Raw genomic sequence first — 111585 nt, 5'->3', positions numbered from 1 at the left:
TCCCTGACGGATTCGACATGGTGCTCAGCTACAGCGTCACCCGTCCCGGCCCCGTGGCCGCGCGCTCCGCGGTGCTGATCCAGTCGATGCTCGGCGAGGTCGGCGTGAAGGTGGAGCTGCAGAACATCGCCAGCTCGACCGACTTCTCGACCGCGCTGATCGACGGCCGCTACCAGGCTGCGCTCTATTCCGAGCCGATCGTGATCGCCGATCCGGCCTTCTACAGCTACGCGTTCTACGGCACGGGTGCCCCGAGCAACAGCACCGGCTGGTCGGACCCGCGCTTCGACGAGGCCCGTCTGGAGCTTGCCGCGACGCCGCACGAAGAGGCAGACGCCCGGGCGAAGCTGTTGGAGCAGATGGCGGGCTACCTCGACGAGGGCGCACCCATCATCTCGCTCGTCGAGACGAAGAACATGCTCGCCCGCGCACAGGGCCTCACCGGAGCTGTGCCGTTCACGAACGGGCAGATCTACTTCAACGAGCTGAGCAACTAGCACCACGTTTTCCCACCTCCGGTGCCGGTCGGTGACTTTCCCGGCCGGCACCGGGCTCGAAAGGAGCAGGACCCCATGATCGAGATCTGCGGCAAGCAGGTGCGCGACACCCTCGAAGAACTGCTGGACCCGAAGACCACCGGCCTCGTCGTGATCGACATGCAGAAGGGTGCCGTGTCGCCCGGTGGCGCGATCGGCGACTCCGGACACGACCTCAGCATGATGGCGGGAATCGCCGACCAGTGCGGTCGAGCCATCCGTGCCGCGCGTGCTGCGGGCGTAGAGATCTTCCACATCCGCGTCGAGAACCTTCCCGACGCCAAGAGCTCGCCGGCCGCCTGGCTGCGCACGCTCTACAAGACGGCGAACGGCCGCCCGATCGACCTCGGCCGCCTCAGCCTCAAGGGCGACCCGGCCACCGAGTTCGCAGAGCAGTGCCAGCCGGAGGGCGACGAGGTCGTCATCACGAAGCGTCGCCCGAGCGCCTTCACGAGCACCGAGCTGGCGCTGCTGCTGCGTGCGCAGGGTATCGAATCCGTGGCTCTCGTCGGCGTCTCGACGGGCGGATGCGTCGAGTCGACGCTGCGCGACGCTGTGGCGAACGACTTCTACGCCATCCTCATCGACGACGCGGTCGGGGCGTACGACACGGTCGTGCACGATGCCGCTCTCACAGTGATGCGCGCCCGCCACGACTACTGCTCGCTCGACGAGGCCGTCGCCGTGTGGGAGAACGCCGCTCGCTGAGCGACGTCAGGAAGACGGAGAAGACCGTGACAACGACGAGTGTGCACCGCATCGGCGGTGAGATCGCACTGGATCACACCGTGAGCTGGGCGCCCCCGGGCGCATCCGGTTCGCAGGAGGTGAGCGCGTACCTGGTGCGCGGCGCCTCCGGCGCGGTCCTCGTCGACACCGGGCTGCGCCTGCACGAGGACGCCGTGCTGGCGCAGCTCGCCGAACTGCTCGATCCGGGTCAGCCGCTCTCGGTGCTGCTGACACGCACCGAGATGGAGTGCTGCCTCAATCTGCCGGCGATCGAGGCCGCCTTCGGCCTCGACGCGGTCTGGTACACGGGCGGCATCACCGTTCCACGCAGTCATGCCGAGGTGCGTCGGGTGAGCGTGGAGCCCGGCACCTCCCAGTGGGTCGAGCCGTATCCCGGACTGCGGCTGGAGCTGATCTCCCCGATGATGCGGCTGCTGCCGACGCTCTGGGTGTACGAGCCCGAGACGGCGTCACTGCTGACATCCGACGCCTTCACCCACGGTGGCGTCGATGGGCGCCCCGTCGAGTCGGGACTGCAGAAGTTCGCCTGGTTCACCAGGGCCGAGACGACGGCGATCGCCGCGCACGTGCGGCAGGTCGTCGAAGAGCGCCCGGTCGCCCTGATCGGCCCCGGCTACGGAGCGCCGTTCGAGGGTGCGAGCACCGTCACCGCCCAGGCGCTCATGCTGGCGGCTGCGATCGAGAAGGTCGGTGTGAGATGACACAGCGGGATGCCGCGCCGCGGCGGATCGCCGACGGCGTGTACTGGCTGGGCGGCTGTCTGTCGGCCTTCGGTCACGGCGAAGAGGTGCACTATCACGTGTCGGCCTACCTCGTCATCGGCACCGAGCGCTCGGCACTGATCGACACGGGCGACCCTGCGCACCGTGAGACCGTCATGGCGCAGCTCGCGCAGGCGCTCGGCGGTCGCACGTTGGACTACGTCGTGCCGACGCATCCGGAGATCCCGCACGCGGGCAACCTGCCTGCGCTGCTGGAGCGGTACCCGGATGCGCAGATCGCGGGGGAGACCCGCGACTACCACCTGCACTTTCCCGAGTACGCCGACCGGCTGTGGCCCGTGGCTGCGGGTGAGAGGATCGATCTCGGCGGCCGTGAACTGCTGCTGCTGCCGGCCTACATCCGGGACCTGGAGAACACGACCTGGGCCTGGGATTCCGGGGCCGGCGTGCTCTTCGTCTCCGACGGCTTCTCGTACATCCATGATGTGCCGGGGTCCGACGACGAGGACGACGAGCCCGTCCACCGGCCCGGCCAGTGCCGCCTGTACTCCGGTGAGATGCCGGAGCCGCCGACGGTTGCGCAGGCCGCCTACGGCACGGGGCGCGCCCTGTACTGGACGAAGTTCGTCGATGTGAGCGACGCCTTCGCCGCGATCGAGAAGGTGCTCGACGAGCATCCGACCTTCTTCATCGGCCCTGCACACGGCAATGTCATCGACGACGTCGCCGGGATGCTGCGGACCTCACTCGCGGCGCACCGCGCCGTTTATGTGGGGCGAGGACTCGGCCAGTGACGCAGAGCAGACAAGACATGCAGATTCCAGCGAAGCCGCAGAACGAACTGCGGGCTTCCAGAGGCGAAAGAAGAAACGATGCGTGATCTCATCGGATACGGGGAGAACCCACCAGTGGTGGGATGGCCGGATGGCGCGAAGGTCGCCGTCTCGCTGGTGCTGAACTACGAGGAGGGGGCGGAGAGCGCGATCGCCGATGGTGATGCGCGCGACGAGGACATCTCGATCTTCGGCGGCTGGTCGGCCGACCCCACGAAGCGCAGCCTCATGAAGGAGTCCTTCTTCGAGTACGGCAGCCGCGTGGGCATCTGGCGCTACCTCGGCATGTTCCGCTCCTTCGGTGTGCGTTCGACCGTCATGGCCTGCGGCGCTGCGCTGGAGCGGAACCCCGAGGCGGCGCGCGCGATCGTGCGCGACGGACATGAGATCTGCGGCCACGGCTACAAGTGGCGCGGTCTGGTCGGGATGACGCCGGACGAGCAGCGTACGGAGATCCGCAAGGCCGTCGACGCGATCGAGCGCGTCGCGGGCGTGCGCCCGCAGGGCTGGTACGTGCGCGAGGGGATCACGGAGGAGACCCGCGACATCCTCGTCGAGGAGGGCTTCCTCTACGACTCGAATTCGTACTCCGATGATCTGCCCTACTACGTCGAGACCGCGCACGGCCCGCACCTCGTGGTGCCGTACTCGGGCGACACGAACGATGCCCGGTTCTGGGGCACGGGAAGCCTCGGCAGCCCTGATGACTTCTTCTCCGTGCTGAAGGATTCGCTCGACTGCCTGCTGGCCGAGGCGGAGGACGTGCCGAAGATGATGTCGGTGGGCATCCACCTGCGCATCGGCGGCCGTCCCAGTGTGGCGATGGCGGTACGCCGCTTCCTGGCGTACGCACAGTCACAGGAGGGTGTGCTCTTCGCGACCCGTGAGGAGATCGCCCGCTGGTGGCTGGAGCAGGCACCCGCCACGTCGCCGCTGGCGGTCGAGGGGGCATCGCGATGACCGTCGACCTCACGAAGCTCGTGCACAATGCCGAGGACATCGGGTTCTCCGACCTCTCGAAGCTCGGTCTCAAAGGGCAGAAGGATGAGGGGCAGGTGTGCACCCTCATCTCGCGAGACCTCAGCGGGTCGGATGACCTCAACGTGAGTCTCGGGCGCATTCTGCCGGGCCAGCATCACCTCTGCCACCACCACCCGGATGCCTCGGAGTTCTACGTCGTGATCGCCGGGACGCCCATCGTGCACCTGAACGGCGTCGAGCACCGCGCCCGCCCGGGGGATGGCATCTACATCCCGCGCGGGACGAGCCACGGCATCACGAACGACACGGATGTGGTCGTCGAGCTGGTGGTCGGCATGAGCAAGCCCGCCGACTGGGAGTTCGTGTCGGACGAATGAACGCCATGAACACCCCGCGCCCCGAGGTGGGCCTCATCACCGCCGACCCCACGCCGACGCTGCTCGGACTGCTCGATGTGCTCGGCGTCGACTCGATCGTGATCGACGCCGAGCAGACCGGCATCACGGCCGCACAGTGCACGGATGCCGTGCAGCGGCTGGCGGGATCCGGTGTGCGGGTGGGCGTGCGTGTCCCCGAGCTGCGCGACGACTGTCTGCTCACCTTCGCGAACACGGGGGTCGACGAGCTCGTCCTTCCGCGAGTGCGCTCGACCGCAGAGCTCGAGTCCGCGTATCGCGCGACGCGGTTCCCGCCGCTCGGCGAGAGGCCCCGCCAGGTGTCGCGCGCCTCCCGCTACGGCACCGAGTACACCCACGTGCCGATGCTGTCGGTCCTTTTCGAGACGGTCGAGGCCGTCGATGCCGTCCGAGAGTTCGCTTCCCATGAGCTTTTCGCGGGCGGATGGATCGGGCCCACGGACCTCGTCGACGACCTGAGCCGCCATGATCGGGCGGGCGAGTTGGATGCACGTGTGCAGGACGTCATCGACGTGGTGGCCGGTGCGGGGCATCCGATCGGACTCCCAGCTCCCAGCGCGGCACGCGCGGGCGAGGTGCATGCACGCGGCGCGAGCAGAAGCGCCATATATTGGGAGCGCGAAGTCACCGCCACGCTGCGTGCGCTTGTCGCCGCGCGGGGCACTAAGGCGCAAGGAAGCGCCCAGCTATAATGACGAACCGTCAGTGAAGTGAAGGGTTGACCGTGGACACCACTGCAGCGTCGAAGATCGTCGGCGAAGAGGGGCCTGATCGGGATTTCTGGATCACCCACCTGGGAGCGCAGCTCCGTGAGCAGCGTACAGGCCGCTTCACAGTGGAGGAGCTCGCAGAGCGCGCAGGGGTCAGCGCGGGTCTGATCAGTCAGATCGAGCGCGGTATCGGCAATCCCTCGTTCGCGACGCTGCTGCGCCTGGCGAACTCGCTCGACCTTCCGTTGGCGAGCATGTTCGCCAACCCCGAGCCTGACAATGACCACATGGTCGTGCGTCGCGCCGACCGGCGTCGCATCGAGATCCCGTCGCAGGGCATCATCATGGAGCTCATCGTCCCCGACTCGGAGCGCAAGCTCGGCGTCGTCAACATGACGATCCCGGCGCACTTCGACGGCGCTCTCGTGCCGCACTCGCACGAGGGCGAGGAGTGCGTACTGGTGAGTTCGGGACGTCTCGTCGCCACCGTCAGCGGACGCGACTTCGAGCTCGAGGCCGGAGACAGCCTCACCTACGACGCCTCGCTGCCGCACTGGTGGAGCAACCGCACCGACTCCGCGGCCGTGATGCTGGCGATCTCGACCCCGCCGTCGCTCGGCCGCGCACACTGAGCACGCCATGACTGCTCCCGGTGCTTCGGCGCGCCTCGGCGTGCTCGTTCCGTCATCGAACTCGAACGCCGAGTCCTCGATCCAGCGGATGCTCGCAGGTCGCGACGATGTGGCCGCGCACGTCACACGCTTCCGCCTGCCGGCGTCGCTCGACGATCGCATCGATGCCGGTGTGCTCGGCGATGCGCCCGCGCTGATCGCCGATGTCGAGCCCGATGCGGTTGCCTTCCACGGCACGTCGGGATCGTGGACCGGGTTCGACGGTGACCGGGGTCTGTGTGACCAGCTCGCCGAGATCACGGGAGCGCCCGCGACGACCGCGACGCTCGCGGTGCTCTCGGCGCTGCAGTCACTCGGCCTGCAGCGGGTCGGGCTGGTGTTTCCGGGGCCGCGCGAGATCGCGGAGCAGATCGTGGCGCAGTACCGCGCCGTGGATGTCGACTTCGTGACGCTGTCGGCGCCGGATGTCATGCTCAGCAATCCAGAGATCGCGCGGGTCGACGAATCCTGGATCGACGCCCTGATTCGCCCGGCGTTCGACGCCGACGACCTCGACGGCGTCGTCTGCATCGGAACCAACCTGCGCTCGGCCTACCGGGTCACGGCGTTCGAAGCGGAGTTCGGGATCCCCGTGATCGACAGTGCGACGGCGACGCTCTGGGAGATGCTCAGGAAGAGCGGTGTCGGCGCGGCGATCCCCGGCTGGGGACGTCTGCTCGCAGAAGCGCGCTGAGGTCGTCCACGGCCGATGCGCGGCATCCGCGTTTTGGTGTGCTGTCAGGCGGCGATCGCCGTCTGCCAGGCGTGCACGATCTGTGCGCGGGGCGCGATCCACGCCGTCGCGGATGCTTCTGTGAGGAAGTCGTCGAGTGCCCGGATGTAGGCGGGGCGGCCGATGATGCGCGGGTGCAGGCCCACGCTGAGCACGGATGCTCCGGCACGGTCGTCTTCCTGGAGCTCGGCGAGTGCGCTGCTGAGGTAGGAGCGGAACGCCTGCGCGGTGGGGTACTGCGACAGCAGCGCGGAGTCGTTGGTGTCGCCCGCGTACGGCAGCACGGGAAGGGAGAGGCCGTCTGTCGCGGCGTGGGGCAGATCGTCGTTGAAGCTGTTGGAGTCGTAGAGCATGTCGGCGTCGAGCATGATCGCCCGACTCTGCAGGGTGAGACCGTCGCGGGAGTACCAGGTGGTCGCGCGCTCGCCGGTGAGCGCGGTGATCGCGTCGGCGGACGACAGGATGCGGTCGCGCTCCTCGGTGGGGGAGAGGTGCGTGTGCGTATCCCACTGCCTGCCGTGATCGGCGATCTCGTGCCCGTCGCGCACGAGCGCGCGGGCGATCTGCGGGTTGGCCTCGAGCGCGGCGACGCAGCAGAACGCGGTCGCCGTCGCCCCGTGGCGGCGCAGCGTGCGCAGGACGCGCCAGATGCCCGCCCTCGCGCCGTACTCGAAGGCGGATTCGAGGTCGAGGTTGCGCTGGATCGGATGCGGTGCGTGCCGCAGCCAGTGCCCGCCGAGGTCGTCGGCGATGTCCCCTCGGGCGATGCTCCGCTCCGCGCCCTCCTCGACGTTGATCACGAGAGACACCGCGACTCTGCTGCCGCCGGGCCAGGTGAAGACCGGCGGGTGCTCGCCGTAGCCGTGCATGTCGCGAGGGAGGGGGTGTGCCGTCATGGGGTGCTCCGCAGGGTCAGGGCATCAGTGCCATATGGCTATAGTGAAGCATCTTCGATAGAATGAATCTACCGTCTGAGAGGGCGGTCGTCGAGAGGAAGTGCGATGTCAACGTTGATACGCGCGGGAGTCGTTGTTCCTGCCATCGAGGGCACGATCGTCGAGAACGGCGCTGTCGTCGTCGAGCACGGTCGCATCACCGAGGTGCTCGACGCGCGTGCTGCCGAGGCCGCTGTCACCGCTTTCACTGGGGAGGTCATCGACGAGCCGCAGAGCGTGCTCATGCCGGGACTTGTGAACATCCACACGCACGGCGTCAGCCCTTCGCCGCTGTTTCCCAGCGGCTCGGCGGCACTCGCTGACGAGCGGTGGAGGTCGAACCTCGACCGCCACCTTCGCGCCGGCACGACGACGGTTCTCAGCACGTGCGGCCTCGGCAGCATGGAGGAGATCCGCTACGCCGATGCGAACCACGCCGTGCACGTCCGAGCGGCCACGGCCCACACCCCGGGTGCGATCGACGCCGCCCGCGCCGCCGACGGCGCTGGTCTCACCGCCCGTCACCGCATCCTCACGATCGAAGCGATGCTCGATGCCGGCGCCGTCGCGATCGGTGAACTCGGCGGAGGGCAGACGCTCGGCGGCGGAGGGCAGGACCTCGTGTATCTGCCGGCCGCGATCCGCGAACGCACCGGCTGTGTCGTGACTCAGGCACAGGCCCGCGCGTTGAAGGAAGCCGTGCTCGGCCGGTTCATGAGCGAACGCCGCTACCAGGCTGAGGCGCTCGCCGCAGCCGCGGACGCGGCGGGCATCACGGGTATCACGACGGAGGAGCTGCGAGAGCTCATCGTCGCGACGGTGATGCCCTCCGTCGGTCACGCCCGCGATGGCATCCGAGAGGGGATCGAGGCGGCGCGCATCCTGGGCGTCCCTGCCCTTGTGCACAGCGCCTCGGCGTCCGCCGAACTCATCCGCTCGCTGCAGATGCAGCGCGATCCTCGGCAGGCGACGATCATCGCGGGTCATGTCAATCACACCTCTCACACCGTGGAGGAGGCCGTCGCCCTGGCGGAACTCGGACGCGAATCGGGCTGGCACGCGGAGGCGAGTGTCTTCGACCTGCTCGAAGGGCGCGAGACGGTGCAGACACGCGAGCACTGGGACGCACTGATGGCGGTGCCGGGTCTCGTCGACGTGATCGCGACCGACTACGGGCACGACGGCCGCCACGACTCCCTCATCGCGGCCGTGCGCGACCTGGTCGACGCGGGCCACCGCACACTCGCGCAGGCCGTCGAGATGGTGACGTCTGCGCCTGCGGCGCTCATTCCGGGCCTCGTGCGTGGTGGCGCGATGCTGCGCACCGGTGCCCCGGCAGACCTGCTGCTCACGCGTCGGGACGACCTGCGCCAGGTGCAGCGCGTCATCGTCGGAGGCGAGACCGTCGTGCACAACGCGGACGCGCTGGCCGGTTCGTCATGACGCTCACACCGCTGCAACGCGCCATCGTCGCTGATCTTCTGGGTGCGGACGTGGCCACTACCGACGGCGAGACCATCGCGGCAGCTTCGGAAGGCCTGCGCGCCGACACCGAGCTCTTTCGCGCGGAGGCGACGACTTTCCTCGAGCGTGAGGGCGGAGACCTCGGGGATGTGAAGGATGACTGAGCTCTGGCGGCTGGGCGTGGAGGATGCCGCCGAAGCGCTGCGCGCAGGAGAGGCCACGAGTGTTGCTCTCGTGCAGGCCGCACTCGATCGCGCCGACGAGACTGAGCACATCTCGCATGCCTGGGCGTATCTCGACCGTGAATCCGCTCTCGCCCAGGCGCGAGCGAGCGATCGTCGCCGCGCCGAGGGCGCGCCGCTCAGTCCTGTCGACGGTGTGCCGCTGGGAGTCAAAGACGTCATCGACGTCGCCGGGATGCCCACCGTGGCCGGCTCTGATTCACTGCGACTGGCACCACCCGCCGTGAGCGACGCGGCTTCCGTCGCGCAGTATCGCGCGCACGGTGGCGTGCTCCTCGGCAAGACCCACACCTATGAGTTCGCCTTCGGGCAGGGGGAGCCGCCGACCCGAAACCCGCGCGATCCGTTGCGCTATCCCGGCGGATCGAGCATCGGGTCGGGAGTGGCGGTCGCGGTGGGATCCGCCCCGGCGACGCTCGGCACGGACACGGGCGGATCGATCCGCAATCCCGCATCCATCAACGGGCTCGTCGGACTCAAGCCGACGGCGGGTCTCGTCTCCACGCAGGGCACGATCACGATCAGTGCGACCATGGATGCGATCGGCCCGCTCACGGCATCCGTCGACGGCTGCGCGCTCATCCTCGATGCGATCTGCGAACCAGAGGTGCGCGCTCACGCATTCGACGGATCGATCAGCACGGCGGTGGAGCGAGCGCGCGGTCCGCGACGCGTCGGCGTGGACCGCGGGATCTGGCGCCGTTGGGGAGTAGGTGACGCGTTGCAGGAGGCGACGATCGCGGGACTCTCTCGTCTGGATGATGTCGAGCTCGTCGAGGTCGACCTGCCGTCGCTGGACCTCGCTCTGGTCGCTGGGCTCCTCATCTCGCTGTCTGAATCCGTCGAACAGCATCGGTCTCGGTTGCAGCGAGCCGCGGCCGACTACCTGCCCGGCACGCGCACGATGGTCGCCACGGGCGCGCTGATCGACGCCGACGACATCAGTCTTGCGCACCGGGTGCGCGCAGCGTTGCGGCGCGAGATCGAACGCACGCTGCAGGCCCACGGGCTCACGGCGCTGGCGTCGCCGACACTTCCCGCGGCCGCACCGCTGCTGGCGACGATGGCGATGGAGCTGACCGACGCACACGATGAGGACTCGCTCGGCAGTGCGCTGCGGATGCTCAGCGCTGCGAATCTCACAGGGCTGCCCGCGCTGAGCGTGCCGTGCACCGAGATCGACGGTCTGCCCGTCGGACTGCACCTGCTCGGGGCGGCCTTTGCCGATGCGGAGCTGCTGGCGCTCGGCCGGCGTGCAGAGCGGGCGATGCCGTGGCGTTCCCAGGTGCCGTTGGATCCGCGTGGCTGATCAGGGTTCTTCCCATCGAGCTCGTGTCAGAGTAGATGTCTGACTTCGACAGAACAGGCGGATGACATGGCAGCAGCACCGGCTGAGCGCGAGACGCTCACGTGGGATGGTTTCGGAGAGGCGACGCGCGATCTGGCCCGCCGTATCCTCGACGATGGCTTCGAGACCGAGGTCGTCGTCGCGATCGCACGCGGTGGGCTGCTGCCGGCGGGGGCAATCGCGTACGGGCTCGGTGCGAAGAACTGCGGCGCGATCAACGTCGAGTTCTACACGGGCATCGGCACCGTCCTGGATGCTCCCGAGGTGCTGCCGCCCGAGCTCGACATGGCCTATCTCGACGGGCGCCGCGTGCTGCTCGTCGATGACGTCGCGGACTCCGGTCGTACCCTCGCACTCGCCGTGCAGCTGCTCAAGGACAAGGGTGCGGATGTGCGCTCGGTCACGATCTACACGAAGCCCTCGACGATCATCCAGCCCGACTACGCCTGGAAAGACACCGACCTGTGGATCGACTTCCCGTGGTCGGCCAAGGGAACCGTGCGCGAAGAGGACGCGGGCCTCGTCGGCAGCGCCTAGTCCCCGGTAGGCTCGGCCTCAGATCGAGGTCGAGGGGGACACATGTCGACAGCGGAGGTGGCGCCGAGCACAGCGCCCGCGGCGGGAACGCTGCCGGGTGCGGAGATCATCGGGCGCATCCGGAGACTGCTCCTCGTGACGCTGCTTGCGACGGCGGTGTACATGATGCTGACGGGAGCGAGCCGCGGGTTCTGCCCTGGGGGAATCACCGGCGACGGTCGGTTTCTCGATGCATCCGGCCAGGTCACGACCGTTGCGCCGGACTGCATCACGCTGAACCTGAAGCCCAGCCCTCTGGTGCTCGTCGCTCTCATCGGACTCGTGTTCTGGGCGCTGTCTGCCGTGCAGCGCCGTGCGGTCGATACGGCCAGCGCGCTCCGCTACCTGAACCGAGTGATGGTCGTCATCGTGGTGCTGGCGCTCGTGGCCGGTCTGATCGCGCACGTGTGGTTCCGCCTTCTCCCACTGGAGGCCTGGGCCGAGACCGGAACGCTGATCTACCCCTTCCCGTTCGGGGCGGTCGACATGACGGTGTCGCCGATGACGGGCCCCTGACGACGCAGCTTGTCGCACGCCAGCCTCGCCGAGAAACCATTTCCTGCCTGACACACCATGGCGTGCGTGGTTTCTCGCGCAGAGAGTGGTTTCTCGCGTTCAGCGCCCCGTGAACTCTGGCGTCCGCTTCTGCTGGAACGCGGCGAAGCCCTCGCGGTAGTCGTCGGTGTCGCAGAGCGCGGCCTGCGCGGCATTCTCGATCGCGACGGAGTCCCAGAGGGCGAGGCGCTCATCCCGAATCCGCGCGATGAGCTGCTTGCTCGCGAGGAAGGCGGCGGTGGCGCCGCGGGCGGCGTGAGCCGCAGCATCCTGTGTCGCCTGCTGCACCTCGTCGTCGGGGAAGACGCGGGAGAAGAGTCCGGATGCCACGGCCTCGGCACCGCTCATGAGCCGGCCGGTGTAGATCAGGTCGAGTGTCTTGTGGGCGCCGAGTCGTTCGTAGAAGAGGGCGTGCCCGCCCGAGTCGAGCGTCGCGCCGAGGGCTGCGAAGGGCGACCCGATCTTCGCCTTTTCTGCCACGTAGACGACGTCGGTCGCTATGAGCAGTCCGAGTCCGACGCCGAGGCAGGCGCCCTGTGCTGCGGCGAACGTGGGCGCCGGGAAGGTCGCCATGCGCTGCAGCAGTGGGGTGACGAGCCCGTCGAGGTATCCCATGACGTCGTCGTCACGCGGGTCGACAGCCGAGATGTCGCGCCCCGCGCAGAAGGAGCGGCCTTCGCCGCGCAGCACGAGGGCCCGCACGCCGGCCGCCTCTGCGGCGTCGTACGCCGACCCGAGCTCGGTGAGCGCCGCAGCATCCAGAGCGTTGAGCTTGGACGGCGCGTTGAGCGTGACGTGGGCGATGTCATCGGCGATGGTGAGGTCGATCATGGCTGCTCCTATCGGGGCGGCTAGACGTCGTAGTCGACGACGAGACGGTCGCTGGTCGGGTGGGACTGGCAGGTGAGCACGTAGCCGCGTTCGAGCTCATCGGGTTCGAGCGCGTAGTTCTCGGTCATCGTGACGCTGCCGATAAGCACCCGCGCACGGCAGGTGCCGCAGACGCCGCCCGCGCAGGCGAAGGGAGCATCGGGGCGGATGCGCAGCGCGGCGTTCAACACCGACTCGTGCGCGTCGATGGGGCTCTCGACCGTGGAAGACACCCCGTCGAGCGTGACCTCGATGCGGTACGACGGTGCATCCTTCGCGACGACCACGGGGCGCGCGGCGCGAGCCTCGGCCGGTGCCTCTCCTGTTGTGAACAGCTCGAAGCGGATGTGCTCGCGCGGCACGCCGAGGTCGCTGAGGATCTCCCGTGCCAGGTCGACGAGCGCGAAGGGCCCGCAGAGGAACCATTCGTCGACGGATGCCACGGGCACGAGCTTGTCGAAGATCAGGCGCAGCTTCTCCTCGTCAAGGCGGCCCGAGAGCACGGGCGCCGTGCGCTGCTCGCGCGACAGCACGTGGTGCAGGGCGAGGCGCGTGGGGTAGCGATCCTTCAGCTCGGCGAGATCCTCCAGGAACATCACGTCGCTCGTTGCGCGGTTCGTGTAGAGCAGCGTGAAACGGGCCGTCGGAGATTCGGCGAGAACGGTGTGCGCGAGCGCCATGAGCGGCGTGATGCCGGATCCGGCGGCGATGCCCACGACGTGCTTGTCGTCGAACGCGGGAAGCGCGGAGGTGAAGGTGCCCTGCGGACTCATGACGTCGATCGAGAAGCCCGGCTTCAGCTCGGTCTGCGCCCAGGTCGAGAAGGCGCCGCCCTCGTCGCGCTTGATGCCGACGCTGAGCGTCGTGTCGCCGCCGTCGGCGGGGCGCTGCGGTGCGCGGCAGAGTGAGTAGGAACGACGGATCTCCGCCCCGTCAAGATGCGTGCGCAGGGCGACGTACTGCCCGGACGTGTAGTCGTACTCGTCAACGAGATCGGCCGGTACGGCGAACGTGACCTCGACAGCGTCGTCCGTGAGCGGGCGGACGTCATGCACCTCGAGGGTGTGGAAGCGGGCGCGGCGTCGCGCCGGAGCATCCGCCGTCTGCTTCTGAGTCGGGGGAGCGGTGGGCATCGCGAACAGGGGCATCAGCGCACCCTTTCTGCCAGTGGACGTGGCTCCATCAGTGGACGTGGCTCCATCAGTGGACGTGGCTCCATCAGTGGACCTTGAAGTGATCGAAGGGTTCGAGGCAGGCACGGCACTCGTAGAGCGCCTTGCAGGAGGTCGAGCCGAAGCGCGAGACCTCGCGGGTGTCGAGCGAGCCGCACTGCGGGCAGCGCACGCTCAGCGCGAGGCGGATAGGGCCGGATGCCACGGCGGCGCGACCGGTCGGTGGGGCGATCCCGTACGAGGTGAGCTTCTGCTTGCCGGCGTCGCTCATCCAGTCGGTCGTCCATGCGGGAGAGAGCACGAGCCGCACCTCCACGTCATCGAAGCCGGCCGCGGTGAGCGCGAGCACCACGTCGTCGCGGATCGTGTCCATTGCGGGGCATCCGCTGTAGGTCGGGGTGATCTCGACCTGCACGCGGTCGCCGTCGAGGGACACCGCGCGCAGCACGCCGAGGTCTTCGATCGTGAGCACCGGAACCTCGGGGTCGGGGACGGATGCGGCGATGCGCCAGGCGTCGTCTCGTGTGCGCTGAGGGGAGGGGGTGCGTGCGGTCATGGTGCTCACCAGGTCGCTCCGGGGTGGCGGCGGGCGAGCACCTGCATCTCGGCGAGAAGGTGGCCGAGTTCGGTGAAGTGCGAACCATGGCGTCCGCCGGCCGAGGAGGAGAACCCCACGGGCACAGTCAGCTCGGCCTCGGTGAAGACCGTGTCGACGACGGCGTCGAAGCCCGCGCGCAGTGACGAGGGGCGCACGGCGACGCGGCCCAGGCGGTCGGTCAGCGCCTCGTCACGGAAGAGCTCGTCGACGTAGGGCCAGACATCTCCCACGGCGCGGATGATGCGGGTGCGCGATTCGTCGGTGCCGCCGGCGAGGCGCAGCATCCACTGCACTGCATGATCGCGGTGGTAGTCGACCTCTTTGAGTGACTTCTCGGCGATCGCGGCGAGCGTGGGGTCGGTGCTGTGGCGCAGGGCTGAGTACAGCTCGAAGAGGTAGGTGGATGCCACGAACTGGCGCGCGATCGTCTGCGCGAAGTCGCCGTTGGGCTGCTCGAAGAGCCAGGCGCTTCGGAACTCCGGCTCATCGCGGAAGTAGGCGAGGTCGTCTTCTGAGCGGCCGTCCCACGAGCCCGCGTACCGGAGCAGCGAGCGCGCGTGACCGAGCAGGTCGAGACCGATGTTGCCGAGGGCGACATCTTCTTCGAGTTCGGGGGCGCGGGAGATCCAGGCGCCGAGCTGCTGCGCCAGGATCAGCGCGTCGTCGCCCAGCCACAGCGCGTACTCGGCGATGTCGGCGCTCGGCGCTTTTGCGGTTCCGCCGGCGAGTTCATCGCTCAGGCGCAGAGCTTCGACGGTGACGTCACCGTGGACGTCTCCGTGCACATCGATGTCGTGCGCGCTCACAGGTGGGGCACCCCTTCGGAGGCGGTGTAGTACACCGCGTGACGGTAGTTCTTGCCGGCGGGGCTCTCGAAGAACGCGCCCTTGGCGTCGGCATCGCTCGTCGTCACGGCATCGGCGGGGACGACCCAGATCGAGACGCCCTCGTTGCGGCGGGTGTAGAGGTCGCGGGCGTTGCGCACGGCCATGTCGGAGTCGGGGGCGTGCAGCGAGCCGACGTGCACGTGGCTGAGGCCGCGGTTCGCGCGCACGAAGACCTCCCAGAGGGGCCAGGGCTCGGTGGGGGATGCGCCGGGAGTGGTCATCACGCGATCGCCTTCGTCTTGAGTGCTTGCTTGCGGGCGTACTCGGCTGCGGCTTCGCGTACCCAGGCGCCCTCTTCGTGTGCCGTGCGGCGGCGTTCGAGACGCTCGGCGTTGCAGGGTCCGTTGCCACGCAGCACCTGGAAGAACTCGTCCCAGTCGATCTCGCCCATGTCGTACTCGCCGGTCTCGTCGTTCCATTTGAGGTCGGGATCGGGGAGCGTCACGCCCAGAATCTCGGCCTGCGGCACGAGCATCCCGACGAAGCGCTGGCGCAACTCGTCGTTCGTGAAGCGCTTGATCTTCCACGCCATGGACTGCGCCGAGTTGGGCGACTGGTCGTCCGGCGGACCGAACATGGCGAGCGCAGGCCAGTACCAGCGGTTGACGGCGTCTTGCGCCATCCGCCGCTGCTCTTCCGTGCCCTGCATGAGGGTGAGCAGGATCTCGAAACCCTGGCGCTGGTGGAACGATTCTTCTTTGCAGACGCGCACCATGGCGCGGCCGTAAGGACCGTAGGAGGCGCGGCAGAGCGGCACCTGGTTGGCGATGGCGGCGCCGTCGACGAGCCATCCGATTGCCCCCATGTCTGCCCAGGTGGGCGTGGGGTAGTTGAAGATCGACGAGTACTTGGCCTTGCCGCTGATGAGCTGGTCCATCATCTCGTCGCGGGTGATGCCGAGCGTCTGCGCTGCCGAGTAGAGGTAGAGGCCGTGACCCGCTTCGTCTTGCACCTTGGCCATCAGGATGGCCTTGCGCTTGAGGCTCGGGGCGCGGGTGATCCAGTTGCCCTCGGGCTGCATGCCGATGATCTCGGAGTGCGCGTGCTGTGAGATCTGGCGGATGAGCGTCTTGCGGTAGGCATCCGGCATCCAGTCGCGGGGCTCGATGCGCTGCTCGTTCGCGATGAGCTCGTTGAAGATGCGCTCTTCGTCGCTGAGCTCGTCGTTGCTGACGAGCGTGAGGTCTGCGGGGGAGGTCATCGGTGACTCCTCGTGTCGGGGCTTCTTTACTGACCGATCGTTAGGTTATTCTTGCACGGGTGGGGCTGTGGTGCAATACGGCCCAGAATCGGTTCATCGAAGGGGATGACATGGGTGGAGTGAAGATCGGTCCGGATGCCACGCAGCTGCGCGCGATGCTGCAGGCGGATCAGGCCTCAGCGGCGCTGGGAATGGTGCTCGAAGTCGACGAGCCCGGGCTCGCGGTAGTGACGATGACCGTGCGCGAAGACATGACGAACGGCTTCGCGATCACGCACGGGGGACTGGTCTTCACGCTCGCAGATACCGCGTTCGCCGTGGCGTGCAATGAGGACGACCGCGTGACGGTGGCGCAGGGCGCGGACGTGACGTTCTTGAAGTCGACCGGAGTCGGAGAGGTGCTGACCGCGACCGCGCGGCGGAAGGTGCTGCGCGGGCGGAATGGGGTCTACGACATCACCGTGACAGATCAGACGGGGGAAGTTGTCGCGGAGGTGCGCGGGAGGGCGTTCGTTACGGGGAGGTGAGGGGGCTTCTCGAAGCAGTCGCCCTCAGCTCTCATCATCCAGTGACATCGCCTCCGTATCCCCACTCATCACCGCGCGCGCATACTTCTTCGCATACCGTTCCAGCGCAGCATCCGCTTCGGCTTCGCCGTCCCACTGGTCGGCCAACACCACGCCATCAACGGTGCAACGCGTCACCTGCGCAGGTGAGAAAGCCACCGGCGTGCGCACGAACTCGCACCGCGTGAACGTCGTCGACGCCGAGAACACGACACCCTCAAACGTGCAGTCGATGAACTTCGCACCGTCGAACTGGGCTCCAATGAGGTCAGTGCCGTCAAACGCGCAGCGTTCGAAGACGGCGTTCGGAACCGAACGCAGCCGCGTGGCCTTCGCGCCCGTGAAGTCGCAGTCGATGACCTTCGGGCCGATCGAGAGCCGCGAATGCTTCGCATCCCGAAAGCTGCACCGTTCCAACAGCCGCCCGAAGTAGGGCTGTCCGGTCAGCGCCATCCCGTCGAAGCGGCAGTCGGTGAGCACGGCCTCGAACGTGCGCAGTGCGCCGCGAGCGTGGCTCAGATCCAGACCGTGCAGCGTCACATAGCGGATGTCGATTCCGGCCTTGCCCGCATCGATACCGCGCAGGTCCACGAGACCGGCATCCGTCTTTGGCCACCGCGAGGTGAGCGTGTGCGGCGGCTTCGGGATCCGCTGCTGTGTGACGAGCTGGGCGCGGACGTCGTCGATATCCGCCGCATCCCAACGGCGGCGCAGGGCGGTAGGGCCGCCCACTACGCGGGAATCTCGTCAGGCCGATACTTTGGCAGCCGTGATGCCGGCAGCGCCGCGGCCGCGCTGACGCCCGCGAGGATCAGGAAGCCCAGCTTGAGCGTGCGCAAACGCTGCTCCTCGTTGAGGGTGATCGCCGCCTCGATCTGCTCGTCCGTCGCCGTCGTGTTCTCCAGGACGCTGCGCAGATTGTCGTTGCTCACGAAGTTGACCTGGTCGAGGTCGACCTGTGCCACGAGTTCGGCGGGCAGTTCGGGGTGCTCCTCCACGGCCTGAGTGACGCCGAAGCTCAATGTGGTGACCAGTACGGCGCCCATGACGGCCGTGCCGACGGCGGATGCCAGGTTCTGCGTCGTGCCGCGCAGGGATCCGACATCGCCCGCCAGCTCCTTCGGCGCCGCGGTGACCAGCACGTTGAAGACGAGCGTGACCAGTGCGCCCTGGCCGATGCCGAAGACGATGAGTCCGAGAATCGTCGGCAGTGTCTCCCAGTTGTTGTTGACGACGAACGCCAGCCACAGCAGCGCCGCGGTCGTCAGCACGAAGGAGAACAGGGCGATGCTGCGCGGCGAATACTTCTTGTAGAAGCGGATGACGAGCATGGCCGTCACGAAGACCGTGAGGTTGAACGGCATCATCGCGAGCGACGTGTCGAACGGCGTGCGCCCCTGCACGACCTGGATGTAGGTCGGCACCGTGAAGTTCACGGACGCTTCCATCGCGACGATCACGAACATCGCGTAGATGGCCGCACGCTCACTCGGCCGTCGCAGCACGCTGAGATCGACCAGCGGAACCTTCCCGTCGCGCATCCGTCGCTTCGTCCAGACGAAGAACAGCTGCCCGAGGATCACACCGACGATGACGAAGACGGGAGCGGGGGAGAAACCGGCGATCGTGAAGGGCGCGGTCTCGGTGGCGAAGAAGATGCCCCAGCCGTTGAGGTTGTTGAACCCGAGGGTGAGCAGCACGATCGCCGATCCGATGAGCGCGGATGCGACGAGGTCGATCTTGATCTCGCGGTTGCCCTTGTCGCTGCGCAGGCTGAAGCTCAACAGGAACACGGCGATCGCGAGCCCGAGCGTGACGAAGAACACGGGCCGCCAGCCGACCAGCGTGCCGATCGTACCGCCGATGAGGAAGGCGCTCATGCCCGAGAAGGCGCGGGCGGATCCCAGTGATCCCACCGCTGTCGCCTGCTGGCTGCCGCGATAGTTCTCGGCGATCAACGCCACGAGAGCCGGAACGATGATGGCGGCCGCAGCCCCCGCGAGCACCTGCCCGCCGATCGCCCAGCCGACGCTCGGCGACACGATCATCATGACCGACGAGCCCGCGAAGACGACGATGACGACGCGGAAGATCAGCACCCATCCGATGCGCTGCCCCAGCTTCGCACCGGTCATCACGAGCGCTGCCACCGCAAGGCCGTACACGACGATGGTCGAGGATGCGACGGTCGGTGGGACGCCGAAGTCCTCGACCATCCCGCCGAGCGAGATCGGGAGCGCCGCGACGTTGAACGACATCAGCACTTGGGCGAGGAACAGGCCGATCATCGGCCCCCAGGAACGCTTCTCTTGGATGGCATCGTCAACGAGCGAGGTGTGAGACATCGACGGATCTCCTAGGAGGCAAAGCTGTCAAGAGTGCTGGATGCGAAGAGGTTGAGCCCGAGGGACCGGGACAGATAGGCGCAGGCGCGCTGTCCGCGGATGCTGTTGCCCGCCGAATCCAGAGGTGGAGAGAAAGCGCCGAGCGCCCCCTTTCCTGGAGCGACCGCCACGATGCCGCCGGATACGCCGGATTTCGCCGGGAGCCCGACCTCGAACAGCCACTCGCCGGAGCGTTCGTACAGGCCGCACGACGCCAAGAGCGCGAGCGTGTCGCGGCTCGCCCAGGGCGACACCACCTGTTCGCCTGTGATGGGGTTCACGCCGCCATTCGCGAGCGTCGATCCCATGATCGCGAGATCGGTCGCGGTCACAGAGAGCGCGCATTGGCGGGTGTAGATATCGACGATGTCGAGGGGGTCAGGATCGAGTCGCTTGTAGCTCTGCAACAGGCGAGCGATCGCCTTGTTTCGCTGATTCGTGAGCATCTCTGACTCATAGACGGTGTCGTCCATCTCGAGTGCGCGACCTGCGAATCGGGAGAGTCCGTTGCGGATGTTCTCCCACTTCGCCGCCGTCGTCCGCCCCGACATCAGCGCCGTCGTCGCGATCGCACCGGCGTTCACCATCGAGTTCATGGGGTTGCCGCCGTTGAGCTCCACGGCCATGACGGAGTTGAACGGCAAGCCGGTGTTGTTCACGCCGATGCGGTCATGGATGGCGGCGTGGCCGATCTCTTCGCAGACCAGCGCGAACACGAACGCTTTCGAGATCGATTGGATCGAGAAGGTGATGTCTGCATTGCCCGCGCTGTGTGTGCTGCCGTTGATGCCGACGAGCGTCAGCCCGAACCAGCTCGGGTCGGCCTCGGCGAGGATCGGGATGTAGTCGGCGACCACTCCATCGGACAGACCCGCGTACCGCGCATGCGCACCCGCGATGAGGTCATCGACATGCGACTTCGCGGGCAGGTCTCCTGTGGAGGCCTGTTGGGTGACATCGAGTACGTCCGATTCGAACATGGTTCCTCCTCCGTCACGTCAAGAATGGCAAAGGCATGGCCTCGGCGGATAGCCCTTCATCTTCGGTTGATCGGGGCGGGCGGCGTTCGAGACCCGATCAACCGACTGTCCGCGGCCTGCGGCAGAGTAGAGGCATGACCTCCTCCGCAGCATCCGTCGATACCCGTGCTGCGGCGCTCGCTGCGCTGCGAGACCTGGTCGGGCGCCCCGACGTCGATTTTCACGACGGGCAGTATGAGGCGATCGAGGCGTTGGTCGAGAGGCGACGGCGCGCGCTGGTCGTGCAGCGCACCGGATGGGGCAAGTCAGCGGTCTACTTCGTGTCGACGCTCCTGTTGCGGCGGCAGGGCGCGGGGCCCACCGTGCTTGTTTCGCCCCTTCTCGCTCTCATGCGCGACCAGATCGCAGCGGCCGAGCGCGCAGGAGTGCGCGCGGTGGCGATCAACTCGACCAATGCGCATGAGTGGGGCGATGTGCTGGCGCAACTGGATCGCGACGAGGTCGACGTGCTTCTCGTCTCGCCCGAGCGCCTCAACAACCCGGCCTTCCGGGAGCAGCAGCTGCCCGCGCTCATCCAGCGTCTCGGCCTGCTCGTCGTCGACGAAGCGCACTGCATCAGCGATTGGGGTCACGACTTCCGCCCCGACTATCGCCGCCTGCGCGACCTCATCACGCAGATGCGGCCGACCGTGCCGGTGCTCGCCACCACGGCGACGGCCAACAGCCGGGTGGTGGCGGACGTCGCCGAGCAGCTCGGCGCGGGAACGGCTCCGGATGCCGGTGATGGCGTGCTCACGATTCGGGGACCGCTCGCGCGGGCATCCCTCCGGCTCGGCGTGCTGCGCCTGCCGAACTCGACGCAGCGACTCGCGTGGCTGCTCAGCCACCTGAACGACCTACAGGGGTCGGGCATCATCTACACATTGACGGTCGCCGCGGCCGTCGACACCGCACGGTTGCTGCGCGAGCACGGCCACAATGTTCGGGCGTACACAGGGCAGACCGACACGGACGAGCGCGCTGAGTCCGAGCGGATGCTGAAGAACAACGAGATCAAGGCGCTCATCGCGACGAGCGCGCTGGGGATGGGATTCGACAAGCCCGACCTCGGATTCGTGCTGCACCTCGGTGCGCCATCCTCGCCGGTCGCGTACTACCAGCAGGTCGGTCGCGCGGGCCGTGCGAGCGAGAGCGCCGACGTGCTGCTGCTTCCCGGCACCGAGGATTGCGACATCTGGCACTACTTTGCCACGGCGTCCATGCCCGACCGCGATCGCGCGGAACGCGTGCTGAACGCGCTCGGTGACCGACCGATCTCGACACCCGCGCTGGAGGCGATGGTCGATATCCGTCGCACACCGCTCGAACTGCTCTTGAAGGTGCTCGATGTCGACGGCGCGGTGCGCCGGGTGCAGGGCGGATGGGTCTCGACCGGTGAGCCCTGGGTCTACGACGCCGAACGCTACGAGCGGATCGCCGCCGAGCGGGTGGCAGAGCAGCAGCACATGATCGAGTACGAACAGACAGACGGCTGCCGCATGGAGTTCCTGCAGCGCACGCTCGACGATGACACCGCCACGCCTTGCGGGCGGTGCGACAACTGCGCGGGTGTGTGGTTCCCGGCATCCATCGGTGAATCGGATGCTGCCGCCGCGACCTCCTCCCTCGACCGCGTCGGCGTGCCCATCGAGCCGCGCAAAGCGTGGCCGACCGGGGCGGATCGACTCGACGTCCCGCTGAAGGGCCGTATCCCTCCGGGAGAGCAGGCCGCTGAGGGCAGGGCACTCGCACGCCTCACCGACCTCGGCTGGGGTGGTGCGCTGCGCGACCTGTTCGCCGCGGGAGCGCCAAACGCCCCGATCACGCCGCAGATGCTCCAGGCCTGCGTGCGGGTCCTCGCCGAGTGGGGATGGGCAGAGCGCCCCGTCGCCGTCGTTGCGATGCCCTCGCAGTCGCGCCCGCTGCTCGTCGATTCCCTCGCGCGCGGGCTGAGTGAGATCGGGAGGCTTCCGTACCTCGGGGCACTGGAAGACCGGGCCCCGCACAGCGCGGCCGGCCCCGGCGGAAACAGCGTGTTCCGTCTGGCATCCGTGTGGGATCGCTTCTCCGCCGACCACCTGGAGATTCCCGCCGGCCCCGTGCTGCTCGTCGACGATCAGGCCGACAGTCGTTGGACCCTCACCGCCGCGGCGCGGGTGCTGCGCCAGGCCGGAGCATCCGACGTCCTGCCGTTCGTGCTCGCCCTGCGCGGGTAGGAAGGCCGCGCCGCAGGCGTCATCCGACCGTGCCGAGGCATGCGCTCGCGCTACGGTGCTGATGTGTCTGAGGATTTTCGCGCCGTCGCCGCTCGCATCGAAGCCAACCCGCTCGGACGGATCATGTACGGCCAACGCGAGCTGTTCCACTCGAACCTCATCGCATGGTTCTTCGATGCGCTGCCCGACGCTGCTGACGCCGTGTTCCGTGGTTTCGCGCCCGAGGGGGAAGGCGCCCGACGCTTCCCCGAACGCGAGTGCAAGAACATGGATCTCGTCTTCCACTGGACGGATCGCGCGCCCGTGGTCATCGAGAACAAGGTCTTCTCGCTCCCGCAGAAGAAGCAGCTCGATGACTATGAGGCGGCGACGGCCACCTGGGCGCACGCACCAGGACTCGTGCTTCTGGCGGTGAGCGCACCAAGGTTCGCGCTCGGGCGATGGCAGCACCTCAGCTACCGTGATCTCGCCACCCGCATCCGTGCTGCTCTGCCCGAATCGGCCGGCTATGAGGTCGAGACCATGCGCCGCTATGCCGACCTCGTGGACGACCTGCACCGACTCGTCGCCGCGGTTGATGTCGGTTCAGAAGACGAGGCCGTCTGGTTGCCGGACTCCCTCCTGAGCGCGATCTCAAGTTCACAGATGCGCGCGGCACTGCACAAGGCGCGCGGGCAGCGCGTTGCGGGAGTGCTCAACGACACTCTGCCTGCCCTGGGGCGACAGGCTGCGAGCGGGATGACCAACTCGCAACCCTTCGTGGAGGTCTTCGAGCCGATCGCGATCGACGGACTCAACCTGCGACTGGGATGGCAATTGCAGGGCGTCGATTTCCGGCGCACCGTGATCTACACGGAGCCACCGCATCACGGGCGCTCGGAGATCGCGCAGCGCAGACGGGTGCGGATGAGTCGCAAGCATCCGGAGTTCTTCACGTTCCCGACGTCACTGCCACAGACACATGCCGGGAAAGCCGAGTTCAACCATTTCTCGCCCGACTCCGTGCTCAAGTACGTGAAGGCGCCGGGCATCACGATCGCAGAGCTGAAGAGCGCCGCGACCGCTGTCCACGACGAGTTCGTCGCGCTGCGCGATGGGAGCGGTGCGGGCGCGCAGCCCGCCATCGCCACTCCACAGACGCCCTAGTTACCCCTTCGCAACCAGTGTCAGCACGTCGTAGTTCGCGACGATCTCGTCGTTCTGGTTGTGGATGACGGCATCCCACCGCACCTCGCCGTACTCGTCGGTCTCGCGCGGGGTGATCTGCTTCGCGGTCAGCGTGACGCGGATCGTGTCGCCGGGGGAGACGGGCGTGATGAAGCGCAGGTTCTCCAGACCGTAGTTGGCGAGCACCGGCCCCGGCTCCGGGTCGACGAAGAGTCCGGCCGCCCACGACACGAGCAGGTAGCCGTGCGCGACGCGTCCCGGGAAGAACGGGTTTGCCGCCGCAGCATCCTCGTCCATGTGCGCGTAGAAGGTGTCACCGGTGAAGTGCGCGAACGTCTCGATGTCGTCGAGTGTCACCTCGCGCGTGGCCGACGCGATCTGGTCGCCGATGCGCAGCTCGGCCAGCGACTTGCGGAACGGGTGACGTCCCTCGTTCTGTGCCGCAGCCCCCGCGTGCCAGACTCCCGTGAGAGCCGTCAGCATCTCGGGCGATCCCTGCACGGCGGTGCGCTGCATGTGGTGCAGCACAGCACGAATGCCGCCGAGTTCTTCACCGCCGCCGGCCCGCCCGGGGCCACCGTGCACGAGGTTCGGCAGCGGGGATCCGTGGCCGGTCGAGGAGCGCGCGTCATCGCGGTCGAGCAGCAGCATCCGACCGTTGTAGGCGGCGATGCGCCCGGCGAGTTCCACAGCCTGCGCGGGGTCGTGCGTCGCGACGCTCGTCACGAGCGATCCGCCACCGCGAGCGACGAGGTCGGCGGCCTCGGCGGTGGTCGCGTAGGTGAGCAGGGACGACACCGGTCCGAAGGCCTCCACCTCGTGCACGGCATCGACCGATGCGTCGTCGAAGCGCAGCAGAACGGGTGAGACGAAGGCACCGTCGGATGCTGCGCCGCGCGAACCATCCGCGAGAAGCACCTCTGGGGCATCCGTCGACCCGACCACGATCTCGCCGCCCGCGGCGACGAGCGCACCGACCTGGCGCAGCACTTCGTCGCGCTGGGCGGTTGAGGCGAGCGGGCCCATCGTTGCGCCTTCGGCGCGTGGGTCGCCCAGTATGACCTTCTCGGCGATGCGTGCGCGCACGGCGTCGATGACAGCATCCGCAGACCCCACCGGCACGATCGCCCGACGAATCGCGGTGCACTTCTGCCCGGCCTTCGTCGTCATCTCGGTCACGAGCTGGCGCACGTAGGCGTCGAACTCGGGGGTTCCTGGCACAGCGTCGGTGCCGAGCACCGAGGCGTTGATCGAGTCGGTCTCGGCCGTGAACCGCACCCCGCCGGTCTGCACCGAAGCGTGCGCCCGCAGCGAGGTCGCGGTCGATGCGCTGCCGGTGAAGCCGACGATGTCGCCGAGCTGCAGGTTGTCGAACAGGTCGGGCACACTGCCGCTCACCAGCTGCAGCGAACCCTCAGGCAGCAGCCCCGATTCGACGAGGATGCGCACGAACGCCTCGGCGAGGTATCCCGTGGGCGTCGCGGGCTTCACGAGCGTCGGCATACCGGCAAGGAACGCGGGCGCGAACTTCTCGAGCGAGCCCCACACCGGGAAGTTGAAGGCGTTGATCTGCACAGCCACACCGGGTAGGCGCGTGTAGATATGCCGGCCGAGGAATGAACCATCCTTCGACAGCGGCTCCACCGGACCGTCCACGTACACCTGGCTGTTCGGCAGTTCGCGGCGGCCCTTGCCCGAGTACGAGAACAGCACGCCGATGCCACCGTCGATATCGACCCAGGAGTCGGTCTTGGTGGCCCCGGTGCGTGCGGAGAGCTCGTACAGCTCGGCCTTGCGTGCGGTGAGCGCGAGCGCGAACTGCTTGAGCAGCACGGCGCGCTGGTGGAAGGTGAGCGCGCCGAGGCTCTGCTGCCCGACGGTGCGTGCGTAGTCGAGAGCGCCCGCGAGATCGAGACCCTCGGTGCTGACGTTCGTCACGACCTCGCCGGTCGAGGCGTCGCGCACCTCGGTGGCGGATGCCGCGGCATCCGCCGTCCACCACGAACCGGACACATAGCTGGGCAGGAGAGAGGTCATCGGCGTTCCTTGCGGGTCGAGCGAGTGGGGAGCGGTGAGCGTCATTGTTCTGCCGTCCAGTCGTAGAAGCCTCGTCCGCTCTTGCGGCCGAGGTGCCCCTCTGCGACGAGTTCGCGCAGCAGAGCGGGCGGGGCGAAACGGTCGCCCAACTGGGCGGCGAGCTCTTCGGCGATACCGAGACGCACGTCGAGACCGACGATGTCGGTCGTGCGCAGCGGGCCCATCGGATGCCGGTACCCGAGCGTCATCGCCGCATCGATGTCCGCAGCGCTGGCGACGCCCTCTTCGAGCATCCGGATCGCCTCAAGCCCGAGCATCACGCCGAGACGCGACGAGGCGAAGCCAGGGGAGTCGCGCACGACGATCGGCGTCTTGCCGAGCGCCTCAACCCAGCGCTGTGCGTTCTCGACAGCGGCGGCGTTGGTCTCCTCGCCACGCACAATCTCAACGAGCGCGGAGGCGGGCACCGGGTTGAAGAAGTGCAGGCCGAGAAACTGCGAGGGGCGCAGCCTGTCGATGGCGAGGTCGTCGATCGAGATCGACGAGGTGTTGCTCGCCAGAACGGATGCCACATGCATGACCTCCTCGGCACGGGCGAGGGCGTCGGCCTTCAGTCCGCGGTCCTCCGGAACCGCCTCGACGACGAGGTCGCTGTCCGCGAAGGCGCCGATGTCTGTGCCCGTGTCGATGCGCGCACGAAGGTCGGCTTCGTCAAGTGCGGAGTCACGTTCCACCGAGCGACGGATGCTCTCGAAGATGCGCTCCGCTGCGGCATCCGCGCTCTGCGCGTCTCGCTCGACCACGCTGACGCGAGACCCCGCGAGCAGGAAGGCATGTGCGATCCCGGCGCCCATACGGCCTCCGCCGAGTACTCCGACAACACTGGGCGCGGTCATCGCTTCGCCTTTCTCTCCAGGAACTCCGACATGCGGCGCATCTTCTCCGGGCTCTCGAAGAGCTCGGCCTGCAGTTCGAACTCGATCTGCGGATGCTGTGCGCGGGGCGTGCGCAGCGCGCGCTTCGTGTACTGCACCGCGAGCGCGTCGTTCGCGGCGATCCGATCGGCGATGGCGTGCGCGGCACCGAGCAGGTCGACAGCCGGATGGATCGCCGAGATCAGGCCCCAGGCCAGCGCCTCGTCCGCCGTGAGCGTGCGCCCGGTGAGCAGGAGTTCGCTCGCACGGGCGTCCCCGACGATCTCCGGCAGCCGCCAGGTCGCCCCGGCCGCTGCGATGATGCCGAGCCCCGGTTCGGGGTTGCCGATGCGCAGAGCGGGGGTGCCGATGCGGATGTCGGCGGCGTAGGCGAGCTCAGCTCCGCCGCCGAGCGCGTAGCCGTCGAGCGCCGCGATCACGGGCATCGGCAGGTCATGCACTCGGATGAACGCCATCGCGTTGATGCCGCGGCGGGCATCCTCGGCGCGGCGCTCGCGCAGCTGGGCGATGTCTGCTCCGGAGGCGAAGACCCCCTCGGCTCCCGTGAGGATGAGGGTGCGGGGCGTTGTCTCCAGATCGGCGCACAGGACGTGCAGCGCGTCGATCGTCTCCTGATCGATCGCGTTGCGGCGCTCGGGCCGGTTGAGGGTCGCGACGACGCGGTCGTCGGATTCTTCGATGAGCAGAGGGGATGCCATCACACACGCTCCACGATCATGGCCGAGCCCTGGCCGACGCCGATGCACATCGTCGCGAGGCCCCGTGCGGCGCCTTCACGCTCCATGCGCCCGAGCAGCGTGACGACGATGCGGCATCCACTCGATCCCAGGGGGTGTCCGAGGGCAATTGCGCCGCCGTCGCGGTTGACGATCTCGGGGTCGAGGCCGAGCAGGCGCATCGAGCCGAGCGACTGCGTCGCAAATGCTTCGTTGAGTTCGACGGCGCCGAGGTCAGCGGCCGAGAGACCCGCACGCTGCAGTGCCTTCTCCGTGGCGGGCACCGGCCCGAGCCCCATGATCTCGGGAGCAAGACCGGCGGACGCGGATGAGACGATGCGGGCGCGGGGCGTGAGCCCGTATTTGCGCACGGCGTCGCCGCTGGCCACGATGATGGCGGATGCTCCGTCGTTGAGCGAGCTTGAATTGCCCGCGGTCACCACGCTGCCGCCGGCGACGACCGGGCGCAGACCGGCGAGGGCTTCGAGGGTCGTGTCTCGCCGCGGCCCTTCGTCAACGGTCACGAGCCCTGCGCGGGTCTCGACGCCCACGATCTCGGCGTCGAAGCGGCCCGCATCGATCGCCGCAGCAGCGAGCTGCTGGGAGCGCAGGGCGAAGGCATCCGCCTCTTCGCGGGTGATGCCTTCTCGGCGGCCGACCTCTTCGGCGGTCTCGGGCATCGAGAACGTCGCCTTCTCACGCGCGGCGAGCTTCGGATTCACGAAGCGCCAGCCGATAGAGGTGTCGAAGGCGTCGCCGGGCTTGGCCCAGGCGCGCTCGGGCTTCGCCTGCACCCAGGGGGCGCGGCTCATCGATTCGACGCCGCCCGCGACCATGAGTTCGGCATCGCCGGCGCGGATCGCCTGCGCAGCCATAGCGATCGCCGACATTCCCGAGGCACACAGACGGTTCACCGTGATGCCGGGGATGCTGTCGGGCAACCCCGCGAGCAGCACGGCCATGCGGGCAACGTTGCGGTTGTCTTCGCCGGCCTGGTTGGCAGCTCCCAGGATGACCTCGTCGACCGCGTCGTCGGGAACTCCCGCGCGATCGATCACCGAGCGCACGACGCGCGCGGCCAGGTCATCCGGGCGCACGCTCGCCAGCGTGCCGCCGTAGCGTCCGACCGGGGTGCGGACGCCGTCGACCAGAAAGACCTCTGTCATCGTCACACCTGCCCGAATGCGCGAAGGGGCTGCTCGATCAGGTCGACGACACGGCGCAGGAAGCCCGCGGCGTAGCCGCCGTCGCAGACCCGGTGGTCGAAGACCAGCGACAGCTGCGCGATGCGACGGGGCCCGATCTGCCCGTCGACGACCCACGGCCGCTCCAGAATGCGCCCGATGCCGAGGATCGCCACGTTCGGGTAGTTGATGATCGCCGCGGAGCCATCGACGCCGAAGCCTCCGTAGTTGTTGAGCGTGAAGGTCGATCCGCGCAGGCGCTCCGGGGGCATCTGACCGGCACGCGCCGTCTCGGCGAGTTCGCGCAGCTGCCCGTCGAGCTGCGTGACGGAGAGCGTGTGCGCCTGCGGGATCACCGGAACCATGAGACCGCGGGGAGTGTCCGCGGCGATGCCGAGATTCACGCCGTCGAAGGTCGTGATCTCGTCTCCCGCCTCGTTCAGTCGCGCGGCGAGCAACGGGAACTCCGCAAGCGCCAGCAGTGTGAAGCGGGCGAACAGCGACGTGATCGACGGTGCCTTCTCGCCGGGCGCGGCCATCTCAGAGCGCAGCTCCCAGAGCCGCGTGGCATCCACATCGACCCAGACCGTCGCCTCGGGGATCTCGGAGCGGCTGCGAGTCAGCGTCGCGCTCACGGCTTTGCGCAGGGGCGAGAACTTCTCGCGTGCGTGGACGGTGAGGCCGTCGACCTCACCTCCGGCAGGCGAGGGACCGGATGCGGCGCCCATATCGTGTGCGCTCACACCGTCGACCGCGTGATCCACCGCGGCGCGGAGCACATCGGCGCGGGTGATCGCCCCATCGGCACCGGTCGCGGTGATCGCGTGCACGTCGAGACCGAGATCCCGAGCGAGACGTCGCACGAGCGGCGAACGGACGGCGACGGTGCGGCGGGCGGGAGCGAATGCCGGCGCTGCGGCGTCCGGCTGCGCCGGGGCAGGCGCTGCAGCAGACGCCGCCACCTCCGCCGCCGCGGCGGATGCCACGGCAGCGCGCTGCGGTGACGCGGATACGCGGGCGCGACGACGCCCGCGCCCTGCGCGCTCGGTCGTGCCGTAACCGATCAGCACATTGCCGGAGCCCGCACGCTCCTCGGCGCGATAGGCCTCGTGCTCGGTCTTGTCGACAGAGGTCGCGCCGTCGGCAGCCGGAGCACTCGCGGGATCGGTCGCGCGCGGGGCATCCGGATCGCCGACCTCCAGCACAGGAGCGCCGACATCGATCGTCTCGCCTGGCTCTCCGTGCAGGGCGATCACGACGCCGGCGAACGGGGAGGGCAACTCGACGACGCTCTTGGCGGTCTCGACCTCGGCGATGGCCTGGTCGGTCGTGATGGTGTCGCCGACAGCGACGAGCCACTGCACGAGCCCGGCTTCGGTCAGGCCCTCACCGAGGTCGGGAAGGCGGAAGACGCGGGTGGCGATCGTGGTCATGAGGCATCCGCTTCTTCGTCGTCCCAGTGCAGAGAGTCGATCGCATCGAGGATGCGGTCGGCATCGGGGAGGTACCAGTGCTCGAGCTTCGGGGGCGCGTAGGGGGTGTCGAATCCGGTGACGCGGCGCACGGGGGCTTCGAGGAACTCGAAGCAGCGTTCGAACACGCGTGCCTGGATCTCGCTCGCGACGCTGACGTAGCCGGGGGCCTCGGCAACGACGATCGCCCGTCCTGTGCTGCGAACCGCTTCCGTCACAGTGGCGTCGTCGAACGGCGAGAGCGAGCGCACGTCGATGACCTGCACGCTGCGACCCTCCTCTGCGGCGATCTCGGCCGCTTCAAGGGCTGTGCCGACGGATGCTCCGTAGGTGAGCACCGTCACGTCCGTGCCCTCCCGCGCGATCCGTGCCGTGCCGAGCTCCACTGTCAGGGAGGTGTCGACCTCGCCCTTGGACCAGTACAGCTTCTTCGGCTCGAGGAAGACGACCGGGTCGGGGGAGGAGATCGCCGCACGCAACAGTGAGTATGCGTCCTGCGGCGTGGAGGGTGAGACGACGGTGAGACCGGGAGTGTGCGCGTAGTACGCCTCGGAGGAGTCGCAGTGGTGCTCGACGCCGCCGATGCCGCCGCCGAACGGGATGCGAATGACCAGAGGCATCCGCAATGCCCCCTTCGTGCGGTTGCCGAGCTTCGCGACGTGGCTGACGACCTGCTCGAAGGCGGGCAGCGCGAAGGCGTCGAACTGCATCTCGACGACCGGGCGCATCCCGTTCATCGCCATGCCGACGGCGGTGCCCATGATGCCGGACTCGGCCAGCGGGGTGTCGAAGCAGCGGTCCTCGCCGAAGCGTTCGGTGAGGCCGTCCGTGATGCGGAACACGCCGCCGAGCGCGCCGACATCCTCACCGAAGACCACGACGTTCGGGTCCTCGGCGATCGCATCGGCGAGCGCGCGGTTGAGTGCTGCGGCCATGGTCATGGTCTGGACGACGGGGGCGTCGACCTCGACGCGCGGTTCGTCATGCATGAGAGTCATCAGTGACCTCCGGTGGGCTGGATGCTGCGATCGATCTCGCCGCGCAGCTGCTCCCATTGCTCGGTGAGCTGCGGGGAGCGCGTCGCGCTGACGTAGCGGAACAGGTCTTCGGGGTCGAGGTCGCTATCGGCGTTGAGCGCGTCACGCAGTGCGGCGGCGATCTCCTCGGCGCCGGCCGCCAATGCTGCTTCGGTCTCGTCATCGAGCGCGCCCTCCGCCGTGAGGTAGGCGCGCAGGCGGGTGAGGGGATCGCGGGCGATCCACGCCTGCACCTCCTCGCGCTCGCGGTAGCGGGTGTCGTCGTCGGCGTTCGTGTGCGCCTGCATCCGGTAGGTGTGGGCCTCGACGAGCGAGGGGCCGCCGCCGGCACGGGCACGGTCGACAGCCTCGGCGAGCACCGCGAGAACCGCGGCGACATCGTTGCCGTCCACACGCTCGCCCGGCATGCCGTAGCCGATGGCCTTGTGCGCGAGCGAGGGGGCCGCCGTCTGCCGGGAGAGCGGCACCGAGATGGCGAACTCGTTGTTCTGCACGAAGAACACGACCGGCACATGGAAGACGGCGGCGAAGTTCATCGCCTCGTGGAAGTCGCCCTCGCTCGTGGCGCCGTCGCCGCAGAGCGCGAGCACGACGGTGTCCTCGCCGCGGTGCTTGGCCGCCTGCGCGAATCCGACGGCGTGCAGCAGCTGGGTGGCGAGCGGCGTGGCCTGCGGGGCGACGCGGTGCTCGTGAGAGTCGTAGCCGGAGTGCCAGTCGCCCTTGAGGAGGGTCATGGTGTCGGCCGGGCTCACACCGCGTGCGATGACGGCGACGGAGTCGCGGTACGTCGGGAACAACCAGTCGCGGTCTCCGAGCACCTGCGATGCGGCGACCTGACACGCTTCTTGTCCGTGCGAGGAGGGATAGACAGCCAGCCGCCCCTGGCGCACGAGCGCGTTCGCCTGATCGTTGATCCGGCGGCCTTCGATGAGCCCGCGGTACGCGCGCAGAAGCGCGTCGATCTCGGGGCGCGCGTAGTGCTCGTCACCGACAGGCGCGCCCGTCGGATCAATGAGCTGCACAGGGGTGTCGCGGGGGAGCAGATCCACTGCAGAGTCCAGAGCATGCTGCGTCATCTGGTTCGCCTTCCTTGCCGAACGTCTTGAGGAAAGCATGGAGCCGGATGTGCATTCGTCCAATGGAATTCGTCACTTTGTGGACGAATGCTCACAAGTGGCCTATGAATGTATCGAAGCGTCAGATTTTGCTGACACTCAGAGAGGCAATGATGACTCGGCTCCCCTCCTCGTCACAGGTCGCGCCCCGGCGCCTCGCCTGGGCGTTCGTCCGCCTGGCGACCGCCGCCGCTCTGCTGATCGCGATCGTCGCCCAGATCATCGCGACGGCGGCGTACTCGCGAGGGCAGGGTCACCATCTCGTCACCGCGCTCGCGAACCATCTCAGCTACTTCACGGTGCTCTCGACGGCAGCGGGCGCGGTGGTGCTCGCCATCGGCGGGATCTGGCTCGCGACGCGAGGGCGTGCGGGCGGCGACGAGCCGCGGTGGCTCTCGTTGCTCTTCCTCTGCATCGGGTCGGCCGTCGTCATCACGGGGCTCGTCTACAACCTGCTGCTCCGCAACGACGGGGTTCCCGACCCCGACACTCTTGTCTGGGCGAGCGAGATCAAGCACGTCGTCGCGCCGATCGTGTTCGCTGCCGATCTCGTGCTGCATGTCGCGCGTAGCCCGCTGCGGTGGGCGGATGCGGCGCTGGCGCTGATCTTTCCCGTCGGTTGGGCTGTGTACACGCTGGCCCGGGGGGAGTTCATCACCGACCCGGTCACCGGCAACCCGTGGTGGTATCCGTATGGCTTCCTCAATCCGCACGGCGCGGGATACGGCAGCGTCGCCCTGTACGTCGTCGGCATCGCGTTGCTGCTCGCAGCGGTGGCGGCGCTGTCGATCTGGGCGTCGCGTCGCACGCGTGGCGACGCAACGGCGGTCGCATCATGAGCGAGATCGACGACATCGACCGGGCCATCCTGGCCGAGCTGCGCCGCGACGCTCGCTCTTCCATGACCGCGATCGCGGACGCGGTGCACATCTCCCGCGCTGGGGCGCATGCGCGCATCAAGAAGCTCAGCGACGCCGGTGTCATCACCGGCTACACGGTGCGGACGGATCCGGTGCTGCTGGGGCACCATGCATCCGCCTACGTCATGCTGCAGCTGGAGCAGGCGAGCTGGCAGAGCGTGCGTGATCGGCTGCAGCAGATTCCCGAGGTCGAGCACATGGCGCTCGTGGGCGGCGATTTCGACGTCATCCTGCTTGTGCGCGCCGGCGACGCGCGGGATCTGCGGCGCATCGTGCTCGAAGACGTTCAGGCGATTCCCTCGGTGCGCTCGACCCGGACGACGATCATCTTCGAGGACTTCACCCGGCCGTAATCCGCGCGCGCGACATCACGCGCTCGACCACAATGGGCGCATGTCCTCACTTCGCGTCGTCGCCCTGCTGTTTCCCGGAGTCACACAGCTCGACCTCACCGGTCCGCTGCAGGTGCTGGCCGTATCGGGGCAGCTGGAGCTGCATCTGGCATGGCGCACGCTCGACCCGGTGCCCACGGATGCTGGGTTCTCGATCGTGCCGACGGTGACCCTCGCTGATGCGCCGCAGGCGGACATCCTGTTCATTCCGGGTGGGCAGGGAACGTTCGATCTCCTCGACGACGACGAGGTGCTGCAGTTCGTGCGGCGGCAGGCCGAGGGAGCCCGCTGGGTGACGAGCGTCTGCACCGGGTCGTTCCTCCTCGGGGCCGCGGGGCTGCTTCGGGGGCTGCGGGCGACGACGCACTGGGCGTCGCTGCCACTGCTTGCGACGCTGGGCGCGACCCCGACGAGCGAGCGGGTCGTGCGTGAGGGCCGTGTGATCACGGGCGCCGGGGTCTCGAGCGGGATCGACTTCGCGCTGACTCTGCTCGCTGAGCTCTTCGGAGAACAGGAGGCGAAGCGCGTGCAGCTGCAGATCGAGTACGACCCGCAGCCGCCGTTCGATGCGGGGTCACCGCAGCGACCGGACGCAGACCCGGAGCGGGTCGCGATGATGACGGCGCTCATGCACGAGCAGCGCGCGGGTGTCGTGGAGCGTGCCGCCGCGCGGCTTTCCTGAGCCGCGTGCCACGGTCTGACACACTGGGGGCGTGAGTGAAGCGGATGCGGTGACCGAGGCGCCGGCCCGTCGAGGCCGCCCGGGCTATGACCGCGAGCAGATGCTGCACGCCGCCGTCGCGCTGTTCAACGAGCAGGGGTACGACGCGACATCCGTGGCCGCGCTCGCCGCGCGACTGGGGCTGTCGAAAGCCGCGCTCTACCACCACTTCTCCTCGAAGGAGGAGGTGCTCGAAGTCGCCGTCGGAGCGGCACTCGACGGCCTCGAAGGTGTGCTGACGGATGCCACGGCGACCAGTGCTGGTGATCGCCTGGCCGAAGTTCTGCGGGGCGCCGTCGGCGTGCTGGTCGCGCAGCTCCCCGCCGTCACGCTGCTGCTGCGGGTGCGGGGCAACAGCGAGGTCGAGCGGCGCGCGCTGGAGCGTCGACGTGCGTTCGACCAGGCGGTGACCGAGATCGTCCGTGCCGCACAGGCGGATGGCGCGGTGCGCGCCGACGTCGATGCCTCCGTCGCGACGCGACTGCTCTTCGGCATGGTCAACTCGCTCGTCGAGTGGTATCGCCCTGGCGGTCCAGAAGATTCCGAAGCCCTTGCACGCGATGTGCTGACGGTCGCCCTCGACGGCCTGCGTACGCGCTGAGCCGTGGTCCCGCATGGACCTACAGCGCCGCCAGCACCTCGCGCGTCTCGTCGTCAAGGGGCATGAAGGTCTCGAGCGCCAGTTCTGAGCTGAGCACCTCGCGCGGGGCGCTGAGATGCGTGCGGATGCTCGTGAAGCGCAGCATCCGGTCGCCGTGGCGCAGCACGAGCGGAACGACCGGCAGTGTGTCGTCGTGGGCGATCGCCGCGCGCGGCTGGCGGGCAACCGCCTGGTGCGCGAGCTCGGCCAACTGAGGATCACCGGTGCGGGCGGCCTGCTCGACGAGCTCGGCGGTGAGGGTCGCGTGCCACTCGTCGCGGTTCTCGATGCGATCGGCGAAGGGCCCGGGGAGCAGCGCAAGACGGTAGACGTTCGGGGGCGTGCCGTCGGTGGGTGCCCCGTCGCCGACGAGGGCGAGCAGCGTGCGGTTGGCGAGCAGCACATCGCCGCGGGCATCCATGATCAGCGCCGGAAACGGCAGATGCGCATGCACGATCTCCGAGAGCGACCGCTGAATCGCCTGCAGCTCCGGATCGCTCCATCGGCGGCGCGGATGCTGCGGAGCGAAGCCCGCCGCGAGCATGAGCGCGTTGCGCTGCCGCAGAGTCAGCGCCAGCACCGTCGACAGGCGATCGATCGTCGCGGGACTCGCGTTGGCACGGCCGGTCTCGATGAAACTCAGGTGCCGGGGTGAGATCTCGGCTTCGTGAGCGAGCGCCATCTGACTGAGGCGCCGCGTCCCGCGCCAGTAGCGGATCAGTTCACCGGCGGGCAGGTCAGCAGCGGGGGCGGCAAGGGTCACGCGTTCATTGTGACGCTGCTGTGCGCTTCTGATCCACTACCTGCCAGGTAATCGACGTGCCCTGCATCCGCGGGTGAGGCTGGGCGCATGAACCTCACGATCACCGCATCCGAGCCCCGCACGACCGACTCCTTCCTGCGCACCGTGCTGCGCGCCGACATCGTCGCGACCGGCGTGAACGGCCTCGTCTATGTGGCGGCCGCGGTGCCGCTGTCGATGCTCTTCGGCTCCTCCGTGCCGCTGCTGCTCGTCCTCGGGGTGATCCTGCTGGCGGTCACGGTGCTGCTGATCATCACCCAGAGAGGTCGGCCGCTCTCGCTCGCGCTCGTCGGCACGTTGATGGCGATCAACGCGATCTGGGTCATCGGATCGATCGCCACCGCCGTCTTCGCGGACTGGCTGACGCCGATCGGTCTCGGCTGGACGATCGCGCAGGCGGTCTTCGTACTCGCGGTGCTGATCGCGGAGATCGTGGGTGTGCGGCGGATGCGCCGCTGACGCGGGGCCATTCCTTGCCGCCCGGGACATCTGCGGCGCGCTCCGAGACAAGTGCACCGGACCCCGTCGATCGAGAATGAGAAGACACCTCGCTCGAAGGAGAGACACAGATGTCTGATTCCGCCGCTGCGGCCGCTGCCGCTCTGCTCGCCCGCGTTCAGGCGCCCGAAGGGGAGGGGCGCGAGATTCCGGATGCGGCGACCCGCGAGATCCTCGGACGAGCGCCCGTGCACACCGTCGCCGACCTCGACGACGCGATCGCCCGTGCGCGCGCTGCACAGCCGGGGTGGGAGGCGCTCGGTCACGCGAAGCGCAGTGAGCTGCTGCTGGCCGCGGCGGATGCGATCGACGCGAACGCCGAGGCACTGGCCTACCTGCTCTCGCGGGAACAGGGCAAACCTCTGAACGGCCCGAACGCCCGCTTCGAGCTCGGCGCCTGCTCGGGATGGCTGCGTACGAACGCCACGACGGAGCTGCCGAGCGAGGTCCTCGTCGATGATGAGAACCTGCACGCCGAGCTCGTCTACAAGGCGGTTGGCGTAGTCGGTGCGATCGGTCCGTGGAACTGGCCGCTCATGATCACGATCTGGCAGATCGGTCCGTCGCTCCGCATGGGCAACACTGTTGTCGCAAAGCCGAGCGAGTACACGCCGTTGAGTGTGCTGGCGATGCTGGCGGTCATGAATGAGGTGCTGCCGCCGGATGTGCTGATCGGCATCTCGGGTGACCGCGAGGTCGGAGCGCGGCTGGCGTCGCACCCCGACGTCGACAAGATCATGTTCACGGGATCCACGGCGACGGGCCGCCGGATCATCGAGAGCTCGGCGGGCAACCTCGCCCGCCTCACGCTCGAGCTCGGCGGAAACGACGCCGGCATCGTGCTTCCCGGCGCTGACCCGCAGGCCATCGCCGATGACCTCTTCTGGGGCGCCTTCATCAACACTGGACAGACCTGTGCCGCGATGAAGCGCCTCTACGTGCACGACTCGATCTACGACCAGGTCGTCGACGCGGTCGCGGCGATCGCCGCGAGTGTGCCGATGGGCAACGGGCTCGACGAGAACAACGTGCTCGGACCCCTGCAGAACAGGGTGCAGTTCGACATCGTCTCGCGCCTGATCGACGACGCCAGGGCAAATGGTGCACGCATCGTCACAGGGGGAGAGGCAGCGCCCGAGTTGGGCGAGCTCTTCTATCGCCCGACGGTCGTCGCCGACATCGCCAACGACGCAGCCCTCGTGCAGGAGGAGCAGTTCGGCCCGGCGCTCCCGGTGATCCGCTACTCCGACGTCGATGAGGCCTTCGCCTGGGCGAACGGGCTCGACGTCGGTCTCGGCGCCTCCGTCTGGTCGAGCGACCCCGAAGAGGCCAGGGCCGCAGCCACGCGTATGCAGTCGGGCACCGTGTGGATCAACTCGCACGGGGGTCTTCACCCGATGGTCCCGTTCGGCGGCGTGAAGAGCTCGGGCTACGGCCTGGAGTTCGGCGTCGAGGGGCTCAAGTCGGTGTCGGCGACCCAGGTCGTCTCGGGCCCGGGCCGGAAGGGCTGAGGGATGCCGCGCTCTGCCATCGTCGTCGGAGCAGGAACCTCCGGCAGCATCGTCACCCGACGTCTCGTCGACGCCGGATTCACGGTCACGCTGATCGAGGCCGGCGGCTACGACACCAACCCGGCAATCCACGATCCGTCCCGCGCCGGCGAGCTCTGGCACGCGGCCGAGGACTGGGACTACTACACCGTGCCGCAGGCGCACGCGGCTGGTCGCCGGCTGCACCTGCCTCGCGGCAAGGTCACCGGAGGCTCGCACGCCCTCAACGCGATGATCTGGGTGCGCTGCGCACCCAGCGACTTCGACGGATGGGAGCGCGACGGTGCCGAGGGGTGGGGGTGGGCGGAGGTCAAGCCGATCTACGAGGCGATCGAGAACGATCTGCTGCCGGTCACGGACGACTATCCGCTCACGCCGATCCAGGCATCCATCATCGATGCCGCCGTGCAGGAGGGGCTCGAACACAACCCGAACTACAACGGCGACCATCTCGATGGTGTCTCCCAAGAGCAGGTCACGATGCGGGATGGCCGCCGCGTGAACACGTGGATGGCCTACGTCGAACCTGTGCGCGACGCGGAAAACCTCATGATCATCACGGATGCCGAGGCGCACTCGGTCATCGTCGCGAACGGACGCGCGGTCGGCGTACGGCTGGGGGAGGGCGTCGACGAACGGGAGCTGCGCGCCGACGAGGTAATCCTCGCCGCAGGAGCACTGGGCTCGCCGGCGATTCTGCTGCGCTCGGGCATCGGACCACGAGCCGAGCTGGAGGCGCTCGGGATCGATGTCGTGCGCGATGCGCCCGGCGTCGGCCGCAATCTGCACGATCACTTCCTGTCGCCCGTGATCTTCGGCACGGAGCGTCCCGTCGGCCCTCCGCAGCCCGGTGTCTCGGTCACGCAGTCGCATCTGTTCTGGCGCAGCCGCCCCGAGCTCACCGAGCCCGACACACAGCCGATCCACTTCTCCGTGCCGATGTGGGGTGAGCTGGAGCCCCGCGGCGATGACGGATTCACCCTGATGGCGGGTCTCGTGACTCCGCACAGTCGTGGTGCACTCCGGCTGACCGGCGCGGGCCTCAGCGACCCGCTGCACATCGATGTCGCAGCCCTCGCCGACGACCGCGATGTCGCGGCGCTCGCCGCATCCGTGCGGCAGTGTCGTTCCATCGGCACCCAGGCGGCGCTCGCGGAAGAGTGGGGCGCCACCGAGATCTACCCGGGCGCGGATGTCAGCGATGCCGACGTCGAGGATTGGGTGCGTCGCACGGTCATCACCTACCACCACCAGGTCGGCACCTGCCGGATGGGCACGGATGCGGAAGCGGTCGTGGATCCGCACCTGCGCGTGCACGGAGTCGACGGACTCTGGGTCATCGATGCCTCGGTCATGCCGCGCGTGACCACAGGCAACACGAATGCACCCGCGGCCATGATCGGCGAGCGCGGGGCGCGGTTCGTTCAGGAGGCTTGAGCCTCACGGCGCGCACGAAGAAGAGGCCCCCGAACACGGGGGCCTCTTCTTCGTGAGTGGATCAGTGCTCGGCCGTGTAGACCTCGCGCCCGGCGAACCAGGTCGACAGCACGCGCGTGCGGATGATGTCGGTGGCCGCCCCGGCGACCGGGTCGCGATCGAGCACGACGAAGTCGGCGGACTTGCCGACTTCCAGCGATCCGGCCTCGGCGGCGAGGCCCATGCCGCGTGCCGCGTTGATCGTGAAGACCTCCAGTGCCTCCTCGGCGGTGATCGCCTGCTCGGGCCACAGCGTGCCCGGGGCGCGTTCGAGCGGGTCGGCGCGAGTCACGAGGCCCTGCATGCCCTCGAAGGGGTTGGGTGATTCGCTGACCGGCCAGTCCGAGCCACCCGCGACAAGTGCACCGGCATTGATCAGCGCACGGTTCGGCTGAGAGTGCTCGGCGCGCGCGCCCAGCACCTCGGCGAGCGCCTGCGGGATGACTCCCGGGTACCAGATGAAGGGCGAGATGTCGGCGACGACGTCGAGCTCTGCGAAGCGCGGGATGTCGGATTCGGCCACGAACTGTCCGTGCGCGATCTGGATCGGCATCGTGACCCCCTCGGCGCGCAGGCGTGCGGCGACATCGAGAACGAGTCGTGAGGATCCGTCGCCTGTGCAGTGCACCTTGGCACCGAGCCCCCGGTCGGCAACGCCACGCAGCCACGTGTACAGCTCGTCGAACGACATGATCGTCTCGCCGTGGAAGTGCGCGCCGTGCGCCGCATCCGCCAGATACGGCTCGAGGAACGACGCGGTGCGCGCAGGCGGCACCCCGTCGAGGAAGATCTTCACGAAGTCGGGGCGGTGGTGCGTCGTGCGGAACTCCTCCGCGCGGTCGAGCAGCGGCGCGCCGATGGGGTCGACGCCGAAGATCTCGTCGTTGATGAGCAGCGACGACACCACCCAGGCGTTCAGCGCGCCGTCCGTGTCGAGCGCGGAGAGCGCACCCAGGATGTCGGTCGACACCCCCGCGTCCTGGAACGAGGTGATGCCGAAGGAGTTCGCCAGCGCCACCCCATGCCGTGATGCGGCGCGGTGCTGCTCTGTGGTGAGGCCGCCGGAGCGGTCGTGCGCCTCCTGCACCGGTATGCCAGCGGCTTCGAGAAGCACACCCGTGGGGGTGCCGTCGTCCGGGTCGAGCACGGTGACGCCGCCGGAGGGGATCGTGTCCGCCGTGATGCCCGCCAGCTCCAGCGCGCGGGAGTTCGCCCAGCGGTTGTGGCGCGAATCCTCGGCGATCACGACGGGGCGGCCACCGGATGCCTCGTCGAGGCGCCGGCGGATCGCCGTATGGGCGAGCGTGGGCAGCAGCGTTGTCGCGATGACCCCGCCGACGATCCATGCGTCTTCTGGCAGGGTCGCCGCGCGCTCGCGCACTCGTTCGAGGATCTCGTCCAGTGTCAGCGAGGGGGCGAGGTTCAGCTCGAAGAGCTCGGTGCGTCCGGCCAGAGCATGATGGTTGTGCACGTCGGCGAAGCCGGGATACACCGTGGCGCCCTGCAGGTCACGCACCGCGGTGGCCGGCCCGCGAAGCGCCTCCACCTCGGCGCGTGTGCCGACGGCGACCAGGCGGCCGTCGCGCACGGCGATCGCCTCAGCGAAGGGCTGCGCAGGGTCCACGGTGCGCACGAGAGCGCCGACGATGAGGAGGTCGGCGGGTGCCGCAGCATCCGCCATCACACGGCTCCGAACTGGGCGGGCTCCAGCCCCTCGGAGTGATGGGTGACCGAGATCAGACGCCCCCAGGCGCCGAAGGTGAAGTGGGTGGGCACCGCACCAGTCTCGTCCAGACCGAACAGCACGCCGTGCGAGCGGATGGCACTGGCATCGCGATGATCGGCGATAGTGACGGATGCGCACGGGATGACCTTCTCGCGCCAGGCGAAGACGTAGATGCCGGGGCGCACCTCCCACACGCTGTTCTCATCAGTGTCGGCGAGTCCGCGCTCGGGCCCCGCAAGGCATTGCCAGGTGTACCAGCGCTCCGAGAGATAGACATGCTCGTAGGCATGCTCGGTGCTGTAGACCCACTCGACACGGCGTCCGATGAGCGTGGTCGTCGGGTGCGCTTCGACGCCCGACACCGCAGCGCCATCGATCTCGGCCGGCGCGAAGAAGTGCTGCACGCGGGTCTTGCCCTGCTCCGGATCGAGGATGCGGCTGACGACCGACAGCACCCGTCCGTGGTGCAGGTCGACGATGAGCGAGACGGCTTCTGTGGGCAGGTAGTCGTGGTGGAACTGCACGAAGTACAGGCCGTCCGCGACCTCGAACGCCTCGTAATCGTCTTCCCCGGCGGCGGCAGGGGTGTCGTCGCCGTCGCCCGGCTCGTATGCCCAGGCGACCCGGTTCTCGGTGAAGCGGTGAGTGATGCGGGTGCCGTTGTCTGCGGCGACGTTGACATCGCGTCCCGCGAGCGCGGTCGTGTGCGGTGCCTTGTTGGCATCGAATCCGGGCGCGAGACCCTCCAGGGGCAGCCAGGTCGAGGTGTCGGCAGGGTTGAGCGTGGTCATTCGTTCTCCTGAGATCGGTGGGGCGTGGGAAGGAGCGGATCGGATGCTGCGCGTCAGCGCGCCACGATCTTCTCCAGGTCGGTCGAGAGGCCGTCGTACACGGCCGGCTTCGCGCGGCGAAGGTAGGCGGCGTAGCCGATGCCGCCGATGAGGGCAGCGACGAGCAGAAGCGGGAGCAGGTTGATCCAGAGCTCATCCGAGCCCGCCACGATGTTGAAGTTGAACACCGCCAGCACCGAGATCGTGGCGATGCCGAGGAAGCCGAGCCCCGGTGCGATGAGAGTGCTCCACAGGCGGCTGTCGCGCTGCCGGCGGAAGTGCACGACGATCGAGAGCGCAGCGAGGCCCTGCAGGATCAGCACGCTGAGGGTGCCGAACCCCAGCATCGCGGGGACGAGCGTGACGATCGGATCGGCGCCAGCCGCGAAGAAGAGCAGGGCGACGATCGCCGCAAAGCCCGCCTGCACGATGCCGGCGACCTGCGGAGCGCCATTCGCCCTCGTGCGGGCCAGCGCACGGGGGAGCACGCGGGCGCGACCGAGCGAGTACAGGTAGCGGGCGGCGGAGTTGTGGAACGCGAGCATCGCGGCGAACAGACTCACCAGCAGCAGGAGCATCATCACGACCGTGAGCGTTTCACCGAGGTACTGCTGCGAGAGCGAGAAGATCAGATCGCCCGTCGGCAGGTGCTCGAGGGCGACGTTCTGCGCCTGCGCGACGCCCGTGGCGCTGACGACCGCCCACGTGGTGACGCCGAGGATCACGCCGATCGCCGCGATCGAGGTGTAGGTCGCCCGGGGGATTGTACGGAGGGGACGTTTGGCCTCCTCACTGAACAGGGCGGTGGCCTCGAAGCCCAGGAAGCCGGTCGCGGCGAGCAGCAGGCCGATCGGCAGCGAGCCGCCGAAGATCGCCTCGGGGCTGAACGCCGACACGTCGTAGCCGGTCTGCACGAGCACAGAGACGTCGAACACGACGAGCATGAGCACTTCCAGCACAAGGCAGACGCCGAGCACCTTCGACGAGAAGTCGACGCCGATCCGCGCGAGCACGAAGCACACGACGATCGACAGCAGACCCCAGATGATCCAGCTCATGTCGAAGCCGGTGAGGTCGCGGATGATCGTCTGCATGAAGAAGCCGCTCGTGCCGATCGTGCCCACGACGAAGAAGTTGTAGCCGAGAGTGGCGATGAGCCCGGCGACGAGGCCGCCCGTACGTCCCAGCCCCTTCACGACGAAGGCGTAGAAGCCACCGGCGTTCACCAGCTGCTTCGACATCTGCGCGTAGCCGACGGCGAACAGCAGGAGGATCGCCGCGACCGCGAGGAAGGAGAAAGGCGTGCCGCCGCCATTGCCGAGGGCGATCGCGAGCGAGGCGACGACGACGACGCCCGTGAGCGGTGCGACGGCGGCGAGCACGAGGAACACGATCCCTGCGACGCCGAGCGCGCCGGGGCGGAGGGAGGTGCTTTCTGAGGTGGTGGTGGCGGTCACGTCGGCTCCTTTGCTCATGTGACGAACGTCGATCCCGCTCCTCTCGGGCAAGGCGCACCGTGCGAGGGGTGCGGCGCTGCGGGTCTGTCCTGAGTCTGCCCTTCGCGCACGGGTGTGCCTTGCCCGTGAGCGAAGAACGATGGTGCCAGCGCGCACAGCCGCACACTCCGGCTCTGCATCCGGTCCACGGGCGCATCAGGATGTGTCCAGAACATCCGGAGGGGGTGGCGATGGATCTGCGACTGCACGGGCGAACCGCTCTCGTGACAGGTGCCGCGAGCGGCATCGGACGTGAGACGGCTGCGACGCTGAACGCAGAGGGAATGCGCGTCGCACTGCTCGACCGTGATGCCGCAGCGCTCGCCGAGACCGCCACGATGCTTCGCGCGGGCGGCGGCGATCCGGTCCTCGTCGGCGCTGACGTCACGGATGAAACCGCCGTGCGCGCGGCCATCGAACAGGCCGTGGATCAACTCGGCGCGCTCCACACGGTCGTCTGCTGCGCGGGGATCTCCGGACCGGTCGGCGCGTCGATCGAACGCACGAGCCGGGAAGAGTGGGATGCCGTGTTCGCGGTGAACGTGACGGGCACCTTCCTCGTGGTAAAGCACAGCCTGGCCGCACTGCGTCAGGCCGACGAGGCATCCATCGTCGTGCTCGCGAGTGATTCCGCCTCTGTCGCCTCTCCGGGAATGGTGCCCTACTGCGCGTCGAAGGCCGCGCTCGTGCAGTTCGCGCGGGCGCTCGCCGTGGACCTCGCGCCGGACGGCATCCGCGTGAATGCCGTGTCTCCCTCGATCGTCGACACCCCGATGAGCCGGAGCGACCTCGACGTGGAACCCGGATTCGCGGGCGTCGGTTTCCCCGTGCATACCCCGGCGGAGATCGCCGCGCACGTCGCCTACCTCGCCTCACCGATCGCCCGCGGCATCAATGGCACGCAGCTGCTGGCGGATTTCGGGTACGGAGCGCGGTCGGGGTTCCCAGCCTGAGAACTCGGCGCCGCAGCGGCGCCACACACACCAAGGAGTGAACATGAGTCAGACCATCGGATCGAGCGTCGCAGGACGCGTCGTCGTGATCACGGGAGGTGGCACCGGAATCGGCGCCGCGATCGCCGAACGCTACGCGGCGGAGGGAGCGCACGTCGTCGTCGTCGGACGGCGCGCAGAACCGCTGCAGGCCGTCGAGCGTGCGGTCGGCGCGCGGGCGATTCTCGCGGATGCCGCCGACACCGCCTCTGCGCAGGCGGCCGTCGCCGAAGTGCTCGCGCACTATGGGCGCATCGATGTGCTCGTCGCGAACGCCGGAGGGCACGGGTTCGCGCCCGTCGGAGAGACCGACGACGCCAGCTGGGATGCGGCGCTGCGCGCCAACCTCACCACCGCCTTCACGATGGCGCGGGAAGCCCTCCCCGCGCTGATCGAGGCGAAGGGGCAGATCGTGATCATCTCGTCGCTCGCGGGACTCTTCGCCGGCCCCTCCGTCGCCGGCTACACCGTCGGCAAGCACGCCCTCATCGGACTCACCCGCACGCTCGCGCGTGACTACGGGCGCCACGGCGTGCGCGTCAATGCCGTGTGCCCCGGCTGGGTGCAGACACCCATGGCCGATGAGGAGATGGACGAGTTCGCCTCGCACGCGGGTCTCGAATCACGAGAGGAGGCGTACGCCACGATCACCGCCGATGTGCCACTGCAGCGTCCCGCGCACCCCTCGGAGATCGCGTCGATCGCGCGGTTCCTCGGATCGGGAGAGTCGTCGTACATCACGGGTGCGGTGATCGTCGCTGACGGCGGCGCGCACGTGGTCGACGTGCCGACCATCGCCTTCGCGCACGCGGGGATGTAGCGCGGGGGAGAAGGGCTTCGGTGCTCAGTCGATCGTGAGGGTGAGGCCCTGCTCGTCTGCGGCGACGACGATCTGAGTCAGGTCGTCGACGTGGAAGTCGGGGGTGTGCGCCGTCGCGTGCGGGCCCACGCCGATCACGCGCATCCCGGCGGCCTTGCCTGCCTGGATGCCGGCGCCGGAGTCCTCGAAGACGACGCAGTCCGCCGGGTCGATGCCGAGCAGCTTCGCGCCGAGCAGGAAACCCTCGGGATCGGGCTTCGACGCCGACACGTTCTCTGCCGTGACGGTGAGAGCCGGAACCGTGAGCTGCGCCTCGTTCATGCGGGCGTTCATCAGAGTGATGTCCGCCGAGGTGACGATTGCGTGCGGGTGCGGCAAAAGCGCGGCGAGCAGCGCAGCCGACCCTGGGATCGCGACGACGCCCACGACATCGTTGCTCTCGTTGGCGAGCATCTCCTGATTCTCGAGGAGATTGATGGAGTGATCGCGCTCGGGAAGCAGGATCGACATGCTCTGGTGTCCCTGCCGGCCGTGGATGACGCTGAGCACGTGCGCGGGGTCGAGCCCGTGCGGCTGCGCCCAGGCGAGCCAGATCCGCTCAACCGCCGCTGTCGAGTCGACGAGCGTGCCGTCCATGTCGAGAAGAACGGCACGGGCACGGATCGTCTGGGTCATGCCCCCAGAGTAGCCGTGCCCGCAGTCCGTGCCCGACACCGCTGTCAGCCGCCGAGGTACGCGCGGTGAAGCAGCTCTCCGTCGGCAGCGAGGGTCTGTGCATCGCCCTGGAACGACACCCGGCCCCCGGCGACGACGAGCGCCTCGCGTGCGAGCCCGAGCGCGAGCTGCGTGAACTGCTCGACGAGCAGCACGCCGACGCCCGACTCGGCGATCGAGGTCACGATCGGCATGAGCCGCATGAACACGACGGGCGCGAGCCCCAGCGACATCTCATCGATGAGCAGGATGCGGGGCTTCGCGGCGAAGGCGCGAGCCAGCACGACCATCTGCTGCTCGCCGCCCGAGAGCAGCGCGGTGGGGGAGTCGATGCGCTTCTCGAGTTCCGGGAACATCGCGATCGCGGCGTCGACCTCTGCGGACGTGCGCGCCGTGAGCGACAGGTTCTCGCGCACCGTGAGCGACGGGAACACCGCACGCCCCTGTTCGATGTGCACGATGCCCCGCCGCGCACGCGTCACGCGCGACAGCTTGTCGATCGGCTCGCCGTCGAGCAGGATGGTGCCCGACGAGTGCGGAGTCACCCCCGAGATGGACTCGATCAGACTCGTCTTGCCTGCACCGTTCGGGCCGACCAGCGCGAGCACCTCACCGCCCGTGACCGCCAGCGAGACGTCCGAGATCACCGGCCCTGCCCCGCGCGTCACGGTGACGGATTCCAGCACCAGTTCGCTCATTTCAGCAGCTCCGTCTCACCCATGTAGGCCTTGATCACGTTCGGATTCGCGAGCACCTCGGCTTGCGGTCCGCTCGCCAGCACTCGCCCGAAATCGAGCACCGTGAGGGTCGGGCACACCGAGCGCACGAGGTCGAGGTCGTGCTCGATGATGATGAGCGCGACGCCGTAGCGCTCGGGCAGCTCGCGCAGCCGTGCGGCGAGTGCGAGGTGCTCGTCGTGTGAGAGACCCGCGGCGGGCTCGTCGAGAATCAGCAGGCGCGGGCGGGAGATCACGTTCGCTGCGACCTCCACGAGACGCCGCGTGCCCACATCGACGCTGGCGAGCCGGGCGCGCGCGGGAGGGCAGCCGAAGAACGCCAGCACCTCGTCGATGTCGGAGGACGCAAGCCGGCGCCGCGCGACGAACCGCACGTACGCGCCGATCGTGAGCTCCGGCGGCACGCGATCCTGCTGGAAAGTGCGACGAAGCCCCAGACGGGCGCGCCGGGCAGGTGACAGCCCTGCGAGATCCCGACCGCCGAGCAGCACACGCCCCGTGTGCTGCGGGAGGAAGCCGCTGAGCGCATCGACGAACGTCGACTTGCCCGCGCCGTTCGGGCCGATGAGACCCATGATCGACGCGGCCGGCATCTCGAAGGTCACGTCGTCGAGCGCCTTCAGCGCACCGAACTGCACAGTGAGCCCCTCCACCGTGAGCACCGGCTCTCCGGTGAGGAGCGCGGGATCGACGGCCGCGGTGGTCGTCGTCGTGATCGCGGTGGCGTCCGGCGCCGCATCCGTGGGCAGCGCCGACAGGCGGACGCTGGCGATGCGACGGTCCTGGCGCTTCCAGAGCAGATTGCGGATGCCCTGGCCGAGGTTCGTGCCGCTCGTCAGCGCCTGCACGCCGAGAGCGCCGAAGATCACGAAGCCCCAGTCCTGGGGAACGCCCCACCGCTTGAGCAGCTCGGGAACCAGCACCCACAGGATGCCGCCGAACACCGCCATGTCGATCAGATGCGCTCCCGACATGACAGCGAGCACGTACAGGGCCAGCGACTGCAACGGCGTGAAGCTGGAGGCGAACGGCATCTGCACCTGTCCGGCGAGCAGCCCGCCGGCGACGCCGCCGAGCGCAGCCGAGACGGCGAACGCCGAGAGCTTCGCGCTCTGCACGCTCTGCCCGGCGGCGGCGGTGCCGCGCTCCGAGAACGCGACGGCCTTCCAGCTCGACCCCCAGCGTCCGCGCTGCAGGAAGAAGACGACGAGGCAGCACACCACGAGCACGATGATCGCCAGGAAGAAGAACTGCTTGTCGCTCGCGAACATCGCCGGACGCTCCACGGGGATGCCCTCGGCGGAGCCGGGGAACTGGATCTGCACGAGCGTGACGTCCGCCGCGGCTGCGAACCCCAGCGTCACGACGGCGAGGTTCACTCCGCGCAGCCGCAGGGCGGGAAGCCCCACCAGCATGCCGACGCAGGCCGCGGCGGCCGCGCCCGCGATGAGCCAGACGAGGAAGCCGCCGGGCGCCTCCTGCCGGCTGAGGAGCGAGACGACCCAGGCGCCGACGGCGGCGAAGGTCAGCTGGCAGAGCGCGATCATGCCGGCGGAGCCTGTCACGATGCCGAGTCCGAGGATCGCGATCGATGCCGTCACCGCGCTGATGGCGAGGAAGACGAAGTACCCGGGGAGAACGCCCGAGAGCACGAAGCCCAGACCGATCGCCGCAAGACCGACGAGGAAGGGCCAGGTGTTGCGGAAGACCGCATTCTGCGCGAGCGGTGCGCGTGTCGAAAGAGCGTCAGCGTGCGGCATCCCACACCTCCTTGCGCTGCGTCCAGAGCAGCAGAACGACGATGAACACGAAGGGAAGGAAGTTGCGCACGAGCGCGACCTGATCGATCTGCGCGACGAGCCCGCCCAGCACACCGAGCACGAGCCCGCCGATGACGGCGAGGTCGAGGCGACGGAAGCCTCCGAGGAGGGCCGCGGCCGCCGCAGGGACGATCAGCATCGACAGGCTCGTCGCGTCATTCGACTGTGAGGGCGCGATGATGATGATCGCGATCGCGCTGATCACGCCGGTGACGAACCACACCGCGATCGACAGCGGGCGCGAGCGGATGCCGAGGAGTTCGGCCGTCGTCGGACGCTCCGACAGCGCCCGCAGTTGCGTGCCGACGCGGGTGCGGCTGAGCACGATCCGCACGGCTACGGCGGTGACGATGGCCATGAGCACCGTCGCGACCGTGACCTGGCTGATCACGACGCCGCCGAGCGAGAAGGCAGGGCCGGCGATCAGCGGCGTGAACGGCTGTGGCTTGTTGCCGAAGAGGATGAAGGAGAGCGAGATCAGCAGCAGGAGCGGGCCGACGGTCATCGCCGAGCGGGCGGTCGTGGATGCCTCGGAGAGCCACGTCGCGGCGATCCATCCGATCACGGCGGCGAGGAGCCCTGCGACGAGCACGCCCAGCACCGAGCCGAGCCAGATCGGCAGTCCGATCTCGCGCACGAACCATACGGCGGTGAACGCGCCGAACATCGCTGTCGCGGCCTGGGCGAAGTTCACGACCCGTACGAGCCGCGACATGAGGGTGAGGCAGACGCCGAGGACGGCGTACAGTCCGCCGGCAGCAAGGCCGGCGATGGCGCCTTGGAGCATGGCGCATCCTTTCGGATCAGAGGGGGAAGAGGGAGCGGTCGGTGAGCGGGCTCGGAGGCCACGCCCACCGACCGGACAGGATCACTTCTCGAAGACGAACCAGTCGTCGGCGACCTTCTCCCAGGCGTTCGTGCCGGACTTCAGGATGATCGGCCAGCCCGACGTGTTCTGCGTGCCGAAGGCGTACGGCATGCCCACCATCGGGTTGTCGATCGGAGCCATCCCGCGCAGCGCCTCGGTCACGGTCTCGCGGGTGATGTCACCCTCCATGCCCTCCAGCACCTCGATGAAGTACTTCGCGGCGAGGTAACCGCCCTGGCTGAACGACGTCAGCGGGATGTCGTTCGCCTCCATGAGCTCGCGCCAGTCCTGGTTGATCTCGTTCTCCTCCGTGAAGGGGTAGAACTCTGCGGGCACATAGATTCCGGCGCCCGTGTCATCCACCGCGTCGGCGAAGTTCTCGCTGTAGACGCTCGTGAGGTAGAGCCACGTCACGTCGTCCCAGCCCTGCGCGTTCGCGGCCTTGACCTGACCGATGGCGTCGGGCTCGACGGGGTTGATCGCCAGCGCGGAGCATCCCTGCTCCCGTGCCTTCACGATGTACGGCGTGTAGTCGGATGCGCCGTAGGGGACCGTGTCGTCGATGTACATCGGCTCCTCGCCGGAGATCTCGGTCCACTTGTCGATCGCGGCCTGGTAGGTCGGGCGCGTGGAACCGGCGATCTCCAGCAGGACGCAGATGTCCTTGATGCCGAGAACCTCGGAGCCGTAGAGCAGCGTGAGGGTCATGTCGTTGAACGGGCCGACGTTCGCAGGGGAGATGTTCTCGCTGGCGAAGCATCCGGTGTCCACGCCGATGCCGGGCATCGAGAGGATCCCCTCCTGCTCGTAGTACTTCGCGTTGATCTCGCACTCGATGAGGCTCGCCGATCCGACAAGCGCGACCGCGCCGTCGCTGCCGACGATCTCGCGCGCGGACGCCGTGGCCGTGGCCGGGTCGCCCTTGTCATCGAGCATCTTGTACTCGATCATGCGGCCGTTGAGGCCACCCGCCTCGTTGAACGCATCGAACACGGCCGCTGCGGCCTGCGATGCCTCCGGGAACGTGGCCGGGCCGCTGATCGTGTTGACGGATCCGACGACGATCGGAGCGCCTTCGCCGCCTCCGCCGCCCTCGGCGCCGCCCGCGCAGCCGCTGAGGGCGAGTGTGCCCGCGGCCAGGAGCGCCATTGCTCCCGTGATTCTTCTGTTCATGCTGTCCTGCCTCTCGATGTGTGTGGTGCGGTGGTGCGGGTCTTCGGTCTAGGCCCGGAGTGCGCGATTGACCATCTCGGTGTCGGTGAACTGCTCGAAGGCGACGACCTGTCCGCCGTCCAGTCGCCAGACGTGCGCGACGCGGGCTTCGAAGTGCCGGCCCGTTGCCTTGTAGGTGCCGGAGTAGAGGCCGATGCCCACGACGACGTCACCGCCGTCGATGACCTCGTCGATCGCGACGGTGTAGCCGTCCCATTCCTGCTGGATGCGGCCGAAGACGTTCTCGGCCACCGCATCCGGACCGACATAGGTGCCCGCGTAGGGGAAGCCTGCGGCCTCGGTCCACCGGATGCCCGGCGCGAACGGCGCGAGCATTCCGGCGAGGTCGCCGCGGTCGCTCGCGTCGTAGTGGGCTCGGATGATGTCAGCGTTGCTCATGGGTTCCTCTCAGATGGGCTGGGCGTCGGGGTAGGCCACCGCGCCCAGAGGGTAGATGTGGCCGCCGCCGCGGGAGTGCTCGGACGCGCCGTCGCCGTTGAGTCCGAGGAAGATCCCGGTGGTCATGAGCTGATAGCCGAGATCGTGCAGCCACACGCTCGCGACGGCAATGCGGAACTCGCGGAAGCAGAACAGGTAGAGGCCGTCGGCGAACTTCCAGACGGTGGAGAGATCCATGTCGCCGTGCCCGCGCTGCACGCCCTCCAGGCACTGCCAGGCATAGCGCTGGCTCGAGACATAGACGTGCTCGTAGAGGTGGACGGGGCTGTACCGGTACAGGTTTCGTTTGCCGATGAGGTCGCGGCTCGCACCGGGCACCTCGCCGGTCGCGGGACCTGCGTCAGTCACGGCCGCCCAGAACTCCTGACCGACCTGAGGGGTTCCGGCCGTCGCCTCTGCGGCGATCCGCGAGCGCACGACGGTCGCGCGGTGTGTCGTCGTCGAGTAGACGATCGTGATCGCCTCCCTCTCGCGGCTTTCGAGCGGGATGTTCACGAACCGGATGTCGGCGCGGACCGCGACGGCGTCGTAGGGGTCACGGCCGGCCGTGCCGAACCCTTCCCAGGCGACCGTGTCGTCGTCGAAGCGCAGGGCGAGTGTCGTGGCGTCGTCCAGCGTCAGCGTCAGTGACGTATCGCCCAGCGTGATGTTCGGCAGCCGGAACGTGTCGATGCCCGCCGCGAACTGGTCGTACGTGCGCCACTCATCCAGTGCGGGATCGTGCGCAGCATCCGGCGTCGTCGTCGATGAGGTCATGAGCGTCCCTTCGGCACAGACCTCGCCTCGGTGCGGGTCTTGCCTCATGCTCGATCGACGGGCACGCCACGCTCAAGGCATGGGCGGCTTTCGCGCGCCGAGAGTCAACCGGCGTGCCCCCACGGGCAAGTGCGCCCGGCGGGACGGGAGGGGCAGTCAGTGCCCGGCGCGGTACTCGCTGGGGGATACGCGGAACGCGGCTTTGAACGCACGGCTGAAGTGCGCGGCATCCACGAAACCCCAGCGGGCGGCGATGGCCGCCACCGGACGCTCGGCGAGCAGCGGGTCGAGCAGATCGCGACGGCACTGCTCCAGGCGGCGCTGGCGGATCCACGTCGACACGGTCGTGCCCTGTGCCTGGAAGAGCCCGTGCAGATGCCTGGTCGAGATGTAGTGCGCGGCGGCGATCGATGCCGGTCCGAGATCGGTGGAGGCGAGGTTGCGGTCGATGTACCCGCGGATGCGCTGCGTGAGCGCCCGGTGGGGATCGGCGGATGTCTCATCGAGGCCGAGCTCGCGAGTGAAGACCGTCGTCACCAGGTCGAGCGCACTGTGTGCCAGGCGTGCCCCGGTCGCTCCAGCCAGCTGGTCGAGGTTCGAGGCGAGCTGGGTGAGATACGGCGCGACGACCGAGCCCAGGCCCTCCTGCCCCGAGATCCGCACGGCGGTGAGCTGCCCGATCATGTCGGGAGGAAGGCTGATGAGGTGCTTCGGGAACATCACGACCATCGTGCGGAAGTCCTGGTCGAACACGAGGGAGTACGGGCGGTCGGTGTCGTAGATGGCGAGGTCGCCCGGGGCGAGGACGGCCTCGCGGTCGTCCTGGATCAGCAGCCCTGTCCCCGCGAGCATCAAGCTCACCTTGAAGTACGAGCGGTCCCCGCGGGCGATGAGCTCGGGCGTGCGATCGACGACGTGCGAGGTCGCGCGCAGGTCGGTGACATGGACCTCGTCGACGGATGCTCCGCGGATCATGCCCCGGAACTGATCGGGTCCGTTGCTGGAGACCTGCAGCGGCACGAAGGACTCCGAGACGGCGGCGCGGAACTCGCTGATGTTGCGCGCGAGCAGCGTCGAGACCGATTCGGCGGGAGCGGCGGAGGTACCGGGCATAGGTCATCACCTCGGGAATTGGATCGACATCGTTGTGTACGATCCGTGTGGGCCGATGCTACCACCGGATGCTGCGGACGGCGCTTGCTCGCCGACACGAAATCGTCCACGTGGCCTCGCTCCCCGCGGGACCATCGCGCCTTCTATGCTGTGGCTCGGGAGGTCGACGATGAGAACCATGGAATCCGGAATCCGCCGCATCGTACGCCAGATCGCGGGAGCCGATACGGCGGAGGCGATGTACGAGGCCGCGGCGCTCCTCGTCGGAGCCGTCTTCTTCGTGATCGGCTTTGGAATCAGCCTGCCGATCTTCTGGGGACGTGAACTCGCCATCACGGGTCCCGGCTCGCTTGGCACCTTCGTGGCGATCGGCGGCGCTGTCGTCGCCGTGCTCGCCTTCACCCTCGGGCGACTCGCGACGCGGCCGAATCAGGAGACCGTGGTTGCCGCGCCCCGACGCGACAGCTTCGCCGACACTGATGACCGTCTCCGCTGGTACGACCTCGTGGCGATCGCCTTCGCGCACGCCGCTGTCGCCTACCTCGGCTGGCTGGGTATTGCGCAGCTGCTGGAGCAGAGCTTCACGGATGCGCCGGTGTTCGCTTTCCCGGGTGCGATCCTCGTGGCCGTCTCGTTCGCGCTGACGGCGTACGTCTGTTTCCTCAGCGCGGTCGCTCTGACGCCGATGGTGCTCTCGCTCGTCCTGGCAGTTTTCCTCGTTGTGGGTGCCTTCGCCAGCATGCTCGCCTCGACCGATCCGCACTGGTGGCGCGACAATCTCTCTGCGCTGGGCATGAGCACGAATGTGTCGTCGCTGGCTTTCAATGGCACGCTCGTCATCGCCGGTGTCATGGTCACGACCATCGCGCGCTACGCGACGGCCGGGCTTCCTGTCGACGATCGGGCACAGCGACGAGGCCGCCTCGTCGTGCGCGGCGGCCTGATCCTGATGGGCATCTTCCTGGCCTGCGTCGGCATCTTCCCGGTCGATGAGTTCTTCGTGCTCCACAACACGGTGGCCACCGGCATGGCGGTCGTCTTCGCGGTCGTCGTCGTGGGCCTGCCGTGGTTCCTGCCGACGATTCCTCGCGTGTTCGTGGCGCTCGGCTGGATCTACGTGCTGGTGATCGTCATGCTGGGGGCGTTCTTCGCCGTCGGCTACTACAACCTGACGGCCGTGGAACTGATCGCGGCGGTGCTGATCTTCTCGTGGATCATCGTGTTCCTGCGCACGGCAGGGTCTGCCGGTGCCGCTGGTGTCGACGCATCCGGATCAGTGCGCACACCGGCAGGAGTCGCCTCCGCCGCATCCTGACGGGGCAACCTCCGCGTGGGCCTGGGAGGACTCGGGCACGTCCATCGCGGGGTTCTGGTCGAGGAAGCCGTAGGGCTTGAACCAGAATCCGGCGTAGTCGACGGGCATGATCGGCCAGTCCTCGGGCCGGGGGATGTGCGTGAGCCCGAAGGTGTGCCAGAGCACGATGTCCTCCCCGTCGAGCGGTCGGTCACCAGCCGTGTACGCGGGAAGACCGGCGCCGCCCTGGTGGGCGTTCGGATAGCGTCCGGCGGGCCAGAGCTGTCCCTGCTCATGCTGAGTCGCCCAGAGGTGCTTGGTTGCGAAGGCCGCGCGCGCGGCGACCGAGGACGCAGGATCCGCCATGAGCAGCGCAGTCGGCTGCGGCATGAGGTGGTACGCGGTCGGGCGGCCGACATGGTTGGTGCGTGAGGCGCTCTGCACCTCCCAGACGCGCGCCGCAGAGGAGTCCGCCTCGCGCTGCGCCGCGTGCTCGGTGGCGAGCAGCGTCTCTGACCAGGTGAAGGCGTTGCCGAAGGGGTTGTCCGGTCCCATCGGCACGCGCTGCGCGTCGACTTCGACGAGGCGGTTGTCCTCGCCGTCGATCGCCACGTCCAGCCGTGCGCTGAAGAGATGCTGGTGCACGGGGGCGAAGACGCCGGGAGCAAGCTCCGTCGCGTGCTTCTGACGCACGCCGGGTTCGCCTGCACCGACGAAGACGATTCCGGTCGCCTTCGCCGTGACCTCGATCGAACCGTCGAGATAGAAGTGCCAGTAGAAGCCGTAGTCGTAGTTGCCGATCGTCGAGAAGTAGGAGACGACGAAGCGGCGTGAGCGGCGCACATCGCCGCGACCGTCGAGGTTCGTGTGCTTCCAGAGGATTCCGTAGTCCTCCTCGTGCATGCAGATCACGTTGGGGATACGCACCGGGTGGCCGTGATCGTCCGCGACGTAGCCGTCGAGGTACTGGATGACCCCCAGGCAGTCGCACCCGAGCTCAAGGTGATTGGCATTCTTGCCGAGGAGGTACTCGCCGGCATCGAAGTAGCTGATCCAGAAGCGTCCCGGTGCCGTGTCGCCGTAGGGGACGACCATCTCGGGAACACTCGCCCTGCTCAGCACGCTGCGGCCGTCGAAGCGGACATCGTGCAGCACGAGTCCCTCGCGAGAGTTGAAGCTCACGCGCATCGCCCAGTTCTCCCACTCGATGAGAGATCCGGTGACCTCGAAGCTCGGACCCTCGGGCTGCGTGATCTCGATGGGCTTGAGTGTCGTCCGCGCTGCGCCCTGCACCTCCGGGTAGTAGTTGCCGTGGCCGGCGGGCACGGCGACATCTCCGATGTCCTCGACGCGGATGACGGTGTTCGACGTCAGGTCGATGTGCACGATGAGGCCCTCGACGGGGTGCGCCCACGGGGAGTCGTTCTCGTCGTAGCGGAGGAAGGTGAGAGAGCGGATGACGCGGCGTCCGACCTCGTCGGCGCGGCCCGTGTAGCCCGGCGCGAGAGGGGAGCAGAAGGCGAGGTCGCGGTGTGCGGCGAGCCCGCGACGGTCCATCGCGGCCTGCCACTCGGGGGATGCCTTCGCGATCGCCTCGGCGCGCTCGTACTCCTCGAAGAGGTACTGCGGCTGACCGTAGGGTGGTGCGTCATTGGGCACGCGCTCCTGGCGTACGACCTCGCTGCGGGTGATCGAGACGATGACCTCGGTGGCCACGCCGGTGGCGGTGTCGAGAAGTGTCGCATCAATGCGCCGGTCGATGGGCGCGCCAGGTGTCCACGCGGCCAGTTCGCCCTTCGTGGGTTCGTCAGGCAGCAGCATGGGCACACGGACGCTGTCGCCGAGGAGCCCGGCGTCGACGAGGATGCGTCGCGCTGCGGCGATCTCTTCGGCGGTCAGCGGATCGAGCGGGTGCGCCATCGGACGGCGGGCGATCGTGATCGGCTGCGGGGAGTGGTGGGACATCATCGACCTCACTATTTCGAGCATCTGCTCAATAAAACAACTATGGCGATGCTACGACGTGCGATCGGGGGAGCGCAAGAGGGTGCTGTCAGGTGCGCCAGGGCTCGAGGATCGCGTCGAGCACGGCGAGGTGCGCCTCGGCGTCCTGCGGTTCGGTGACCTCGACGATCTGCTGCCCGTAGGTGATCGCGCGCATCAGCGCGAGCACGGCCTCGCGCGGAGCATCCGCCCTCAGCTCGCCCGACGTGATCGCCTCGTCGATCGCCGCGCGGATCTCGTCCTGCCAGGGTGCCTGGGTGGGGGCTGCCGCATCCGGCGTCGATTCGACAGCCGCCAGCCGTCCCCAGAACCCGACGACCACGTGCGCTTCCGTGCGGGTCGCCGCGTCCACGGGCAGCACTTCGCGCATAAGGGTTGTCAGACGGTCGAGGCCGCGCAGGTCACGGGTCGCGGTGAGGATGCGCTCGTGCGTGCGGCGCGTGACCTCGGCCGCCGCGGCTCGCACGACCTCGTCGAAGTTCGCGTAGTAGTGCCAGAGCGCGCCTGTCGCGACGCCGAGCTCGCGGGCGACGGCGCGTGATGTGGCCTGGTCGTGTCCGTCGCGGGACGCGACGGCGAGCAGGGCGTCGGCGATCTGACGGCGGCGTTCCTCGTGGTCGACGATGCGGGGCATGTCGCCATTGTCGCGCACACCGTGGTGCGGGTCGCGGTCAGGCGTTCCAGACGGCGGGTCGCGGCATCCGCCCTGCCCGCTGCTCCAGGGCCGCCGCCAACGCGATGATGGTCGCCTCGCCGCCCGCTCGGCCGATCAGCTGCACGCACACCGGATGCCCCGTGGCGTCCTGCGTCACCGGCACGACGATCGCGGGGAGCCCCGCGACGTTGACGAAGCTGCTGTACGGCGCGTACCGCACCTGCTGCGAGAAGTTCTCCGCCGGGTCGGTCGGATGGAACCAGCCCACAGGGCGCGCAGGGAGGGCGAGGGCAGGCGTGAGTACCGCGTCGAAGGCGGAGAACGCGGTGATCGTCTCACGCTCGAACACGGTCGCGGCGGCGAGCGCGTCGAGCACCTGGGCGCCGGTGAGGGCGCGGCCCTCGCGTGCGAGCCAGGCGGTGATCGGTTCGACCTGGGCGAGGTCGGCATCCGAGAGCGCCATGCGGGCGGCGCTCGTGCGCCACAGCGTCATGAACATGGCGGCATAGCCGCGTGGACGCCAGTGCAGCTCGTCGACGCCCTGTCTGGCTTCTTCGAGAAGTCTGACCGCGACTTCCACCGCGCGGGCAGCATCCGCATCCAGCGCGATGTCATCATCCTGATCCCACGGCGAGACGGTCGTCACGCCGATGCGGGCAGCCGCCGCAGGCATCGTCGCGGCATCCAGGAACGGCCCCGCACCCGGCGCGCGCGTCGAATAGGAGTAGTCGCGCCCCGTGGTCTGCACGTCCAGCAGCAGAGCGGCATCGGCGACCGTGCGGGCGATGGGACCTGCGACAGCAAGACCGCCGGGGCTGTCGAGCGCTGAGGCGAACGGCACACGCCCCCGGGAGGGCTTGATGCCGACGAGACCGACCGTCGCCGCGGGAATGCGGATCGAGCCGCCACCGTCGGAGGCAGGAGCCAGGGGGAGAAGACCCGCCGACACGGCGGTGGCTGCGCCTCCGCTGGAGCCGCCCGCGCCGTTCGCGGTGTTCCAGGGGTCACGGGCGGGAGGCGCGATCTGGGTTTCGGTGTAGCCGGTCAGCCCGAACTCGGGGGTGTTCGTCTTGCCCAGGCTGATGCCGCCGGCCTCGTCGAGGACGGCGGCGTGGTCGCCGGTGGCATCCGGAACGAAGTCGCGGTGCAGCCGTGAGCCGAAGCGCGTCGGCACCCCGGCACGGGGGACGAGATCCTTGTCGGCGAACGGCAGACCCCACAGTGCGCCCTGTGGCGCCGACGCATCCAGAGCCCGCGCCCGGGCGAGGGCGCGCTCGGACGTGACCTCCACGAACGCGCCCAAGCCGTCATCAAGACGGGCGATGCGATCGAGGTAGTGCGATGTCAGTTCGACGACACCGATCTCTCCGCGGCGCAGCGCGCCCTGCTGTTCGATCGCGGTGAGGTCGTGAAGCGCAGCCATATCAACGAGCCTAGAGCGGTGGTGTGCTCCTCGCGGCAGAGCGCACGACGAACCAGGCGGCGACTGCGGCGATGGCGGCGGCCACGGTCATCGTGACGGCCATCGTCATCGCCGTGCTGCCGCCGATGCCCGCCGCGATCGGCGCGAGCACCGGACCGAAGAAGAACGTCGAGACGCCGAGCAGGGCTGACGCCGTCCCCGCGCGCGTGGCGTGGTGATCGAGGGCGAGCGTCTGGCCGTTGGGTCCGCTCAGTCCCGCACACAGCATGAAGCCGACGAGCGCGGCCATGACGCCCCAGACGCCGGTTCCGAGGGCTGCGAGCACGAGGAACGTCGTCGTGGCGAGCAACGTCGCAGTGATTCCGAGCAGATACACGCGCAGCGGACCGAGCCGCCGCACGACGAGCCGACTCGTCTGGCTGCCGATGATGTTGGCGAGCGCGCCGCAGGCGAAGGCGAGGCTGAACGACTGCGGGCTGAGCCCGAACTCGTCCTGCAGCACAAAAGACGACATCGACAGGTAGGTGAAGAAGGCCACCCCACCGGCGGCGCCCGCACACAGCACGGCGACGAACAGACGGTCGCGCAGAACGGCTCCCGTGTGCCCCTGAAGCTCGCGGATGCCCCCGCCGTGCCGTTCGCTCGCATCGAGCGTCTCGGGAAGTCCGAAGACGACGAGCAGCAGCAGGGCCGCCCCGATTCCGGTCAGCACCCAGAAGATTCCACGCCAGTCCATGAAGTGCGCGAGCTGCCCGCCGAGGATCGGCGCGATGATCGGTGCGGTTCCGGAGACAAGGAACAATAGCGACAGCATCCGCGACAGTTCAGCGCCTTCGAACTGGTCGCGCGCGATGGCCAGGCAGATCACGATGCCCGCGGCGCCAGCGAGGCCCTGCAGGGAGCGTGCGACCAGCAGCACCTCGATCGTCGGTGCGAGAGCGCACAGTGCGGAGAGCAGCGCGAAGGCCGCGACGCCGATCAGCAACGGTGGCCGCCGGCCGAACCGGTCGCTCAGGGGGCCTGCGACGAGCTGCCCGAGGCCGAGTCCGATCATGCACGCCGACATCGTGACCTGGCCAAGCGCCTCACTCGTCCCCAGGGACTCTGCAAGGTGCGGCAGCAGCGGCAGGTACAGATCCATCGACAGCGGCCCGAACGCCTCCAGCAGGCCCAGCACGAGCATCGCCCGCAGCGTGCTCATCTTTCGTCGCGTCGGCGCCGCGCTGACGGGACTCATTCGTCGAGGCGCAGTACGCGCCAGAGCCAGCTCTCGCGGGCGTCGGATGCGGCCTTCGAGACGATCGCGTCGGGGGAGAAGCCGGAGAACCCGTGATACCCGCCCGCCCACACGTGCAGCTCGGCCTGCCCGCCCGCGGCCCAGATGCGCGACGCGTAGATCGTCGCCTCATCGCGGAAGGTCTCGGCGGCGCCGACCTCGATGAAGGCCGGCGCAAGGCCGCTGAGGTCGCTCGCACGCGCCGGGGAGGCATAGGGGGAGACGCGGTCGGTGAACCGGTCAGCTCCCACGATCGCATCCCACGCGGTGTCGTTGTTGTTCCGGTCCCAGGCACCAAAGCCGTCGTACTGCCGTGCGGACACCGTCTCGTTGCGGTCGTCGAGCATCGGACACCCGAGCAGCTGACCGGCGAGAGCCGGCCCGCCCCGGTCGCGACTCATCAGCGCGACGGCGGCGGAGAGCCCACCGCCCGCGCTCATTCCCGACGCGATGATGCGGGTGGGGTCGATGCCGAGCTCCTCGGCGTGCGCCACCATCCAGACGAGGGCGGCGTAGCAGTCCTCCGCCTGTGCGGGGCCGGGATGCTCCGGCGCAAGGCGGTATTCCACGGCGACGCCGACGACGCCGTGCCGTTCGGCGAGGTCGATGATCTCGCCGGTGCCGAAGAAGCGGGTGCCGAGTACCATCCCGCCGCCGTGGATCGAGAGGACAGCAGGGGCAGGGCCTGACCGCGGCACGGCGGGGCGCACGATCGTGATGTCGAGAGCGGGAGCTCCCGAGAGACCCGGGATCGTGCGGTTCTCCCAGGTCACGGGTCGCCCCGCGATCTGCGCCTCGATCGGGGGGATGATCGTTGCAAAGTGCTCGCGGTTGGCGTGGATCGTGTCGGCGCGCAACGGAATGGTCTCGACGAGGGAGACGAACGCGTCGAGTCCGGCGATGAGCTCCGGGTCGTACGGCACCGCGGGCGGTGCGGATGCGGTCGCGGAGCCGGTCATGATGCGCTGCCGAGGCCGAAGGTGCGGCGCAGCCACGAGGAGCGTGCGGCGAGCGCTGCCCGGGTGATCTCGGCATCCGGCATGTACATGTCGAAGCCGTGCGCGCCGCCGCCCCAGACATGGAGCTCGGCCTGACTGCCGGCGGCCCACAGGCGCAGCGCGTACTCGGTGTCTTCATCGCGAAAGACCTCGGCCTCGCCGACCTCGATGAACGCCGAGGGCAGGTTCGAGAGATCCGTCGCCCGACTCGGTGCCGCGTAGGCGGGAGCATCCGTGCTGAAGGCGAGCTCTTCGCCGAGCACGCACTCCCAGGCCAGTAGGTTGAGCGAGCGCAGCCAGGTGCCGATGCCGTCGTACTGGTAGCTCGACACGGTCGAGTTGGTGTTGTCGATCATGGGGCACAGCAGCAGCTGACCGGCCATGACGGGGCCCTTGCGATCACGGGCCATGAGAGCGACCGCGGCAGAGAGTCCGCCTCCGGCGCTGCCGCCGCCGACGATGATGCGGGTGGGGTCAATTCCCAGATCGGCGGCGTTCTCGGCGAGCCAGACGAAGCCCGCGTAGCAGTCCTCGACACCGGCGGGGAAGGGATCCTCCGGAGCGAGACGGTACTCGACGGTCACGCCGACGACGCCGAGTTCATCGACGATGTCGACGACGCGGCCCGTCTCCCAGCTGCGGTGGCCCACGATCATGCCGCCGCCGTGGATGTTGTAGTAGGCCGGAAGGGCCTCGTCCTCGTGCCCGCGGGGTCGGAAGATCGTGATCTCGATGTCCGGTGCGCCCGCAGGGCCGGGAATCACCCGGTCCTCCCAGTCGATCGCGCGACCGGCGATCACGGTGTCGTTGTCGGGGAACATCCGGTCGGTGCCCTCGCGCGGCAGCGCCTCGCGGGTCAGAGGAGGCTGCGGGTTCTTGGCGATCTCGTCGAGCACGGCCTGTACCTCGGGGTCGAAGGGCACAGGGGTGATCGTGGGGTGGCCGGCGGCGGTGGCGGTCATGCGTTCTCCTTGTGAAAGGGGATGGGTGGGAGGTCAGGGGCCTTCGGGGTCGACGATGTCGCGGTCGGCCCAGAACGGTTCGACGAGACGGCGCAGCTCGGCGGCGCCGACGCGGTCGACGAGGGCCGCCGCATCGAGGTTGGCGTGCAGCTGCTCCACGCTGGATGCGCCGAAGAGCGTGGTCGTCAGCGCCGGATGCGTGAGCGTGAAGGCGAGGCCGAGCTGGGCGGGGCTCACGTCGAGTGATGCAGCCAGGTCTGCGAATGCGGGAACGTCATCGATGATGCGCTGCCGGATGCCACCGGGGTCGCGTCCGATCTCGCGTGCGCCGTTCACCTTGCCGGCGAGAACGCCGCCCTCCAGGCAGTCGGACGCCTGCAGGGTGAGTCCCTGCTCCCAGAGTCGGGCGAAGGGTGTGCCGTCCGGGATCGAGCGGCGCGAGACGCTGTACTTCAGCTGCGCGATCTGCGGACCGGCAACGCCCTCCGCCGCGGCGATGTCGATCAGACGCTGGATGTTCGTCGCCGACCAGTTGTTCACGCCCCAGGCGCGGATGAGCCCCGACTCGGCGAGCCCTGCGAGATCCAGCACGAGATCGCGGAGGTCGAGGTCATCGCGACGCAGATCGCCGAGGATGACGAGATCGGCGTGCTCCGTGCCGACGCGCATCAGAGCATGTTCCAGCTGCGGGCGGAAGCCGTCGTCGCCGAACGCCTCCAGCCAGAGCTTCGACGAGAGCAGCCACTCGTCGCGGGCGAGCCCGGCGGCGCGCACCATCGCGGAGAAGATCACGTCCGTGAACACGGGCGGCATGCCCGGAGCGGCATACACGCCGACATCGAAGAGGTTCACGCCACGGTCGACGGCGTCGCGCAGCATCCGCACCGCCTCGGCGAAATCCATGCGGTCATAGGTGTGCCAGGAACCCAGAGAGAACAGCGAGGCGTGCACGCCGCTGCGGCCGATCTCGCGCAGCGGCAGGGAGGTGACGGCGGTCATGAGGAGACCTTTCGAGAGAGGCGGGGGTCGATGACGGCCTTGACCTCGTCGAGGTGGTCCATGTGCACGAGCTTCTCGGATGCTTCGTCAAGGCCAACCGGCGCGCTGAAGAGGTCATCCCAGGGAAAGCGGTCCGCGAAGGCCGAGAAGAAGTCGATGGCGCGGGAGTAGTCCGAGATGTCGCCGTTGAGGGAGCCCACGATCGTGAGCTCCTTGCCCATGACCGCGCTCAGCGGGAAGACATCCCCGACAGGTCCGGTGGATCCGACCACCACGATCGTGCCGCGCTGGGCGGCCATGCCCACGGCATCAGGGCCGACGCTCGGGGCGCCCGCGAAGTCGAAGACGTAGTCTGCACCCGTGCCGCCGGTGAGTTCCATGACCTGCTCGACGACCGGCCCCTCGCGGAAGTCGACGGTCGCGTCGGCGCCGAAGCGCGCGGCGAGCTGCAGGCGTGCGGCGGGGGCGCCGACCGTGATGACCTGCCCGGCACCGGCGATGCTCGCGACGGCCGTGGCGAAGATCCCGAGTGCACCGGAGCCCTGGATCACGACCTTCGCGCCGGGGCGGATGCGTCCGGCGCGCTCGAAGGAGCGCAGCACGGTCTTGGCGGCGCATCCGGCCATCGACGCCCAGGTGTCCTTGATGTTCGCGGGGAGGAGCAGCTTGGCGGCGCCCGGCGTCACATAGGCGTACTCCGAGAGGCCGGCGGTCGCGAACGGCGGCACGTCGGCGCGCTGCAGGAAGCCGTAGCCGCGGCGGGAGCAGGCGACGGGTTCGCGCAGCACGACGCAGCCGTGGCATTCACCGCACGTCGATTCCGACCAGCCGATGCGGTCGCCGGGGGAGAGCGGCCGGCTGAGCGCATCGCGGGTGTCCGGTCCGGTCGCCACGATCTCGCCGACCATCTCGTGGCCGAGCACCATGGGGAGCATCCCGGGGAACGTCATCTTGCCCGACCAGATCTCGATGTCGGTGCCGCAGAGCGTGGTGCAGGCGATGCGCACGAGCGCGGCTCCCGGCTCGATCTCTGTGGGAAGGGGAAGGTCCTGCAGTGTCAGCGGCTCGTGGTGCGAGGTCAGGACAGCGGCGCGGGTGTGGGTGGGGAGAGTCATCGATCGTCCTTTCAGACCAGGAGCTGTCCGCCATCGACCGGTACGGAGACTCCGGTGATGTGGCTGGCGGCGTCGCTCGCGAGGAAGAGCACAAGAGGGGTCACCTGATCGATCTCGGCGATCGACCCCAGGGGGATGCGAGACTCCCACGCCGCGCGGGCATCGGGGTTCTCGGCGAACGCCGCCGTCAGCGGAGTCATCACGGGTCCGGGGGCGACGGCGTTCACCCGCACCCCGCGACCGGCGAGTTCGATCGCCGCGGTGCGGGTGAGCGCGTCGACCGCGGCCTTGGTCGCCTCATAGTGCCCGAGACCCGGCGTGGGCTGGCGGGCGCCGATGGAGGAGATGTTCACGATCGTGCCGCGCCCCTGTGCGGCGAGCAGGCGGCCGAAGGTGCGCAGCATCAGGAACGTGCCGCGGATGTTCACGCGCAGAGCCGCATCGACGGCGTCGACCGAGACCTCCTGCAGGGTGCCTCCTCCCGCGACGACGCCCGCGTTGTTCACGAGGATGTCGAGTCCGCCGGCGTCGGCGATCTGGGCGGCGGCCGCGGCGACGGATGCTTCGTCTCCGATGTCGAGTGCGAGCGCGGTGGCGCCGATCTCCTCGGCGACGGCGGCTGCAGCGTCCGCGTTGACATCGCCGATGTAGACCTCGTCGCCCAGGGCGCGGAAGGCCTGCGCGATGCCCTCGCCGAGACCGGAGGCGGCTCCGGTCACCAAGACGCGACGGGGTGTGCGGGGGGCTGTGATGGGGGTCATCTTCTCGTCCTCTCTGACGACAAGTCCGTTATATTCTACAAACATAGAAAAACACAAGCGCGGAGTTTCACCGACCTGAACCCGGCGAAGCCGAGCTGACCAGACGAAGGAGTCTTCATGAGCACGCCCGCCCCCGCACGCACCCTCGACGGGCACGCGCCCGTTCCACCGCTCGCGCTCGGTTCGTGGAACACCTGGGACCGCATGTCCCGAGACGAGGCGGTCGCGCTCATCCGTCGCGCGGCGGAACTCGACGCCGCCTTCTTCGACGTTGCCTACTACAACATGGGGCCGCACGCCGAGAACTCGAAGACCGACATTCTCTTCGGTGAAGCCCTGCGTGACAGCGGGGTGGCGCGCTCCGAGATCGTGCTCTGCGGAAAGCTCTGGCTCTGGGACTGGCCGAACCAGAGTTTCCGTGCCCAGCTCCTCGAAAGCCTGGAGCGCGCGGGTCTCGATCGCTTCGACACGCTCGTCGTCGGCGACTACATGGACGCCCCCGCCATCCCGCAGCTGATCCAGGACATCAATGCGCTGATCGACGAGGGACTCGTCGACAGCTGGGGCATCAACAACTGGCGTATCGAACACACCCAGGGGGCGCTCGCTGAAGCGGCGGTGCAGGGTGCGGTCGGGCCGAGCTTCGCTCAGCTCAAGTACGGGATCGCGCGTCGATCGATGGCAGAGGGGGATGTCTATGGTCCGCTCTTTGCAGACGGCACGCTGCGCCTGCAGGCCTCGGATGTCTTCGAGGGCGGGATCCTCGCCGGAAAGCTCACGCCCGAGCGGAAGATCGGTGCAGACGTCGGCGGGATCCGCGAGCAGATCGTGGCGATCTACCCCGAGGTGCAGCGCGTGGCTGCGGAGTTCGGTGTCACGCCGGCCGCGCTCGGCATCGCCTTCTGCCTCACGCACCCCGCCACGGCGAATGTGCTGTTCGGTGCCTCGCGCGTCGCGCAGCTGGAGGAGAACCACGCAGCGCTGGCCCTGGCGGCTGAGCACGGCCCGGCCGTGCGTGCCGCGCTCATGGAATGCTGGGTCGACCGCGACGTGCGGGCGGACGGGACGTGGTGATCATGAGTGACGCGACACAGGATGCGTATCGCCACTTTCGCGGGCACGTGGGGGAGTTCACCTCCGATTCCGAGCCGTTCTGGCCGCAGCCTCCTGTGGCTCGCGAAGGTGCCCCGAACGTCATCGTGATGCTGGTCGACGACCTCGGCTTCAGCGATCTCGGACCGTTCGGGAGCGAGATCGATACCCCCCACATCAACGCACTCGCCGCCGAGGGCTGGGTGTTCACCGACTACCGCACGGCGCCGCTGTGCTCGCCGGCGCGTGCCTCGCTGCTCACCGGGCTCAACCCGCACCGCGCGGGATTCGGTCTCGTCGCGCACACCGACCCCGGATACCCCGGCTTCGCCTGCGCACTCCCTGAGGACGCAGCCACCCTCGCGGAGTCTCTGCGCGCCGGGGGATACGCCACCCTCATGGTCGGCAAGTGGCACCTCACCGCCGACTCGCGCCTGCATGACGGTGCCGATCGCTCGTCGTGGCCGCTGCAACGTGGATTCGACCGCTACTTCGGCAGCATGGACGGCTTCACGTCACTGCATCATCCGCATCGGCTGGTGCGCGACAACTCCGTCGTCGATGTGCGCGAGTTCCCCGAGGGCTACTTCCTCGGCGATCAGCTCGTCGACGAGGCGATCGCGATGATCGACGACGTGCGCGTCAACGGCGGCCGTCGACCGTTCTTCCTCTACTTCGCGCATACCGCCGTGCATGGGCCCGTGCAGGCGAAGCCGGTCGACATCGCCAAGTACCGCGGACGCTATGAGGCGGGGTGGAACGTGCTGCGCGAGGAGCGGTTCGCCCGACAGCGAGAGCGTGGGATCGTGTCATCGGATGCCGCGCTACCCACAGGCGTGCTCGCCGACGAGTCGCTCGTGCCCGAGTGGGACACCCTGTCTGACGAGGAGCGCGCACTGTTCGCCCGGCACATGGAGGTGTACGCGGCCGCCGTCGACGAGGTCGATCAGAGCGTCGGGCGGCTGCGTGCGCATCTCGAGAAGCTCGGCGAGAGCGAGAACACGATCATCGTGATCGCGAGCGACAACGGCGGAACCGCTGAGGGAGGTCCGCGCGGAACTCGCAGCTACTTCTCGCAGTTCGGGCGCATGGGCGCCGACCCCGAGGGGTGGGTGCGCGACGTTCCGCGCGATATCGACCTGATCGGCGGGCCGCGCATGTTCAATCACTACCCGACGGGCTGGGCGCGCGTGTCGAACACCCCGTTCCGCGCGTTCAAGGGGTCGCTCCTCGAGGGTGGGGTGCATGCGCCGCTGATTCTCTCGTGGCCAGCGGCGGGGGAAGGGCGCGGAGGCGGGCTGCGCCACCAGTCGGTGTTCGTCTCCGACCTCGCCCCGACCATCCTCGAACTCACCGGCACGGCGCCGCTCGCCGAACGGGCCGGACGTCCGACGGTCGCCCCTGACGGCCAGAGCATCGCCGTGCTGCTCAGGGATCCCGACGGGCCGGGTCGCGACGAGCAGTTCTTCGAGTGCTTCGGTGCCCGCTCGCTGCTGCAGGGTGGACGCAAGGCCGTCTCGACGCGACCGCCCACGCGTGCTGAGGGCGCCGCGGGCGGCGCGTGGCAGCTGTACGACCTCGATGCCGACCCGACGGAGACCGTCGATCTCGCGGCATCCCATCCGGACGAGGTCGCCCGCATGGCGGATCGCTGGCGCGCGGAGGCCTGGCGCAATGGCGTGTTTCCGCTGGACGACGACGGATCGCTGCACCGCGTGCGCCCCGCGACGGAGCGCGCTTTCGCGGAACCGGTGGTCGTGCCGTCGGGGCGACCACCGCTCGAGCGCTATCGTTCCGCGGCGCTGACGGTGCTGCGCTCATTCACGGTGGAAATCGATGTGACGGTCGGCGTCGCCGATGGTGTTCTCGTCGCTCATGGTGATCAGGGCGGCGGGTATCTCGTCGCGATCGATGCGGGTGCGCCGCTGCTGGTGTACAACGCCTACGGTGACATGCATCGCGCGCGCGGGGCGACGCTCGCGGCGGGGGAGCGTCGGCTCGTCTTGCGGGTGGACGAGCTCCCCGACCTGCGGTGGAGCCTGACCCTCGAGGCCGACGACGTGCCGGTGGCGCGCATTCCGCGAGTTCCGATGCTGCTGGGGATGGCGCCGTTCACCGGCATCAGCGTCGGCTACGACTACGGAGGGCCGGTCGATTGGGATCTCCACGAGAGACACCGCTCTTACCCGTTCGCCGGTCCGCTCTCGGTGCGCTATGTCCCGGGTCAGCGATCCTCGCATGACGTGACAGAGCTCCGGGAGATCGACCAGGCCGCGGCGCGGATCGCTGACTGACGACCGAAGCTCTGCGCGCTGAGACAAGGCGCGTGCGTCCCCGGCACAGGTACCCGAGAATGCGAGCGATTTGTGTCTTGCGCTCATTTTCCACATGTGTAGACTAACCAGCACGACACATCGAAGTGACGTCGGAACCGGACCTCTGGAACGGTGGCGAGTCGCTTCGACCCTTCTTCACCACCTCCCTGCACCCGAGAGAAGGAACCATGAAACGCACCACCCTGGCGATCGGCGCCGCACTGGCCGCCACGCTCGCACTCACCAGCTGCTCCGGCGCCGCAACGCCTGGCCCGACCGACGGCGGCGGCGGCGCAAGCGGCCCCGAAGCACTCAACATCGGGAACTTCCTCGACATCACGTCGTGGGATCCGGCCCTCGCCGACATCGGCTTCGACGGCCCCTACCTCTCGGCCGTGTACGACACGCTGATCGCCCTCGATGCCGAGGGCAACCCGATCCCGTCGCTCGCGACCGGATGGACCGTCGCTGATGACGACCTGTCGATCGAGCTCGACATCCGCACCGACGCGGTCTTCAGCGACGGAACCCCCGTCGATGTCGACGCGGTGCTCACGAGCCTCGAGTACCTGAAGGATGGCGCGCGATCCGGCGAGGCCTACACCAACGTCGCGTCCTTCGAGAAGGTCGACGACGACACGCTCACGATCAACCTCACGCAGCGTGACGACACGATTCTGTACTTCATGGGCCTCGGACGCAGCTACGTCGCATCGCCGGCCTCCATCGAAGCCGGAACCCTCGGTGCCGAGCCGATCGGATCCGGACCGTACGTGCTCGATGCGACCACCAGCGTCCCCGGCGCCGAATACCACTTCACGAAGGTCGCCGAGCACTGGGACGCGGAGACCTACGACTTCGCCGAGCTCGCGATCTTCCCGATCATGGACGCCACGGCACGTCACAACGCGATGCTCAGCGGCCAGATCAACGTGCAGTACGGCGATGTCGCCAACCTGGCGCAGGCCGAAGAGCAGAAGTGGAACGTCGCACAGCGTGTCTCGGGCTGGGCGGGCTTGGTCATCACCGATCACACCGGCGCGAAGAGCGAACCGCTCGGCAAGCTCGAGGTGCGTCAGGCGCTGAACTACGCCTTCGACGGCGCTGCGATCCTCGCCGCTGTCGGCGCGGGTGCCGGAGTCGCGACCAACCAGGTGTTCCCTGACGGTGGCACCATCAACGACCCGGCGCTCAACGACCGCTTCGCATTCAACATGGCCAAGGCCAAGGAACTGCTCGCCGAGGCCGGATACCCGAACGGCTTCGAGATCACGATGCCGATGTCGCCCATCTTCGAGATGTGGAAGCCGTCGGCCGAGCAGACGCTCACCGAACTGGGTGTCACCGTGACCTGGGACAACATGCAGATGCAGGACTACCAGCTGAACGCGCCGAACTACCCCATGTTCATCTCCTTCCTCGCGATGGACGGCAACGAGGTCGCCACGGTCGCCCGCCAGGTCACCAGCGTGCAGTGGTACAACCCGAACCCGGACTGGGCATCGAACGAGGTGCTCAAGCCCCTCGTGGAGAAGGTGCAGTCCGAGCGCGGCGACGCCCAGACGGCGGCAGTCGCCGAACTCAACGAAGCCCTCGTCGACCAGGCATGGTGGTCGGTCTGGTACCAGGCGAACAACATCTACTACACCGCGGAAGGCGTGCAGCTGCAGCCGGTCGTGGGCATGATGTTCCCGACCCTGCGATACATCACCCAGGGCTGAACTCCGACCAGGGCGGATGCTCGGTACCCGCGAGCATCCGCCCTCTCCCACTCATCTCCCCCTCCCCAGACCCGAGAGGTCCCTCCCATGCTGATGTTCACGGCGAAGCGGGTGCTGTCCGGCATCCTCCTGCTCGTCGCGGTCTCGATCGGAACCTTCTTCCTCGCGCATCTCGCGATCAGCGATCCGACCGCCTCGCTCCTCGGCACGACCGCCACGCCCGCACAGCAGGAGGCACTCGCTGCCAAGATCGGGATCGACCGCCCGCTGCTCGTGCAGTTCGGCGACTGGATCTCGCATGCGGTGCTGCTGGACTTCGGCAACTCCTGGCGGAATTTCCAGCCGGTGTCCGCACAGCTCGCACTGAAGGTGCCCGTGACGCTGTCGGTCGTCACATTCGCCACTCTCATCACCGCGATCGTCGGCGTGGTCTTCGGGATGGTCACGGGTCTTCGCCCCGGCACCTGGTTCGACCGCATCCTGAAGGGCGTCTCCGTCGTCCTCTTCGCGCTCCCCGGATTCTGGGTGAGCCTGGTGCTGGTGATGTGGTTCGCCGTGCAGCTCAAATGGTTCCCGGCTGTCGGATACGTCACGCCGATGCAGTCGGTGGACGGATGGCTGCGCTCGATCACCCTCCCCGCGGTCTCGCTGGCGCTCGGCGGTATCGTCGCCGTCTCGGAGCAGCTGCGCAACGCCGTGATCGCGCAGAGCGGTCAGGACTGGGTGCGCACGCTGCGCAGCCGCGGCCTGTCGAGCACGCGTGTCAACCTGCACATCCTGCGCAATGCGTCTCCCGCGGCCCTCACCGTCATCGCCCTGATGTTCGTCGGGTTGCTGTCGGGGGCGATCGTCGTCGAGCAGATCTTCAGCCTTCCCGGCCTCGGCCAGCTCACGAACCAGTCCTCGCAGAACGGTGACATTCCGATGCTGCTCGGGATCACCGTGATCTCTGTGATCTTCGTCGTGCTCATCAACCTCCTGCTCGACCTCGTGCTCGGCTGGATCAACCCGAAGGTGCGTGTCGCATGACCACGACCGACATCCGCGTCGCCTACGACAAGGCCGCGCAGAAGCGGCGCTCCAGCCTCTTCCGGCGATTCCTGCGCCACCCCGGCGGCATCATCCCGCTCGTGATCTTCACGCTCATCGTGCTGGTCGGCGTCTTCGCGCCGCTCCTGGCGCCGATGGACCCGAACTTCGTCGACCTGGCGGCAGCGAAGGCGCCGCCGAGCCCCGAGCATCTCCTCGGCGCCGACTCGACGGGCCGCGACATCCTGAGCCGCCTCATCCACGGCACGACGACCACACTGTGGGGCGCCCTCATCACGATCGTCACCGCACTCGCGATCGGCGTGCCCGCCGGCATCGCCTCCGGCTACTTCGGCGGGGTCTTCGACCGGATCGCCACGTGGATCAGCGATGCGCTCCAGTCGATCCCCGGGATGATCATTCTGCTCGTGGTCGCCGCCGGCAGCCGCAACAACTTCGTCGTCCTGATGGCGACGGTCGGCGTCTTCATGGTGCCGGGGTACTTCCGCATCTCGCGGTCGACCACGATGGCGGTCCGCGGCGAGGCCTACATCGATGCCGCCCGCGTCTCGGGGCTGTCTGACGCGCGAATCATCTTCCGGCACATCATCAAGGCCGTGTATCCGCCGGTCATCATCCAGACCGCACTCACCGCGGGTATCGCGATGGGCATGCAGGCGGGCCTGCAGTTCCTCGGCATCGGCGACTCGAATGTGCCGAGCTGGGGCGCGATGATGCTCGAGGGCTTCCGCCTCATGCTCACCTACCCCCTCATGCTGCTCTGGCCGTCGGTCGCGCTCGGACTCACGATCGCGGTGCTCGCCATCATGGGATCCACGCTCGCCGAGCTCGTGCAGGTGCGCACGCCGCGCCTCAGCCGCCGGGAGCGCGCGCAGGCTCTTGCTGCCGCCCATGCCGAGACAGCGCTGCCGGCGACCGGAACGGTCCGGCACGTCGCGGCGGAGTCCGCGCTGCGGGTAGAGAACCTCCGTGTCAGCTATGCGACACCGACCGGGACCACAGAGGTCGTGCACGGCGTGACCCTCGACGTCGCGCCCGGCGAGGTCGTCGGCATCGTCGGCGAGTCCGGGTCCGGCAAGTCGCAGACGGTCTTCTCGGTGCTCAACCTGCTTCCGGCGACGGGCACGGCCAGCGCGGATGCGCTGTGGGTGAGCGGTCGCGATGTCACGACGGCGAGCCTGGCGGAACGCCGGGCGCTGCTCGGACGGGAGATCGGCTATGTTCCGCAGGAGCCGATGAGCAACCTCGATCCGTCGTACACGATCGGTCACCAGCTCATCGAGCCGCTGCGACGTACCCACGGCATGAGCAAGGCGGATGCCAAGGCCCGGGCGGTCGCGATGCTGGCGCGCGTCGGACTCACCGACCCGGTCCGCGTGATGCGCAGCTACCCGCACCAGATCTCCGGCGGCATGGCGCAGCGTGTGCTGATCGCCGGCGCGATCGCGGGGAAGCCTTCGATCCTCGTCGCGGATGAGCCGACCACAGCGCTCGACGTCACTGTGCAGGCCGAGGTTCTCGAACTGCTGCGCGAGCTGCAGGCCGAGTACGGGATGGCCCTGTTGATCGTCACCCACAACTTCGGTGTTGTCGCCGATGTCTGCGACCGGGTCATCGTGATGCGCGGGGGCGAGATCATCGAATCCGGTGCGGTCGATGAGCTCTTCGCGGCCCCTGCCGATCCCTACACCCGCGAGCTCATCGCCGCATCGCTCGATGATGCGGACGGGCGCGCAGAACTCGACGCGAAGGCGCAGAATCCGAAGGCAGAGGTTACGGCATGAACGCGCTCCTCGAAGTGAACGACCTCGTCCTCGACTACGGCCGTGGGCGCACCGCGTTTCGCGCGCTGCACGGTGTCTCGCTTGAGATCGCTCCGGGGGAGTGCCTCGGCCTGGTCGGTGAATCCGGCTCGGGCAAGTCGACGCTCGGAAAGGCGATTCTCGGACTCGCGCCCACGACGGCCGGATCGATCCGCTTCGACGGCGCGGAGATCAGCGGACTGGGGCGCCGAGGGCGCAGGGCGCTGGCCGACGACATCCAGGTGGTGTTCCAGGATCCCTACGGGTCGCTGAACCCCGCCATGACGATCGGCGACATCCTCTCCGAGCCGCTTCTGACCAGCGGCCTGACGGCCAAGGACGCGGACGTGCGTGTGCGAGAGATGCTCGACCGCGTGCGGCTGCCCGCCACCGCGATGGAGCGGTACCCGAGCGAGTTCTCCGGCGGACAGCGTCAGCGCGTCGCCATCGCGAGGGCACTCGTGCGGCGCCCTCGTCTGATCGTCTGCGATGAGCCGGTCAGCGCGCTCGATCTCACGACGCAGGCCACGATCCTCGATCTGTTCATCGAGTTGCAGCGCGACACCGGTGTCTCGTACCTGTTCGTCTCGCACGATCTCGGCGTCGTGCGCCGCGTATGCCACCGGGTTGCGGTGATGTACCGCGGCGAGATCGTCGAGACCGGTGAGGGGGAGCAGGTGACGCGAGCTCCGCAGCATCCGTACTCGGAACGCCTTCGCCTGGCGTCGCCCGTCGCCGACCCCATCACTCAGCGCCAGCGCCGCGCCCAGTGGCTCGCTCTTCGTGAGGTCGCCGATGCACCGGTACGGTAGCAGGCAACGGCTGCACGCCGCCTTCCCGGTGGCACAACTCGAGCGCGCAACACCGGCGGAAGGAAGCCATGCCGAAGATCATCGATCACGACGAGCGTCGACGGGAGATCGTCGAGGTCGCGAAGCGGATCATCCTCAAGGGCGGCTTCGAAGCGGCGACGATGCGCAGCATCGCGGCGGAGGCCGGCTTCGCGAACGGTGCTCTCAAGCACTACTTCCCGGGCAAGGAGAGCATCGTCGCGGCGACGTTCGAGACGATCCTCGCGCAGATGTCCGAGGGCGTGCAGGATGCCGGGTCCACGCCGGAGCGCGCCGAGGATGCTCTGCGTGGCTTCCTGGAGGCGACGGTTCCGCGTACGGTCGAGCAGATCTCGGCGGGGCGCGTGCTGCTGGCGCTCTGGGAATACGCGATGGCGAACGAGGCGCTGGCCGATCTCTACCGCAGTCACCTGGGCTCCTGGCGCGCTTCGCTGATCGCGCGAATGGAAGCGGCGCACGACGAGGGCGCGATCCGCGCGCAGGATTTCGGCGCGATGGCGAACGAGTACATCTCGGTCGCGGTCGGTGCAACCGTCATCAACCTCATGTACCCGGACGGCGAGCGGATCGCCGACTATCAGGCCTATATCGACCAGTTCCTGGCGCGTCTTCGCTGACGACGGCGCGCCCCTCTCGAAAGGTTGGCGCGCGATGACAGCGGATTCTCTTCATGTTCACACCCGCGAGGGTGCGGGGCGTCCCGTGGTGTTCCTGCACGGGTTCGCTTCGCACGGTGGCGCGGACTGGCCGGACGACACGTGGGACGCGCCGCTGGCGGCGCGGGATCAGCCGCGGGTCGTGATCGATCTGCCGGGCCACGGGGAGAGCGCGGGCTTCGGCGTCGAGCCGGCCCCGCAGGTGCTCGACCGTCTGGCGGCGGCGATCGAAGACGCCTGTGGCGATGCCGAGGTCGATCTCGTGGGCTACTCGCTGGGTGCGCGGCTCGCATGGGATCTCGCGGCGCACCCGTCGGTGAAGGTGCGTCGTGTGGTTCTCGGCGGGTTGAGCGCGGGTGAGCCGTTCTCCTTCGTCGATGTCGAGGGCGCGCGCCGCGCGGTGCGGACCGGCGACTCCGTCGCCGACCCACTGACGGGCATGATCGTGGGTATGGCGTGCCTTCCGGGCAATCGTCCGCACGCTCTGTTCGACGTTGTCGAGGGGCTCGGCGGCTCGCCCTTCGACCCCCAGCAGCATCCTGTCGCGCAGCCGACGCTGCTGATCGGTGGTGACGCCGACGCGATGGCCGCCGGGATCGACGATCTCGCCGCACTCCTGCCCGATGCGGGTGTGCAGCGGGTGCCCGGTGATCACCTGGCCGCGCTCCGCTCGCCGGAGTTCGTCGCTGCGACCCTCGGTTTCCTCGACGCGGACTAGTCCCATGTGGATTCTCTGCCGGGGATTCTCCTTCTCTGAAATTCCTACGCTCGTAGAAATACGTGTTCCTCTGCGCACCGTGCGCACCCTCACGAAAGGCACTTCCCATGACGAACCCCACAGCCCCCGACGCGTCCCGCATCCTGGACATCGCGACGGGCTACATGGCGTCCAAGCAGTTGTTCGAAGCGAGCCGGATCGGACTCTTCGCCGCGATCGCTGATGGTGCCGACACTGTCGACGCCATCGCCGCCCGCACGGGTGTCTCCCCGCGCATCGCGCACATCCTTGCGGACGCGATGGCCGCGAAGGGGCTGCTCACGCGCGCCGACGGGCGCTACACCGTGGAGCCGGATGCGGCCGCCTACCTGACCGGGGATGCTGCCGAGATCGATCTCGCGCCCTTCATGGTCTTCCTGAACGAGATCAGCTACCCGCACTGGCTGCAGTTCTCGCACACGGTCGACACGACCGAGCCGGGAAAGCTGGAGATGGATGAGGCCCGCTGGGGCACGTTCATGGCCGGCGTCATGACCTACAACCAGGTGCACGCCGAGCAGTTCGGTCACCTCGTGGACGTCGCCGGCGCCACGCGCGCTCTGGACTTCGGCGGGCTCACTGCCGAGTTCGCTCTCTCTGCCATGCGCAAGAACCCGGAGCTGCACACGACCTTCGTGTACGCCGAGGGCTTCGAAGGAGGAGTCAGCGACGCCGTCGCAGCGACCGGGATGGCCGACCGGGCCGTCGTCACCACCGGAGACACGGCGACCGCGACGCCCGAGGGTGAATACGACGTCGTCTTCGCCAACCACGTGATCCACCGCTTCTCGGCGGAGGAGAACGCGCAGATCTTCCGCAACCTGCGCGCCGCAGCGGTCGACGGCGCGACGCTCACCGTGCTCGACTTCTTCCTCGACGACGACGCCGAGCAGCGCGCACTCGACGCGGTGCACGCGGGGGAGTACCTCGTGATCGACGGCACGGTCGTCTACCCCGAGTCGCAGGTGCGCGGCTGGCTCACCGATGCAGGCTGGGCCGTCCAGGAGAAGGTCGCGCTTCCGGGCAGCCCGCGCGTGCTCGTCGCTACGGCGGTCTGAAAGAGGCTCGCGAGGGCGGTGATCGATGCCACCCTCGCTGCAGGACTGGTCCGAGGGGGATCAGAGGCGGGCGGCTCGCGTGAACGGGCCGCCCGCCGCCTTCATGGACGCGACGCGGGCAGATCGCGCGCGAGCATCCCGTAGATGAAGGTGTCGGTGTACTCGCCCTTGCAGTACAGGTCTTCGATCAGATGGGCCTCCCGTCGAAAGCCGAGGCGTTGGGCCAGGTGCGCGCTGGCATCGTTACGAGCATCCATCTGCGCGGCGACGCGGTGCACGCCGAGATGCATGAACGCGTGACGGAGCAGCGCGCCGGCCGCCTCCGTCGCAAACCCCTGGCCGGCGTGCTCGGGGTCGATCACCCAGCCGATCTCCGCCTGCCGGTGCGGCACATCCGTCAGCCAGAGCGCCAGATCGCCGAGGTAGCGCCCCTGTATGTCGGAGATCACGACGGAGAGGGAATGCGGCTCGCCTTGGAGGTCTCGGCGAGCCATGCGCTTCGCCAGCCGCTCTGCGGTCTGCTCGGCGGTCCAGGGCTCCTCGAGAAGGTAGCGCGCCACGTCCGGGCGGCTGTACACGCGCAGGAGGTCGTTCGCGTCATCCGCCTCGTGAAAGCGCAAGCGGAGTCGTTCGGTCTGCGGCAGAAGGTGCTCGTCGCTCATAGAGCGACTGTAGACACTCCTGCTTCCGGAGGGGAGGGGTGTCAGGGTGCGGCGGCGTAGACCGTGCGGCCGTCCACGATCGTGCGCGCGACGCGGATGGATGCCGCGGCGCGGCCCGGCTCGATGATGTCCTCATCCAGCACGGTGATGTCCGCGACTTTTCCGAGGCCGAGCGTCCCCTTCCACGCGGAGGCTCCGTCCTGCTCGGCGGCGCTCACGGTCATGCGGTGCAGCAATGCCTCGCGCGTGGCCGTGTCGTCGCGACCGACCAGCGCGATCGATGCGTCGATGCTCGTGCGCCAGTCGGGGCTCGCGATCGGGGCATCGCTCGTGATCGTCGTCAGAACTCCGGTCTCGAGCATGGCGTCGAGCGGCCAGGCGAGGGCCGTGCGTTCGGCCCCGAGCTGCATGCCCGCCCAGGCGTGGGTGTGGTCAGCGATGAGGGGCTGCACGGCGAAGCCGGCGCCGAGCTCTCGCATCCGCTGGAGCTGCTTGTGCGTGGCGAGGTCTCCGTGCACGACGTAGTGAGGCCCACTCGGTGGCGGGGCATCGGTCACGGTTTCGAGCGCTCGGATGAACTCGTCGATCGAGCGGTCGCCGGTCGCGTGCACGGCAACTTGAAGCCCCTGCTGCGCTGCCTGAATGACCATCGTGCGGAAAGCCGTGAGGGGGTCTGTGCTTCCCCGCGTCAGAAGCTCGCCCGAGGTCCCGTCCGTGTAGGGTTCGTGCACCCAGGCGGTGGCCATGGGGGGAATGCCGTCGGCGAAGATCTTCACGCCGGAGACCGAGAGCCATCGCGCGTCGGTGGCGGGCGCGGGAAGGCCGATGCCGCGTTCGAAATCGTCGAGCACGCTCTCGCCGTCGATGGTTCCGAACAGTCGCAGCAGTGTCACGCGTGAGGTCTGCGCCCCTTCGCGGTGCAGGTCGACGTAGGTCTGGAGCATCGCGGAGCCGAAGCATCCGGTCTCGCCCTCGTCTTCGCCGGGCCCGATCCCGGGTTCCGTGTAGCTCGTGATGCCGTGCTCGGCGAGGAGGCGCCAGGCGCTCTGGAGTGCGCGGCGGCGGTCGAGGTCATCGTGCAGGAGGCGGCCGGTGGGCTGTTCCTCCGCGGGGGTGTCCGAGAAGAAGAGGTGGGGCCATCGAGCACCGAGCCAGGCCGCGTGCAGATGGGCGTCATTGATGCCGGGGATGGCCGTACGGCCGTCGAGGTCGACGATCTCGCGGGCCGCCAGCGCGCTGACGTCGGGACCGTGCGCGATGATGCGGCCCTCGCGCACGGCGATGGCGTCCACGAGGGGCGCGCTCGCGTCGAAAGTGCGGATGCGTCCGCCGCGGAGGATCAGGTCGGCAACGTCGCCGGAAGAATGCTCGCTCATTATTCCACCAGTGTAGACGAAACAGGTGAGAGGAAGCGAGCTTCGACGTGCGCGCATTTTCGCGCAGGAATCGCGCATTTTCACGAATGCGCAGGGCGCGCGATTCTTTGCACGCCAGAGCCCCGGTTTTCGCGCGGCGGGACGATTTAGTCCACGTACCCTGTATCCGGGCGAACCGCCTCCCCGCGCCGAGAGCGCGGAGCACCACCATCATGCAAGGACGCACATGAACGATTTCGCGGCACACCGCGATGACTGGATGGCCAGGGAAGAGCTCGCCGAGCGGATGATCCCGCTCGTCGGAAGCCTCACCCGCGAACGAGACGTCGTCACATCCCTGCACGGGCACCGGCTGCTCGGGCTCTCCACGACCGGCATCCTCGAGGTCCACGAGCGTGTCGAGGCGCTCGGGCATCGTGAGGTGGACCTCGTCGACACTCTCGCCGTGCTCGAAGCCGTGCGCGCGATCGGCCCCGGCGCGTCCTCGATCGACATCGCCCGCCTCGTCGAAGGCCACGCCGCCAGCGGTGAGGATCTCGACACCTACCTGCGGCGAGAACTCGCCCCCGCCATGGAGTCTCAGCCGGGTGAACCCACCGACGTCGTGCTCTACGGGTTCGGGCGGATCGGGCGGCTGCTCGCCCGCATCCTCATCGCTCACACCGGGGGCGGCAACGGCTTGCGCCTGCGGGCGATCGTCGTGCGTCGAGGATCCGACAACGATCTCGTCAAGCGCGCCTCGCTGCTGCTGCGGGACTCGGTGCACGGCCGCTTCGAGGGCAACGTCGAGGTGGACGAAGACGCGTCGCAGATCATCGCGAACGGCACCCGTATCCAGGTCATCTACTCGGATGACCCCGCCTCGATCGACTACACCGCCCACGGCATCCGCGAGGCGATCGTCGTCGACAACACGGGCCGCTGGCGTGACGAAGACGGCCTGAGTCAGCACCTCGCCTCCACGGGTGTCGCGCGGGTTCTGCTGACCGCACCGGGCAAGGGCGCGCTGAAGAACATCGTGCACGGCATCAACGACGCGACCATCACTCCCGAGGACCGCATCCTCTCCGCCGCATCGTGCACCACCAACGCGATCACCCCGGTTCTCAAGGCTGTCGATGAGGCCTACGGAATCGTGCGCGGACACGTCGAGACGGTGCACTCGTTCACGAACGACCAGAACCTCATCGACAACTTCCACAAGGGAGACCGCCGCGGACGCTCGGCCGTGCTCAACATGGTCATCGCCGAGACCGGAGCGGCGAAGGCGGTGGCCCGTGCACTGCCTGAGCTGGCCGGCAAACTCACCGGGTCTGCGATCCGCGTGCCCACCCCGGACGTGTCCCTCGCCGTGCTGCACCTCACCCTGGAGCGCCCCGCCGAGAAGGAGCAGCTCAACGACTACCTGCGCCGGGTCTCGCTGCACTCGAAGCTGCGCCAGCAGATCGACTACGTCGAATCTCCCGAGGTCGTCTCCACGGACTTCGTCGGCTCCCACCGTGCCGGAATCGTCGACGGTCTCGCCACGATCGCGACCGACAACGACGTCGTGCTCTACGTCTGGTACGACAACGAATACGGCTACTCGTGCCAGGTCGTTCGCGTGCTGGAGGTCATGGCCGGGTCGCATCCGGTCGTGCTCCCCACGCGCCGCGAGGTGACACTGCACTACTGACCTTCGGGTCCCACAGCTCGCCGGGTCCCTCCTGTCTCGGCGAATCGGGGCGCTGTGCGTGGTTCTGTAACGGCCGGAACCACCACAGCGCTCCTTCTTCTCTGCGGGCCGATCGTCGCAGAGGATAGGACGCATGAGCATCCGCGCCGAGCGTCTTCGATCCCACCGGCTCACCGCTCCCGCACCCACCCCGGTCGAGGCGGCATCGCACATGCTCGCGGTGCAGAGCCAAGAGTTCTGGGGCGGACGCTGGGCGCTTGCCGCCCGCACCCGCGGAGCGCCGACGCTCCGTGACATCGATGCGGAGTTCGCGCGGGGCGAGCTCGTGCGCGCCTGGACGATGCGCGGGACGCTGCACATCATCCCCGCCCAGGACCTCGCGTGGGTGCTCCAGGTCACCGGACCGCGTCAGCGACAGCAAGCCGCAGGGCGGGAGCGGCAGCTCGGGATCGACGCGGACGTGCTCGCACGTTCCGAGAGGGCGCTGCGCCACGCGATCGATGACGGGATGCACGGACCCGGGCTTACCCGCGACGAGGCCTTCGCGGTGCTGGAGCGCATCGGCATCGATCCGCGTGCACAGCGCGGAATCCATATTCTCGGCGCCCTCACCGTGAACGGTGTGCTCTGTCAGGGGCCGGTCGTTCCCCGTTCCGACGGGGTCGCGCGGGAGCAGGTGCATGTGCTCGTGGACAGGTGGATCGCCGCCTCCGCGCCGCCGGACGACCCGCTCGCGGAGCTCTTCCGCCGCTACATCCGGGGACACGGGTCGGCCACGGCAGAGGACTTCGCCTGGTGGGCGGGGCTCACGCTGTCGCAGGCGAGGGAGGCCGCAGCGCGCGCAGCATCCGACCTCATCGAGGTGTCGGAGGGGCGCTTCTCCTCGGCCGAGCACCCTCGCCGAGTCGCCGGCGCACCCCGCGTGCTGGCGCTGCCGCCGTTCGACGAGTACTACATCTCCTATGTGGACCGCGGCGTCGTGGCCGATCCCGATGCTCGCGCCGCCGTCGGCCCCGGCGCGAATGGCATGGTGAGACCCGTGATCGTCGCCGACGGGAAGGTCATCGGTGTGTGGAAGCACTCGACAGCCATCGGGCGGCACGCGGATGCTCCACAGCCGGAGCTCTTCGACTCGAAGGCCGCGACGACCGAGGAGATCGACGCGGCCCTCTCGCGCTACGCGCGCTTCATCACCGGCTGAGGCGGATCACTCGCCCGCATGGCGGTCGAGGAAGGTGTAGACCTCGTTGTCATCGACCCCGGGGAAGGCGCCACGGGGGAGCGGCGAGAACATGTGCGTGTGCACCCGGGCGCTCGGCCAGGCCCGACCCTTCCAACGATCCGTGGCATCCGCGGGAGGGCGACGGCAGCACGACTCATCCGGGCAGTGCGACACGGCACGCTCGGAGGTCTCGCGTCCACGCCACCAGCGGCTGTCGTCGAAGGCCACACCGACCGTCACGGAGAATTCGCCCTCGCCCGAGGACCCGGTCTGCGTGGAGCTCCAGTATGTGCCGCCCGGGGTGTCCACGTACTGGTGGTGCTCGGTCGTGCGGTTCTGCTGCGTGAACGCCTGTCGGGCGGAGAAGTGACGGCAGACGCGCTGTCCTTCGATCGATCCCGTGACATCCATGGGCAGGGGGATGCCGTCGTTCTCGTACACACGGGTGATCGCACCCGTCGCATCCACGCGCAGGAAGTGCAGCTGCATGCCCAGGTGCTCGGTCATGAGGTTGGTCATGCGCATGCCGGCACCCTCGTGCGTCACGCCGAAGGCGTCGCGGAAGTCTTCCACCGCAAGGTTGCGATCCTTCTTCGCCTGCTGCAGGAACGATACCGCGGCGGTCTCGGGCATGAGACAGCATGCGGCGTAGTAGTTGATCTCGAGGCGCTGCTGCAGGAAGTCCGCGTAGTCGGTCGGCGGCGTGTGGCCGAGAAGGCGGTGTGCCATCGCCTGCAGTGCCATCGAGCGCAGCCCATGGCCGCCGGGGATCGACGCGGGCGGCAGATAGATGCGGCCGTTCTCGAGGTCGGTGACCGAACGCGTTGAGTGCGGAAGGTCATTGACGTAGAGCAGCTCGAAGCCCAGCTGCTCGGCCATGATGCTCACCGTGCGGTGCGAGAGCGCGCCGGACGTGTGTCCGGCCGCCTTCAGCTGCTTCTCCGCCAGACGCTCGATCTCGGGCAGGTAGTTGCCCCGCTCGCGCATCCGGATGCGCAGCTCGGTGTTCGCGCGGCGCGCCTCCTCCGGGGTCGCGATGGCCTCGCGCTCACGCCGGAGGAGCTCACGGTGCAGTCCGAGGATCGACTCGATCGTCTCGTCACTCATCCCCTTGGACACGCGCACCGGCGCGATGCCGAGCTGGCGGAACACGGATCCGGCCTGCGCGCGCTCCAGTTCGATCTCCAGTGCCGCCCGCCGATTCGGCGGCTCACCGGAGATGAGGTCGGTCACCTCGGTGTCGGTGGCGAGGGCGATCGCCTGGAGCAGGGAGAGCTTCGGCTCGCGTTTCCCGTTCTCGATCAGGCTCAGCTGGCTGCCGGCGACACCGACGGTGGCGCCGAGCTCGTCGAGTGTCAGTCCGCGCGCAAGACGGTGATGACGGATGCGGTGTCCCAGCGTGCTGAGTTCGAGTCCGGAGGTGCTCATTCCTTGATCATATCGAAAGAACAGTGATTCTTATAGTCGATTTCGTCGGAAAAGATGTGAAAATGCGACGCAGAATGGTCACAACACCCCGTCCCTTCCAAAGGAGCAGACATGGCAATCGCCGAGACCTTCGCCCCGCACACCCCGGCCGCGATGCCGTTGCGCAGCTTTGGCACGGCTCCGGCGTATGACACGCCTGCCATGGCCGAGCTCGTCGCCTGGGTCGACGAGATCGCCGCGCTCACGCAGCCCGCTGCCATCCACTGGGTCGGTGGATCGCGTGCCGAGAACGACGCACTGCTGCGCACGCTGGTCGACGAAGGCAAGCTCATCAAGCTCAATCCCGAGTGGCGACCCGGTTCGTACCTCGCCCGCTCGCACCCGAGTGATGTCGCGCGCACCGAGAGCCGCACCTTCATCGCCTCCGAGAAGGAAGAGGACGCTGGTCCCACCAACAACTGGGAGGATCCCGCCGATGCCCGTGCGCAGATCGGCGAGCTCTTCGAGGGCTCGATGCGCGGTCGCACGATGTACGTCGTTCCGTTCTCCATGGGCCCCGTCGGGGGCGCGCTCTCGCACATCGGCGTGCAGGTGACGGACAGCGCCTACGCCGTGGCATCCATCGGCATCATGACCCGCGTCGGCGACGCCGTCACCCGCCAGATCGCAGAAGGCGCGCCGTGGGTGCGCACCGTGCACTCGGTGGGCGCACCGCTGGCGCCGAGCCAGACTGATGTCGAATGGCCGTGCAACGACAACAAGTACATCGTGCACTTCCCCGAGACGCTCGAGGTCTACTCCTTCGGCTCCGGCTACGGCGGCAACGCGATCCTCGCGAAGAAGTGCTTCGCGCTGCGCATCGCCTCGGTCATCGCTCGCGACGAGGGATGGCTCGCCGAGCACATGCTGCTGATCCGTGTCGTGAGCCCGGAGGGCAAGGCCTACCATGTGGCGGGCGCGTTCCCGTCGGCGTGCGGCAAGACCAACCTCGCGATGCTGCGCCCGACGATCCCGGGATGGTCGGTCGAGACCCTCGGCGACGACATCGCCTGGATCCGCCCGGGCGAGGACGGACGCCTGCGCGCGATCAACCCCGAAGCCGGATTCTTCGGCGTCGCACCCGGCACGGGCGAGTCGACCAACGTCACAGCGGTCGAGACGCTCTGGGGCAACACGATCTTCACGAACGTGGCGCTGCGCCCGGACGGCGACGTGTGGTGGGAGGGCCTGACAGACGAGGCCCCCGCCGAGCTCATCGACTGGGAGGGCAAAGCGTGGACGCCGGATTCCGGCCGCCCGGCCGCCCACCCGAACTCGCGCTTCACGGTTCCGGCTGCGCAGTGCCCGCAGATCGCGGACGACTGGGAGTCGCCGGACGGTGTTCCGCTCGATGTGATCCTCTTCGGTGGGCGTCGTGCGACGAACGTTCCGCTCGTCGTCGAGGCCACCGACTGGACGCACGGCGTCTTCCTCGGCGCGACCATCTCGTCGGAGCGCACGGCCGCGGCCGAGGGCACGCTGGGAGAGCTGCGCCGCGACCCCTTCGCGATGCTGCCGTTCTGCGGCTACAACATGGGTGACTACTTCGCGCACTGGCTCAAGGTGGGACGCTCGCTGCGCTTCGACCGTGCACCCCGCGTGTTCCAGGTGAACTGGTTCCGTCGTGGCGCTGACGGGCGATTCCTGTGGCCGGGCTTCGGAGACAACTCGCGTGTGATCGACTGGATCATTCGCCGCATCGAGGGCAAGGTCACCGCGATCGAGAGCCCGATCGGCCGTCTGCCGCGCATCGAGGACCTCAACCTCGAGGGCGCCGATGTGACGCAGGCCGACCTCGAAGAGCTGTTCGACGTCGATCCGCAGGCATGGCAGCGCGAGGCTGACTCCACCGAAGAGTTCTTCGCCACCTTCGGTGCCAAGCTCCCGCCGGCGCTCAACGCCGAACTGGCCTCGCTGCGCTACCGCCTCGAAAAGGCGTAGTCGGCAACACAAGACCCGCGACGGCGGGATGTCAGAAGCACACCCATGGCTGAGTGGCTTCGGCATCTCGCCGTCGCGTTATGGTGCGGGGCCTCAGGCCAGCAGCTGGTGGCGCGCCAAGTCGCGGTAGAGCGGCACCTCTTCGACGAGCTCGGTGTGCGTGCCCTGCCCCACGACGACGCCGTCCTGCAGGACCACGATGAGGTCGCTGTCGACGACGGTCGACAGTCGGTGTGCGATCACGATGAGCGTGCGATCCGTGGCGACCGCGTCGATCGCCTCGCGCATCCGCTGTTCGTTGACGCCGTCGAGCGACGAGGTCGACTCGTCGAGCAGCAGGATCGGTGCCTCGGTCAGCAGCGCGCGCGCGATCGCCAGGCGCTGACGCTCACCGCCCGACAGCATGACGCCGTCTTCGCCCACGGGTGCTTCGAGGCCGAGCGGATTGCGTTCGAGCACGTCGCCGAGGTTCACGGCGCGGAGGACGCGCTCGCAGTCGGCGTCGGTCGCGTCGGGCGAGGCGAGACGCAGGTTGTCGGCGAGAGTGCCGGCGAGCGTCGGCGCATCCTGCTCGACGTAGCCGAAGTGCGCGCGCAGCTCGTCGCGCGGGTAGGTGCGCGCGTCGTGGCCGTGCAGACGGATGGAGCCGCCGGTCGGGTCGTAGAAGCGCTCGATGAGGGAGAGGATGGTGCTCTTGCCGGCACCGCTCGGGCCCACGAGTGCGACGCGTGCGCCCCGGGGCGCGGCGAAGCTGACACCGCGCAGCACTTCGTGCGCGACAGAGGCGGATGCCTCGCCGAGTCCGTCTTCGACCACGTCGTCGGCGCGTTCGAGGTGCGCGTCGACGAGCAGCGACTGCGCCTCCTTCGCGGCAGCCGCGCGCGCGGCGATGACGTTCTCGGGGTACTGGAAGCGCACATCGCGGAACTCCAGCGCCGGGGCATCCGGGTCGTCCGCCTCGCGTCCGATCTCGGCGGCAGCGGTGGCATCCGTCTCCGTCTCGGTCGGAAGATCGAGGACCTCCTGGATGCGCCCGAGCGCACCGAGCGCCTGGTTCACCGAGGTGATCGCGCCGAAGGCGGAGCCCAGCGGCATGATCAGCATGAACAGGAACATGATGAACGTCACCAGGCTCGCGATCGTGATCGATCCGTCGGCGACGCGGAAGCCGCCGACACCCAGCACGACGAGCAGCGAGACCTGCAGGGCGATGCCGGCCACCGGCACCACCATCGACGAGATCTTCGCGATCCGCACACCCAGCCCGTAGGCATCCTTCGCGAGCGCGCTCACCGTCTCGGTCTCGCGATCGGTCGCACCCGATGCCCGGACGGTGCGGATCGAGCTGACGGCCCGTTCGACGCCCGAGGCGAGCTCGCCCACCTTCTCCTGCTGGGCGGTCGATGCGGTTCGGATGCGCGAACTCAGCAGCACGACGACCACGACAGAGACGCCGATCACGACGACGATCAGCAGCAGAAGGACAGGGTCGATCAGAAGCATCGCGACCAGGGCGCCGACGAAGATGAGGATGCTGCCCACGGCATCCGCGAGCCCCTGGGTCAGCACCGCGTAGAGAAGCGTGGTGTCGGTTCCGACGCGCGACACGAGATCGCCGGTCCGGCGGGCGTCGAACTCGCTGATCGGCAGGTGCAGGATGCGGGCGATGAGCTTGCGGCGACTCGAGTAGACGACCGCCGTGCCCGTGCGCTGCAGCAGGTAGTGCTGATAGCCCGAGATGATCGACGAGATCACGACGAAGGCGACGAGGGCCCAGATGAGCGGACCGAGCGAGAGATCGTTCTGCACGCGGTCGATGACCTGGCCGACGATCAGCGGCTGCACAAGGGAGGCGACCGCGCCGATGACACTGAGGATCGTGACCCACACGAGCACGGTCTTGTGCTCGAACAGGAAGGGGAGGAGCTGGCGGAACGTGGCGCGGGGCCCTTCGGGGGCGCTGTTGCGGCCGCGTCGGCGGGACATCGCCGTGCGAGACATAGTGGCCTTATCTGTGGGTCGGCTCATGGATGCCTCTCATTGTCTGCCGAACTTCCTATGCGCTGCCTGTTTCGTGACCCCGAGCGCGCTCGCAACGAAGGAGAACTCCCGGATCGGAGGACCGTCAGCAGCAGATCCTCTTCCGGTCCGGGAGTTCTCCTCCGAAATGCGGTGCCTAGGGTTGCGCGGGGACTCCGAGATCGGCGTTCAGGTCGAGGTCCTTCGTCTCCGGCGACAGGATCAGCGCAATGAGCGTCAGCGCCGCCATCGCGGAGAGATAGATGCCGACGAGCCACGGCTCGCCGCCCGCCGAAGACCACAGCGCGACCGCGATCAGCGGTGCGACCGCGGCGCCGAGGATCGAGGACACGTTGTACGCGATCGCCGAGCCTGAGTAGCGCACGTTGGTCGGGAAGAGCTCGGGCAGGAGAGCGCCCATGGGGCCGAACGTGAGCCCCATCAGCAGGAAACCGAGGATCAGGAAGGCCTGCGTGAAGGCGAAGGTCAGCTCGGGCGTCGTCTGCGGCAGCAGGAAGAAGTTGAAGGTGAAGCCGAACAGCAGGATGGCCGCGGTCACCCAGATCAGCAGCTTCCTGCGGCCGATGCGGTCAGCCAGCGGGCCGCTGACGAGTGTGAAGACACCGAAGAACACGACGCCCACGATCTGCATGATCACGAAGTTCGTGTACCCGAATCCGAGGCCGGGATAGAACTGGGCGGCGAAAGCGGATGCATCGAATGCGGCGCCTGTGGATTCGGCCGCGGCCTGTGCGGCGGCGGAGGCGGCCTCCAGGCTCGCCGCCTTCGTGCCGTAGGTGAGCGTGAAGTTCGTCATCAGGTAGAACAGCACGTAGGTCGCCAGCATGATGAACGTGCCGAGGATCAGCTGCTTCCAGTGGTGACGGAACACCGTCGCCAGCGGGTACTTGCGGATCGTGCCCTTGGACTCGGCACGCGTGAACGCTTCGGACTCGACGAGGCGCAGTCGTACCCACAGGCCGACGATGACCATCACGGCCGAGAAGAGGAACGGCACGCGCCAGCCCCAGGAGAGGAATGCCTCGGACTTCAGCGAGGCGTCGCTCTCGTGCGGCAGCAGTGCATTGATCGCGAGGAAGATGCCGTTCGCGATGATGAAGCCGATCGGGGCTCCGAGCTGCGGGAAGGTGCCGTACCAGGCGCGCTTGCCCTCCGGTGCATTCTCGGTGGCGACGAGCGCCGCTCCCGACCACTCGCCGCCGAGGGCGAAGCCCTGGGCGAGGCGGAGGAAGAGCAGCAGCAGGGCGGCCCACCAGTTGATCTGCTGGAACGTGGGCAGGACACCGATGAGGAACGTCGCGATTCCCATCGTGAGCAGGGATGCGACGAGCGTCGCCTTGCGTCCGAACCTGTCACCGAAGTGGCCGAAGACCATCGCGCCGATGGGGCGCGCGACCATCGCCGCGCCGAACACACCGAAGGATGCGAGGAGCGAGGTGGTGTCGTTTCCTGTCGGGAAGAACAGGATCGGGAACACCAGAACAGCCGCCGTCGCATAGACGTAGAAGTCGTAGAACTCGATCGTCGTGCCGACGAGGCTGGCGGTGATGACGCGTGAGCGCGGGTTTGCGGGCGCGACGGCTGTGGCCACGAATTCCTCCGATCGTTGGCTCCGTGCGGAGCATGGGGGAGTCTACGCCTCGGGCGCAGCATCCCCGGAAAACAGAAGTGCCCCGGTGCGTCGCACCGGGGCACCCCGTGAAACCAGGTGGATTACCAGATCACTGCGAGCGCCGCGTTGGCGGCGGTGAGCACGCCGATACCCCAGAAGAGTGCCGGTGCGACGCCCTCGCCGCGCTTCTGGCGGGCCGAGCCGATGCCGATGAGAGCACCGATGACGAGGAGGATCACGAGCTTCGTGCCGATCTTCGCGTAGTTCATCGTCACATCCGCGGGCAGACCCCACGGCGCAGCAAGCGCGAGTCCTGCGACGGCCGCGATGGCGAGTCCGATGTTCATCAGACGCGTCACCTCGCGCTTGCCGCCGAATGCCTGCACCGCCCAGGATCCGAACAACACCGCGAAGCCGATGAGGTGAACGAAGAGCACAATGTGGCGCAGGGTTTCCATACCCCTAAAGGTATTCCGGAAAACCAGGCGCCGCTAGGTAGGCAGACCTCAGCGAGGACGGGTGATCAGCCGCGCAGATCGCGGACGAGCAGCGCCATGCGCAGCGCAGCATCCGCCGCTTCCGCGCCCTTGTCCTCCTTGGAGCCTTCGAGCCCGGCGCGATCCAGACCCTGCTGTTCGTCGTCGAGCGTCAGCACACCGAAGCCCACGGGCTTGCCGGCGTCGAGGGAGACGCGGGTAAGTCCGTCGGTCGTGGCCGCCGAGACGTACTCGAAGTGCGGGGTGCCGCCGCGGATGATCACGCCGAGGGCGACGACCGCGTCCGCGCCACCCGCGAAGGCGGCCTGGGCGGCAAGGGCGAGCTCGAACGAGCCCGGCACGCGGACGACGCGGTGCGTGGCACCGGTCTCGTCGAGGACGCGCTGTGCGCCCGCGATCAGGCCGTCGGTGATCGTGTCGTGCCAGGTACCGGCGATGACGACGACGTTCACGCCGCTTGCGTCGATGCCTCCGGTCTGGGGTGCTCCTGCGCCGCTCATGCGTTCTCCTCGGTCGTTGTGGTGCTGTTCTGCGCGAGGGCATCGGCGAGCTCTTCTTCGCCGATGATGTGCCCCATGCGGTCGCGCTTGGTTTCCAGGTACTGGTGGTTGTTGGGGCCGACGCCGACGATCAGCGGCACCTGCTCGACGACGTCGAGTCCGAGCTCGCGCAACTGCGCGACTTTGTCGGTGTTGTTCGTCAGCAGACGCACCTTGGAGACGCCGAGGTCGGTCAGGATGCCTGCTGCCGCCGCGTATTCACGGGCATCGGCAGGCAGGCCGAGGGCGAGGTTCGCGTCGACGGTGTCGAGGCCGCCCTCCTGCAGCGAGTAGGCGCGCAGCTTGTTGATCAGACCGATGCCGCGTCCTTCGTGTCCGCGCATGTAGATGACGATGCCGCCCTCCACTGCGATCGCGTCGAGCGCGGCATCCAGTTGCGGGCCGCACTCGCACTTGAGGGATCCGAAGGCCTCGCCGGTCAGGCATTCCGAGTGCACGCGCACCAGCGCGGTCTCGGTCGGCTCGCCGGACACGACCGCGATGTGGTCAGTGCCGGTGACGCGGTCTTTGTAGGCGAGGAAGCGGAACGTGCCGTGCGTCGTGGGCACGGTCGAGTCAGCGCGCAGGCTGACGCGGCGACGCTTCGGCGGCGCTGCATCGATCGGCTCGTGTTCGTTGAGGTACGCGATCAGCTGTTCGATCGTGATGACCGGGATGCTCTCTCGCTCACCGAGCTCCATGAGGCGGGGCAGGCGCATCATCGATCCGTCTTCGTCCACGATCTCGGCGATCGCGCCGACCGGGCGAAGCCCGGCGAGGCGCATGAGCTCGACAGCGGCCTCCGTGTGGCCGCTGCGCTCGCGGACGCCGCCGTCGACGGCGCGCAGAGGCAGGATGTGGCCCGGGCGGATGATGTCGGTCGGCTGCGCATCCGCCGCGGCGAGCACGTTGAGGGTGCGCGCGCGGTCGGCGGCGCTGATGCCGGTCGTGACTCCCTCTGCGGCGTCGACGCTGATCGTGTACGCCGTGGAGCGGGCGTCTTCGTTGACCTCGACCATGGGCGGCAGGTTGAGGTGGTCGGCGATGTCGGCTGTCATCGGCGCGCACACGAAGCCGGAGGACCAGCGGACGGTCCAGGCGAGCCACTCGGGGGTGGCCAGTTCGGCCGAGAGGATGGCATCGCCTTCGTTCTCGCGGTTCTCGTCGTCCGCCACGATGACGGGCCGGCCGGCGCGCAGGGATTCGAGAGCTTCGGCAATCGTGGAAAGGCTCATCGCGAGCCTCCTTCCGGGGTGACGCGGAACGCGAGCAGACGCTCGACGTGACGGGCAAGGATGTCGGTTTCGAGGTTGACGCGATCGCCGACGGCACGGGCGCCCAGGGTGGTCGCGGTCAGAGTCTCGGGGATGAGGGAGACCTCGAACCACGCCTCAGCGGCGTCGGGAGCGCTCACTGCGCTCACCGTCAGGGAGGTGCCGTCGACGGAGATCGAGCCCTTGCCGACGACGAGGGGGGCGAGGTCGTCGGGTAGCGAGATGCGGAGCACCTGCCACTGTGCACCGGGGCGCACCTCGAGCACGCGGCCCACACCGTCGACGTGGCCTTGAACGATGTGTCCTCCGAGTCGGGCTCCGACGGGCATGGCCTTCTCGATGTTGACGCGGCTGCCGACGGTGGCATCCGCGATCGCCGCGACGTCCAGGGTCTGCTTCATGACATCCGCGTCGAACGTCTCGGCGGTCGAACCGACGACGGTCAGGCACACGCCGCTCACGGCGATGGATTCGCCGTGTACCGCGTCTGCCACCGCCTGCGGCGCGCGGACTGTGAGGCGCCAGCCGTCTCCGGCCGGTGTGATGGCCGTGATCTCGCCGATCTCTTCGATGATTCCCGTGAACATCAGGATCCCTTCGTCTGAGCCTGTGGAGCGTCTGTCAGCCGGGCGACAGCGAGCAGATCCTCGCCGAGGGGAACCCACTCGTCGACGACGAGGCGCCGAGCCTCGGTGATGGATGTGACGCCGATGTCGTTCAGTGCCACGCGGGAGCCGCCGAGCAGCACGGGCGCGACGTAGGCGAGCACGCGATCCGCGAGACCTGCCGCCAGGAAGGCGCTCGCGAGGGTCGGGCCGCCCTCGATGAAAAGAGAGTGCATGCCGCGGTCGCGCAGATCAGCGACGATGTCGTGCAGGTCGGGCCCGGGGTAGAAGAGCGGCTCGTGCGGGTGGCGCCGCAGCGCGGCATCCGCAGGGACCTCACGTGCACCGATCACGACCGGCACCGGCTGCGTGGGGAAAAGTTCATCGCCATCGCGCGCGGTGAGTGCGGGGTCATCGGCGATCGCCGTTCCGGTACCGACGATGATCGCGTCGGCGGACGCCCGGCGACGGTGCACGTCGGCTCGTGACGCCGGCCCGGTGATCCACTGGCTGGATCCGTCGTCCGCCGCAGCGCGGCCATCCAGGCTCTGCGCCCACTTCACGGTGATGTGCGGACGGCCAAGGCGCTGCACGGTGAACCACGAGTCGAGGAGGGCCTGCGCCGCCCCTGCCTCGACACCCGCCTCGACGTCGATGCCCGCGTCGCGCAGGCGCTCGGCTCCGCCGCCGGACAGTGCACCGGGGTCGTCCAGGGCGTACACCACGCGTGCGACGCCCGCATCGATCAGGGCCTGCGCGCAGGGGCCGGTGCGACCGGTGTGGTTGCAGGGTTCCAGGGTCACGATCGCGGTGGCGCCGCGCGCCGCATCCGCATCGAGCTTCGAGAGCGCGTCGACTTCGGCATGCGGCGTACCCGCGCCGCGGTGCCACCCCTCCGCCAGTACCGTGCCGTCGGCATCGAGAAGGATTGCTCCGACCTGTGGGTTCACACCGCGCGGACCCCGTAGAGCGAGTGCGAGCGCGCGCGACATGGTCTGTCGCTCTGCACTGCTTGCCGCCATGGGCGTCGTCCTTTGTTCGATCGATCCTCAAGTGGGTACGGGAGATCTCAGGACGCACGCCATGCGCCCGTGCTGCCTCCCATCCGGACTAGCGAGATTGCTCTCGCATCACCGTCGGTTCCGGAATTTCACCGGATCAACTTCGTCGTGGCTGCGCCATGACTCGGTTCGCGGACTGTCACCGCCGGTTCGGATTCACACCGACCCCGGAGCACGTTGTATTGCACCTAGCTTAGTCAACGCGCCAGAGAGGGATTCATTCCCGCCACATGGCGTCATTTCAACAAGCGGGAGAGGCGGCGGTCCGCGAGAGGCTTGCCGCCGGTCTGGCAGGTCGCGCAGTACTCGAGGGAGCGATCGGCGAAGAAGACGCTGCGTACGGTGTCGCCGCAGACGAGACAGCTCTCGCCCCGTCGCCCGTGCACATGCATTCCGCGCCGCTTGGCGTCTTTCAGGTCGGCGGGTGGCTTGCCGGATGCCTCGGAGATCGCCTCGTTCAGTGTGCCGACGATCGCCGTGAAGAGCCGGTCGATCGCCTCATCGTCGAGCCCCGACGCCGGCGCATACGGCGACATGCGCGCGGCGTGCAGGATCTCGTCGGAGTACGCGTTGCCGATGCCGGCGATGATCGACTGATCACGCAACAGACCCTTGATCTGGGTGCGGCGTTCGGACAGGAGGCCCGCCAGGGTGTCTCGCGTGAAGGTCGCATCCAGCGGCTCGGGGCCGAGCCTGGCGATGCCTGGCACTTCGGCGGGGTCGCGCACGAGGTACACCGCAAGCGACTTCTTGGTGCCCGCCTCGGTGAGGTCGAATCCGCTGCCGTCGTCGAACCGCACGCGCAGCGCGATGGGGGAGCGGCCCGGTTTGAGAGGCGTCGTGGGCAGTTCGTCGTACCAGCGCAGCCACCCCGCCTTCGCCAGGTGGAAGACAAGATGCAGCATCCCGTCTTCCGCCCGCAGACTGAGCACCACGAACTTGCCGCGCCGCTGTGCACCCGTCACCACACACTTCTCGGCGGCGCTGATCGAGGGATCGTACGTCTTGAGCGCGGCGATCGCCGTCACCGTCACTCGCTCGATCGACAGGCCTGTCGTGCGCTCGCTGAGAAAGTCGGTCAGGCCTTGGACTTCTGGCATCTCCGGCATGCGCACATCCTGGCATCCGCGTCTGACATTCGCCCGAGCGGATCGACGATCAGCTTTCGAGCACCGGCCACGCGACGGGCGTGCGATCGTCCGTCGGCAGAAGAGAGGCGGTCCAGCCGTCATCGCGGCCACGGTGACTGGTCAGCGCCTGACGTCGGGTTCCTTCGAAGCGGAAGCCGAGCGCACGCGCGGCCCGAGCGGAGGGGATGTTCCCTTCGACAGCCTGCCAATGCACGCGGGCGAGGCCCAACTCTGCGAAGGCCCAGTCGAGCACCGTGCGCGCCGCCTCCGTCAGGAATCCCTGCCCCCGTGATTCGGCGGTCATCCAGTACCCGAGCTCGGCCTGTCCGCCTGCGGGGTGATCGACGATGTGGTGGAGCCCGATCGTGCCGACGAGCACATCATCGTGGAAGATCGACCAGATCGCCTCCGAGCCATCCGCCCACGAGGCGTCGACGATGCGGACGAAGGCCTCGGCATCGGTGCGGGCGTAGGGGCTCGGCACTGTCGTCCAGCGAGGAATCTCGGGGTCCTGGCAGGCGGTGGTGATCGCATCGACGTCGGCCGCTGTTGGCGGACGAAGTGTCAGGCGATCCGTGGTGAGAACGGTGATTTCCATCCCGACAGCCTACGCGCTGCCGGGATGGTCACCCGTCTCATGCCTTCTTCGCGCGCACCTTGCGATAGGGGTGCGTGTCGATGCGGTCCGTGATCTCGATCACGATCTTCTCGTACGGACGGTTGCGGCGCGCCAGGCCCATGAGGCGCTTCGTCGTGCGCGAGGCACGACGCAGATTCATCGGTCGACCCTCGATGCCGATGAGCAGGCGCGCCCACTCCGGCAGAAGGTAGAGCACGCCGTCGGCGACGATGACCGCCGTCCACGCCGCGATCGGGTTGCCGCTGAGCGGCGGCTTGCGCAGCGTGCGCGTGGCTTCCGCTGCGGGAAGGGACAGCGCCATCCAGTGGCGCTGCTCGTCGATGTAGGCGTAGAGCTCCTCGCGCGTGCCCGGCAGGCTCTCGGGGTCGCAGCCCACCATCGCCGCGGCGATGTGCTGCTCCTTGACGAATGCGTCCTGCTCTTCTCTGGTCAGCGGGAGGCCGAACTCCTCTGCGGCCCGCAGCAGGCCGAACACGAGGGTGTTGTGTGTCCAATTGAGCCATGCCGGCTCATCGGCGTGCAGCGTCTGACCCGTCTGCGGGTCGGTCCACACGGCGTGCGCGTGCATGCGGCGCACGGACTGCGCCGCGGCATCCGCGTGCGCCTTGTCGCCGAAGATCGTCGTCTCGAGGAATCGGCCGGTGCGCTCCTCGCGCCCCTTCGGGTCGGCGTACGACTCTGTCGCCTGATCGAACAATCGCATCATGTTGGGGTTGAGCGACTGCAGCAGGAGCGCGGCCAGGCCGCCGAGCTTCGTGGCAGGATCGGAGAAGATCTTCCACGAGACCGATTCCGGTCCGAAGTAGCCGTCGTCTTCGCGAGTGGGGGCGGACGCGGGGGTTGTCGAGGTGGTCACTTCAGACATGGCGCTCCTTTGCGGGGTAGGGGTTGTCACCGGGGTGTGACATATTGCTGGATCGCGTCCATAATTGGAGCATGTCCCATTCTAGCGAACATGTCGCACCTGCTCCTCGCGGACGACGCGAACGCAAGCGCCGTCAGACGCAGATGGCGATCGAACGCGCTGCGGTCCGTCTCGCCTGCGATCTCGGCTACGAGAACGTCACGGTCGCGGAGGTCTGTGAAGAGGCGGATGTCTCGCGCAGCACATTCTTCAACTACATGACGACCCTCGATGCGGCCATCTTCGGGCACCCGCTCGAGATCATCGACGACGCACGCGCCTGGGCGATTCTCGAAGCAGACCCGCACAACCTGGGCCGTGCCATTCATCAGGTCGCCCTCGTCTCCGTCGGTGACGATGAGGTCGATCCGGTCGTCATGGCCGGTCGTCGTCGCCTCATCCAGGAGCAGCCCCACACAGCGGTGCACTGGGAAGCGACTTTCACGCGTCTGCGTCACCAGGAGATGGAACTCGCGGGGCGCTGGCTCGCCACACACCCCGAGCTGCGCAAGATGCCGCACCTCTCACTGGCGCGTGAGGCGATCATGCACGTCGTCGTCTCGGGCGCGGTGGCCGCGGTTCTGATGGACGAGTGGGCCGATGCCCCGGCCGTCGTCGACACGACCGACGAGCAGCAGGTGCTGCGCGCCATGGCCGCGGATTACGACCGGACGATGGCGGACATCCGGATGATCCTGCCGGACGCCTGAGTTTCCGCGTCTGAGGCGTCGAATGGAGAAGGGGGTTCCGCCGAATAGGCGGAACCCCCTCTTCTCTTCTGACGCGGGTCAGCGCTGGCGGCGCAGCAGGCCGACCTTGTCGTAGACGTCTTCGAGTGTCGCATCGGCGACCTCATCGGCCCGCGCGGCGTTGGCGGCGAGGATCCGATCGAGTTCGGCCGGGTCGTCGAGCAGTTCCAGCACGCGTGCGCGCACCGGACCGAACTCCTCGACCACGACCTCTGCGAGACCCTTCTTGAAGTCGCCGTAGCCGCGACCCGCGTACTCGTCCTCGATCTCGGCGACCGGTCGCTTCGTCAGCGCCGCGTAGATTGTGAGCAGGTTGGAGACGCCGGGCTTGTTCTCGCGGTCGAAGCGAACGCTGCCCTCGTTGTCGGTCACCGCGCGCATGATCTTCTTCGCGGACTTCGTCGGGTCGTCGAGCAGCCACAGCACGCCGGCGTCGGTCTCGGCGGACTTGGACATCTTCGACGTCGGGTTCTGGAGGTCGTAGATGCGCGCGGATTCCTGCTGAATCACGGGCTTCGGCACCACGAACGCGGTGCCGAAACGGCTGTTGAAGCGCTCTGCCAGGTCGCGCGTCAGCTCGACGTGCTGCTTCTGGTCATCGCCGACGGGCACGACATCGGTCTGGTACAGCAGAATGTCTGCTGCCATGAGCACCGGGTACGTGAAGAGCCCGACCGACGTGGCATCCGCGCCGTGACGGGCGGACTTGTCTTTGAACTGGGTCATGCGCCCGGCTTCGCCGAACCCCGTGATCGTGCTGAGGATCCAGGCGAGCTCGGCATGAGCGCGGACATGAGACTGCACGTACAGCGTCGACTGCGACGGCTCGATGCCTGCGGCGATGTACTGCGCGGCCGTGCGGCGGGTCTTCTCACGCAGCTCGGCGGGGTTCTGCGCGACGGTGATGGCGTGCAGATCGACGACGGAGAAGAACGCGTCATAGGAGTTCTGCAGCTCGCGCCACTGCAGGAGCGCCCCGATGTAGTTGCCGGCCTGGAGGGAGTCGGCGGAGGGCTGCATTCCGGAGTAAAGGCGAGGTGCGGTCACGGGTCAATCCTAAAGCGGAGGCGGATGCTGCCGCGTTCGCGGGAGCATCCTGTGTGGATGAGTCAGTACGTGTAGTCGACGACGACGGGAGCGTGGTCGCTCCAGCGTTCGGCGTAGGTCGCGGCGCGTGCGACGTGGTAGGCGCCGATGCGCGGAGCGAGCGCGGGGGAGGCGAGGTGGTAGTCGATGCGCCAGCCGGTGTCATTGTCGAAGGCCTGGCCGCGGTTGGACCACCAGGTGTACGGTCCTTCGACCTCGCCGTGGACGTGACGCCCGACATCGACCCAGCCGAGTCCGGTGCCCGCGGTGCCGTCGACCGCACTGATCTCCTGCCCGTGCGCGCCGAGGAAGCGGTCGAAGTATCCGCGCTCGCGCGGAAGGAAACCGGCCTTCTTGCGATTGCCGCGCCAGTTCTTGATGTCGAGCTCGCGGTGCCCGACGTTGAGATCGCCCGTGACGACGGCGAGAGCATCGTCCGTCGCGAGGGCGCTCAGGCGCGGGCCCATGGCTTCGAGGAACTTCCACTTCTCGTCCTGCTTCGGCGTCTCGGCTTCCCCCGAGTGCACGTAGGCGCTGACGACTGTGAGCGGAACATCGCCCAGCAGGAAGTCGCCTTCGAGCCAGCGCCCCGCGGAGTCGAAGTCGTCATCGCCGAACGCCGTGCGTGTGGCGAGCGCGGGAACACGGCTGACGATGGCGACACCGGCACGCCCCTTCGCCGTGGCGGGATCGTGCACGATCGACCATCCGGGGAAGGCCTCGGCGAGGTGCTCGTCCTGGGCGCGCACTTCCTGCAGCGTCAGCACGTCGACGTCGGCGGCATCGAGCCAGGTGTGCATTCCGTTGCGCACAGAGGCGCGGATGCCGTTGACATTGACCGTGGCGACGCGAAGGTGAGGCATCATCCCAGCCTAACGAGTGCCTCCGACATCGAGATCCGCCGGGGGCATCGCGGCCGCTCGTGGCCGGAACAGCGACGGTGCCGGGGGAGTGTCCTCGACCGCGATGCGCTCCAGGGCGTCGAGCTCCGCCTCCGCGGCGCGCACGGCGCGCTGCCTCGGCCAGCGCTCCCACCAGGTCGCGCCCTCACGAGCAGCACGCGCCTCACGCAGCCGCACCCGGGCGGCGACGACGAGTGCACGATGCTCGGCCGCCCGGCGTTCCGCTTCGGTCAACTGCTGCAGGGGCTGATCCCGATCTGCCGCCGCGACGGCGATCCATGCGGCGGCGACGAGCATCACCACCCCGTTCACGCGGAACCAGAGCAGAAGCCCAACGAAGATCGCGAACGTCGCCAGCAGCGGGTTGGATGGCGTGTAGCTGAGCAGGAAGCCCGCGCCGAACTGCAGCACGGTCATCGCAGCGCCACCCAGAAGGGCACCCGGCCAGATGATCCGCGCTGTCAGCGTCGTGCCTGTGAGGAAGCGGACGAGAGCGGCCAGCGCGCCGGTGAGCAGGGCGAACGACACGACGACCGATCCGATGCGGATGCTGAGATTGACCCCGCTCGACCCACCGTCCCACCCCAGCATCTCCAGAGCCCATGACATCACCGCGGCGCTGGTCGAGCTGAGCATGGATCCGACAAGGAGTGCGATGCCGAAGATCAGAGCCGCCAGCAGATCCCGCGCTTTGAGCAGGATGTAGCTGCGGCGGTCCGGAGGCAGCCCGAAGATGTCTCGGACCGCGCGACGTGAGAACGTGACCCAGCCGATGGCCGTCCAGATGACCGCGCCCAGCGCGATGGCGCCCGTGACGCTCAGCACGCCCGTCGTGCTCTCCGCGATCGCCTTCACCTGTTCTGGGGTGGCGATGCCACTCTCCTCGGCGATGAGCCCGGGAATGTAGCCGTTGACCACCGCGATGAGCGCATCGACCGCATCGGAGTTGCCGCCGAGCCACAGTCCTACGATCGCGAAGACCAGGTAGATCGCCGCGAAGATCGCGAACAGTGCTTGGTAGCTCACCCCAGCGGCCAGCAGGAAGCCGTTGTTCTGCAGGAAATGCCGCCAGACGCGTACGGGAAACGCGGCAAGAGTGCGCTCGGTCAGTTCGCTGGCGCGCGCGACAGCCGCACTCAGTGAACGCTGCGGGGCGTCATCGACGGGTGGGGGAGACGCGGACACGCCACCACCCTAGCCCGCGTGCGCCGATCCGTGCGGGCGGCGAGATCTGCAGCACCCGCGAGACGCACGCGATCCGTGAAAAGAAGTGAGCCCGCGTCCAGACGGACGCGGGCTCACGAGAACGCGGATGACTCAGCGGCCGCCACGCAGGATGGCCTGCTTGACCTCGGCGATCGCCTTGGTCACCTCGATGCCACGGGGGCACGCCTCGGAGCAGTTGAAGGTCGTGCGGCAGCGCCACACGCCTTCTTTGTCGTTGAGGATGTCGAGGCGCACGTCGGCGTTGTCGTCGCGCGAGTCGAAGATGAAGCGGTGTGCGTTGACGATCGCGGCCGGGCCGAAGTACTGGCCGTCCGTCCAGAAGACGGGGCACGACGAGGTGCACGCGGCGCAGAGGATGCACTTGGTGGTGTCGTCGAAGATCGCACGGTCGGTGATCGACTGCACGCGCTCCTTGCCCTTCTCAGGCGTGGAGCTGGCGACCAGGAACGGCTGGACCTCGCGGTAGGAGGCGAAGAACGGCTCCATGTCGACGATGAGGTCCTTCTCGAGCGGCAGGCCCTTGATGGCCTCGACGTAGATCGGCTTCGAGATGTCGAGGTCCTTGATCAGCGTCTTGCACGCCAGGCGGTTGCGGCCGTTGATGCGCATCGCATCCGAGCCGCAGATGCCGTGCGCGCAGGAGCGGCGGAAGCTCAGCGAGCCGTCGACCTCCCACTTGATCTTGTGCAGGGCATCGAGCACGCGGTCGGTCGCGTAGAGCTCGACGTCGTAGTCCACCCAGCGCGGCTCCGCGTCGACCTCGGGGTCGAAGCGACGGATGTTGAACGTCACCAGGAACGACTGAACTCCGCTGTCGTTCGTGGTGCCGGCCTCAACGGCCTCCATAACGCCGTTCGACATGGTCAGTACTTCCTCTCCATCGGCTGGTAGTTGGTCACGACGACCGGCTTCCAGTCGAGCGTGATGTGGTCGGACGCGTCAGCCGAGTGCGCGTCTCCGGTGAGATACGCCATCGTGTGCTTCATGTAGGTCTCGTCGTCGCGCTTCGGGAAGTCGTCGCGCATGTGACCACCGCGGCTCTCCCGGCGGTTGCGGGCCGCGTAGACGACGACCTCGGCGATGTCGAGCAGAAAGCCCAGCTCGACAGCCTCGAGGAGGTCGGTGTTGAAGCGCTTGCCCTTGTCGTCGACGTGGACGTTCTTGTAGCGCTCGCGCAGTTCGGCGATGACACCCAGGACGTGGGTGAGCGACTCCTCGGTGCGGAACACCTGTGCGCCCTTGTCCATCTCGTCCTGCAGCGTCTTGCGCAGCACCGCGATGCGCTCGGTGCCCTGGTTGTTGCGCAGGCCCTCGATCATGTCCTGAACGAAGCCGATCGGGTTCTCGGGCAGCGGCACGAACTCGGCGGTCTTGACGTACTCGACCGCGTTGCGGCCGGCGCGCTTGCCGAAGACGTTGATGTCGAGCAGCGAGTTGGTGCCGAGACGGTTGGCGCCGTGCACCGAGACACAGGCGCACTCGCCGGCGGCGTACAGACCGGGCACGACGGTGGTGTTGTCCGCGAGGACCTCACCGTCGTTGTTGGTCGGGATGCCGCCCATGGCGTAGTGGGCGGTCGGCATGACGGGAACGGGCTCGACGACCGGGTCGACGCCCAGGTAGGTGCGCGCGAACTCGGTGATGTCGGGGAGCTTGGTCTCGAGGACCTCCGCGCCCAGGTGCGTGCAGTCCAGCAGCACGTAGTCCTTGTGCGGACCCGCACCGCGACCTTCGGCGACCTCCTGCACCATGCAGCGCGCGACGATGTCACGCGGAGCGAGGTCCTTGATCGTGGGGGCGTAGCGCTCCATGAAGCGCTCACCCGAGGCGTTGCGCAGGATCGCTCCCTCTCCTCGCGCACCCTCGGTGAGGAGGATGCCGAGGCCGGCGAGGCCTGTCGGGTGGAACTGGAAGAACTCGAGGTCCTCCAGGGGAAGGCCCTTGCGCCAGATGATGCCGACGCCGTCACCCGTGAGGGTGTGCGCGTTCGAGGTCGTCTTGAAGATCTTGCCGAAGCCGCCGGTCGCGAAGATCACGGCCTTGGCCTGGAAGACGTGCAGCTCGCCCGTGGACAGGTCGTAGGCCACGACGCCCGAGATGACGGTCTTGCCCGAGTCATCCTTCGCGGTCAGCAGGTCGAGCACGTAGAACTCGTTGAAGAAATTGATGCCCAGCTTGACGCAGTTCTGGAAGAGCGTCTGCAGGATCATGTGACCCGTCCGGTCGGCGGCATAGCAGGCGCGACGCACCGGCGTCTTGCCGTGCTCGGCCGTGTGACCGCCGAAGCGGCGCTGGTCGATCTTGCCCTCGGGCGTGCGGTTGAACGGCAGACCCATGTTCTCGAGGTCGATGACCGCGTCGATCGCCTCTTTCGCGAGGATCTCGGCCGCGTCCTGGTCGACGAGGTAGTCGCCGCCCTTGACGGTGTCGAACGTGTGCCACTCCCAGCTGTCCTCCTCGACGTTCGCGAGGGCCGCAGCCATGCCGCCCTGCGCCGCACCCGTATGGGAGCGGGTCGGATACAGCTTGGAGATCACGGCCGTCTTCGCGCCGGGGCCAGCCTCGATGGCCGCGCGCATGCCGGCGCCGCCGGCGCCCACGATGACGATGTCGAACTGGTGGTAATGCACGCCGTCACGAACGACGGAATCCTGAGTCTGCGTAGTCACTCTCGTATGCCTTCTTTGTCTACTTGCCCAGTGCCTGGCAGGTTTCCCACATCGCGCCGTCTTCGAAGACGCCCGCGCACGGGTCGAACGTGAACACCACGAGGGTGCCGAGAACGATGAGGAGCGCAGCCGAGAGGCCGAGCGCCCAGTTGAGCACCGTGCGCACCTTGTCGTTGTTCACGTAGTCGTTGACGATCGTGCGCATGCCGTTGGTGCCGTGGATGAGGGCGAGCCAGAGCATCAGGACATCCCACCACTGCCAGAACGGCGAGGCGAACTTGCCCGCGACGAACGCGAAGTTCAGAGCGTGGATGCCTTCGCCGACCATGAGGTTGACGAAAAGGTGGCCGAAGATCAGGACGATCAGCAGCACGCCCGAGGCGCGCATGAAGATCCAGCCCCACTTCTCCAGGTTGAAGCCACGGCTGCGACGAGCGGGGGCGACAGTGGTCGTTGCGGACATCAGTGGGACCCTCCCGTGCTGGCGAAGACGTTCGGAAGGTGACGCGCGGTGAACCCGATCATCGTCACCGCCCACAGCCCGAGGACGATCCAGAACAGCTGACGCTGCAGCTGCGCGCCCTTGGACCAGAAGTCGACGAGGATGATGCGCAGGCCGTTGAAGGCGTGGAAGGCGATGCCTCCGACGAGAACGACCTCACCGAGCCCCATGAGCGGCGTCTGGTAGGTGCTGAGCACGGCGTTGTACGCCTCCGGGCTGACGCGAATCAGCGCGGTGTCGAGCACGTGCACCAGGAGGAAGAAGAAGATCGCGACTCCCGTGATGCGGTGAAGCACCCATGACCACATGCCTTCTCGACCCCGATAGAGGGTTCCGCGAGGCGTCTTGGATGTGGTTTCCGAAATCGACGGTGTCAAGCGAGTGCTTGCGGACACGGTCATCCTCCCTGATCGTTGCGAGGTCTGGAGAGCGCACGAGGGCGCATCCGATCTCATCCATCCTATTCCTGTTCAAACGCTGGGAGCGACGAAGGGCGACCTTAGCTCGGCTTGCGTTCATATTGTTAGCAAGAGGCGCGCACTAGCCTGGGGAGCATGAGCCAGCCCATCCCGAACTTCTACGGCGTCATCCCCGCGGGGGGCATCGGCAGTCGCCTGTGGCCGCTGTCTCGCGCCGACGCGCCGAAGTTCCTGCACGACCTCACCGGATCGGGTCAGTCGCTGCTGCGCGACACCTGGGATCGCCTCGTTCCGCTGACCGGGACCGACAGCATCGCGGTCGTCACCGGGCGGGCGCACCGCGCCGCCGTGGAGGAGCAGCTGCCCGGCATTCACGATCGCAACGTGATCCTCGAGTCCGAGCCCCGCGAGTCGGCGGCGGCGATCGGGCTGGCGGCGGCGATCCTGCATCGTCGCGACCCTGACGTGATCATCGGCTCGTTCAGCGCCGACCATGTGATCCGCGGCACGCGCGTCTTCGAGTTCGCCGTGCGCGACGCCGTCGAGGTCGCACGACAGGGATACATCTGCACCATCGGGATATCTCCGACCGAGCCCGCCGTCGGCTTCGGGTACATCAAACAGGGCGCGGAGCTCGTCATCGACGGCGCTCGCGAGGCCGCGCTCGTCGAGCGCTTCGTGGAGAAGCCCGACCTCGAGACAGCACGCAGCTACATCGCCGACCGCTCCTACCTGTGGAACGCCGGCATGTTCATCGCGAAGGCGAGCGTGCTGCTCGAAGAACTCGCCCTGCACCAGCCGGTTCTGCACGCGGGTCTTCTCGAGCTCGCTGAGGCCTGGGATGATCGGGAGCTGCGCGGGCCTGCCGTCGACCGCATCTGGCCGCGGCTTCCGAAGATCGCGATCGACTACGCCGTCGCCGAGCCCGCCGCCGAGCGCGGGCGGCTCGCGGTCGTGCCTGGGCATTTCGACTGGGACGACGTGGGCGACTTCGCCTCGCTCACCAAGCTCATCTCCAACGGCCGCAAGAACGATCTCGCGGTGCTGGGGCCAAAAGCGCGCGTGCTGTCGGATGCCGCGAGCGGAATCCTGGTCAGCCAGACCGAGCGGGTGATCAGTCTCGTCGGCGTGAAGGACATCGTCGTCGTCGACACTCCGGACGCGCTGCTGGTCACGACGACCGAGCACGCGCAGCGTGTCAAGGGCGTCGTGGAGTCGCTCAAGCTCACCGGCCGCGGAGATGTGCTCTAGGAGGCATCCGACATTTGGAAACCGCCCTGATCATTGCAGGTTTGTAACCTTTCGCTAGCGGGTCTTTCTCCGATATGCACGCGGAGCGAAACAGTGAGTAACTTAGATCGACCCGCGATGGCCGCGGGCGATTCTTAGGGGAGGCAAGAGTGACCATCTCTACCACCAAGAAGCTGGCTGGCATTACGCTCGCCGCCGGCGTCATCCTCGCTCTGACCGGCTGTGGCCAGGCACCCACCGACGGCGGCGCCGGTTCCGACGGCGGCGAGGCCTCGAGCTTCCTTCCGTGCATCGTCTCCGATGCTGGCGGTTTCGACGACAAGTCGTTCAACCAGCTCTCCTACGAGGGTGTCGTTGCCGCCGCTGACGAGCTCGGCGTCGAGGTCAAGAAGGCGGAGTCGAACGCCGAGACCGAGTACGGCCCGAACATCGACAACATGGTCTCCGAGGGCTGCAACGCCATCGTCTCCGTGGGCTTCGCACTGTCGCAGGCGACCGTCGACGCGGCGAACGCCAACCCCGACACGAACTTCATCCTCGTCGACGACGCGGCCGACAACGATCTCGACGGCAAGCAGGACGCCGAGAACGTCAAGCCGCTGCTCTACAACACGGCTGAGGCTGCCTTCATGGCGGGCTACCTGTCGGCGGGCTACTCCAAGTCCGGCAAGGTCGGCACCTACGGCGGCATGGAGTTCCCGACCGTGACGATCTTCATGGACGGCTTCAAGCAGGGCGTCGACTTCTACAACAAGGAGAACAGCGCTTCGGTTCAGGTCATCGGCTGGGACGGCACGACCGGCTCGTTCACCGGTGGCTTCGAGGCCAACCAGGAGGCCAAGACGGTCGCCAAGAACATCCTCGACCAGGGTGTCGACGTGATCATGCCCGTCGGCGGTCCGATCTACCAGTCGGCGCTGCAGGCAATCACCGAGTCGGGTGCCGAGGTTGCGCTCGTCGGCGTCGACGCTGACCTCTTCAACACCGACCCGACCACGCAGGACGTCGTGCTCACCTCGGTCCTGAAGGCCATGGACGTCTCGGTCAAGGAAGCCGTGCTCTCGAGCGCTGACGGCACCTTCTCGGGCGAGCCGTACGTCGGAACACTCGAGAACGAGGGCGTCGGCATCGCGCCGCTGCACAACTTCGAGGGCAAGGTCGACCCCGAGCTCATGAAGAAGGTCGAGCAGATCAAGCAGGACATCATCGGCGGCAAGATCACCGTCACGTCCTACCTCAGCAAGTAAGAGGAACCACAGTGGGGAGGCCGCACGCGCGGCCTCCCCGTTGTCGTCTGCTCAGGCGATCCCTGGGCGGAGCGGCATGTCATGAATAGGATCAACACATGAAGCTTGAACTGCGTGGCATAACGAAGAGGTTTGGCCCGCTGACGGCGAACGATCACATCGATCTCACCGTCGAGCCGGGCGAAATCCATTGCCTCCTCGGTGAGAACGGCGCCGGCAAATCGACACTGATGAACGTGCTCTACGGCCTGTACCAGGCCGACGAGGGGCAGATCCTCATCAATGACGTCGTGCAGCACTTCGCGGGCCCCGGCGACGCGATGGCCGCAGGCATCGGCATGGTGCATCAGCACTTCATGCTGATCCCGGTCTTCACGGTGGCGGAGAACGTCATGCTCGGCCACGAGGAGACCACGTTCGGCGGGCGTCTCGACCTCGCCGCCGCGCGACGGCGAGTGAAGGAGATCTCCGACCGCTTCGGCTTCGACGTCGATCCGGATGCACTCGTCGGTGATCTTCCCGTAGGCGTGCAGCAGCGTGTGGAGATCATCAAGGCGCTCTCGCGCGAGGCGAACATCCTCGTCTTCGACGAGCCGACGGCCGTCCTCACACCGCAGGAGACCGACGAGCTCATGGCCACGATGCGCCTGCTCAAGGAGCAGGGCACGGCGATCGTCTTCATCACCCACAAGCTTCGTGAGGTCCGCGAGGTCGCTGACCGCATCACGGTGATCCGTCTCGGCAAGGTCGTCGGGGAAGCATCGCCGACCGCCTCCAACGCCGAGCTCGCCGCGCTCATGGTCGGACGCGCCGTCGAGCTCACCGTCCACAAGAACGCCCCGACGCTGACCGAGAACGCCCTCGTGGTCGAGAATCTCACGGTCACGGATGTCGCGGGCACCGTCCTCGTCGACGACGCCTCCTTCGAGGTGCGCGGGGGAGAGATCCTCGCCATCGCCGGTGTGCAGGGCAACGGGCAGACGGAGCTCACAGAGGCGCTCGTCGGTCTGCAGGAGCGCGTGCGCGGCAGCATCCGTCTCAACGGCGATGAGCTGCGCGGATGCTCCGTGCGCGAGGTGCTCGACGCCGGCGTCGGCTTCGTCCCGGAAGACCGCGGCGTCGACGGGCTCGTCAAGGAGTTCTCGATCGCCGAGAACCTCATGCTCGATCGCGCGAGCGGAGCCCCCTTCGTCAAGGCCGGTGCGCTCCAGCTGCGCGCGCTCGACACCTTCGCGCGCGAGAAGATCACAGAGTTCGACATCCGCACTCAGGGTGCGTCTCAGCCCGCAGGCAAGCTGTCCGGCGGCAACCAGCAGAAGGTCGTGCTGGCGCGTGAGCTCAGCCGCGACCTGTCGCTCTTCATCGCGGCGCAGCCGACCCGCGGCGTCGACGTCGGATCGATCGAGTTCATCCACAAGCGCATCGTCGAGACGCGCGACGCGGGCGTGCCCGTGATCGTGATCTCGACGGAGCTCGATGAGGTCACCGCCCTCGCCGACCGCATCCTCGTGATGTACCGCGGCAAGATCGTGGGCATCGTCCCCGGAGACACCCCCCGCGAGCAGCTCGGCCTCATGATGGCCGGCGCCGTGAACGAAGGAGCACAGGCATGACCGTGGCAGACACGCAGTCGCCCCCGCCCTCACCGACGCCGATGACCGACGCCCCGGAGGTGTCCCGCTGGCGCGAGGCCATGCACCGCGTCGTCTCGGGGAATGCCATCATCTCGGTGCTGGCCGTCGTCGCCGCGGTGCTGGTCGGATCGATCATGATCGCCGCGACCGATGAGTCGGTGCAGAAGGCCGCCGGATACTTCTTCCAGCGTCCTGGCGACACCTTCGCTGCGATCGGCAGCGCAGTGGGCGGCGCGTACGCGGCGCTCTTCCGCGGCGCGATCTACAACTTCAACGCCGACAGCTTCGCGGTCGGCATCCGCCCGCTGACCGAGACCCTCAAGTTCGCGACCCCGCTGATCGCGGCAGGTCTCGGCGTTGGTCTCGCCTTCCGTGCGGGTCTGTTCAACATCGGCGGCCAGGGGCAGATGCTCATGGCGGCCGCCGCTGCAGGCTACGTCGCGACGTCCTGGGATCTGCCCTTCCCGCTGCACATGGCCGCCGCGATCATCGCGGGTATCCTTGCCGGCGCTCTCTGGGCCGGCATCGCGGGCCTCCTGAAAGCCCGAACCGGCGCGCATGAGGTGATCGTCACGATCATGCTCAACCACATCGCCGTGTATCTCCTGGCGTGGATGCTGGCGACACAGGGCGTGCTGCAGGCACCGGGATCCAGCAACCCGAAGACGGCGCCGATGGCAGAGACCGCGGTCATGCCGCAGATCCTCGGCCCGATGTACAAGCTGCACCTCGGGTTCATCCTCGCGCTCATCGCCGTCGCGATCACGTGGTGGCTGCTCGAGCGCTCCAGCCTCGGATTCCGCTTCCGCGCGGTGGGGCTGAACCCTGCGGCGGCACGCACCGCCGGCATCTCGGTCGGCTGGATGTACTTCCTGGTGATGGTCATCGCCGGCGCTCTCGTCGGTCTCGCAGGCGTCAGCCAGGTACTGGGCACGGAGCCCAAGGGCTTCAGCGGCGGAATCGACGCCGGAATCGGATTCGACGCGATCACGGTCGCGCTTCTCGGACGGTCCAGCCCGCTGGGCATCCTCGGTGCCGGACTCCTGTTCGGTGCGTTCAAGACCGGTGGCTTCACGATGCAGGCGTCGCAGGGAGTTCCGATCGAGATCGTGCTCGTCGTGCAGTCGCTCATTGTGCTGTTCATCGCCGCACCGCCGCTGGTGCGTGCGATGTTCGGTCTGCCTCAGCCGGGTAAGCCATCGCGCCGACAGCGTCGCGCCGCGAAGAAGGAGGTGGCGGCATGAGCAGCACCCTGACTCTCGACGCTCAGCCGCGCACGGTCGCGGTGGTCTCTTGGAAGACGCCCATCATTCTCGCCGTCATGACGGTGCTGTTCGCGCTGCTTCCGCTGCTGGTGCCGCGCCCAGGGGATGCGACCTTCCGGCTCTCCGGCGGCGGCGAGCTCTTCGCACTGCCGAATCTGGTGGTTCCCGGCACGGCGACCGCATGGATCGCCGTCGCGCTCGCCGCGGCGCTCACGGCCGTCGCCTTCGTGCTCTCGGCGCGTCGCATCCGCGTGCCGATGTGGTTGACCGCGGTGTACATCATCGCTCTCGTCTTCGGCTTCCTCGCCTGGGCGGCCGCCGGCAGCTCCGGCACACTGCCGGTCGTCGGCCTGCTCGGTGGCGCGCTCGCCCTGGCGACGCCGCTGATCTTCGGTGCGCTGGGCGGCGTCATCGGCGAGCGTGCCGGCGTCGTCAACATCGCGATCGAAGCCCAGCTTCTGGCGGGTGCCTTCACCGCAGCACTCGTGGGCTCGCTCACGAACTCTCCGTGGGCCGGGCTCGTCGCCGCGATGGCTGCGGGTGTTCTCGTGTCCCTCGTGCTGGCGGTCTTTGCGATCACTTACTACGTGAACCAGGTCATCGTCGGTGTCGTGCTGAACGTGCTGGTGATCGGCCTCACGACCTTCCTCTTCCGGCAGGTTCTTGCGCCGAACCAGGAGACGCTGAACACCGTCACCCCGTTCAAGGCGATTCCGATTCCGCTGCTGAGCGAGATCCCGATCCTCGGGCCGATCCTGTTCCGCCAGACGATCGTCGTGTACCTCATGTACATCGTGGTCTTCGTGGTGTGGTTCGGCATGTACCGCACGCGGTGGGGTCTGCGCATGCGCGCGGTCGGTGAGCACCCGCAGGCGGCGGACACCGTCGGCATCAAGGTCGCACGCACGCGGTACATGAACGTGCTGATCGCGGGCGCGATCGCCGGTATGGGTGGTGCGTTCTACACGCTCGTGTCGGTGCCGCGCTTCAACCCCGAGATGACGGCGGGTGCGGGCTTCATCGCCCTGGCTGCGGTGATCTTCGGCAAGTGGGATCCGATCAAGGCCACACTCGCCGCTCTGCTGTTCGGCTTCGCGACGAACCTGCAGGGTGTGCTCTCGGTCATCGGCTCTCCCGTGCCGAGCCAGTTCATGCTGATGCTGCCGTACATCGTCACGATCTTCGCGGTCGCCGGTCTCGTGGGCCGGTCCCGTCCGCCTGCAGCATCCGGCATTCCGTACATCAAGTCGTAGGAGACGCAGTGACCGATATCGATTGGGATGAGCTTCGCCAGGTGGCGACGGACGCCATGAAACGGGCGTACGCGCCGTACTCCCGCTACAAGGTGGGGGCCGCAGCGCTCGTGGGCGATGGCAGGATCGTCGCCGGCTGCAACGTCGAGAACGCCTCGTACGGGGTGACGCTGTGCGCGGAGTGCGCGCTCGTCGGCGACCTGCACATGTCGGGCGGCGGCCAGCTGGTCGCCTTCGTGTGCGTCAACAACGACGGCGAGACGATCATGCCGTGCGGCCGCTGCCGTCAGCTGCTCTTCGAGCACGCCATGCCGGGGATGCTGCTGGAGACCGTGTCGGGGATCCGCACGATCGATGAGGTGCTGCCGGACGCATTCGGCCCACGCGACCTGGAGGACGCACGATGAGTATCGAACCGTTTGACGCCGTAGACGTCATTCACGCCAAGCGCGATGGCGGCGTTGTGCCGGAGCCGGCACTGCGCTGGATGGTCGACGCGTACACGCGCGGCTATGTGTCGGATGCGCAGATGGCCTCGTTCGCGATGGCGATCTTCCAGCGCGGCATGGAGCGCGATGAGATCCGGGTGCTGACGGACGCGATGATCGCCTCGGGGGAGCGGATGAGCTTCGCCGACCTCGGCAAGAAGACCGTCGACAAGCACTCCACCGGTGGCGTGGGCGACAAGATCACCCTGCCCCTCGCGCCGCTCGTGGCATCCTTCGGTGTGGCAGTGCCCCAGCTCTCCGGCCGGGGTCTCGGTCACACGGGTGGCACGCTCGACAAGCTCGAGGCGATTCCCGGATGGCGTGCGGCGCTCAGCAACGAGGAGATGTTCGCGCAGATGCGAGGCGATGTCGGCGCAGTGATCTGCGCCGCGGGCTCGGGCCTTGCGCCCGCAGACAAGAAGCTCTACGCCCTGCGCGACGTCACAGGCACGGTCGAGGCGATTCCGCTGATCGCGTCGAGCATCATGTCGAAGAAGATCGCTGAGGGCACGGATGCGCTTGTGCTCGACGTGAAGTTCGGGTCCGGTGCGTTCATGAAGGACATCGACCGGGCGCGCGAGTTGGCACGCACGATGGTTGCGCTCGGCACGGACTCCGGTGTTGCGACGACGGCGCTGCTCACGGATATGTCGGTTCCGCTGGGACTCGCGATCGGCAACGCGAACGAGGTGCGCGAATCGGTCGAGATCCTCGCCGGTGGCGGTCCCTCCGATGTGCGCGAGCTCACGGTGGCTCTCGCCCGCGAGATGCTCGCGCTGAGCGGCATGCCGGACGCGGACGTCGAGGGTGCCCTCGACAACGGCCGTGCCATGGACGTCTGGAACGCGATGATCCGTGCACAGGACGGGGATCCGGATGCGGCGCTGCCGACGCCCCGTGAGACGCACACGATCACCGCGAGCGCAGACGGCTTCGTGACGGCGATGGACGCGCTTCCGTTCGGTGTCGCGGCGTGGCGTCTGGGTGCGGGCCGTGCCCGCGCGGAGGACGCAGTCGTGCATGCCGCGGGTGTCGACCTGCATGTGAAGCCCGGTGACGCGGTGCGTGCAGGACAGGCGCTGTTCACCCTCTCGGCGGATGACGCGGCGCGCTTCCCGAGGGCGATCGAGGCGCTGGAGGGTGCCTGGACGATCGGTGACACCGCTCCCACCGCAACACCTCTCGTCCGCGAGAGAATCACGGCATAGGCTGAAGGGCGACCGGCGCTTCAGCGGTCGCTCGTGCCCGACGAGACCCCACCCGAGAGGACACACCATGTCGATCGATCCCACCGGCGACCGCGCCGTTCAGGGAAAGTCACTCCGCGACCTGCCCAAGGTCTCGCTGCATGATCACCTCGACGGTGCCTTGCGCCCCGCGACGATCATCGAGCTCGCGGAAGAGATCGGACTGGATGTCCCGGAGACGAATCCGACCTCGCTCGGGGAGTGGTTCGCGACGCAGAGCAACTCCGGTTCGCTCGTCGAGTACCTGAAGACCTTCGACCTGACCACCGCCGTCATGCAGACGAAGGAGGGCCTCACGCGTGTGGCCCGCGAGTTCGTCGAAGACCTGGCCGACGACGGAGTCATCTACGGTGAGGTGCGCTGGGCGCCCGAGCAGCACCTGTCGCGCGGCCTGACGCTCGAAGAAACCGTCGAGGCCGTGCAGCAGGGCATTGAGGAGGGAGAGGATGCGGCCGACCGCGCAGGGCGCAGCATCCGTGTCGGTCAGCTCATCACCGCGATGCGACACACCGACCGCTCGCTGGAGATCGCGAAGCTGGCTGTCGACTTCCGCGGACGTGGCGCGGTGGGCTTCGACATCGCCGGTCCCGAGGCGGGCTTCCCGGCGTCGAACCATCGTGCGGCGTTCGACTTCCTCGCCGAGAAGATGTTCCCGGTGACGGTGCACGCCGGCGAGGCAGACGGCGTGGCTTCCATCCGCTCCGCGCTGATCGACGGACGCGCGCTGCGCCTCGGCCACGGCGTGCGCATCGCGGAAGACCTCGAACTCGTGAACCGTGAGGGCGACGAGGTGCAGGTGCAGTTCGGCGACCTGGCGCGCTGGGTGCGCGATCGGGAGATCCCGCTGGAGCTCTCGCCGTCGTCGAACCTGCAGACCGGCGCGATCACCGCGTGGGGCACCGAGATGGTCGATCACCCCTTCGATCTGCTCTACCAGCTCGGTTTCTCGGTCACGGTGAACGTCGACAACCGCACGATGAGCGCGACCTCGCTCACGCGCGAGCTCTCGCTGCTTGTCGACGCCTTCGGCTACGACCTGGACGACCTCGAGGCGTTCCAGTTCAACGCGGCCGCCGGCGCGTTCCTGCCGGTGGAGGAGCGCGAGGAACTCGTCGAGATCATCGCTGAGGGTTTCGACGCCTGAGCAGTGTGTCGACGCTGATGGCGACGACGAGGACGACACCCGTGGCGATGTTGCGGGCGGAGGCATCGAGATCGAGCAGCGTCAAGCCGTTCGCGATGGACTGGATCACCAGGACGCCCGCGAGCGCTGACCACGCACTGCCGCGCCCGCCGTACAGGCTCGTTCCGCCGACGACCGCGGCGGCGATCGCCATGAGGAAGAGCTCGCCGCCGCCCGTGTCCTGATTCGCGGCGGCGAGTCGCCCGGCGGCGAGCACACCGCCGAGGGCGGCGAGGGTCGAGCACACGACGAAGGCGCTGAGCACGACGGGACGGATCGGCACGCCAGCGAGATGTGCGGCCTGCGTATCGCCGCCGACGGCGCGGATGCTGCGTCCCCAGCGTGTGCGGCGCAGCAGGAGCCCGACGGCGGCGACGAGCGCGATGAAGAGGGCGACGCTCCAGCCGATGCCGCGATCCTGTTGCAGGTAGAGGGCCGG

Annotated in this window: 107 protein-coding genes and 1 riboswitch (2 of these 108 cut by a window edge); of the genes, 48 read left to right on the top strand and 59 right to left on the bottom strand. The window is 68.1% G+C overall.

The features are described from left to right. The 9 genes from AC1REM_RS15085 to AC1REM_RS15045 all read left to right on the top strand — a co-directional run. Positions 1-497: the final stretch of an ABC transporter substrate-binding protein gene (locus tag AC1REM_RS15085; protein ID WP_492515345.1), read on the top strand. It extends 1111 nt beyond the left edge of the window; only the last 497 of its 1608 coding nucleotides appear in the window; its start codon lies off the left edge, out of view; it ends in the stop codon at positions 495-497. Between the two features lie 75 nt (positions 498-572). Beyond that, a complete protein-coding gene (locus tag AC1REM_RS15080) occupies positions 573-1244 on the top strand; it encodes a cysteine hydrolase family protein (RefSeq protein WP_204937871.1) in 672 nt (223 codons plus the stop codon). A 26-nt stretch (positions 1245-1270) separates the two neighbouring features. Continuing rightward, positions 1271-1987 carry an MBL fold metallo-hydrolase gene (locus tag AC1REM_RS15075; protein WP_492515344.1) on the top strand — a complete coding sequence of 239 codons (717 nt, stop codon included), beginning with the start codon at positions 1271-1273 and terminating at the stop codon, positions 1985-1987. After that, the gene (locus AC1REM_RS15070; protein ID WP_492515343.1) at positions 1984-2802 is read left to right on the top strand and encodes an MBL fold metallo-hydrolase; all 819 of its coding nucleotides are present in this window, start codon (positions 1984-1986) and stop codon (positions 2800-2802) included. Before AC1REM_RS15075 ends, AC1REM_RS15070 begins: the two co-directional genes overlap by 4 nt. A gap of 78 nt (positions 2803-2880) precedes the next feature. Next, a complete protein-coding gene (locus tag AC1REM_RS15065) occupies positions 2881-3801 on the top strand; it encodes a polysaccharide deacetylase family protein (protein WP_492515342.1) in 921 nt (306 codons plus the stop codon). Continuing rightward, the gene (locus AC1REM_RS15060; RefSeq protein WP_492515341.1) at positions 3798-4199 is read left to right on the top strand and encodes a cupin domain-containing protein; all 402 of its coding nucleotides are present in this window, start codon (positions 3798-3800) and stop codon (positions 4197-4199) included. Before AC1REM_RS15065 ends, AC1REM_RS15060 begins: the two co-directional genes overlap by 4 nt. 5 nt (positions 4200-4204) lie before the next feature. Further along, positions 4205-4930 carry an aldolase/citrate lyase family protein gene (locus tag AC1REM_RS15055; protein WP_492515340.1) on the top strand — a complete coding sequence of 242 codons (726 nt, stop codon included), beginning with the start codon at positions 4205-4207 and terminating at the stop codon, positions 4928-4930. 32 nt (positions 4931-4962) lie between these two features. Continuing rightward, positions 4963-5580 (top strand): cupin domain-containing protein, encoded by a 618-nt coding sequence (locus AC1REM_RS15050; RefSeq protein ID WP_204937865.1) that lies wholly within the window; start codon positions 4963-4965, stop codon positions 5578-5580. A 7-nt stretch (positions 5581-5587) separates the two neighbouring features. After that, positions 5588-6313 carry a maleate cis-trans isomerase family protein gene (locus AC1REM_RS15045; protein WP_492515339.1) on the top strand — a complete coding sequence of 242 codons (726 nt, stop codon included), beginning with the start codon at positions 5588-5590 and terminating at the stop codon, positions 6311-6313. Between the two features lie 44 nt (positions 6314-6357). On the opposite strand, the gene AC1REM_RS15040 is transcribed toward AC1REM_RS15045, so the two are convergent. Further along, a complete protein-coding gene (locus AC1REM_RS15040) occupies positions 6358-7248 on the bottom strand; it encodes a polysaccharide deacetylase family protein (protein ID WP_492515338.1) in 891 nt (296 codons plus the stop codon). A gap of 105 nt (positions 7249-7353) precedes the next feature. On the opposite strand from AC1REM_RS15040, the gene AC1REM_RS15035 reads away from it, so the two are divergent. The 5 genes from AC1REM_RS15035 to AC1REM_RS15015 all read left to right on the top strand — a co-directional run bounded on the left by AC1REM_RS15035 (position 7354) and on the right by AC1REM_RS15015 (position 11433). Further along, a complete protein-coding gene (locus AC1REM_RS15035; RefSeq protein WP_492515337.1) occupies positions 7354-8730 on the top strand; it encodes an amidohydrolase family protein in 1377 nt (458 codons plus the stop codon). Further along, positions 8727-8915 carry a hypothetical protein gene (locus AC1REM_RS15030; RefSeq protein ID WP_492515336.1) on the top strand — a complete coding sequence of 63 codons (189 nt, stop codon included), beginning with the start codon at positions 8727-8729 and terminating at the stop codon, positions 8913-8915. Before AC1REM_RS15035 ends, AC1REM_RS15030 begins: the two co-directional genes overlap by 4 nt. Continuing rightward, positions 8908-10302, top strand: coding sequence for an amidase (locus AC1REM_RS15025; RefSeq protein WP_492515335.1), 1395 nt, complete (start codon positions 8908-8910; stop codon positions 10300-10302). The genes AC1REM_RS15030 and AC1REM_RS15025 overlap by 8 nt, the downstream gene beginning before the upstream one ends. A gap of 66 nt (positions 10303-10368) precedes the next feature. After that, on the top strand, positions 10369-10878 hold the full coding sequence (locus tag AC1REM_RS15020; protein ID WP_204937859.1) for a phosphoribosyltransferase: 510 nt from the start codon (positions 10369-10371) through the stop codon (positions 10876-10878). Positions 10879-10920: 42 nt separating this feature from the next. Further along, positions 10921-11433 carry a hypothetical protein gene (locus AC1REM_RS15015; RefSeq protein ID WP_492515334.1) on the top strand — a complete coding sequence of 171 codons (513 nt, stop codon included), beginning with the start codon at positions 10921-10923 and terminating at the stop codon, positions 11431-11433. Positions 11434-11532: 99 nt separating this feature from the next. On the opposite strand, the gene AC1REM_RS15010 is transcribed toward AC1REM_RS15015, so the two are convergent. The 6 genes from AC1REM_RS15010 to paaA all read right to left on the bottom strand — a co-directional run bounded on the left by AC1REM_RS15010 (position 11533) and on the right by paaA (position 16200). Beyond that, positions 11533-12303, bottom strand: coding sequence for an enoyl-CoA hydratase/isomerase family protein (locus AC1REM_RS15010; RefSeq protein ID WP_492515333.1), 771 nt, complete (start codon positions 12301-12303; stop codon positions 11533-11535). A 20-nt stretch (positions 12304-12323) separates the two neighbouring features. Beyond that, the gene (gene paaE, locus AC1REM_RS15005; protein WP_492515508.1) at positions 12324-13475 is read right to left on the bottom strand and encodes a 1,2-phenylacetyl-CoA epoxidase subunit PaaE; all 1152 of its coding nucleotides are present in this window, start codon (positions 13473-13475) and stop codon (positions 12324-12326) included. A gap of 85 nt (positions 13476-13560) precedes the next feature. Then, positions 13561-14070, bottom strand: a complete 510-nt coding sequence (paaD, locus tag AC1REM_RS15000; protein WP_492515507.1) for a 1,2-phenylacetyl-CoA epoxidase subunit PaaD — start codon at positions 14068-14070, stop codon at positions 13561-13563. Positions 14071-14075: 5 nt separating this feature from the next. Next, positions 14076-14918, bottom strand: coding sequence for a 1,2-phenylacetyl-CoA epoxidase subunit PaaC (gene paaC / locus AC1REM_RS14995; RefSeq protein ID WP_492515332.1), 843 nt, complete (start codon positions 14916-14918; stop codon positions 14076-14078). Continuing rightward, positions 14915-15220 (bottom strand): 1,2-phenylacetyl-CoA epoxidase subunit PaaB, encoded by a 306-nt coding sequence (gene paaB / locus AC1REM_RS14990; RefSeq protein WP_204937855.1) that lies wholly within the window; start codon positions 15218-15220, stop codon positions 14915-14917. The genes paaC and paaB overlap by 4 nt, the downstream gene beginning before the upstream one ends. Next, on the bottom strand, positions 15220-16200 hold the full coding sequence (gene paaA / locus AC1REM_RS14985; protein ID WP_492515331.1) for a 1,2-phenylacetyl-CoA epoxidase subunit PaaA: 981 nt from the start codon (positions 16198-16200) through the stop codon (positions 15220-15222). Before paaA ends, paaB begins: the two co-directional genes overlap by 1 nt. A gap of 110 nt (positions 16201-16310) precedes the next feature. Between paaA and paaI the strand changes: the two genes are divergently transcribed. Further along, the gene (paaI, locus tag AC1REM_RS14980; RefSeq protein WP_492515330.1) at positions 16311-16727 is read left to right on the top strand and encodes a hydroxyphenylacetyl-CoA thioesterase PaaI; all 417 of its coding nucleotides are present in this window, start codon (positions 16311-16313) and stop codon (positions 16725-16727) included. A gap of 24 nt (positions 16728-16751) precedes the next feature. Here paaI and AC1REM_RS14975 read toward each other — a convergent pair whose 3' ends face one another. Genes AC1REM_RS14975 through glsA form a run of 3 tightly spaced genes read right to left on the bottom strand, consistent with a single transcriptional unit; the run spans position 16752 to position 20130 of the window. Further along, the gene (locus AC1REM_RS14975) at positions 16752-17498 is read right to left on the bottom strand and encodes a pentapeptide repeat-containing protein (RefSeq protein ID WP_492515329.1); all 747 of its coding nucleotides are present in this window, start codon (positions 17496-17498) and stop codon (positions 16752-16754) included. Further along, on the bottom strand, positions 17498-19111 hold the full coding sequence (locus AC1REM_RS14970; RefSeq protein WP_492515328.1) for an MFS transporter: 1614 nt from the start codon (positions 19109-19111) through the stop codon (positions 17498-17500). Before AC1REM_RS14970 ends, AC1REM_RS14975 begins: the two co-directional genes overlap by 1 nt. A gap of 11 nt (positions 19112-19122) precedes the next feature. Next, entirely contained in the window at positions 19123-20130 is a 1008-nt protein-coding gene (gene glsA, locus AC1REM_RS14965; RefSeq protein WP_492515327.1) for a glutaminase A, read from the bottom strand. Positions 20131-20264: 134 nt separating this feature from the next. Here glsA and AC1REM_RS14960 point away from each other — a divergent pair, with 134 nt between their 5' ends. Both AC1REM_RS14960 and AC1REM_RS14955 read left to right on the top strand, forming a co-directional pair. Next, the gene (locus tag AC1REM_RS14960; RefSeq protein ID WP_492515326.1) at positions 20265-22385 is read left to right on the top strand and encodes a RecQ family ATP-dependent DNA helicase; all 2121 of its coding nucleotides are present in this window, start codon (positions 20265-20267) and stop codon (positions 22383-22385) included. A 63-nt stretch (positions 22386-22448) separates the two neighbouring features. Then, positions 22449-23531 (top strand): PD-(D/E)XK nuclease family protein, encoded by a 1083-nt coding sequence (locus AC1REM_RS14955; RefSeq protein ID WP_492515325.1) that lies wholly within the window; start codon positions 22449-22451, stop codon positions 23529-23531. Here the strand turns inward: AC1REM_RS14955 and paaZ are convergent, their stop codons facing one another. Genes paaZ through pdhA form a run of 7 tightly spaced genes read right to left on the bottom strand, consistent with a single transcriptional unit; the run spans position 23532 to position 32009 of the window. Continuing rightward, the gene (gene paaZ / locus AC1REM_RS14950) at positions 23532-25589 is read right to left on the bottom strand and encodes a phenylacetic acid degradation bifunctional protein PaaZ (RefSeq protein ID WP_492515324.1); all 2058 of its coding nucleotides are present in this window, start codon (positions 25587-25589) and stop codon (positions 23532-23534) included. Positions 25590-25630: 41 nt separating this feature from the next. After that, complete coding sequence (locus tag AC1REM_RS14945; RefSeq protein ID WP_492515323.1) at positions 25631-26485, bottom strand: 3-hydroxyacyl-CoA dehydrogenase family protein; 855 nt, start codon at positions 26483-26485, stop codon at positions 25631-25633. Then, positions 26482-27222 (bottom strand): enoyl-CoA hydratase/isomerase family protein, encoded by a 741-nt coding sequence (locus tag AC1REM_RS14940; RefSeq protein WP_492515322.1) that lies wholly within the window; start codon positions 27220-27222, stop codon positions 26482-26484. Before AC1REM_RS14940 ends, AC1REM_RS14945 begins: the two co-directional genes overlap by 4 nt. Continuing rightward, positions 27222-28406 (bottom strand): thiolase family protein, encoded by a 1185-nt coding sequence (locus AC1REM_RS14935; RefSeq protein WP_492515321.1) that lies wholly within the window; start codon positions 28404-28406, stop codon positions 27222-27224. The genes AC1REM_RS14940 and AC1REM_RS14935 overlap by 1 nt, the downstream gene beginning before the upstream one ends. A gap of 2 nt (positions 28407-28408) precedes the next feature. Next, a complete protein-coding gene (locus AC1REM_RS14930) occupies positions 28409-29857 on the bottom strand; it encodes a dihydrolipoamide acetyltransferase family protein (protein WP_492515320.1) in 1449 nt (482 codons plus the stop codon). Then, a complete protein-coding gene (locus AC1REM_RS14925) occupies positions 29854-30894 on the bottom strand; it encodes an alpha-ketoacid dehydrogenase subunit beta (protein WP_492515319.1) in 1041 nt (346 codons plus the stop codon). Before AC1REM_RS14925 ends, AC1REM_RS14930 begins: the two co-directional genes overlap by 4 nt. After that, on the bottom strand, positions 30894-32009 hold the full coding sequence (gene pdhA / locus AC1REM_RS14920; protein ID WP_492515318.1) for a pyruvate dehydrogenase (acetyl-transferring) E1 component subunit alpha: 1116 nt from the start codon (positions 32007-32009) through the stop codon (positions 30894-30896). Before pdhA ends, AC1REM_RS14925 begins: the two co-directional genes overlap by 1 nt. Before the next feature lie 149 nt (positions 32010-32158). Between pdhA and AC1REM_RS14915 the strand changes: the two genes are divergently transcribed. The 4 genes from AC1REM_RS14915 (at position 32159) to AC1REM_RS14900 (ending at position 34682) form a co-directional block, all read left to right on the top strand. Next, positions 32159-32887: a Pr6Pr family membrane protein gene (locus AC1REM_RS14915; protein ID WP_492515317.1), complete on the top strand. Its 729-nt coding sequence runs from the start codon at positions 32159-32161 to the stop codon at positions 32885-32887. Next, complete coding sequence (locus AC1REM_RS14910; RefSeq protein WP_204937840.1) at positions 32884-33321, top strand: Lrp/AsnC family transcriptional regulator; 438 nt, start codon at positions 32884-32886, stop codon at positions 33319-33321. Before AC1REM_RS14915 ends, AC1REM_RS14910 begins: the two co-directional genes overlap by 4 nt. 40 nt (positions 33322-33361) lie before the next feature. Continuing rightward, a complete protein-coding gene (locus AC1REM_RS14905; RefSeq protein WP_492515316.1) occupies positions 33362-34042 on the top strand; it encodes a DJ-1/PfpI family protein in 681 nt (226 codons plus the stop codon). Positions 34043-34142: 100 nt separating this feature from the next. Then, entirely contained in the window at positions 34143-34682 is a 540-nt protein-coding gene (locus AC1REM_RS14900) for a TetR/AcrR family transcriptional regulator (RefSeq protein WP_492515506.1), read from the top strand. Positions 34683-34701: 19 nt separating this feature from the next. Here AC1REM_RS14900 and AC1REM_RS14895 read toward each other — a convergent pair whose 3' ends face one another. Further along, positions 34702-35484 carry a helix-turn-helix domain-containing protein gene (locus tag AC1REM_RS14895; protein ID WP_492515315.1) on the bottom strand — a complete coding sequence of 261 codons (783 nt, stop codon included), beginning with the start codon at positions 35482-35484 and terminating at the stop codon, positions 34702-34704. An 87-nt stretch (positions 35485-35571) separates the two neighbouring features. Between AC1REM_RS14895 and AC1REM_RS14890 the strand changes: the two genes are divergently transcribed. The 3 genes from AC1REM_RS14890 to AC1REM_RS14880 all read left to right on the top strand — a co-directional run bounded on the left by AC1REM_RS14890 (position 35572) and on the right by AC1REM_RS14880 (position 39008). Further along, positions 35572-35982 carry a hypothetical protein gene (locus AC1REM_RS14890; RefSeq protein WP_492515314.1) on the top strand — a complete coding sequence of 137 codons (411 nt, stop codon included), beginning with the start codon at positions 35572-35574 and terminating at the stop codon, positions 35980-35982. Between the two features lie 110 nt (positions 35983-36092). After that, positions 36093-37532: an aldehyde dehydrogenase family protein gene (locus tag AC1REM_RS14885; protein WP_492515313.1), complete on the top strand. Its 1440-nt coding sequence runs from the start codon at positions 36093-36095 to the stop codon at positions 37530-37532. 3 nt (positions 37533-37535) lie between these two features. Continuing rightward, positions 37536-39008, top strand: a complete 1473-nt coding sequence (locus tag AC1REM_RS14880; RefSeq protein WP_492515312.1) for a GMC family oxidoreductase — start codon at positions 37536-37538, stop codon at positions 39006-39008. Between the two features lie 61 nt (positions 39009-39069). Here AC1REM_RS14880 and AC1REM_RS14875 read toward each other — a convergent pair whose 3' ends face one another. The 3 genes from AC1REM_RS14875 to AC1REM_RS14865 are packed head-to-tail and all read right to left on the bottom strand — an operon-like array spanning position 39070 to position 43060. Continuing rightward, on the bottom strand, positions 39070-40728 hold the full coding sequence (locus AC1REM_RS14875; protein WP_492515311.1) for an amidohydrolase: 1659 nt from the start codon (positions 40726-40728) through the stop codon (positions 39070-39072). After that, positions 40728-41564 carry a MoaF C-terminal domain-containing protein gene (locus tag AC1REM_RS14870; protein ID WP_492515310.1) on the bottom strand — a complete coding sequence of 279 codons (837 nt, stop codon included), beginning with the start codon at positions 41562-41564 and terminating at the stop codon, positions 40728-40730. The genes AC1REM_RS14875 and AC1REM_RS14870 overlap by 1 nt, the downstream gene beginning before the upstream one ends. A gap of 53 nt (positions 41565-41617) precedes the next feature. Further along, complete coding sequence (locus AC1REM_RS14865) at positions 41618-43060, bottom strand: APC family permease (protein ID WP_492515309.1); 1443 nt, start codon at positions 43058-43060, stop codon at positions 41618-41620. A 230-nt stretch (positions 43061-43290) separates the two neighbouring features. On the opposite strand from AC1REM_RS14865, the gene AC1REM_RS14860 reads away from it, so the two are divergent. Together AC1REM_RS14860 and AC1REM_RS14855 are read left to right on the top strand one after the other, a co-directional pair. Next, the gene (locus AC1REM_RS14860; protein ID WP_492515308.1) at positions 43291-44052 is read left to right on the top strand and encodes an SDR family NAD(P)-dependent oxidoreductase; all 762 of its coding nucleotides are present in this window, start codon (positions 43291-43293) and stop codon (positions 44050-44052) included. Between the two features lie 43 nt (positions 44053-44095). Continuing rightward, positions 44096-44911 carry an SDR family NAD(P)-dependent oxidoreductase gene (locus AC1REM_RS14855; protein ID WP_492515307.1) on the top strand — a complete coding sequence of 272 codons (816 nt, stop codon included), beginning with the start codon at positions 44096-44098 and terminating at the stop codon, positions 44909-44911. A gap of 24 nt (positions 44912-44935) precedes the next feature. Here AC1REM_RS14855 and AC1REM_RS14850 read toward each other — a convergent pair whose 3' ends face one another. The 8 genes from AC1REM_RS14850 to AC1REM_RS14815 form a co-directional block, all read right to left on the bottom strand. Beyond that, positions 44936-45586: an HAD-IA family hydrolase gene (locus AC1REM_RS14850; protein WP_492515306.1), complete on the bottom strand. Its 651-nt coding sequence runs from the start codon at positions 45584-45586 to the stop codon at positions 44936-44938. A gap of 44 nt (positions 45587-45630) precedes the next feature. Beyond that, on the bottom strand, positions 45631-46323 hold the full coding sequence (locus tag AC1REM_RS14845) for an ABC transporter ATP-binding protein (protein WP_492515305.1): 693 nt from the start codon (positions 46321-46323) through the stop codon (positions 45631-45633). Further along, entirely contained in the window at positions 46320-48122 is a 1803-nt protein-coding gene (locus tag AC1REM_RS14840; protein ID WP_492515304.1) for a branched-chain amino acid ABC transporter ATP-binding protein/permease, read from the bottom strand. Before AC1REM_RS14840 ends, AC1REM_RS14845 begins: the two co-directional genes overlap by 4 nt. Further along, positions 48109-48969, bottom strand: coding sequence for an ABC transporter permease subunit (locus tag AC1REM_RS14835; protein WP_492515303.1), 861 nt, complete (start codon positions 48967-48969; stop codon positions 48109-48111). Before AC1REM_RS14835 ends, AC1REM_RS14840 begins: the two co-directional genes overlap by 14 nt. Before the next feature lie 81 nt (positions 48970-49050). Then, positions 49051-50223 (bottom strand): ABC transporter substrate-binding protein, encoded by a 1173-nt coding sequence (locus AC1REM_RS14830; protein ID WP_492515302.1) that lies wholly within the window; start codon positions 50221-50223, stop codon positions 49051-49053. Positions 50224-50271: 48 nt separating this feature from the next. Continuing rightward, a complete protein-coding gene (locus AC1REM_RS14825; RefSeq protein WP_492515301.1) occupies positions 50272-50661 on the bottom strand; it encodes a nuclear transport factor 2 family protein in 390 nt (129 codons plus the stop codon). A 9-nt stretch (positions 50662-50670) separates the two neighbouring features. Further along, the gene (locus tag AC1REM_RS14820) at positions 50671-51477 is read right to left on the bottom strand and encodes a MoaF C-terminal domain-containing protein (protein ID WP_492515300.1); all 807 of its coding nucleotides are present in this window, start codon (positions 51475-51477) and stop codon (positions 50671-50673) included. Positions 51478-51633: 156 nt separating this feature from the next. Beyond that, positions 51634-52590: an AraC-like ligand-binding domain-containing protein gene (locus AC1REM_RS14815; RefSeq protein ID WP_492515299.1), complete on the bottom strand. Its 957-nt coding sequence runs from the start codon at positions 52588-52590 to the stop codon at positions 51634-51636. Between the two features lie 178 nt (positions 52591-52768). Here AC1REM_RS14815 and AC1REM_RS14810 point away from each other — a divergent pair, with 178 nt between their 5' ends. After that, complete coding sequence (locus tag AC1REM_RS14810) at positions 52769-53905, top strand: DUF998 domain-containing protein (protein WP_492515298.1); 1137 nt, start codon at positions 52769-52771, stop codon at positions 53903-53905. Here AC1REM_RS14810 and AC1REM_RS14805 read toward each other — a convergent pair. From AC1REM_RS14805 to AC1REM_RS14765, 9 genes are all read right to left on the bottom strand, one after another. Further along, complete coding sequence (locus AC1REM_RS14805) at positions 53864-55852, bottom strand: primary-amine oxidase (RefSeq protein ID WP_492515297.1); 1989 nt, start codon at positions 55850-55852, stop codon at positions 53864-53866. The two genes, AC1REM_RS14810 and AC1REM_RS14805, sit on opposite strands and share 42 nt — an antisense overlap. Before the next feature lie 85 nt (positions 55853-55937). Continuing rightward, a complete protein-coding gene (locus tag AC1REM_RS14800; protein ID WP_492515296.1) occupies positions 55938-56522 on the bottom strand; it encodes a TetR/AcrR family transcriptional regulator in 585 nt (194 codons plus the stop codon). 37 nt (positions 56523-56559) lie between these two features. Then, a complete protein-coding gene (locus AC1REM_RS14795) occupies positions 56560-57966 on the bottom strand; it encodes an amidase (protein ID WP_492515295.1) in 1407 nt (468 codons plus the stop codon). Between the two features lie 10 nt (positions 57967-57976). After that, the gene (locus AC1REM_RS14790; protein WP_492515294.1) at positions 57977-59167 is read right to left on the bottom strand and encodes a multidrug effflux MFS transporter; all 1191 of its coding nucleotides are present in this window, start codon (positions 59165-59167) and stop codon (positions 57977-57979) included. 32 nt (positions 59168-59199) lie between these two features. Then, on the bottom strand, positions 59200-60201 hold the full coding sequence (locus AC1REM_RS14785; protein ID WP_492515293.1) for an alpha/beta hydrolase: 1002 nt from the start codon (positions 60199-60201) through the stop codon (positions 59200-59202). Beyond that, positions 60198-61202 carry an alpha/beta hydrolase gene (locus tag AC1REM_RS14780; RefSeq protein WP_492515292.1) on the bottom strand — a complete coding sequence of 335 codons (1005 nt, stop codon included), beginning with the start codon at positions 61200-61202 and terminating at the stop codon, positions 60198-60200. The genes AC1REM_RS14785 and AC1REM_RS14780 overlap by 4 nt, the downstream gene beginning before the upstream one ends. Positions 61203-61235: 33 nt before the next feature. Continuing rightward, positions 61236-62201, bottom strand: a complete 966-nt coding sequence (locus tag AC1REM_RS14775) for an aldo/keto reductase (RefSeq protein ID WP_492515291.1) — start codon at positions 62199-62201, stop codon at positions 61236-61238. Then, positions 62198-63316, bottom strand: coding sequence for a zinc-binding dehydrogenase (locus AC1REM_RS14770; RefSeq protein WP_492515290.1), 1119 nt, complete (start codon positions 63314-63316; stop codon positions 62198-62200). Before AC1REM_RS14770 ends, AC1REM_RS14775 begins: the two co-directional genes overlap by 4 nt. 11 nt (positions 63317-63327) lie before the next feature. After that, positions 63328-64077, bottom strand: coding sequence for an SDR family NAD(P)-dependent oxidoreductase (locus AC1REM_RS14765; protein ID WP_492515289.1), 750 nt, complete (start codon positions 64075-64077; stop codon positions 63328-63330). A 117-nt stretch (positions 64078-64194) separates the two neighbouring features. Between AC1REM_RS14765 and AC1REM_RS14760 the strand changes: the two genes are divergently transcribed. The 9 genes from AC1REM_RS14760 to AC1REM_RS14720 all read left to right on the top strand — a co-directional run bounded on the left by AC1REM_RS14760 (position 64195) and on the right by AC1REM_RS14720 (position 75379). Then, on the top strand, positions 64195-65151 hold the full coding sequence (locus AC1REM_RS14760; protein WP_492515288.1) for an aldo/keto reductase: 957 nt from the start codon (positions 64195-64197) through the stop codon (positions 65149-65151). A gap of 2 nt (positions 65152-65153) precedes the next feature. Then, positions 65154-67463 (top strand): arylsulfatase, encoded by a 2310-nt coding sequence (locus tag AC1REM_RS14755; protein ID WP_492515287.1) that lies wholly within the window; start codon positions 65154-65156, stop codon positions 67461-67463. A 209-nt stretch (positions 67464-67672) separates the two neighbouring features. Further along, positions 67673-69205 carry an ABC transporter substrate-binding protein gene (locus AC1REM_RS14750; RefSeq protein WP_492515286.1) on the top strand — a complete coding sequence of 511 codons (1533 nt, stop codon included), beginning with the start codon at positions 67673-67675 and terminating at the stop codon, positions 69203-69205. Positions 69206-69292: 87 nt separating this feature from the next. Continuing rightward, positions 69293-70234 carry an ABC transporter permease gene (locus tag AC1REM_RS14745; RefSeq protein ID WP_492515285.1) on the top strand — a complete coding sequence of 314 codons (942 nt, stop codon included), beginning with the start codon at positions 69293-69295 and terminating at the stop codon, positions 70232-70234. Beyond that, a complete protein-coding gene (locus AC1REM_RS14740; RefSeq protein ID WP_492515284.1) occupies positions 70231-72039 on the top strand; it encodes a dipeptide/oligopeptide/nickel ABC transporter permease/ATP-binding protein in 1809 nt (602 codons plus the stop codon). Before AC1REM_RS14745 ends, AC1REM_RS14740 begins: the two co-directional genes overlap by 4 nt. After that, the gene (locus AC1REM_RS14735) at positions 72036-72869 is read left to right on the top strand and encodes an ATP-binding cassette domain-containing protein (RefSeq protein ID WP_492515283.1); all 834 of its coding nucleotides are present in this window, start codon (positions 72036-72038) and stop codon (positions 72867-72869) included. Before AC1REM_RS14740 ends, AC1REM_RS14735 begins: the two co-directional genes overlap by 4 nt. A 68-nt stretch (positions 72870-72937) precedes the next feature. Then, a complete protein-coding gene (locus AC1REM_RS14730; protein ID WP_492515282.1) occupies positions 72938-73525 on the top strand; it encodes a TetR/AcrR family transcriptional regulator in 588 nt (195 codons plus the stop codon). 34 nt (positions 73526-73559) lie between these two features. Further along, the gene (locus AC1REM_RS14725) at positions 73560-74282 is read left to right on the top strand and encodes an alpha/beta fold hydrolase (protein ID WP_492515281.1); all 723 of its coding nucleotides are present in this window, start codon (positions 73560-73562) and stop codon (positions 74280-74282) included. A gap of 107 nt (positions 74283-74389) precedes the next feature. Next, positions 74390-75379 (top strand): methyltransferase family protein, encoded by a 990-nt coding sequence (locus AC1REM_RS14720; RefSeq protein WP_492515280.1) that lies wholly within the window; start codon positions 74390-74392, stop codon positions 75377-75379. 101 nt (positions 75380-75480) lie between these two features. Here the strand turns inward: AC1REM_RS14720 and AC1REM_RS14715 are convergent, their stop codons facing one another. Further along, the gene (locus AC1REM_RS14715) at positions 75481-76041 is read right to left on the bottom strand and encodes a GNAT family N-acetyltransferase (RefSeq protein WP_492515279.1); all 561 of its coding nucleotides are present in this window, start codon (positions 76039-76041) and stop codon (positions 75481-75483) included. A gap of 41 nt (positions 76042-76082) precedes the next feature. Further along, entirely contained in the window at positions 76083-77417 is a 1335-nt protein-coding gene (locus tag AC1REM_RS14710) for an amidohydrolase (protein ID WP_492515278.1), read from the bottom strand. Between the two features lie 226 nt (positions 77418-77643). Between AC1REM_RS14710 and AC1REM_RS14705 the strand changes: the two genes are divergently transcribed. Both AC1REM_RS14705 and AC1REM_RS14700 read left to right on the top strand, forming a co-directional pair. Beyond that, positions 77644-79092: a glyceraldehyde-3-phosphate dehydrogenase gene (locus tag AC1REM_RS14705; RefSeq protein WP_492515277.1), complete on the top strand. Its 1449-nt coding sequence runs from the start codon at positions 77644-77646 to the stop codon at positions 79090-79092. 133 nt (positions 79093-79225) lie between these two features. Continuing rightward, complete coding sequence (locus AC1REM_RS14700) at positions 79226-80293, top strand: winged helix DNA-binding domain-containing protein (RefSeq protein WP_492515276.1); 1068 nt, start codon at positions 79226-79228, stop codon at positions 80291-80293. 6 nt (positions 80294-80299) lie between these two features. On the opposite strand, the gene AC1REM_RS14695 is transcribed toward AC1REM_RS14700, so the two are convergent. Further along, positions 80300-81742, bottom strand: coding sequence for an XRE family transcriptional regulator (locus AC1REM_RS14695; protein ID WP_204937826.1), 1443 nt, complete (start codon positions 81740-81742; stop codon positions 80300-80302). 111 nt (positions 81743-81853) lie between these two features. On the opposite strand from AC1REM_RS14695, the gene AC1REM_RS14690 reads away from it, so the two are divergent. Next, positions 81854-83722, top strand: a complete 1869-nt coding sequence (locus AC1REM_RS14690) for a phosphoenolpyruvate carboxykinase (GTP) (protein ID WP_492515275.1) — start codon at positions 81854-81856, stop codon at positions 83720-83722. Between the two features lie 93 nt (positions 83723-83815). Here the strand turns inward: AC1REM_RS14690 and AC1REM_RS14685 are convergent, their stop codons facing one another. The 10 genes from AC1REM_RS14685 to AC1REM_RS14640 form a co-directional block, all read right to left on the bottom strand. Then, complete coding sequence (locus tag AC1REM_RS14685; protein WP_492515505.1) at positions 83816-85723, bottom strand: ABC transporter ATP-binding protein; 1908 nt, start codon at positions 85721-85723, stop codon at positions 83816-83818. Positions 85724-85898: 175 nt separating this feature from the next. After that, positions 85899-87353, bottom strand: coding sequence for an MFS transporter (locus AC1REM_RS14680; protein WP_492515274.1), 1455 nt, complete (start codon positions 87351-87353; stop codon positions 85899-85901). A gap of 122 nt (positions 87354-87475) precedes the next feature. After that, positions 87476-87832 carry a Fe-S protein gene (locus AC1REM_RS14675; RefSeq protein WP_204937822.1) on the bottom strand — a complete coding sequence of 119 codons (357 nt, stop codon included), beginning with the start codon at positions 87830-87832 and terminating at the stop codon, positions 87476-87478. Between the two features lie 65 nt (positions 87833-87897). Next, the gene (ribH, locus tag AC1REM_RS14670) at positions 87898-88371 is read right to left on the bottom strand and encodes a 6,7-dimethyl-8-ribityllumazine synthase (RefSeq protein ID WP_489967642.1); all 474 of its coding nucleotides are present in this window, start codon (positions 88369-88371) and stop codon (positions 87898-87900) included. Further along, positions 88368-89645, bottom strand: a complete 1278-nt coding sequence (ribA, locus tag AC1REM_RS14665; protein WP_492515273.1) for a GTP cyclohydrolase II — start codon at positions 89643-89645, stop codon at positions 88368-88370. The genes ribH and ribA overlap by 4 nt, the downstream gene beginning before the upstream one ends. Next, a complete protein-coding gene (locus AC1REM_RS14660; RefSeq protein ID WP_492515272.1) occupies positions 89642-90271 on the bottom strand; it encodes a riboflavin synthase in 630 nt (209 codons plus the stop codon). Before AC1REM_RS14660 ends, ribA begins: the two co-directional genes overlap by 4 nt. After that, positions 90271-91311 (bottom strand): bifunctional diaminohydroxyphosphoribosylaminopyrimidine deaminase/5-amino-6-(5-phosphoribosylamino)uracil reductase RibD, encoded by a 1041-nt coding sequence (gene ribD, locus AC1REM_RS14655; protein ID WP_492515271.1) that lies wholly within the window; start codon positions 91309-91311, stop codon positions 90271-90273. The genes AC1REM_RS14660 and ribD overlap by 1 nt, the downstream gene beginning before the upstream one ends. Before the next feature lie 66 nt (positions 91312-91377). Beyond that, positions 91378-91529, bottom strand: a riboswitch (FMN riboswitch). A gap of 57 nt (positions 91530-91586) precedes the next feature. Continuing rightward, positions 91587-92459 (bottom strand): Fpg/Nei family DNA glycosylase, encoded by an 873-nt coding sequence (locus tag AC1REM_RS14650; RefSeq protein WP_492515270.1) that lies wholly within the window; start codon positions 92457-92459, stop codon positions 91587-91589. A 49-nt stretch (positions 92460-92508) separates the two neighbouring features. Continuing rightward, positions 92509-93078 (bottom strand): GNAT family N-acetyltransferase, encoded by a 570-nt coding sequence (locus AC1REM_RS14645; protein ID WP_492515269.1) that lies wholly within the window; start codon positions 93076-93078, stop codon positions 92509-92511. 37 nt (positions 93079-93115) lie between these two features. Further along, positions 93116-93985, bottom strand: coding sequence for an oxygenase MpaB family protein (locus AC1REM_RS14640; protein WP_492515268.1), 870 nt, complete (start codon positions 93983-93985; stop codon positions 93116-93118). A 71-nt stretch (positions 93986-94056) separates the two neighbouring features. Here AC1REM_RS14640 and AC1REM_RS14635 point away from each other — a divergent pair, with 71 nt between their 5' ends. Next, the gene (locus AC1REM_RS14635; protein WP_492515267.1) at positions 94057-94734 is read left to right on the top strand and encodes a TetR/AcrR family transcriptional regulator; all 678 of its coding nucleotides are present in this window, start codon (positions 94057-94059) and stop codon (positions 94732-94734) included. 78 nt (positions 94735-94812) lie between these two features. On the opposite strand, the gene trpS is transcribed toward AC1REM_RS14635, so the two are convergent. The 7 genes from trpS to sdhC form a co-directional block, all read right to left on the bottom strand. After that, complete coding sequence (gene trpS, locus AC1REM_RS14630) at positions 94813-95820, bottom strand: tryptophan--tRNA ligase (RefSeq protein ID WP_492515266.1); 1008 nt, start codon at positions 95818-95820, stop codon at positions 94813-94815. Between the two features lie 62 nt (positions 95821-95882). After that, positions 95883-96725 carry an exodeoxyribonuclease III gene (locus tag AC1REM_RS14625; RefSeq protein ID WP_492515265.1) on the bottom strand — a complete coding sequence of 281 codons (843 nt, stop codon included), beginning with the start codon at positions 96723-96725 and terminating at the stop codon, positions 95883-95885. 6 nt (positions 96726-96731) lie between these two features. After that, positions 96732-97946: a YihY/virulence factor BrkB family protein gene (locus AC1REM_RS14620; RefSeq protein WP_492515264.1), complete on the bottom strand. Its 1215-nt coding sequence runs from the start codon at positions 97944-97946 to the stop codon at positions 96732-96734. Positions 97947-98078: 132 nt separating this feature from the next. Further along, positions 98079-98849 (bottom strand): succinate dehydrogenase iron-sulfur subunit, encoded by a 771-nt coding sequence (locus AC1REM_RS14615; protein WP_492515263.1) that lies wholly within the window; start codon positions 98847-98849, stop codon positions 98079-98081. 2 nt (positions 98850-98851) lie between these two features. Further along, positions 98852-100657 (bottom strand): succinate dehydrogenase flavoprotein subunit, encoded by a 1806-nt coding sequence (gene sdhA / locus AC1REM_RS14610; protein ID WP_492515262.1) that lies wholly within the window; start codon positions 100655-100657, stop codon positions 98852-98854. 19 nt (positions 100658-100676) lie between these two features. After that, a complete protein-coding gene (gene sdhD / locus AC1REM_RS14605; RefSeq protein ID WP_204937808.1) occupies positions 100677-101120 on the bottom strand; it encodes a succinate dehydrogenase, hydrophobic membrane anchor protein in 444 nt (147 codons plus the stop codon). Further along, positions 101120-101560: a succinate dehydrogenase, cytochrome b556 subunit gene (sdhC, locus tag AC1REM_RS14600; RefSeq protein WP_204937807.1), complete on the bottom strand. Its 441-nt coding sequence runs from the start codon at positions 101558-101560 to the stop codon at positions 101120-101122. The genes sdhD and sdhC overlap by 1 nt, the downstream gene beginning before the upstream one ends. A gap of 153 nt (positions 101561-101713) precedes the next feature. Between sdhC and AC1REM_RS14595 the strand changes: the two genes are divergently transcribed. The 8 genes from AC1REM_RS14595 (at position 101714) to AC1REM_RS14560 (ending at position 111107) form a co-directional block, all read left to right on the top strand. Beyond that, positions 101714-102829, top strand: coding sequence for a mannose-1-phosphate guanylyltransferase (locus tag AC1REM_RS14595; protein ID WP_492515261.1), 1116 nt, complete (start codon positions 101714-101716; stop codon positions 102827-102829). A 149-nt stretch (positions 102830-102978) separates the two neighbouring features. Next, entirely contained in the window at positions 102979-104076 is a 1098-nt protein-coding gene (locus AC1REM_RS14590; RefSeq protein WP_492515260.1) for a BMP family lipoprotein, read from the top strand. 98 nt (positions 104077-104174) lie between these two features. Further along, the gene (locus AC1REM_RS14585) at positions 104175-105689 is read left to right on the top strand and encodes an ABC transporter ATP-binding protein (RefSeq protein ID WP_492515259.1); all 1515 of its coding nucleotides are present in this window, start codon (positions 104175-104177) and stop codon (positions 105687-105689) included. Continuing rightward, complete coding sequence (locus AC1REM_RS14580; RefSeq protein ID WP_492515258.1) at positions 105686-106954, top strand: ABC transporter permease; 1269 nt, start codon at positions 105686-105688, stop codon at positions 106952-106954. The genes AC1REM_RS14585 and AC1REM_RS14580 overlap by 4 nt, the downstream gene beginning before the upstream one ends. Further along, complete coding sequence (locus AC1REM_RS14575) at positions 106951-108228, top strand: ABC transporter permease (RefSeq protein WP_492515257.1); 1278 nt, start codon at positions 106951-106953, stop codon at positions 108226-108228. The genes AC1REM_RS14580 and AC1REM_RS14575 overlap by 4 nt, the downstream gene beginning before the upstream one ends. A gap of 8 nt (positions 108229-108236) precedes the next feature. Beyond that, on the top strand, positions 108237-108635 hold the full coding sequence (locus tag AC1REM_RS14570) for a cytidine deaminase (RefSeq protein WP_204937801.1): 399 nt from the start codon (positions 108237-108239) through the stop codon (positions 108633-108635). Further along, positions 108632-109924: a thymidine phosphorylase gene (locus AC1REM_RS14565; protein ID WP_492515256.1), complete on the top strand. Its 1293-nt coding sequence runs from the start codon at positions 108632-108634 to the stop codon at positions 109922-109924. The genes AC1REM_RS14570 and AC1REM_RS14565 overlap by 4 nt, the downstream gene beginning before the upstream one ends. 67 nt (positions 109925-109991) lie before the next feature. Further along, positions 109992-111107: an adenosine deaminase gene (locus AC1REM_RS14560; protein WP_492515255.1), complete on the top strand. Its 1116-nt coding sequence runs from the start codon at positions 109992-109994 to the stop codon at positions 111105-111107. Here the strand turns inward: AC1REM_RS14560 and AC1REM_RS14555 are convergent. Continuing rightward, positions 111082-111585, bottom strand: the end of a protein-coding gene (locus AC1REM_RS14555) for a sugar ABC transporter permease (protein ID WP_492515254.1). It continues 660 nt past the right edge of the window; 504 of the gene's 1164 nt are visible here — the last part of the coding sequence; its start codon lies beyond the right edge, outside the window — the gene reads right to left on this strand; it ends in the stop codon at positions 111082-111084. The two genes, AC1REM_RS14560 and AC1REM_RS14555, sit on opposite strands and share 26 nt — an antisense overlap.

It is taken from the genome of Microbacterium sp. GW823-FHT02G05, assembly GCF_058797175.1.
The sequence above is the reverse complement of the archived record's forward strand: the minus strand, read 5'-3'. Positions and strand labels throughout refer to the sequence as shown.

What these genes read in the sequence shown, in the direction of transcription:
- AC1REM_RS14915 (WP_492515317.1), top strand. Translation starts at nt 32,159, where the DNA reads ATGATGACTCGGCTCCCCTCCTCGTCACAGGTCGCGCCCCGGCGCCTC.
- AC1REM_RS14565 (WP_492515256.1), top strand. Translation starts at nt 108,632, where the DNA reads ATGAGTATCGAACCGTTTGACGCCGTAGACGTCATTCACGCCAAGCGC.
- AC1REM_RS14640 (WP_492515268.1), bottom strand. Translation starts at nt 93,985, where the DNA reads ATGTCTGAAGTGACCACCTCGACAACCCCCGCGTCCGCCCCCACTCGC.
- AC1REM_RS15045 (WP_492515339.1), top strand. Translation starts at nt 5,588, where the DNA reads ATGACTGCTCCCGGTGCTTCGGCGCGCCTCGGCGTGCTCGTTCCGTCA.
- AC1REM_RS14580 (WP_492515258.1), top strand. Translation starts at nt 105,686, where the DNA reads ATGACCGTGGCAGACACGCAGTCGCCCCCGCCCTCACCGACGCCGATG.
- paaB (WP_204937855.1), bottom strand. Translation starts at nt 15,220, where the DNA reads ATGACCACTCCCGGCGCATCCCCCACCGAGCCCTGGCCCCTCTGGGAG.
- AC1REM_RS14755 (WP_492515287.1), top strand. Translation starts at nt 65,154, where the DNA reads ATGAGTGACGCGACACAGGATGCGTATCGCCACTTTCGCGGGCACGTG.
- AC1REM_RS14770 (WP_492515290.1), bottom strand. Translation starts at nt 63,316, where the DNA reads ATGACTCTCCCCACCCACACCCGCGCCGCTGTCCTGACCTCGCACCAC.
- AC1REM_RS14940 (WP_492515322.1), bottom strand. Translation starts at nt 27,222, where the DNA reads ATGGCATCCCCTCTGCTCATCGAAGAATCCGACGACCGCGTCGTCGCG.
- AC1REM_RS14705 (WP_492515277.1), top strand. Translation starts at nt 77,644, where the DNA reads ATGAACGATTTCGCGGCACACCGCGATGACTGGATGGCCAGGGAAGAG.
- AC1REM_RS14850 (WP_492515306.1), bottom strand. Translation starts at nt 45,586, where the DNA reads ATGACCCAGACGATCCGTGCCCGTGCCGTTCTTCTCGACATGGACGGC.
- paaE (WP_492515508.1), bottom strand. Translation starts at nt 13,475, where the DNA reads ATGCCCACCGCTCCCCCGACTCAGAAGCAGACGGCGGATGCTCCGGCG.
- AC1REM_RS14635 (WP_492515267.1), top strand. Translation starts at nt 94,057, where the DNA reads ATGTCCCATTCTAGCGAACATGTCGCACCTGCTCCTCGCGGACGACGC.
- AC1REM_RS14805 (WP_492515297.1), bottom strand. Translation starts at nt 55,852, where the DNA reads ATGATGTCCCACCACTCCCCGCAGCCGATCACGATCGCCCGCCGTCCG.
- pdhA (WP_492515318.1), bottom strand. Translation starts at nt 32,009, where the DNA reads ATGACGCAGCATGCTCTGGACTCTGCAGTGGATCTGCTCCCCCGCGAC.
- AC1REM_RS14730 (WP_492515282.1), top strand. Translation starts at nt 72,938, where the DNA reads ATGCCGAAGATCATCGATCACGACGAGCGTCGACGGGAGATCGTCGAG.
- AC1REM_RS14900 (WP_492515506.1), top strand. Translation starts at nt 34,143, where the DNA reads ATGCTGCACGCCGCCGTCGCGCTGTTCAACGAGCAGGGGTACGACGCG.
- AC1REM_RS14685 (WP_492515505.1), bottom strand. Translation starts at nt 85,723, where the DNA reads ATGTCTCGCACGGCGATGTCCCGCCGACGCGGCCGCAACAGCGCCCCC.
- AC1REM_RS15080 (WP_204937871.1), top strand. Translation starts at nt 573, where the DNA reads ATGATCGAGATCTGCGGCAAGCAGGTGCGCGACACCCTCGAAGAACTG.
- glsA (WP_492515327.1), bottom strand. Translation starts at nt 20,130, where the DNA reads ATGTTCGAATCGGACGTACTCGATGTCACCCAACAGGCCTCCACAGGA.
- AC1REM_RS14885 (WP_492515313.1), top strand. Translation starts at nt 36,093, where the DNA reads ATGTCTGATTCCGCCGCTGCGGCCGCTGCCGCTCTGCTCGCCCGCGTT.
- AC1REM_RS14765 (WP_492515289.1), bottom strand. Translation starts at nt 64,077, where the DNA reads ATGACCCCCATCACAGCCCCCCGCACACCCCGTCGCGTCTTGGTGACC.
- AC1REM_RS14720 (WP_492515280.1), top strand. Translation starts at nt 74,390, where the DNA reads ATGACGAACCCCACAGCCCCCGACGCGTCCCGCATCCTGGACATCGCG.
- AC1REM_RS15020 (WP_204937859.1), top strand. Translation starts at nt 10,369, where the DNA reads ATGGCAGCAGCACCGGCTGAGCGCGAGACGCTCACGTGGGATGGTTTC.
- ribH (WP_489967642.1), bottom strand. Translation starts at nt 88,371, where the DNA reads ATGAGCGGCGCAGGAGCACCCCAGACCGGAGGCATCGACGCAAGCGGC.
- AC1REM_RS15065 (WP_492515342.1), top strand. Translation starts at nt 2,881, where the DNA reads ATGCGTGATCTCATCGGATACGGGGAGAACCCACCAGTGGTGGGATGG.
- AC1REM_RS14700 (WP_492515276.1), top strand. Translation starts at nt 79,226, where the DNA reads ATGAGCATCCGCGCCGAGCGTCTTCGATCCCACCGGCTCACCGCTCCC.
- AC1REM_RS14715 (WP_492515279.1), bottom strand. Translation starts at nt 76,041, where the DNA reads ATGAGCGACGAGCACCTTCTGCCGCAGACCGAACGACTCCGCTTGCGC.
- AC1REM_RS14890 (WP_492515314.1), top strand. Translation starts at nt 35,572, where the DNA reads ATGAACCTCACGATCACCGCATCCGAGCCCCGCACGACCGACTCCTTC.
- paaD (WP_492515507.1), bottom strand. Translation starts at nt 14,070, where the DNA reads ATGACCGCACGCACCCCCTCCCCTCAGCGCACACGAGACGACGCCTGG.
- AC1REM_RS15040 (WP_492515338.1), bottom strand. Translation starts at nt 7,248, where the DNA reads ATGACGGCACACCCCCTCCCTCGCGACATGCACGGCTACGGCGAGCAC.
- AC1REM_RS14945 (WP_492515323.1), bottom strand. Translation starts at nt 26,485, where the DNA reads ATGACCGCGCCCAGTGTTGTCGGAGTACTCGGCGGAGGCCGTATGGGC.
- AC1REM_RS14660 (WP_492515272.1), bottom strand. Translation starts at nt 90,271, where the DNA reads ATGTTCACGGGAATCATCGAAGAGATCGGCGAGATCACGGCCATCACA.
- AC1REM_RS14780 (WP_492515292.1), bottom strand. Translation starts at nt 61,202, where the DNA reads ATGACCGCCACCGCCGCCGGCCACCCCACGATCACCCCTGTGCCCTTC.
- AC1REM_RS14645 (WP_492515269.1), bottom strand. Translation starts at nt 93,078, where the DNA reads ATGGAAATCACCGTTCTCACCACGGATCGCCTGACACTTCGTCCGCCA.
- AC1REM_RS14760 (WP_492515288.1), top strand. Translation starts at nt 64,195, where the DNA reads ATGAGCACGCCCGCCCCCGCACGCACCCTCGACGGGCACGCGCCCGTT.
- AC1REM_RS15070 (WP_492515343.1), top strand. Translation starts at nt 1,984, where the DNA reads ATGACACAGCGGGATGCCGCGCCGCGGCGGATCGCCGACGGCGTGTAC.
- AC1REM_RS14930 (WP_492515320.1), bottom strand. Translation starts at nt 29,857, where the DNA reads ATGACCACGATCGCCACCCGCGTCTTCCGCCTTCCCGACCTCGGTGAG.
- ribA (WP_492515273.1), bottom strand. Translation starts at nt 89,645, where the DNA reads ATGAGCCTTTCCACGATTGCCGAAGCTCTCGAATCCCTGCGCGCCGGC.
- AC1REM_RS14840 (WP_492515304.1), bottom strand. Translation starts at nt 48,122, where the DNA reads ATGCCGCACGCTGACGCTCTTTCGACACGCGCACCGCTCGCGCAGAAT.
- AC1REM_RS14845 (WP_492515305.1), bottom strand. Translation starts at nt 46,323, where the DNA reads ATGAGCGAACTGGTGCTGGAATCCGTCACCGTGACGCGCGGGGCAGGG.
- AC1REM_RS14785 (WP_492515293.1), bottom strand. Translation starts at nt 60,201, where the DNA reads ATGACCGGCTCCGCGACCGCATCCGCACCGCCCGCGGTGCCGTACGAC.
- paaA (WP_492515331.1), bottom strand. Translation starts at nt 16,200, where the DNA reads ATGACCTCCCCCGCAGACCTCACGCTCGTCAGCAACGACGAGCTCAGC.
- AC1REM_RS14625 (WP_492515265.1), bottom strand. Translation starts at nt 96,725, where the DNA reads ATGATGCCTCACCTTCGCGTCGCCACGGTCAATGTCAACGGCATCCGC.
- AC1REM_RS14795 (WP_492515295.1), bottom strand. Translation starts at nt 57,966, where the DNA reads ATGGCTGCGCTTCACGACCTCACCGCGATCGAACAGCAGGGCGCGCTG.
- AC1REM_RS14870 (WP_492515310.1), bottom strand. Translation starts at nt 41,564, where the DNA reads ATGACCACGCTCAACCCTGCCGACACCTCGACCTGGCTGCCCCTGGAG.
- AC1REM_RS14735 (WP_492515283.1), top strand. Translation starts at nt 72,036, where the DNA reads ATGAACGCGCTCCTCGAAGTGAACGACCTCGTCCTCGACTACGGCCGT.
- AC1REM_RS14880 (WP_492515312.1), top strand. Translation starts at nt 37,536, where the DNA reads ATGCCGCGCTCTGCCATCGTCGTCGGAGCAGGAACCTCCGGCAGCATC.
- AC1REM_RS14925 (WP_492515319.1), bottom strand. Translation starts at nt 30,894, where the DNA reads ATGACTCTCATGCATGACGAACCGCGCGTCGAGGTCGACGCCCCCGTC.
- AC1REM_RS15060 (WP_492515341.1), top strand. Translation starts at nt 3,798, where the DNA reads ATGACCGTCGACCTCACGAAGCTCGTGCACAATGCCGAGGACATCGGG.
- AC1REM_RS14750 (WP_492515286.1), top strand. Translation starts at nt 67,673, where the DNA reads ATGAAACGCACCACCCTGGCGATCGGCGCCGCACTGGCCGCCACGCTC.
- AC1REM_RS14745 (WP_492515285.1), top strand. Translation starts at nt 69,293, where the DNA reads ATGCTGATGTTCACGGCGAAGCGGGTGCTGTCCGGCATCCTCCTGCTC.
- AC1REM_RS14615 (WP_492515263.1), bottom strand. Translation starts at nt 98,849, where the DNA reads ATGTCGAACGGCGTTATGGAGGCCGTTGAGGCCGGCACCACGAACGAC.
- AC1REM_RS15025 (WP_492515335.1), top strand. Translation starts at nt 8,908, where the DNA reads ATGACTGAGCTCTGGCGGCTGGGCGTGGAGGATGCCGCCGAAGCGCTG.
- AC1REM_RS14860 (WP_492515308.1), top strand. Translation starts at nt 43,291, where the DNA reads ATGGATCTGCGACTGCACGGGCGAACCGCTCTCGTGACAGGTGCCGCG.
- AC1REM_RS14800 (WP_492515296.1), bottom strand. Translation starts at nt 56,522, where the DNA reads ATGCCCCGCATCGTCGACCACGAGGAACGCCGCCGTCAGATCGCCGAC.
- AC1REM_RS14675 (WP_204937822.1), bottom strand. Translation starts at nt 87,832, where the DNA reads ATGGAAACCCTGCGCCACATTGTGCTCTTCGTTCACCTCATCGGCTTC.
- AC1REM_RS15035 (WP_492515337.1), top strand. Translation starts at nt 7,354, where the DNA reads ATGTCAACGTTGATACGCGCGGGAGTCGTTGTTCCTGCCATCGAGGGC.
- AC1REM_RS14790 (WP_492515294.1), bottom strand. Translation starts at nt 59,167, where the DNA reads ATGAGCACGCTGCGGGCGATGCTCGTGCTGGGCCTGCTGGAGGCGTTC.
- AC1REM_RS14875 (WP_492515311.1), bottom strand. Translation starts at nt 40,728, where the DNA reads ATGGCGGATGCTGCGGCACCCGCCGACCTCCTCATCGTCGGCGCTCTC.
- AC1REM_RS15030 (WP_492515336.1), top strand. Translation starts at nt 8,727, where the DNA reads ATGACGCTCACACCGCTGCAACGCGCCATCGTCGCTGATCTTCTGGGT.
- paaI (WP_492515330.1), top strand. Translation starts at nt 16,311, where the DNA reads ATGGGTGGAGTGAAGATCGGTCCGGATGCCACGCAGCTGCGCGCGATG.
- AC1REM_RS14575 (WP_492515257.1), top strand. Translation starts at nt 106,951, where the DNA reads ATGAGCAGCACCCTGACTCTCGACGCTCAGCCGCGCACGGTCGCGGTG.
- AC1REM_RS14740 (WP_492515284.1), top strand. Translation starts at nt 70,231, where the DNA reads ATGACCACGACCGACATCCGCGTCGCCTACGACAAGGCCGCGCAGAAG.
- ribD (WP_492515271.1), bottom strand. Translation starts at nt 91,311, where the DNA reads ATGGCGGCAAGCAGTGCAGAGCGACAGACCATGTCGCGCGCGCTCGCA.
- AC1REM_RS14960 (WP_492515326.1), top strand. Translation starts at nt 20,265, where the DNA reads ATGACCTCCTCCGCAGCATCCGTCGATACCCGTGCTGCGGCGCTCGCT.
- AC1REM_RS14560 (WP_492515255.1), top strand. Translation starts at nt 109,992, where the DNA reads ATGTCGATCGATCCCACCGGCGACCGCGCCGTTCAGGGAAAGTCACTC.
- AC1REM_RS15055 (WP_492515340.1), top strand. Translation starts at nt 4,205, where the DNA reads ATGAACACCCCGCGCCCCGAGGTGGGCCTCATCACCGCCGACCCCACG.
- AC1REM_RS14855 (WP_492515307.1), top strand. Translation starts at nt 44,096, where the DNA reads ATGAGTCAGACCATCGGATCGAGCGTCGCAGGACGCGTCGTCGTGATC.
- AC1REM_RS14905 (WP_492515316.1), top strand. Translation starts at nt 33,362, where the DNA reads ATGTCCTCACTTCGCGTCGTCGCCCTGCTGTTTCCCGGAGTCACACAG.
- AC1REM_RS14710 (WP_492515278.1), bottom strand. Translation starts at nt 77,417, where the DNA reads ATGAGCGAGCATTCTTCCGGCGACGTTGCCGACCTGATCCTCCGCGGC.
- sdhC (WP_204937807.1), bottom strand. Translation starts at nt 101,560, where the DNA reads ATGACCGTGTCCGCAAGCACTCGCTTGACACCGTCGATTTCGGAAACC.
- AC1REM_RS14820 (WP_492515300.1), bottom strand. Translation starts at nt 51,477, where the DNA reads ATGACCTCATCGACGACGACGCCGGATGCTGCGCACGATCCCGCACTG.
- AC1REM_RS14815 (WP_492515299.1), bottom strand. Translation starts at nt 52,590, where the DNA reads ATGCCCGGTACCTCCGCCGCTCCCGCCGAATCGGTCTCGACGCTGCTC.
- AC1REM_RS14690 (WP_492515275.1), top strand. Translation starts at nt 81,854, where the DNA reads ATGGCAATCGCCGAGACCTTCGCCCCGCACACCCCGGCCGCGATGCCG.
- AC1REM_RS15015 (WP_492515334.1), top strand. Translation starts at nt 10,921, where the DNA reads ATGTCGACAGCGGAGGTGGCGCCGAGCACAGCGCCCGCGGCGGGAACG.
- AC1REM_RS14935 (WP_492515321.1), bottom strand. Translation starts at nt 28,406, where the DNA reads ATGACAGAGGTCTTTCTGGTCGACGGCGTCCGCACCCCGGTCGGACGC.
- AC1REM_RS14810 (WP_492515298.1), top strand. Translation starts at nt 52,769, where the DNA reads ATGGAATCCGGAATCCGCCGCATCGTACGCCAGATCGCGGGAGCCGAT.
- paaZ (WP_492515324.1), bottom strand. Translation starts at nt 25,589, where the DNA reads ATGACCTCTCTCCTGCCCAGCTATGTGTCCGGTTCGTGGTGGACGGCG.
- AC1REM_RS14825 (WP_492515301.1), bottom strand. Translation starts at nt 50,661, where the DNA reads ATGAGCAACGCTGACATCATCCGAGCCCACTACGACGCGAGCGACCGC.
- AC1REM_RS14775 (WP_492515291.1), bottom strand. Translation starts at nt 62,201, where the DNA reads ATGACCGCCGTCACCTCCCTGCCGCTGCGCGAGATCGGCCGCAGCGGC.
- AC1REM_RS14835 (WP_492515303.1), bottom strand. Translation starts at nt 48,969, where the DNA reads ATGCTCCAAGGCGCCATCGCCGGCCTTGCTGCCGGCGGACTGTACGCC.
- AC1REM_RS14970 (WP_492515328.1), bottom strand. Translation starts at nt 19,111, where the DNA reads ATGTCTCACACCTCGCTCGTTGACGATGCCATCCAAGAGAAGCGTTCC.
- AC1REM_RS15010 (WP_492515333.1), bottom strand. Translation starts at nt 12,303, where the DNA reads ATGATCGACCTCACCATCGCCGATGACATCGCCCACGTCACGCTCAAC.
- AC1REM_RS14585 (WP_492515259.1), top strand. Translation starts at nt 104,175, where the DNA reads ATGAAGCTTGAACTGCGTGGCATAACGAAGAGGTTTGGCCCGCTGACG.
- AC1REM_RS14650 (WP_492515270.1), bottom strand. Translation starts at nt 92,459, where the DNA reads ATGCCGGAGATGCCAGAAGTCCAAGGCCTGACCGACTTTCTCAGCGAG.
- AC1REM_RS14830 (WP_492515302.1), bottom strand. Translation starts at nt 50,223, where the DNA reads ATGAACAGAAGAATCACGGGAGCAATGGCGCTCCTGGCCGCGGGCACA.
- AC1REM_RS14695 (WP_204937826.1), bottom strand. Translation starts at nt 81,742, where the DNA reads ATGAGCACCTCCGGACTCGAACTCAGCACGCTGGGACACCGCATCCGT.
- AC1REM_RS14595 (WP_492515261.1), top strand. Translation starts at nt 101,714, where the DNA reads ATGAGCCAGCCCATCCCGAACTTCTACGGCGTCATCCCCGCGGGGGGC.
- sdhD (WP_204937808.1), bottom strand. Translation starts at nt 101,120, where the DNA reads ATGTCCGCAACGACCACTGTCGCCCCCGCTCGTCGCAGCCGTGGCTTC.
- AC1REM_RS14910 (WP_204937840.1), top strand. Translation starts at nt 32,884, where the DNA reads ATGAGCGAGATCGACGACATCGACCGGGCCATCCTGGCCGAGCTGCGC.
- AC1REM_RS14725 (WP_492515281.1), top strand. Translation starts at nt 73,560, where the DNA reads ATGACAGCGGATTCTCTTCATGTTCACACCCGCGAGGGTGCGGGGCGT.